Below are 115343 nucleotides of genomic sequence, written 5' to 3'. Positions count from 1 at the left end.
ACCATCGAACCACCCAACAGTTCGTTTTTTGCCTTCAAAAGTTCAATTTTCCCATTTCTCCTAATGACTGTAGCTCCATGTTCTCCACGTACATGAAAGACATATTGGTCTGGATTGGTTTGGTTGGGTGTATGACAGTTGACGCATTGGTTGGGGATGGCTGTGTTGACGATAAGAGGCGTCTCTTCAAAATTGGAAAGGTCGCGCTGGTAGATTCCCATCTTGCTGTACATGGCATAGCTAGGTGGGATGAGGCGGTAGGTTAGTCCCCATTCATCGAGCGGCTGGTTGCTGACGTGGATACGGAAATCACGATAACGGGTCCACCTACCGTCACGTTCGGCACATACTTCCACGTAGAGGTCTGCACCCTTATTCTGTGTGAGCAACTGATGCCATTCTTTGATGTTGAAGTCGGCATCCTTGCCATTGGCATGCAGTTTTCCACCATGGGCACCTCTTACCACTACGTCAACTGTGGTTACCTGCGGATCGGCTATGGCAAAGTTGAGGGGAGCGATACCGACAGGGATGGTGACGTCAATATAGTCGGGATAGATCTTAGGCAGACGATTGCTCTCCTGCACATCGTGAGGTGTGGAGGAGCACGCTAAGACGAGCAATAGGAAGGCTGATAGAAGATATTTGTTCATTTGCGGTATGCTTGGAAGTTAGAAAAATGCATCTGGAGTGGCATTATAGACCAGTTGCAGTTCATGATAGAACACATGATTCCGGATGCGTTGTGGATGTTCCACCAGACGGCGCATCTTATTTGCCCAGGAACGATACATGAGTGTATGTTCAAGTATAGTGATGTATTTTAGCGCCACTTCATATTGCCCAGTAATCAGGTTAGTCTCTACCAGTCGATACAGTGAACGGGCACTCTTGTTGCAGTTGGGAATGCCCTCCATGGCTTCAAAGGCATTGCGTTGTGACATGGTGATGAATCCCACACGAAGATATACCTCGCTAATCATTTGCATGGCCGGGATGGAGTTCTGGGATCGGAAAGAGGGAGCAAGGCCCTGAAGAAGTTCTTGCCGTTCTATCATCCCTTCATGATAAAGGGCATATTTCGCCACAGCCAGAATGGCAGGATTGTCGGATGGGTGGGTATTATAGCGGTTGGCTATCGTTGCCCAGCGGTGACGTCTGGACAGCATGTCGTAAATCATTTCCTCCTCGTCGCCCATCAACTCAGGAGCCCAATGGTAGTCGATGCCTTGGACGAGCATGCGGAGCGGATAAGCCACGACGCGACTGCTCGCCACTACGGAACCTGCCAACAACAGCAAAGTGCCAAGCACTACCGTAACGATGTGAAATCGCTGTGCTCTATGCAGGAAGCGTAGATGGTAGAGAGGTAATAGAACGATGGCTGGTCCTAACAGCCAGTAGCCCGCAGGGACGAGGACAATAGTCAGCCACATACTACTGCGAGGGTTGTCGGGTAGTATTGCCATTAGGGTTATGGTCAGCAACAATGCTACGGGAACTGTCATCGGTATGGTGGGCACCGTAGTAATATACCACAAGACAAGCGGAGGCAGGAGCGTAAGCCAAGACCAGCGTACTTTGTCGGTTATAACCGAACTCAGAAGACGGGCAGAAATGATCTTGGTCATGACAGCCATCAAGGCGTAGCAACCAGCGCCGATGGCAGGATTGAGAAACAACTGCACGATGCACTCACCAAGATACTGTGCAAATCCACCCGGCACGGCAAGGCGTTCGCTCAGATAGTCTTCTGTCCAAAGAAAAAGCTGCATGCTTTCGCGGAAAAATAAGAGATGAGGAGCTATCCACATCCAATAACAGAACACTGCCACTGCCAATAAAGCATTCTGCAGAGTTGGAAGAAGTTGCAAGTGCTTTTCTTTTATGTGCATCTTCGTTCTTTATTTAGCGTATAATCGATACGAGATGAAAATCTATAAAATGACCCGCCATCAATGAAAAACCGACCACAATGTCACATCATTATTGAGTGACGGAGTGGTCGGGATGGTTTCGGGATGCCTTCGGGTTATTTTACGTTGCCCACCTTGATAAGGTATTCGGCAATCTGTACTGCATTGAGGGCGGCACCTTTGCGAATCTGGTCGCCGGTGAGCCACAAGGTGTTACCATTATCGTCGGCAAGATCCTTGCGGATGCGTCCTACATAGATATCGTCTTTGCCTGCACTCTCCAAAGGCATGGGATATACGTAGTTTTGGGCATCGTCCTTAACGGTTACGCCGGGAGCTGCTTCAAGTGCTGTGCGAATCTGTTCGACGGTAAGCGGACTCTCGGTTTCAAACCATACGCTCTCAGAGTGAGAACGAAGAGATGATACACGTACACAGGTGGCACTTGTGCGTACATCCGAGTGCATGATTTTACGAGTTTCGTTGAACATCTTCATTTCCTCCTTGGTATAGTCGTTGGGTGTCATCTTGTCAATCTGTGGAATGACGTTGTATGCCAACTGGTGGGGGAACTTACTGATGTGATCGGTCTTTCCTGTCTCGATAAGGTCTTTGTACTGCTGTTGCAGTTCTGCCATAGCAGCAGCTCCAGCACCAGATGCACTCTGGTAGGAAGCGATGTGAATCTTCTTGATATGGCTCAGATCGTCGATGGGCTTGAGCACAACAACCATCATGATAGTGGTGCAGTTGGGGTTGGCAATAATGCCACGTGGACGGTTGAGGGCATCCTCGGCATTCACTTCGGGAACTACCAAGGGTACATCGTCGCACATACGGAATGCACTCGAGTTGTCGATCATCACGGCACCATACTTGGTGATGGTTTCGGCAAACTCCTCAGAGGTGCCGCCGCCTGCCGATGTAAAGGCGATGTCGATGTCTTTGAAATCGTCGTTATGCTGAAGCAATTTGACGGTCAGTTCTTTTCCACGAAATGTGTAAGTGGTACCTGCACTGCGCTTTGAGCCGAACAACACCAACTCGTCCATAGGGAAGTTGCGCTGGTCGAGTATTCGAAGAAATTCCTGTCCTACGGCGCCACTGGCGCCAACGATTGCTACTTTCATAATTTATCTTTTTCTTTGGTTATGTTGAATATCCGGGTGCAAAGGTACGATTATGTGAGCAGAATGCAAAGAAAAAGTGGTTTTTTCTTTAGTTTTTGTTGGTTAAAACCCTGTTGGTGGTTACATTCTTGTACTTTTTGTCATGTAAAAGCTTGAATCTATTTGAATTGGAAACGGTTTTTCGCTCGCTTATTCGTACCTTTAATCCTATGGATTTTAGGTACTCCCGCTCGGAAAAGCTCAAATATATTTGGTTTTTCGCTCGCTTATTCGTACCTTTAATCCTATGGATTTTAGGTACTCTCGCTCGGAAAAGCTCAAATATATTTGGTTTTTCGCTCGCTTATTCGTACCTTTAATCCTATGGATTTTAGGTACTCTCGCTCGGAAAAGCTCAAATATATTTGGTTTTTCGCTCGCTTATTCGTACCTTTGAACCCTTGTAAAGACAAATATGCAGATGCTGTTATCATATTTCCCCATTACTGATCCCACGCTGATATTCTGCGTGGTGCTGCTCATCATTCTGTTTGCCCCTATCATTATGAGCAAACTGCGCATTCCACACATCATCGGTATGGTGTTGGCGGGAATGATTGTGGGTAAATACGGATTCAATATCCTACAACGCGACGATTCGTTTGAACTGTTTGGCAAGGTCGGATTGCTCTATATTATGTTTCTCGCAGGCCTTGAGATGGACATGGAGAGTGTGAAACGCAATAGCAACCGATTCTTGATATTCGGACTGCTGACCTGTTTCGTCCCTCTATCACTTACGTGGATTATGGCAGAGCATATTTTAGGGTACTCCTCGCAAGCCTCTTTCCTGCTGGGATGTATCATGGCATCGAACACACTAATAGCCTATCCCATAATCGGACGCTACGGACTGCAACGTGAGTCGAGTGTCATGCTGTCTGTCGGTTCGTCGATGATCTCACTCTTTCTGGCACTCCTTATGTTGGCAGCCTTGGCAGCTTCCTATGGAGAAGATGTGGGGGTAGGGTTCTGGCTGTTGTTTCTTACTAAGTTTGTGTGCTATTGTGGTGTCAGCGTATGGCTTATTCCAAAACTGACCCGCTTCTTCCTGCGTCGCTATAGTGATGCCGTCATGCAGTTCATCTTTGTATTGGCTATATTGTTTCTAAGTGCTGCGGCTTCAGAAGCCGTAGGAGTGGAAGGTATTGTTGGCGCATTTTTCTCAGGACTGATACTTAACCGATATATTCCCCACGTATCGCCTCTGATGAACCGCATAGAGTTTATCGGTAATGCATTGTTTATTCCCTATTTCCTGATTGGAGTGGGTATGCTTATCGATGTGAGCAGTCTGTTTGAAGGACCACACATGCTGTTTATCGTGACGATGATAGCATTCTTCGGAACCTTCGGTAAGGCAGTGGCAGCCTATCTGTCGAGTCTGCTGTTCCGCTTGCCACAGGTTGCAGGCCGTATGATGTTTGGTCTGACCAGCGCCCATGCGGCTGGTGCCATCGCCATGGTATTGGTTGGCATGCGTTTGGAGATAAGTCCTGGTGTGTATTTGGTCAACAACGAGATACTCAACGGCGTAGTTATCATGATACTCGTCACTTGTCTGATCAGTACGATGACCACCGAACAGGCAGCCCGACAAATCGTGTTGTGCGATAAGTCACATCTGCCTGTGACCAATCAGCAGCGCGATGATGAGCGCATCTTCCTTTGTGTGAAGTATCCAGAGATTGCACCGCAACTTCTCGAACTTGCGGTGATGATGCGCAACCAGAAGTTGAATCGTGAATTGGTGGCGCTCAATGTAGTGTATGATGACCAAAAAGCAGCCATCAATAGGGAACACGGATTGCAATTGTTAGAGAAACTGGAACAACGTGCCAGCGGTTATGATGTGAAGATGCAGACCCAAGTGCGCCTTGCCACCAATATTGCCAATGGCATCAAGCATGCCTTCCGTGAGTTTGCAGCCTCGGAAATTATCATGGGTATGCACGTTCATACCGATAACAATCCCAAATTCTGGGGCGATTTCATACAGAGCTTGTATAATGGACTGAGCCGGCAGATTGTGCTCACACGATTCATAGAACCCCTCAATACGCTGCGTCGCATAGAAGTGGTCGTCCCGTCGCGAGCAGAATTTGAACCCGGATTCCATCGCTGGCTCGAACGCTTGTGCCGAATGGCAGGAAATCTTGATTGCCGTATAGAATTTCATGGACGTCAAGAGTCGTTGGCACTCATCAGAGAATACATCACCAACTGGCATCCCAGTGTGCGCAGCGAATATACCTACATGGCACATTGGAACGAACTGCCCCGATTGGCAGAGACCATACGCAACGACCACATGTTTGTAGTGGTTACTGCCCGTAAAGGAACCATCTCTTATAAATCTGCACTTGAACGCCTGCCCAATGAGCTTATGCAACATTTTTCGGGCAAGAATCTAATGATAATCTTCCCCGATCAGTATGGTGACATCAAGGAGGAGAATATGACCTTTACTGAGGCCCAGCACCATGAGGAAAGCAGTATCTATGACGCTATCCTGCGCTGGATCAACAAACAACGAACAAAGAAATTTCTGAAGAAATGATAGCTATCAACAACATCACCAAGAGTTTTGGCAAACTGCAAGTGCTCAAAGGCATAGACCTCACCATAGGAAAAGGTGAGGTGGTCAGTATTGTAGGACCAAGCGGAGCCGGCAAGACAACCTTGTTGCAGATTATAGGAACGCTCGACCGGCCCAATACTGGTTCGGTACATATAGACGGAATCGACGTGACGAGTTTGTCTAACAAAAAACTGGCAGACTTCCGCAACCGTCATATCGGTTTCGTGTTTCAGTTTCATCAACTGCTGCCCGAATTTACAGCGCTGGAAAATATTATGATACCAGCCTATATCGCAGGCACATCAAGTAGCGAAGCCAAACAGCGAGCTTCTGAACTTCTACAGTTTATGGGACTGGCAGACAGAGCCAACCACAAGCCTAACGAACTTAGTGGCGGTGAGAAACAACGTGTGGCGGTGGCACGTGCATTGATCAACAATCCTACGGTCATACTGGCAGATGAACCCAGTGGATCGCTTGATTCGAAAAACAAGGCAGAACTGCATCAGCTGTTTTTCGATTTGCGCGACAAGTACGGACAGACCTTTGTCATTGTTACCCACGACGAACAACTTGCCACGCTTACCGACCGTACCATACATCTGCGTGACGGAGAGTTGGAACAGCCCGAAACTGTTGAACCGTCGGAGCAACCAGTGGAAGGTGAAGACGCTGTAGCAGATCAACACAGCGCAGCAGAACAAACAATAGAACAACCACAAAACGAAGAAATAAATGAAGATAAAACTCGGTGACTATAATACGCTGACGATTGTCAAGGCCGTTGATTTCGGCCTGTATCTTGATGGAGGTGATGAAGGTGAGATACTTCTCCCTGCACGCTATGTGCCTAAAGATGCCAAGATAGGAGACCAACTCGAAGTGTTTATCTATCTCGATCAGGACGAACGCCCAGTAGCTACAACCCAAAAACCGATAGCCAAGGTAGGCGATTTCGCATGGCTTGAAGTGGCATGGGTCAACGAATATGGTGCTTTCCTCAACTGGGGATTGATGAAAGATTTGTTTTGCCCATTCCGCGAGCAGAAGATGCGCATGCAGAAAGGACAATATTATCTGGTCTATATCACCATCGATGAAGAGAGCTACCGACTGATGGCTACAGCCAAGGTTGACAAGTATCTTTTCCCGACCAATGATGAAATCAAACAGACTCCCTATCATGTCTATAAACATGGTGACGAGGTGGAAGTGCTGGTGTGGCAAAAGACAGATCTCGGTTTCAAGGTCATTGTAGATAACAAGTATCAGGGTCTTATCTACGAGGGACAGATTTTCCAATCCCTTCATTCGGGCGATCGCCTCAAAGCGTATATCGACCATGTGCGCCAAGACAACAAGATTGATCTGACGTTGCAACCTACTGGACGACGCCAGACCGAAGAGTTCTCCGACGTGCTTCTCCATTATCTACAGGAGAATGGCGGACATTGTGATTTGGGCGATAAGAGTCCTTCGGAACTCATCCAAGATCGATTCAAAGTGAGCAAGAAGGTGTATAAGAAAGCCATCGGCGACTTGTATCGCCGCCGGCTGATTACTATTGCCGATGATGGTATCACGCTGGTTTGACGTCATCACACATATCCAACGGCAATCACGCAACATCATCAATAGAAACAAAGGTAGGCAGCACCCATGTGCTGCCTACACCTTATTAATAGATATGCCTCATTAGAGAATGCGACCTACGAAGCGGATGTTGAGCGAAGGATAAACAGAAATCTTACTGATAACCTTCAATACCTCGCCAGCATCGCTATTGGTTGTGGTCTTCTCCAGTTTGTTGTCGCGCAGATAAACTTCAGGTGTGCCCCAAAACTGTACACCAAGGTCGAAATTGCAAGTGAAGCGATGCTTCATCGGTACGGGACGTCCAAAGCCTAAACCCACATAGGGGCGAAACTTGCTCACCTTCAGCGTGGCATCTACATTACCATTCTGATCGGGAGTCAGAAAGAAATCGCCCAAATCCAAACCAATCATGTTTTCGTGGGTATTGGGGTTTGCTATTCCCTCGTTGATCAATATCTGGTTGGCCTGATTGATGACTTTCAGCGCACCATCTTCTTTGTTGTAGAGGCTGACCACCTTGTCTTTACCGAAATAAGCACCGGCAGTCAAGTGGAAACTGCTCTGTTTGAAGGGGAAGAAATCAAACAGGACGTGGGCATTGCCACCTATCATGTCGGTCTTGCCCTCTACCTTCACCTCTTTAGGGATAGTAAAGCCGCTGATATAATGTTCGTACTGCTGATCTACATTTACATCAATATCCAAATCGGTCTTCACCTTAATGTTAGGGAAGATATCAACACCAGCGCGTACGGCTACATAGGGGGTGACGGGCGCAGCAAGGTCGATAGTGATACCGGTGGTACCCACTCCCGCACCAATGCTAAGGTGGTTGAAAATTCCAAGATCATCGACATCCTGTGCCGAAACATGGGTAAGGCCCAACAGAGCCATGGCAACTAATAGAAGAGTCTTTTTCATTTTTTGTAGGTTAATAATGTCTTTACTTTGCAAAAATAGTAAAAAAGTTTGTGATATACAACATATCTTCGGAAAATATGTGTAACTTTATCGACACAAATACATCAAACATTATGGAACTGAAAGAAATCTATACGGCAGACAATAGCCGTTACGCCGATGCAGAGGCACTCTATCAGCGCTGTGGACGCAGTGGAGTGATGCTTCCAAAAGTCAGTTTAGGATTCTGGCATAATTTCGGAGGCAACGACTCTTATGAGCGCAGTCGTGCCATCACTCACTACGCTTTCGACCATGGTATCACCCATTTCGATCTTGCCAACAACTATGGACCGCCATACGGTTCGGCAGAAGAAACTATGGGCAGACTCATGGACGATGACTTCAAGCGCTACCGCGATGAACTGTTCATATCGACCAAAGCTGGTTACGATATGTGGCCTGGACCTTATGGAGAGTGGGGCTCGCGTAAGTATCTTATGGCGAGTATCGACCAGAGCCTCAAGCGCATGCATATAGACTATGTCGATTTGTTTTATAGCCATCGCTTTGATCCCAACACCCCGATAGAGGAAACACTACAAGCCATGGTGGATATTGTGCGCCAAGGCAAAGCACTCTATTTGGGTATCAGCCGTTGGCCACTGGATGCATTGAAGAAAGCAGTGGACTATCTGAAAGCACACGACACACCATTGTTGATATTCCAAGACAAACTCAACATGTTGGACCGCACACCGCAGGAGAATGGCACGCTCGACTATTGTGCAGCAGAGGGTATCGGTTTCATATCGTTCTCACCGTTGGCGCAAGGATTGCTTACCGACCGTTATCTCAACGGAGTGCCTGCCGATAGTCGCATGGCTCAAGAGCGTTTCTTGAAACATTCGGTATTAACGCCAGAACTCCTGGCACAGTTGCAACAACTCAATCAAGAGGCTGCTGATCGTGGAGAAACATTGGCAGAAATGGCATTGGCATGGATTCTCCAACAGCATGGCGTGACAAGTGTATTGGTTGGTGCAAGTAGTGTTAAGCAGTTGGCTACCAATATGAAATGTGTGCATGCAGCAGGTTGATCCTCCTATTACAGGTTACCTGCAAACTGTGACAATATTGCACAGCATGACTGTGCACACCTAAATTTTAGTTTTTAGAAAATTTCGACCACTCGACCACCACTATAGTGTAAGGTGTTATTACACAATACTTTAAGTGGTGGTCGATTGCTTTCGTTTCGACCACCGCTCGACCACCCACCAACGTTTTTACTATCGACAACCCAAACTACCAAGTGTGAGTCGGTGAATACATTAGGAAACGTTGTATAGCGATGTTGTGTAATATTGTATAAGAGTGCATAATGGATCAAAGTATTATCCAACGTTTGATAAAGGTATTATCCAACGTTTGATAAAGGTATTATCCAACGTTTGATAAAAGTATTATCCAACGTTTGATAAAAGTGTTATCCAACGTTTGATAAAAGTGTTTTCAACGTTTGATAAAGGTGTTTTCAACGTTTGATAAAGGTGTTGCCACTGTTTGAAAACTATCCTGTCATCATCGAACACCCACGTAAGTCGATGTCCTATAGGATATTATGCAAGTTGGGTGTTTGATGTTAATAAAATCATAACGTCGCGTGTGCGTGCGCGTACGTACATTATATATATGGTGCATTCGATAGCATCGAAACATTCTTCTTTTGTCTATCAACGAAAAAGACGGCAACCCGTGAAGGATGCCGTCTTTCCAGTATGCTATGTGTGATTTAGAAATCAGCTGTCTTTGGAGTACGTGGGAAAGGAATCACGTCGCGGATATTCTGCATGCCGGTGACAAACAGGATGAGGCGCTCGAAACCGAGACCGAAACCGCCGTGAGGACAACTTCCATAGCGACGGGTGTCGAGATACCACCACATATCCTTCATAGGAATCTGGCGACGCTCGATTTCAGCCATCAGTTTGTCGTAACTCTCCTCACGAACAGAACCACCGATGATTTCGCCAATCTGTGGGAACAGTACATCGGTGCCCTGAACGGTACGGCGTTCTTCGCTGTCGTTGTTCTGCTTCATATAGAAAGCCTTGATGTCGCGTGGGTAGTCGGTCATGATGACTGGCTTCTTGAAGTGTTCCTCCACAAGGAAACGCTCATGCTCGGAAGCGAGGTCCATACCCCATGATACGGGGAATTCAAACTTCTTACCGTTCTTCACAGCCTCTTCCAGAATCTCAATACCCTTGGTGTAGGGCAGACGCACGAAGCTATCTTTCAATATGCCCTCCAAGCGCTCAATCAGCGTCTTGTCGATCATCTTGTTGAGGAAAGCAAGGTCATCCTTACAGTTTTCCAATGCCCAACGCACGCAATACTTGATGAAGTCTTCCTCAAGGTCCATCAGATCGTTGAGGTCGATGAAGGCGACTTCTGGCTCAATCATCCAAAACTCAGCCAAGTGGCGTGGAGTATTGGAATTCTCAGCACGGAAGGTCGGGCCGAAAGTATAGATGGCACCCAGTGCGGTGGCACCGAGCTCACCCTCCAACTGTCCGCTGACGGTCAGTGAAGTCTGCTTGCCAAAGAAGTCATCGTCATAGATGATGCTACCGTTCTCGTCCTTTTTCAGGTCGTAGAGATTCTTGGTGGTCACCTGGAACATCTGTCCGGCACCTTCGCAGTCGCTGGCAGTAATCAGTGGTGTGTGGAAATAGAAGAAACCATGCTCATGGAAGTATTGGTGGATGGCAATAGCCATGTTGTGGCGTATGCGCATCACAGCACCGAAAGTATTGGTACGCAGACGGAGGTGTGCATTCTTGCGCATCACCTCAAACGACTGGCCTTTCTTCTGCATGGGATAAGTGTTATCGCAGAGACCATAGATTTCCAAGGTCTTGGCCTGAATTTCACTGCTCTGACCAGCACCCTGACTCTCTACCAAAATACCAGTGGCACAGATACATGCACCAGTGGTAATCTGCTTGAGCATTTCTTCATCAAACTGTGAAGGGTTAACAACGATTTGTACGTTGTTGATGGTGCTTCCGTCGTTGAGGGCAATGAATTCAACGGCCTTCGAACTACGGTGGGTACGCACCCATCCCTTTACACAAACATCTTTTCCAAAGTCTGTACTCTTCAGTACATCTACTATCTTAGTTCTTTTCATCACTTGTTATATTTTCAGTGAGTCGTTGTTGGTTTATTCGTAAGCACCCATGCGCAGACGATCTACCTCTTCCTCTGTCAGGTAGCGCCAGTCGCCACGACGCAGGTTCTTCTTGGTAAGTCCGGCAAACTGTACACGGTCGAGCTTGGTTACTTTATAGCCGAGGCTCTCGAAGATACGGCGTACAATGCGGTTTTTACCAGAGTGGATCTCGATGCCCACCTGCTTCTTGTCAACAGGGTCTGCATACTGGATGTCGTCGGCTTTGATGTCACCGTCGTCGAGGGTGATACCTTCGGCAATCTGCTGCATATCATGGGCAGTCACGTTCTTATCGAGATAAACGTGATAAATCTTTTTCTTGAGGAACTTAGGATGGGTCAGTTTCGATGCCAAGTCACCATCGTTGGTGAGCAGAAGCACACCGGTGGTGTTGCGGTCGAGACGACCTACAGGATAGATGCGCTCAGGACAAGCATCCTTGACGAGATCCATCACAATCTTACGCTGTTGAGGATCGTCGCTGGTGGTCACGTAGTCTTTGGGCTTGTTGAGCAGCACATAGACTTTCTTCTCTGGAGTGACAGGAGTGTCGTGGAACTTCACTTCGTCGGTGCGCAATACCTTGGTGCCCAATTCGGTTACCACTTCTCCGTTGACGGTCACTACACCTGCCTGGATGAAATCATCAGCTTCACGACGGCTGCAAACACCGGCGTTGGCAAGGAATTTGTTCAAACGGATGGGCTCGTTGGGATCGTAGTTCTCCTCTTTATATTCTATACGCTTCTTGAAGCTGTACTTTGCATTGGGATCATAGTCTGCAGTGCGCTGACGATTATATCCGCGGTTGTTGTTATATCCGCCACGCTGCTGGTAACCACCCTGCTGCTGGTATCCGCCGCGGTTGTTGTAACCGCCACGCTGCTGATATCCACCCTGCTGCTGGTATCCACCGCGGTTGTTGTAACCGCCGCGCTGTTGGTAACCGCCGCGCTGCTGGTATCCGCCTTGCTGCTGATAACCTCCCTGCTGGAAGTCGCCTTGCTGGCGTGATTGGTAGCCGCCCTGTTCACCGTCCTGCTGATTGTTGTTGTATCCGCGATTATATCCACGGTTGTTGTTGTAACCGCCGCGCTGCTGATATCCGCCACGCTGTTGGTAACCACCGCGGTTGTTGTTATATCCTCCACGCTGCTGGTATCCACCTTGCTGACGTGGCTGGTATCCGCCCTGTTCACCATCCTGCTGATTGTTGTAGCGGGGACGATAGGAACGCTGGGCGTTATTGTTCTGAAGTCCGGCACCGAATCCTTCTGGACGGAAACCGCCTTCATCATCGTTCTGACTGCGGTTGTAGCCGCCCTGGTTATAGGTGCGTGTCTGTTGATGAATACGGGGACGTGGTGAACGCCCCTGTCGATAAGTGTTCTGTTGGTTGGAGTAACCCTCTCGGTTGCTGGCGCCCTGCTGGTTTGCAGATTGTTCTTCTGTCTTCTTCTCGTTTTCGAAATCCATAATTGTTGTTTCCTTTCTTTTTCGGGAACCTCACGGTTCCTCTTTGGGGGTTAATACTTTAAATGCCTGTATAATTCATTGGCGTAATAGCCATAAGTTCCTCTTTTACCTCATCGCTGACATCCAGACCTGCAATGAATTCGTGAATCAGTTCTGGGGTCATCTTCTGGTTAGTACGAGTCAATGCCTTCAGAGCCTCGTAGGGGTGGGGGTATGCTTCGCGGCGCAGGATAGTTTGGATGGCTTCTGCTACCACAGCCCATGTGTTGTCGAGGTCTGCCTCTATCTTCTCTTCGTTGAGAATGAGTTTACGCAAGCCTTTCAGTGTGCTCTGTATGGCAATGACAGCATGTCCCATAGGCACGCCGACGTTGCGCAATACAGTAGAGTCGGTCAGGTCGCGCTGCAGGCGGCTGACGGGCAACTTCTGGGCTAAGAATTGCAGAATGGCATTGGCAATGCCGAGGTTTCCTTCTGAATTTTCATAGTCGATGGGGTTCACTTTATGAGGCATAGCGCTCGAACCAACCTCTCCAGCCTTAATCTTCTGCTTGAAGTATTCCATAGAGATATACATCCAGAAGTCGCGATCGAGATCGATGATGATGGTGTTGATGCGGCGCATGGCATCAAAGATAGCGCCCATCCAGTCGTAGTTAGAAATCTGAGTGGTCCACTGTTCACGCTCTAATCCGAGTTTCTCAGCCACAAACTTGTTACCGAATTCGCGCCAGTCGTATTGTGGGTAAGCCACATGGTGGGCGTTGTAATTACCGGTTGCACCACCGAATTTGGCGGTAATGGGAGTGTCTTTCAATCCACGCAACTGCTCTTCAAGGCGATAGACATATACCATAACCTCTTTACCCAAACGTGTGGGAGAAGCGGGCTGTCCGTGTGTCTTGGCGAGCATAGGAACGTTTTTCCATTGTTCGGCATAGTCGTTGAGCTGTTCGATGAGCTCTTCTACCATAGGATAATACACCTGTTCGAGTGCTTCCTTGATAGAGAGGGGAACGCTGGTGTTGTTGATGTCCTGTGAAGTCAGTCCGAAATGAATAAACTCCTTATACTTGTCGAAATTGCCAATCTTGTCGAGCTCTTCCTTGATGAAATACTCCACAGCTTTCACGTCGTGGTTGGTTGTCTTCTCGATTTCCTTTACGCGTCCGGCATTCTCTTCTGAGAAATTGCGGTAGATGTTGCGGAGTGTTTCGAATAGGTTATGGTCAAAATCCTCCAATTGTGGCAAGGGTAGCTCGCAGAGTGTGATGAAATATTCAATCTCTACACGCACTCTGTATTTGATGAGTGCATACTCTGAGAAAAATCCTGCCAACTGTTCTGTTTTGTTTCTGTAACGTCCGTCAATAGGCGAGATGGCGGTCAATGTGTCTAATTTCATTAGTGTGTTACGCTTAGTTGTTTATATAGCTATATTACAATTACAATAACAATATATTGTCTCTATTAGGCTGCAAAGTTACGAAAAAATGTGCTAACTGATGCATGGCTTCGTGTGATATTTGCGGTCTGTGGCTGGTTTTTGTGATATTTTAGCAATTTTGAATGAAATAATAATGGGCAGAACTGAATTTCTGCCCATTAACCTTTGGTTTTGTATGATAATTGATAGGCTTTTTATCTACTATCAATCATTGGAGTTTTATGCCATGTTATTGTTTCTTATCGCTAAGCAGACGCACATTGGTCAGTTTTACGGATGCACTGGCTGTATCAATGTCTTCTCCCTTTTTGCTATAGACGAAGGTGGAGTTGCTGATATTGATATCGCGTACGCATTGCATGCCTTCTATACCATGCGCTTTGATGGCTGTCTCTGCACCACGGCAGATGATATTGTCAATATGGATATCTTGGAAATGGGGCACAAATTGTGCTTCATCACCCTTTGGAGCCAATGCTTTGGCATCGGATGCTCCTGCTGGCCGATTGACATAGTCGCACTGGAAAACAACGGCTTCGTCTTTGATGTCTGTCATGACGATATTGCTGATGTAGAGTTGGCTGGTCTCACCGCCACGGCCTACACCGCTCTTGAAGCGCAAACCGGTATCTGTTCCGGCAAAACGGCAGTTGCGTGCCACTACACGACGCACACCGGCTGCTGTCTCACTACCCAGTACAAAGGCTCCATGTGCGTGATATACTGTGTTGTTCTCTACCAGAATGTCTTCACATCCTGATACAGCAGAAGCTTTGGGACGTCCGCTCTTCAGGCAGATACCGTCGTCACCCACATTGACTGTGGAATTGACAACCAACACACGTTGACAGTCAGAGAGGTCGATGCCGTCGCCATTCTGTGCATTCCAAGGGCAACGCACGGTGATGCCGTCGATGATGATGTCTGAAGAATAGCATGGATGTACGTGGAATCGGGGCGAGTTTTGGAAGGTAACGCCTTGGAACAAAACTCTTTTGCATTTTTCAAATCTCACAAGGTCGTTGCGCATCTGCTCCTGTGCTACGGGCGATTTGGCAATGTCAGGATAGCTGTTGCGCATCTGCCAAGGATACCAGAGTGTGCCATCTTTCATCTCCTGTCCGCCCATACTCTTAAACTGGCTCCATTCAGTATCGCTTACTTTTGATCGCTTTACGGGACGCCATTGGGCACCGTTGCCGTCAATGATACCTTCTCCGGTAATGGCAATGTCAGTACGTTTCTCGGCACGGATGCATGGATATACTCTCCGGGCTTTGGTATCTGCATCGCGATAGATGCTTTTGTCAGGTGAGAAATAGATGATGGCATTCTTTTCCAAATGCAGATCGATGTGGTCTTTCAGTTCAATAGGACCAGTCAGCCAAACGCCTGTTGGTACTATGAGGTGTCCACCGCCTTGTTGTGCCAACTTGTCGATGGCATCCTGGATGGCTTTGGTGCAGAGGGTAACACCGTCGCCTATTCCGCCTGCCTCTGTCAGCGTGATGCTTCGGCTGGGGATGTTGACCTGTTGTGGTTGGGTTAACATGACTGGAGTCTGGTTGTAATACTTCTGATAGTCTTGCGCTGACGATAGTGCTGGCATGCAGAGTGCCAACAAAGTCAGCATAGATGTGATAGTTTTTTTCATACTTTTTTTATTTGTTTATAGTAGTGCTTATTTTCTTATTGTTGTTCTTCTAACGTTGTAGCTGTTTGTGATTGATCCGCCCAGTTTGGTAGCAATGGTACGGCAGATGTAGAGTCCCAATCCGGCACCTTGTTTGTTGGAATCGAGTTTGACGAATCTTTCAAACAACTTCTTATGATGTTTAGGTGCAATACCACATCCTGTATCGGTGACGCAGAAAGCGATACTGTCTGTTCCTTGGTCATTTTTTATCTTGCGACATTCCAAAAGGATACTTCCCTTCGTGGTATTCTTAATAGCGTTGGCAAGCATTTCATTGATGGCCTGTAAAGTGCGGTGACGGTCAGTCTCTATAGTGTCGGTGTCCTGCTATTGCCTTTTCGCATAGTTCGTTTACGTTGGTCTCTTCTATCTTCAAATACAGAATAGGTGTGTGGTATGTCGGCTCCTAATTGGTGAATGGCAGATCACCGCATAGTAAAAAATATTATTTCCCCGCTTTAGCACATTCGGCACAGATGCCTTTTACGATATATTCCGCCTCTTCCATTACAAAGCCATCGGGTAGTGGGACATGGGGTATGCGTATGCTTGTCAGACAATAGGTGCGGTTGCATTTGCGACAGGTCAGATGAACATGGCCGTCACACTGTCGGGTATCGTCAAAATGGCAGACGCAATATTTCTGCATGCCCGTTCCATCGTCAATATCATGGAGCAGATGCACATTGGCAAAGAGGGTGAGTGTGCGAAACAGGGTGGAGCGATCAACTGTAGGCAGGGCCTTTTCAACATCTGCCAGACTAAAAGCATCACTGAAACCATGGCGTATGGTGCGCCATACCATCAAGCGTACGGCTGTGACACGGATGCCGGCATTGTCGAGTGACTGTTCGTCGGAGATTTCAAGGTGGTGCATACAGTTGTGATGAATAAAGAATAACGGAAGCCTAAGCTGTCAGCTGTTATGAAAATAGCTGTGACTCAGGCTTCCGTTTATAGAGTTATACTAAATGTTCGATAAGGTCTGCGCGTTCACCGGGCAGCATGTCAATGACCGGCAGTTCAACCATGGTGTAGCAACCGGGTTGCTGACGCATGGAGGCACGAGCCACATTGACCAATACCTGAGCAGTGAGCGCAGGGTTGTTGATGCTCATATCGAATTCAAAACGCTGGTTCTGAGTCTTTCCACTTACACCTTTGCGCACAAGATGTACGCCATGACCCATATCGCGAACAGCATCCACTGATTCAACGGCAAAGACGTGTGTCTCATCGTTGGCAAAGTATGGATCGGCTTTGATGGCAGCTGTCACCTCATCAAGCTTGGCACCGTCTTCCAATTCTACATATACCATGCGGCGATGTATGCCCTCGCCCAAAGGAATAGTCATAGAGAGTGCATTCTTTACACCCGCTTTCGAACGAACGCATACAGAGTGTCCCATAGACATTCCTGGTCCGAAATTGGTATAGGTCAGACCTTTTGGTGCGAGGCTCTGCATGAGCGTACGTACGATAGAGTCTGATCCTGGATCCCATCCCGCAGCAATCACACTGACGGTACCGGTTTTCTTGTTAACCTCCATCAGTCTTTCGCGATAACCACGGATATTGGTATGTATATCAAACGAATCGACGGTGTTGATGCCCAGAGGCAGAATCTGCATGGCATGTTCTTCACATGATCGAGTAGGAGTGGCAAGAATGGCTACATCTACATCTTTCAGTTCCTTGATATCCTTGACCACAGGGTATGCAGCCAGTTCTGCGGGTTTGTTGTCTGCTCCGTTTCTGCGGACGATTCCTGCAATCTCGAAGTCTTCAGCGGCTTCAAGAGCTTCTACGGCGTATTTGCCGATGTTGCCGTAACCAACTACGGCAGCGCGAATTTTCTTCATGTTTGTATCTTGTTTTGAGTTGTCTTATTGTCTGTCTGTGTGCAAAATTACACTTTTTGCATGAGAATCGTTACAGTTTGGCGGAATATTTTCTTCTCTGACCTTCAATTCTGACAATTTGAAGATTTATGGGCGTCTCACACAATAAATCGTCACCAACAAGCGTTATAACTATTGTATTAATACAAAATTATAAGTTATGATAGATTATATTAAAGGCGAACTGGCAGAGCTCAGTCCTGCCTCAGCCACTGTTGAGGCTGCCGGTGTGGGCTATGCCATGAGCATATCGCTCACCACTTATAGTGCGATACAGGGAAAGAACACCGTGAAACTCTATGTCTATGAGGCTATCCGCGAAGATGCTTATGTGCTCTATGGATTTTCAGGTAAGAAGGAGCGCGAGATGTTTCAACTGCTTATTACTGTTAGCGGTGTGGGGGCAAATACAGCCCGAATGGTGCTGTCATCGATGAGTGTGGCAGAATTGTGTGCAGCGATCTCCACCGGTGATGAGCGACTTATCAAGAGCATCAAGGGTATCGGACTGAAAACTGCCCAACGTATCATTGTTGATCTGAAAGATAAGATAGTAGCCTTGGGCATTGCCGACGAACTGCCTGCTGGCGGATCGGTAGCTGTCGCTGTTGATACAGCTGTCAGAGACGAAGCAGTGGCAGCCCTTACTATGTTGGGATTCTCGCCTGCTCCTACGCAGAAAGTCGTGGTGCAGATATTGAAGGATCAGCCCGATGCGCCAGTGGAGCAGGTTGTGAAACTGGCATTAAAACAAATCAAATAAACAAAACAAGAAGCGATTGGCGTTTAGGGTAGGTCATATCGCCATGGTGATGCTGAGCATTGGTGCTTTTGCCATGGCTCAACAGCACAAGCAGGCACCGTTGGAAGTACCGACGGTGCCGTTGCCCGTTGTTGCCGACAGCGTGGTCGATAGTGTGGTAAAGCCCCGATGGACTCCGCAGCGCACCGCCCCCAGGTTTGTTGCCGACCTCGACACCATCCCCCTTGACCTTCGCATGCCGCGTAATATTGCGCTCCAGGTGGACTATGACGACACCGCCAACACTTATGTTGTAGGTCAGAAGATGGGAGGGCGCTATCTGACTACTCCCCTGCTGATGTCCCCCGATGAGTATGGACAGTGGTCGCTCAAACGAAGGATGGGCACCTTCTTTCGCCAGAAGAATGCCGAAAATGTGGCAACCAAGGGAAAGAACAAGTTTGATTTTGCCGACATGCATTTTGATCTCGGTCCAGCCGACAAGATATTTGGTCCCGGTGGTGTGCGCATCAAGATGATGGGAACGGCAGAACTGAAACTGGGTGGCAATATCAAGAATATCGACAATCCGTCGTTGCCAGTACGCAATCGCCGAACAAAATCTATTGACTTTGACGAGAAGATCAACCTTAATGTGACGGGAAAGGTAGGCGATAAGTTGAATATGAACCTCAACTACAACACCGATGCCACTTTCGACTTCGATACCAAGAATATCAAGTTGCGTTATGAGGGAAAGGAAGATGAGATCATCAAACTCATTGAGGCAGGCAATATCACCTTCCCTTCGCAAAACTCACTGATCAAGGGTGCATCGAGCCTCTTCGGCGTACGTACCGATATGCAGTTTGGACGGTTGAAACTGCAGACCGTCTTTTCGCAGAAGAAATCATCAACCACCAGTGTCTCATCAAAGGGAGGCGTACAGCTGACACCTTTTGAAATCAATGTGGCAGATTATGAAGAGAATCGTCACTTCTTCCTTGCCCAGTATTTTCGTGAACGCTATGATGCCGCCATGCAACAGTTGCCCAATCTCACTACAGGCATCCAGATTACAAGAGTGGAGGTGTGGGTGACCAACAAGACGGGTACTACCGCCAATACTCGCAATATCATAGCCCTTGCCGATCTTGGTGAGAGTCGTTCGACGCGCTGGGGTAGTGGCGGAACCGTTTCTTCTGTTCCTGCCAATACCGCCAATGGCGAATATCAAGCCATGACCACTGACTATGTCGCAGCACGTCAGTCGGAACAAACGACGACGGTGCTTGATGGAGTGCCTCAGTTTACGGGCGGTAGCGATTACGAGAAACTCTCTTCCGCCCGTCTGCTCAATAGTTCGGAATATACAGTCAACAGTGCCCTTGGCTATATATCGCTCCATACTACCTTACAACCCGATCAGGTGCTTGCCGTAGCTTTCGAATATACCTCAGGCGGTCGGGTTTACCAAGTAGGTGAATTCGCATCCGACCACACCAATACTTCAGAAGCGATATTCGTTAAATCGCTGAAGAATACCAGCAACCATCCGATGCAGCCCAACTGGCGGTTGATGATGAAGAATGTGTATTATCTGGCATCTCAGGTGGAGCGTACTAAGTTTCGTCTCGATATCAAGTATCAAAGCGATACTACTGGTGTATGGCTCAACTACATCCCCGTGCAGCAGGTTAAAGATACTCCCCTGTTGCGGGTATTGGGATGCGACCGTCTTGACAACAACAATCGCCCCAATAGTAATGGTTATTTCGATTATGTTGAGGACTACACCGTCGGCGACGGCCGTGTATTCCTGCCAGCAGTCGAACCCTTCGGCCAAACCTTGCGTCGCTATCTCGCCTCTCATGGTGTCAGTGCCGATGAGGCTGAACGCTATGTGTTTGCCGAACTCTATGATACCACCCGAACGGCAGCACGGCAGATGGCAGAGAAGAATAAGTATATGCTTGTCGGTCAGTATCGGGGAACGTCAGCCAATGTCATCTCGCTCGGTGCTTATAATGTGCCGCAAGGGTCGGTGGTGGTGACTGCCGGCGGTGTGGTACTGACTGAAGGATCAGACTATAGTGTTGACTATGCTGTGGGTGAGGTGACCATTCTCAACCAGAGCATTATCGATGCCGGCACCAATGTCAATGTATCACTGGAGAGCGATACCGACTATGGCATGCAGCGCAAAACCATGTTAGGACTCAACTGGCAGTATGACGTCAGTAAGGCATTGCAGTTGGGCGGCACATTACAGTATCTGACCGAGCAACCGCTGACCTCGAAGGTGACTATGGGTAGCGAACCGCTGCGCAACATGTTGTGGGGACTCAACATCAACTGGCGACAGGAGAGTCAATGGCTCACCAATATGCTCAACCGTCTGCCCTTCCTCCATTGCACAAAACCCTCGCAACTCTCTTTTACTGGCGAGTTCGCCCAACTCTTGGCAGGTCAGGCAGGCGGCACGCAGAGCCATGCCTCGTATATTGATGATTTCGAGAATGCCAAAAACGGCATTGACGTCAGCGACCCCAAGGCATGGGTGATGTCGAGCGTGCCGAGCATGTTTCCCGAACATGCCGACCGCGACTCAGTGACAAGTGGTTTCAACCGTGCCTTGCTGGCATGGTATAATATCGATCCTATCTTCACCTATCGCTCGTCGTCGCTCACCCCCAGCCATATCAAGAGCGACCTCCAGCAGTTGTCTAACCACTATGTGAGATCAGTCTATGTTAGCGAACTCTATCCCAACCGTCAGCAGAGCACTTACAGTGGTGTGACAGCCACGCTGCCCATCCTCGATTTGGCTTATTATCCCGAAGAGCGCGGAGCCTACAACCTCACTACCGACCTCACCGCCGATGGACACTTGCGCAATCCGCAACAGCGATGGGGAGGCATGATGCGCCGCCTGGATACCAATGATTTCGAAACCGCCAATATTGAATATGTGGAATTTTGGTTGCTCGACCCCTTTATCTATGCCGACCGCGATGGCGGTGCTGCTGATTACGGTGGCGACCTCTACATCAATCTTGGTGAGGTGAGTGAGGACGTCTTGCGCGACGGCAAGAAATTCTCGGAGAGCAATATGCCTGTTGACGGACAGAGATCGTTCATCCGCACAGCATGGGGTAAGGTGCCCCAGCAGCCGACAGAGACCTACGCCTTTGCTACAACAGCCGGAGCACGCCTCAAACAAGATGTGGGACTCAACGGACTGACTGATGAAGAGGAACGCTCCCAACCAGCGTATGCCCGCTTCTTAGAAGGTGTGCAGGTCAATGACAGTGTGCGTGCCGCCATCCATGCCGATCCCGCAAACGACAACTACCACTATTACCGTGGTCGCGATTACGATGAGCGCAAGACCTCCATCCTTGAACGCTATAAGCGAATCAACATGCCGCAAGGCAATTCGCCCGATTCCGACAGTCAGACCGAAGGCTATGATACCAGCTATAAGACCACGCCCGATGTGGAGGATATCAATCAGGACTATACGCTCAACGAATACGAACGCTATTACCAGTATCGTGTCAGCATACGCCCAGAGGATATGCGCCTGGGATATAACCATATCACCGACATTCGCGAGGCAACGGTGCCGCTGCGCAACGGAACGAGTGAAACCGTCCGGTGGTATCAGTTTCGCATTCCCCTCAGTCAGTATGACCAGCGGGTGGGCAATATCAACGACTTCACCAGCATCCGCTTCATGCGCATGTTTCTCACCCAGTTTCGCCGCCCGGTGGTGTTGCGCTTCGGTTCTCTCGATTTGGTGCGTGGCGAATGGCGCATCTATCAGCAGCCCCTGACCAATGGCGCGACTACAGGAACCATCGAGGTCAGTGCGGTGAATATTGAGGAAAACAACGACAAGCGTCCCGTCAACTATGTCTTGCCGCCAGGCATCAGTCGTGTTACCGACCCCTCCCAACCGCAACTCGTGGAAGACAACGAGCAGGCGATGAACCTCGTGGTGCGTAATCTCGCACCCGCCGAGTCGAAGGCGGTCTATAAGAACACCATGTTCGACCTGCGCCGGTACAGGCATCTGCAGATGTTTGTCCATGCCAACCACCTCATCGATGATGCCACAGACTTGCAACATGGCGATTTGGCAGTATTCGTGCGGTTGGGTAGCGATTATAAAAACAACTATTATGAGTACGAGATACCGCTGACGCTGACCCCCGATCGCAACGACTACAACAAATACAGCATCGACGATCGCAGGGCTGTGTGGCCAGAGGCTAATATGCTTGATGTCAACCTCTCCGCCTTTACCCGTCTCAAGCGACAGCGCAACAAGTCAAGGGCACAGGGTGGGGCTGTGTTCACGCAAATCTACTCAGAGCCCGATGCCAGCCATACCGGTTGCACGGTAAGCATCCTCGGCAATCCGTCGCTCGGTGAGGTCAGAACGCTGATGATCGGTGTGCGCAACAAGTCGGGCACGCAAAAGTCGGGAGAGGTGTGGGTCAATGAGCTCCGTCTGCGCGACTTCAACGACAATGGAGGCTGGGCTGTGAGTGGCGCCATGAATATGCAACTCTCCGATGTGGGGACGGTCAATGTCAGTGGAAGGATGATGACCAGCGGATTTGGCGGACTCGAAGAGAGCGTGTTACAGCGCTCCACTGACGATTACAAGACCTATTCAGTCACCGCCAGTATCGAACTGGGACGCTTCTTCCCCGACAAAGCCAAGGTGTCGGCACCGCTATACTATTCGGTGACGAAAGAGGAAACCCGTCCGAAATACAATCCGCTCGATACTGACCTGACCCTCGACGAGGCACTCGATGCCGCAGCCAACAAGCAGGAGCGCGATTCCATCGAGCGTATCGCCGTCACCCGCACCACCAATACCAATCTGTCGCTGTCCAATGTGCGTGTCGGCATCCGTTCAAGAAAAGCCCCCATGCCCTACGACCCTGCCAATTTCTCGTTCTCCTACAGCCACTCCCACCGCCAGACCAGTGGCGAGACCACGGTCTATGAGAAGGAAGATCAGTGGCGTGGTGCTTTCAACTATGTCTATGAACCCGTGGTGAAGCCCTGGGTACCGTTCCGTAAGATCAAGGGCCGCTCCCAATGGGCGCAATATCCCAGACAGTTAGGAGTGAACTGGCTACCGCAGAGCATCTCGTTCAATACCGAGATGCTGCGCAACTACTACGAACTGCAAGAGCGCGACATGGAGAGCATAGGCGGCCAACAGCTACCCCTAACCTTCAGTCAGCAGTTTCTGTGGAATCGCGAGTTTGCCGTACGCTGGGATCTCACCCAGCGCCTCCACCTCGATTTCCAGTCTGCCACCCACGCACAGATAGAAGAACCCTACACCCCCGTCAACAAAGACCTCTATCCCGAACAGTATCAGGCATGGAAAGACTCGGTATGGCAGAGCATCCGCCGCTTTGGCGAACCGCTCGACTATCAGCAGCGCTTCTCAGCTACCCTGCAGTGGCCACTCAGCCTGTTGCCCGTCTTCGACTGGGTGACCGGCACTGCCAAGTACGACGCCCACTATAGTTGGCTGCGCGGCACAGAACTCGACGACGGTACCAGTCTGGGACATACCATCACCACCAACCGGCAGGTCAGCCTCTCTGCCACATTCAATATGGAGACCCTCTATAACCACGTGCCCTTTCTGCGCCGCCTCAATCAGCAGCGTGCCAAATGGCAGACTGTCGGCAGACAGCCGACAGTGCGTGGCAGAACTGCGGCAAAGAGGCCGCAGCCGAAGAGCAGAGAAGAGCGCATCCTGCCCAAAAACCAAGGTACGTGGCAACGCGAAGTCAGACTGTCGGCAGACACCGTTACCATAGTGACCCACGACAAGGCCACGCGTCGCCTCACCGTCACCGCACGCACTCGCGACGGGCGCACCTACCCCCTGCGCTATAAGCTGCTTGACCGCCGCCAGTTGCGCATCGACTCTCGCGACACCGCCACTATCCTGCTGTCGGTAGCCGAGCGCCCACCCTTAGACCGCCAGTGGTGGTATCGCTCCCTGCAGTCAGCCACCCAGGTACTCATGATGGTGCGCTCCGCCAGTCTCACTTATCGAGACGACTACTCGCTGTCGGTGCCCGGCTTCCTTCCCACCATAGGTGATGTTTTCGGACAGCGAGGCGGTCACCTGATGGCACCTGGTCTCGCCTTCGCCTTCGGCACGGTAGATGATGCCTATGTCAGTCGAGCCCTCGACCGCGGATGGCTGCTCACAGCAGACAGCATCGCATCGCCAGCCACTGCCAACCACACCACCGACTTGCAGTTGCGCGCCGTGCTGGAACCCCTGCGCGGGTTGCGCATCGACCTCCATGCCAGTCGCACGCACACACGTGCGCGTACCATACAATATATGTATTCCGGCATGCCCACCACGCTGAGCGGATCATTCTCTATGACCACCCTGTCGCTCAAGTCGGCACTGGAATCCACGGGCAGTGCCACAGGCGGATACCGCTCCGCTTCGTTCAGCCGCTTCTGTCGGTCGCTCGAAGGCTATCGGCAGCGAGCCGCCGCGGCCTACGGTAGTGTGCCCGATGCCTATCATGCCACCGTCATGATACCCGCCTTCCTCTCCGCCTATACCAGCAGTGGAGGTAGTGGCAGCTTCTTCCCCTCGCTGGCATCGATGCTGCCCAATTGGACCGTACGCTATACGGGGCTCTCTGCGCTGTCATGGGTGGCAGACCATTTCAAGAGCATCACGCTGTCACACGCCTATCGGAGCATCTATGCCGTAGGCAGCTACTCCGCCACCAATGCTGCCACTCTTGCCGACTATAGTGTGCCGACTGTCAGTCTGAACGAAGCTTTCTCGCCATTGCTCGGCATCGACGTGTCGCTGCACAACGACCTCAGTGTGAAACTCGAATACCGCACCACGCGCATTGTCAGCCTATCCACTACGAGTGTGCAGATCAACGAGAGCCGTTCCAACGACTGGGTGCTGGGCATGGCATATACCATCAGCGACTTCAACCTCTTCGGCACCGCCGGCAATCGTAGGGTGAGCCGCGCCCAGCGCAGCCAGCGCCAACAGCCCGACAGTCAGAAGAGTGTCAAGACAGGTGTCAACCACGACCTCTCGTTGCGTCTCGACCTCTCGTTGCGTCGTCAGGCATCCCTCTCTCGCGATATTGCTACCGCTACGAGTGCCGCCAACAGCGGCAATACCGCCCTCCGCCTGTCTTTTGTGGCAGACTATACTTTGTCGCGCCTGCTCACCCTCAGCGCCTACTACGATCGGCAGACCAACACCCCCTTGCTGTCATCAGCAAGCTATCCAACCACTACCCACGATTTCGGACTGTCGCTTAAAGTCAGTCTGTCGAGGTGAGGGCGAATGGCAACTCCGCTTTCGCGTACAGTTATTTTAGTTTTCAAGAAATTTCGACCACACGACCACGGATATTTGCAATGTTCTATCTGTTAGTGTCTTATGGTGTGGTCGAAAACCTAAATCATGGGATTACGACCACACTTCGACCACAGAATGGCGTAAGCATATCTGCGATGCTCATATCTATCCATAAAAATAACAATTGTCATTCAGAAATAAAACTGATCGGTATTTGGAAATAACGTTTAATAGAGGTCCTGTCCAATGTTTGATAAAGGTATTTTCAACGTTTGATAAAAGTGTTTTCAATGTTCGAAAAAGGTGTTATCCAACGTTTGACAATGGTGTTATCCAACGGTTGACAATGGTGTTATCTAACGTTTGACAATGGTGTTATCTAACGTTTGACAATGGTATTGTCTAACGTTTGACAAAAATATTATCAAGGTTTGAAAAAACGCTGACAAACTCAAATACCCCACTTTGACATAGATATATATGCTTGTTCAGAGATTTATGATGCTGATAGATGGCAATCCGCGTGGTTGAAGAGCTGTTGAAGTGTGGTCGAAGCGGTGGTCGAAGTGTGGTCGAAATTTAAGGATTCGACCACCACTTAAAGTTCTAAACCACTGCGTGTTAGGTTGACGTGGTGGTCGAGTGGTCGAAATTTTTTGAAAACTAAAATAACTGTATCTGAAAGCGGTGCTGTTGATTCACCGCTCTCTTTCATCAACTAACCGAGGAACAACAGCGTGAATAGTCGTTTACCGACGACAGTCTTTCGTGTACGCGTATGTATCGCGCTGTGTATCATCAAGGTGCACAAAGTGCATTGCAGACTCGGTCTTGGAATCGTCGTGCGTTGCTGGTGTGCATGACACCTTGGTTGATGATGGAGAAACACAGGCGATGGTCGTTGGCAGCGGTGCAATAGCCAGCCAGTGCCGAAACGCCTTCGAGTGTTCCGGTCTTTGCCTTGACATTGTCGGCGGCAAACGAGCCGCGCATGCGGTTGCGCAAGGTGCCATCGCTGCCCGCCACAGGGAGCGAGGGCAGAAGATGGAGATAGACCGTGCTGTTGCGGTAGGCATAGCGCAGGAGGCGCACCTCAAGGTCTGCAGAGAGATAGTTGTAGAGCGATAGTCCACTGCCGTCGGCTATGCGGTAGGGACGATGGCCCAGTCCTACCTTGGAAATCAACCGCTTGACAATGGCGGCGGCATCCTTGGCGCGCGCAGGGCGGTGGTCCTGATGGGCTGCCAACTGGTAGAACATGGCTTCGGCATAGAAATTGTCGCTCTGCTTCATCATGCGTAACAGTATTTGGTCGATGCTGTGGAAACGCGAACAGAGATGGAAGGCGCTGTCGGGCAGTGTGCCGTCGGATACGCGCACATCGAGCACCACTCCGTCGTCAACGAGCTGGCGGATGAAGCGATCGACAAACTGCGTGTTGCGACCGATGGTCAGTGGCGACAGCGGCGGATTGTCGTCGTCCCAACACCATCCCTCGCCCAAGAGGTCGGCATCCTTCATGCTGCGGTCTGCCACGATGCTGCCGCGGATCGTGTCTACGCCCATGTGGCGGATACTCTCCACGAAGGCATTCATGTCGTCAATGTTGAAACGGGGATCGAAACCGCCCACGCAGTAGAGATCGCCCGTCAGGGTGTGGTTTTCTACCTTTCCAGTATAATAGAGTTGGGTGCGAAATTGGTAGGAGCCGCCCAACTTGTCGATGGCGGTGATGGCGGTGAGAAGCTTCATGGTCGATGCCGGACGCAACATCTGGTGCTCGTTCACCTTATATAATATAGAGTCGGCTGTCAGGTCATAGACCTCCAGACCCACAGTGCTGGTTTCAAACATAGGGTGGCGGAGCAGCGAGTCGAGGCGATACTGGATGTTCTGCGGCCATGGCAGTGCCACATCGATGGTATCGACCTGAAAGGTATCGGGCTCCTCTGTTTCCTGGGCAGAAGCAGCCACTGCTGCCCACAATAATAACAGTATAATCTTAATCTTACTCATAATATGGGTGCAAAATTACAAAATAATATGGTTTGATGGTCGATTTTCCATAAGAAATTAGTATTTTTGCACCAATATTATAACGAAACGTTATGGTTTATAAGTACGATTATCTCATAATAGGTGCAGGTGTGGCCGGTATGAGCTACGCCCTGAAGATAGCACGTGCCAATAAGGGACGCGTATGTATGATTTGCAAAAGTTCGCTCGACGAGGCCAATACCTCGTTTGCGCAAGGTGGTGTTGCCTCTGTCACTAATCTGAAAGTGGATAACTTTGAAAAGCACATTGAAGATACAATGATAGCCGGCGACTACATCTCCGACCCTAAGGCCGTGGAACAAGTGGTGCGTAATGCACCGTCACAGATTGAAGAACTTGTCAACTGGGGAGTCAATTTCGACAAGAAAGACGGGCACTTTGACCTGCACCGCGAGGGAGGCCACTCTGAATTCCGTATTCTCCACCATGCCGACGATACCGGTGCGGAGATACAGCGAGGACTGATGGAAGCGGTGCGCAACAATCCTAACATAGATATCAAAGAGCACCATTTTGCCGTGGAGATCATCACCCAGCATCATCTTGGTGTGCGCATCACCCGACGGTCACCACACATCCAGTGTTACGGAGCATACGTGCTCAATCCCGACACAGAGAAGGTAGATACCTATTTGGCGAAAATCACCGTGATGTGTACCGGTGGATGCGGAGCGGTATATCTCACCACGTCGAACCCCGTGATAGCCACTGGCGATGGTATCGCCATGGTCTATCGCGCCAAAGGTACGGTGGCAGATATGGAGTTCGTGCAGTTTCACCCCACCGTACTGCATAATCCGAAAGAGACACACCCTGCCTACCTCATCACCGAGGCGATGCGAGGCTATGGCGGCATACTGAAACTGCCCAACGGCGAGACCTTCATGGAGAAATACGACGAAAGGCTGTCGCTCGCACCACGTGACATCGTGGCACGCGCCATAGACAAGGAGATGAAGATACACGGACTGGACCACGTCTGTCTTGACGTGACCCATAAGCCCGCAGAAGAGACGCGCCACCATTTCCCCAATATCTATCAGAAGTGCCTGTCGATAGGTATCGACATCACCACCGACTACATCCCCGTGCGCCCTGCAGCACACTATATGTGTGGAGGCATCAAAGTAGATCTCAACGGACAGTCGAGCATTGAACGGCTCTATGCCCTTGGTGAGTGTTCATGCACCGGACTGCACGGCGGCAACCGACTGGCAAGCAACTCGCTCATCGAGGCGGTGGTCTATGCCGATGCCGCTGCCAGACACTCGCTGCAGCATATCGACGAATACGACTATAATACCAATGTGCCGGAGTGGAACGACGAGGGCACTATGACCAACGAAGAGAAAGTGCTCATCACGCAATCGGTCAAGGAAGTGACGCAGATCATGTCCAACTATGTGGGCATCGTGCGCTCTGACCTGCGCCTGCACCGGGCATGGGACCGACTCGACATGCTCTATGAGGAAACCGAACGGCTCTTCAAGCGCGTCAAGGCAAGTAGGGACATCTGCGAACTGCGCAACATGATCAATGTGGGATATCTCATCACACGATGGGCGTTGGAACGCAAGGAGTGCAGAGGTCTCCACTATACCACCGACTATCCGTTGCATGCCTACGACAAGAAATAATATGCAAATAATTTGCAGTATTCAAAATTTCTTGCTACATTTGCCTCTGATTACTAACTAAGAATGCTAAGACATGCTGCACATCGCACTGCCCGACAATAAGACAAGGAGACTGACCTTCTATCTGGCTATGGAAGAATACGTGGCCAGACACCTGAAGGCTGCCGACTGCTTCTTTATCTGGCAGGTGGAGCCCACCGTGATATTCGGCAGAAACCAGTTGATCGACAACGAGGTGAACCTTGATTTCTGTCGCCGCCATAACATACAGACCTACCGCCGTAAGAGCGGTGGGGGCTGTGTGTATGCCGATATGAACAACCTGATGCTGTCGTATATCACCGACGACGAAGGGGTGGGATTCACCTTCAACAAGTATATGGGCATGCTGGTCACGATGCTCCATCGGTTGGGCGTCGATGCCAAAGCCAATGGGCGCAACGATGTGATGCTGGGCAACAGAAAACTGTCGGGCAGCGCATTCTATCGCATACCGGGCCGGAGCATCCTGCATAGCACCCTGCTCTACGATACAGATCTCGTCAACATGGTGGGGGCTATCACACCGGGAGAATTGAAACTGCTCTCAAAGGGGGTGGAGAGCGTACGCCAGCGCATTGACTTGCTCAAAAACCATATCACTCTCAATGTTGACGAACTCAGAGAGTTTGCCATCAAGCACTTCTGCGACGAGACCTATTGCCTCGGAGAGAAAGAGATTGAAGAGATAGAACATATCGAAGAGGAATATCTCACCGACGATTTCATCTACGGCAACAACCCACGCTACACCGTGGTGAAGCACAAGAGGATAGAGGGCGTAGGAGAATTTGAGGTGAGAATCGATATGCGACATAATGTCATACACGATGTCAACCTGATGGGGGACTACTTCCTCATCGGCGATCTCGACAACGGACTGCTCAAAAAACTGCGGGGTGTTCCGCTTACCAGAGAGTCTATCAGATGTATTCTCCCTGACCGGATAGACGACATCATCTACAACCTTGAGAAAGAGGACTTCGTCAACCTACTGGCAGGTTGAGCAAAATACTAAAAACCCAATAACAACAATATATAAATATTCAAACAGCCTATGAACAACAAACGCACCTGTCTTTACGACAAACACGTGGCACTGGGCGCTCTCATTTCGCCCTTTGGTGGGTTCGACATGCCCATACAGTATTCCAACATCACTGACGAACACCAAGCTGTGCGTCAACATTGTGGTGTGTTCGATGTGAGCCACATGGGCGAAGTGCTCGTCAGCGGTACAGACGCTGAGCGCTACGTTAACCATATCTTCACCAATAATGTGGAAGGTCTTGCTGTCGACAAAATTCTCTATGGCATGATGTGCTATGAGAATGGCGGAGTGGTCGATGACCTGTTGGTATATAAGATGGCGGACGACCGCTTTTTCCTGGTCATCAATGCTGCCAATATCGACAAAGACTGGGCTTGGATCCAGTTGCAAGCCGAGGGGTTCAACGTGACACTCGAAAATCAGAGCGACTACTACGGACAGTTGGCAGTGCAGGGGCCGGAAGCGGAGCGCATCATGGAAGAGATACTCAATCTGCCATGCAGCGAACTGACTTTCTACACCTTTAAGACCATGGGCGACGTCATCGTGTCGCGCACCGGATATACCGGTGAGGATGGCTTTGAGATATATGCCACTCCCGATTATATCAACCAGTGTTGGGATAAACTGATGGCTGCCGGCGTGACACCTTGCGGACTGGGATGCCGCGACACCCTGCGCTTCGAAGTGGGACTGCCGCTCTACGGTGATGAACTGTCTGCCGAAATCACTCCTATCATGGCTGGACTGGGCATGTTTGTCAAACTCGATAAAGAGGAGTTTGTGGGACGTGACGCCCTTGCCAAACAGAAAGCTGAAGGTGTAGCCCAGAAACTCGTGGGTATAGAACTCCAAGACAAAGCGATTCCCCGTCATGGCTATACCGTGATGAAAGACGGACAGCCCATCGGTACTGTGACGACAGGATACCATACCATCTCTACCGACAAGAGCGTATGTATGGCACTTATCGACAGCCAGTATGCGCCACTCGGCACAGAACTGGAAGTGCAGATTCGCAAAAAGGTGTTCCCTGGAACTGTGGTCAAGAAGCGCTTCTACGACAAGCATTACAAGAAATGAGAAAATATATACAATAACTAAAAAGAACTATACGATTATGGCAAAAGTAATTGAAGGACTCTATTATAGCGAGTCACACGAGTATGTACGTGTTGAAGGTAACACCGGTTTTATCGGTATCACAGACTATGCACAGAACGCACTGGGCAATGTGGTCTATGTGGATATGCCCGATGTTGACGATGAGATAACAGCAGGTGAAGACTTCGGTGCGGTAGAGAGCGTGAAGGCTGCCAGCGATTTGCTGTCGCCCGTAAGCGGTACTGTACTGGAAGTGAACGAAGCACTCGAAGACCAGCCCGAACTCATCAATCAGGATGCTTTCGAAAACTGGATTATCAAAGTGGAACTCAGCGATACCGGAGAACTGGATCAGCTGATGGATGCCAAGGCTTACGAGGCTTTCTGCAATCAGTGATTCACGCAAAAAGCCTATATGCCTATGTCCTATAAGTATTTTCCACATACCGACGACGACCTGCAACAGATGATGCAGCGCGTCGGTATCAGCAGTCTCGATGACCTCTATGCAGAAGTGCCGGAGGCTATCCGTTTCCGTGGCGACTATGATCTGCCTGACGAAATGAGCGAGACCGAGGTGCGCCAGGTGTTTGAACAACTGGCCGCCATGAACCGTCCTATGATGTGTTTCGGCGGCGCAGGGGTCTATGACCATTATACACCGGCGGTGATTCCCAATCTGTTGAGCCGTTCTGAACTGCTGACCAGTTATACGCCGTATCAGGCGGAGATATCGCAGGGAACGCTCCACTACATCTTCGAATATCAGTCGATGATGGCTGAACTGACGGGCATGGATATCTCCAATGCTTCCATGTATGACGGCACGACTGCCTGCGCTGAAGCCATGATGATGGCGGCGGCATCGGGAAAGAAGCAAAACCGATTCTTGGTGAGCGATACAGTCAATCCCAAGACGCTGCAGGTGATGCAGACCTATGCACACTATCATGGCATCCAGCTCGGAACTGTTGCCTCACGAGACGGTGTTACCGACCGTGAAGATCTGGAACGACAGTTGGCGGAAGGTGGTGTGGCTGGTGTTCTCGTGCAACAGCCCAACTATTTCGGCATTGTGGAGGACTATAGCGGTTTTGCCGATCTCATCCATACCAATAAGGGTCTGTTTGTCATCGATAGCATTATTGCCGACCTCGCCCTACTGAAAACACCAGGCGAATGGGGGGCTGACATCGCAGTAGGCGATTCACAGTCGCTGGGCATCCCAATGCAGTTTGGTGGTCCATACGTGGGATATCTGTGTTGCACGGAGAAACTGTTGCGCAAGATGCCGGGACGCATCGTCGGACTGACACAGGACAACAGAGGACAACGTGCTTTTGTGCTCACGCTGCAGGCACGCGAACAGCATATCCGCCGACAGAAAGCTACATCAAACATTTGTTCTAACCAGAGCTTGATGGCGCTCTTCGTCACCATATATCTATCGCTCATGGGCAAGGAGGGACTGCGCGAAGCTGCACAGCTGTCGTATGCCGGCGCCCATTATCTGTGTGACCAACTGATAGCAACAGGTCGTTTCCAACTTGTCTATCAACAGCCTTTCTTCAACGAATTTGTGGTACGCTACGACGGTGACCTCGACGGACTGCTCCAATGCCTTTCCGACGAAGGTATCTTCGGTGGTGTGAAAGTGGCAGACGACCAACTGATGATTGCCGTCACTGAGCAACGCACCAAGTCTGACATTGACCGTCTGGTCAGCCTTATCAACCTCTAATCCACAGCAAAGCCTTATGAACAACAAGTTATACGGAAATCTCATCTTCGAATTGTCGAAGCCTGGCAGAAAGGGCTATTCGCTGCCCAGAAACGAGTATGGCAACTATAACATGCCGGAAAGTATGCAACGACAACATCCTGCCGAACTGCCGGAATGTGACGAGCTGACCGTGGTACGTCACTATACCAATCTCTCGGCCAACAATTTCGGAGTGGATAACGGATTCTATCCTCTGGGGTCATGCACCATGAAGTATAACCCTAAAATCAATGAGGAAGTGTCTGCTATGCCACAGTTCACACGCTTGCATCCGCTACAACCCGCTGAAACGACACGGGGCGCAAAGGAAGTATGCCAACGGCTGAAGAAAGCGCTCTGTGTACTGACCGGACTGGCTGACTTTACACTCAAGCCTTTTGCTGGAGCGCACGGTGAACTGACAGGACTGATGGTAATCAGAGGGTATCATGAAAGTCGTGGTGATATGGCGCGTACCAAAGTCATCGTACCTGACTCGGCACATGGCACTAACCCAGCTTCGGCTGCTGTATGCGGACTGGAGATTGTGGAAGTGAAATCAACTGCCGACGGTCGTGTGTCACTCGATGATCTGAAAGCTATTGTAGAAGCGGAAGGCAACAATATTGCTGCCATGATGATGACCAATCCCAATACATTGGGACTTTTTGAAACTGATATCCCTGCTATTGCTAAACTCATCCACGACTGTGGCGGACTGATGTATTATGATGGCGCTAACCTCAACCCTATGCTCGGTGCATGTCGGCCGGGCGATATGGGCTTTGATGTGATGCATATCAATCTGCACAAGACATTCTCTACCCCTCACGGTGGTGGCGGTCCTGGCAGCGGTCCTGTCGGAGTGAGAAGCGGATTAGAACCTTTCCTTCCTTTTGTCAGTCCCTATGAAGCTGGCAATTTCGGAGTGGTTATGAAGGCTTATGCCTATATCCTCTCACTGGGTCGCCAACAGATCAAGATGGTTGGACCGTTGGCTACACTCAATGCCAACTATATCAAGGAATGTCTGAAGGATGTCTATCTGTTGCCTATCGACGGACTCTGCAAACATGAGTTTGTGTTCGACGGATTGAAAGACAAATCTACAGGGGTGACAACAATGGATGTGGCAAAGCGGTTGCTTGACTATGGGTATCACGCTCCGACCATCTATTTCCCATTGCTCTTCCATGAATCACTGATGATTGAGCCTACGGAGAGTGAGTCGAAAGACACGATCGACGGATTCATCAGTGTGATGCGACAGATTGCAGAAGAAGCCAAGACTCAACCCGATACGGTCAAGTCGGCACCGCTCAAGACGCCTATCGGAAGAGTTGATGACGTATTGGCAGCCAAGCATCCTATTGTCAACTACAAACAGATGATTCATGACAACAACTGATCTTATCATCGTCGGTGCGGGACCTGGTGGTTACCGCGCCGCACATCTTGCCGCGCAACGAGGATTGCAGGTGGTTGTCATCGAAGCCGATCAGGTGGGTGGCACTTGCCTTAACCGTGGTTGCATACCTACCAAAACGTATGTCCACGCTCGTTCCTTCGACGAGGCTGTGGGCAGACAGCCGGAGGTGGTCACTGTATTGCGTAGCGGTGTGGAACAACTCATGGCTTCGCCAGGCATCACTCTCGTACGCGGTCGTGGTGAGTTCACCGGACCTCATACGGTTAAGGTTGGCGATGCGGAATATACCGCTCCACACATCATCATCGCTACGGGAAGTAGTAGCAAGATGATTCCTGTAGAAGGTATCGACCTTCCACAGGTGATGGACTCTACCAAACTCTTGCAGTGTCAGGAACAGCCTCGTCGCTTGTGTATCATCGGAGCTGGTGTAGTGGGCATGGAGTTTGCCAGTGTGTTCAACCGCTTCGGCACAGAGGTGACAGTCATCGAATACCTCAAGGAGTGTCTGCCTATGCTCGACAGCGATATTGCCAAACGACTCCGCAAATACCTGGAGCGCCAAGGCATCACCTTCCGCATGAAGACTGCTGTCACCTCGCTCGCAGATATTGATGCTGATGCCATTCTCATTGCCGCAGGTCGCAAACCCAATGTGTCGGCTGACCTTGCCGTTGCCGGCATCACCTACGACGAGCGTAAAGGCATCAGCGTAGATGAGCACTTCGAGACTAATGTCAGCGGTGTTTATGCTATTGGTGATGTCAATGGCAAACAGATGTTGGCTCATGCAGCAGAGATGCAAGGCATTCATGTGGTCAACCGACTGACGGGACATCAGGACAATATTCGTTTCGATATCATGCCTTCTGCCATCTTCACAAGTCCTGAAGCTGCGTGTGTGGGCTTGTCGGAAGATCAGTGTAAAGCCACATTGCCTGGCTACCGTTGTCGCAAAGCATTCTGGCGTGCCAACGGCAAGGCTCTGACGATGGATGCTGCCGAAGGCCTGTTGAAACTGTTGTCGGATGTTGACGACCGCATAGTGGGGTGTCATGCTTATGGTGCTCACGCTGCCGACCTGATACAGGAGGTAAGTAGTCTGATGTGTCTCAATGCTACTGTTGCTCAGTTGCGCGACATGGTACACATCCATCCAACGCTCTCTGAGGTGTTGCATGCCGCATCAGAACAGGAATAACATCATTTTACCCCAAATCAAAAGCCCCGTCAGCATGGACGGGGCTTTTGATTTGGGGTATGCTCGGCATGAGCATACAAAAAAGCTCTTATCCGGAGACAAGAGCTTTTATATGTGAATCTTATTTCAATTCTGTGATCTTCACCACCTGCATGTCGTTGTAGATGAGGTTCTCGCCAGCCATACCCCAGATGAAAGTATAGTTGGAAGTTCCTGCAGCGCAGTGCACACTCCACTCTGGATTGATAACAGCCTGTTCGTTGCCTGTCCAAATCAGACGAGTCTCCTGTGGTTCACCCATGATATGGCAAACGCTCTGTCCTTCTGGAACCTTGAAGTAGAAATACACCTCCATGCGCTTGAGGTGGGTATGAGCAGGCATTGTGTTCCATACCGATCCTGATTTGAGTTCGGTAATACCCATCTGCAACTGGCAGGTGCGCACACCAGCCACACCGTTGAGAATCATCTGATGGATAACGCGGTCGTTGCTCTCGGCAGCACTTCCTGCTATAATATTCTTCGCGTCTTTCAGACTCACCTTTTTGGTGGGATAGCTCTGATGGGCACATGCACTGTTCATATAGAACTTAGCAGGATTCTGTGCGTTCTTACTTGCCACAATGATTTCCTTTACACCCTTACCTACATAGATAGCCTCCTGGAAAGCGAGGTCATAGCGCTTGCCGTCAACCGTCACGCTACCGTCACCACCTACGTTGATGATACCAATTTCGCGATTGTCGAGCAGATTGCGACCATTGTCACTCTTGCTGAGATCCACATAGAGTGGTTCGATTGATGTGAGTTTCAGTGGAGTATCGGTTGGCATAGCACCTCCCACAAGGAAACGGTCGATGGTGGTGTAGGTCCAGTTTACTTCACCTGGTGCCATGATTTTCTCAATGAGATACTCGCTACGCAAACGCTGTGTGTCGTAGCTCTTGGCATCTCTGGGGTTTGAAGCCTGTCGCACACAATAGTTTGTGTAGCTGTTTTCTGCTTTTACTTCATAGCCTTTATACTTGCACTGTGCATTCACCGAAATGGCTGCCAGGCAAATGGCTGTAGTCATTAAAATCTTTTTCATTACTTTCTATAATTATTTAGTTAGTTGTTTACTTTCTTTTTCTCGTCAGCGATAATGCGCTTGCGGTTGATCAGCATCATGGCGAGGGTGATGACTACCAATACGGCAGCACCTATATATTTGAAATACTTCACCAGAGCATAGATGACATAACTAAACAGGGCGGACACGAAATCCATACTACCTGCAAGGAATCCTTCTGGAACATGAGCGGCATTATCTTGGGTCTGCGCATATACCGAAGCGGCGGCCTTGGTAAAATCGGGAGCCATATCGGTGATAAACCAAAGTCCTATGAGTAATGCTATAAGTCCTATGATGAAACTCTTCACCACATTACCCTTGGTATAGGGAAGCATCATGGGGAAAATATAAAACAGGCCTGCCAACGATGCAAGGGGCAGAAACTGGTTGCCTGGCAGAATTACTGCTATAACGATATAGGTAGGAATCAGAAACAAAGTACCTACCAACGCGGTGGGGTGACCGATAACGAGTGCAGGACTCATACCGATGTGGATGGTCTTGCCCTTCATCTTTTTGTTGACCACCTCTTTGGTCTTCTCTGAGATAGGCATCAGTCCGTCGATAAACAGTTTGGTGATACGGGGTATCAGTTCCATCACGGCTCCCATCGTTACGCCAAGGAAGAGAATATGCTTCACAATGCGCATCACACCATCGGTAGCGGTAGAACCTGCGGGCATGGTTGCCATAAACTGATCGAACTGGGTGATGTCGCCCCAATGGGCTACAGTGGCTATCAATGCGCCTACTACCACACCGAGTACAAGGGGTTCGCCAATAACGCCGAACTTTGACTTTAAGCCCTCGGCATCGATATTGAGTTTTGAGAATCCCGGTATTTTGTCGAGCAGCCATCCAATAGCAATGGCAAACGGTGTGAAACTCTGACAGAAAGGCTGTGGCACGGAGATGCCTGGAAGGTTGTAGTATTCCTGAAAGCGCTCTGCCGTAAGGTCTGCCATCACGAGTGTGATGATGTAGCACACGATAGCTGCAAAATACCCCCATACAAGACTCTCGCCGCACACAAAATATACCACAGCACCTATGAAAGCGAAGTGCCAGTAGTTCCATAGGTCGATATTGACAGTACGTGTGGTTTTGGTGATTACCATGAGGAAGTTAACACCGAGGCACACAGGGATGATGAGTGCACCGACAGCTGTATTGTATGCTACAGCAGCGGCAGCAGGCCATCCCATATCAAATACACTCAGGTTGAGGTTGAAAATATCCTCAACAGCCTGCAGCGGATCCTTGAAATTATTGGTAAGCAAAGCTGTAACAATACCGAGGCCCACAAATCCTACGCCCACATACAGACCAGATTTGAGTGCCTTGCCAAATTTCATGCCGATACACAGACCGATAATCGTGAAAAGAATGGGCATCATCACCGATGCACCCATTTGAATGATGTAGTTGAAAATATTCATTACTTTACTTTTTTGTTTGTTTCTAATTATAATGTACCGTGACTGGCTCATGCCACGATATTTGATTTGTGATAGTAGTATGACTGCGTGACCGATATCGTGTGCCATCTTTCATCAGCGAAGAAGCATGCCACGGGATATTATCGTATCACGAATTTTATATGCACCTGCAAAATTACTTAATCTTTTTGTAAAACTCACCTTTTATCGTTTTTAAATGCGTTTTTTCGCTTACCATACCTCTTTTTCATACGAAATCATGCTTGCCAAAGACAAATGTCATGCCAAAAGTGTTGTGTTACACAACGTGACTTTTTCGTTCTTGTGCGCAAGTGTCTTAAATTCCGATTGGCTCTTTGCGTTAACGCGAGGTTAAATTCCAAAAGTTTATATGATGTTAAAATAGTGTTAAATCGCGTTGCCTGTCATTGAGTCTGCTGTTTTTTCTCGTTATTTGTATAAAAGACGCAGGGAAAAGCCCCAAATCGTTATCAGCAAAAACAGAATAAAGACAATGACTATGAACAAAAGATGTATCACAACAACACTGGTACTACTGCTGACAGTATTGACTGTCGCAGCAGGAACGAAGATAGTGGAAACCAAACCGCTCAAACCTTTTACTGTTCTGAATATCCTTGGTAGTGCCAAAGTGGTTTATATCCAAGGTAGCGGACATAGTGTGCGTCTGGAGGGTGACAAAGAAGAAATCGATCGCCTCGAAATCAAACAAACAGATAAGCACCTCAATATCGGTTACAAGACCACCAAGATTGGCGGCATTTATTATATGGGCAATGGATCAAACAACGGTTCGGTTACCATCTATGTCACTTCGCCTGCAATCAATGTGATCAATGTGACAGGCAGCGCAGAGGTTGAAGTCGATAAGTATAAAGTTCAAACATCCATGCTGACTATGAATGTGACAGGGTCTGGATCCATACATGTGAAAAATGCCAGCGTAGGAACTGCCACATGCAATGTAGCAGGGTCAGGTTGCATAAGTGTTGATGAGCTGCAAGCTGTCAATGCTTCTCTCGTTGTGAGTGGAAGTGGTATGGTCAAGGCACAAGTGGATTGCAGTGATAAACTGAATTGCGTAGTGGCAGGATCAGGAGACGTTAGTGTATCGGGAAGAACTGCTAACTATAGTAAATCGGTCATGGGATCAGGAAGTGTTAGTGACAAGAAACTGAAATATACCAATCTCAGCAATGCCACAAGATATGACGGAAAGCGGTCGTATGTGATTGACAGAACAGGAAGAAACCAAGGCAATGATACGGTGAACGGCATCGTGGCAAATCCTTAAAACTATACGGCATAAGACAAGGAAGGATACTGAAGGTGAACCAACAGCAGTTTGAACATACGGCAAAACAATTGCGCATGAAGGCCTGGCAAACGGCATCGCGCATGCTGAACGATAGCGATGATGCCGACGATGTGGCGAGCGAAACAATGCTTAGGCTATGGGCTGTGCATGATACGCTACACGACGAAACACATGCCGTCAGACTGGCTGTTGTCGTGGCTCGACATACTGCCATTGACCACCAACGACGACGGCGACCATCGGTCAGTATAGATAGTGGGACAAGAGTCATTCCTCTCGATATTCCCACCACCAATACACCTGACCGGAAGATGGAATGGGAGGAAAGCGAACAATGGCTGCGACAACGCATCGAACAACTGCCACCCAGAGAAATGCAGGTGTTGAGACTCAGACAGACTGAACGACGCACCAACGCTGAGATTGCAGCACTACTGGGAATAGGCGAAGCATCTGTGGCAACCATGCTATCGGCAGCACGCCGAAAACTGTTTAATGATATCAAAGAAAGGAACCGACAATGACAAACCAACAACTCATCAATCTGCTCGAAAGCTTCATGGATGGACAAACGACAGTTGAACAGGAAACACAACTGGCTGACTTCTTCCGTCAAGCAACAGATGCCGACCGTCCCGAAGGAATCTCGAACGACGATTGGCAGGCCTATTGCGAGATGTTCCGCATGTTTGAAAACGGAATGGAAGATCATACGGCAACCATTCGTCCTGTAGAAACAGACGCTCCTGAGAAGAAACATCGCATCTTGCCACTGCGCTGGATGGCGGCGGCTGCCTCAGTGGCTGTGTTGCTGGTTGGCGCACTGACACTCTGGAATCATACTACTGACCAACCGCAGCCGATAGCACAAAGTCAACCGGCCATCACTCCCGTTGAAACCGATACCGTGGCAGTGGATCGACGTCAGATACCATTAGACAGTATCACACCGCCCGCCAAAACCACTAAGCGGAAGATACGTCGACTACACAGCGTTCCACCGCCTCCTAAAGAATATCTGGCTGAGACTGGAACTACCAAGACGGTGGACAAGGCCATCAGTCAGGCTGACCTCGATGAAGCCGTGGCACAGGCAGAACTCTTGCTCCAAGCCATGCAACTGCAACAGATGGTTGAACTCAACGATAGTAAGATGCAATACCTCCAGGCTATGGATGCCCTTGATGCCGAAGAGGAAGAATATGTAGAACAATAAGCAAATAACTATACAACAATGAAACAAATAATACTTACCATGGTTGCCATGTGGGCAACTGTAAGTGCCTCGGCACAGGAAATAATCCAGAATGCCTATCAAAAGGTTATTGGAAACTCTACGGTTGAACTGTTGTCGCGTTCCGATTATCAGGATCGAACCGACTCGCCAACCACTTACTGTAAGTTTACGGAGTTTAAAATACCGGAGAGCAATAAAAACCTCATTAAACAAATGGAACAAGCCATGTTAAAGGATCAGGACCGTGCTTATTCCTTTTTTATAAGAAAACCTGAAGCAAAGATGAACACACTCAACACCAAGAAAGTGGTGTATGGGCCAAACAATGAGTATGGGGTGACATTGGGAAGCAATAAGTCACACTATTACTATTCTACCTTTTTCAAGGAACCGTCTGACTCTACTCGCCGCCATGCCTATGCCTTTGTGTGGTTTAAGGAAGGAATGGATTTCCACTGCTACTACTATCATATCTATGGTATGACTCCAGAAGCTGCTAAAAGCGTAACGATGAACAGCCTGTCGAGTCTCGCCAAGGGAAATCGCATACGTAGCACTCTTTCTGGCAATACGCTCATCATCGAGCGCTATGACGAACAGGGCAATAAAACCCTGCAACAGGTTAGTGTGTCAGACGACGGCAAAACAGCTGACGATCTGTCGGTAGATGATGTGACTGCTAAACCGTCGAAGGTCACCAATGATGTGGAGTTTATGACTCAGTTCGGACTACTCAGAGTGGCTTTCCTCGATGCCATCAAAGACCCTAGCCAGAAAATGCTGCAGGTGGGGCTCGCTACTAAGATAGTGGCACTGTGTAAAGATCACAGCAGTCTCTTGACCTATGGCGAACGGACAACATGTAAGAATACTATTTTGGATATGACTAATATCATGAACAAAACCGTTCGCGGAGATATCTATCTTGAGGGAATGCTCAAACAAGCCATAGATTATCTCGGAAAGAAATAAACATACACAACATAAACACAAAACAATGATGAAAAGATATGTATGGGCAGCCATACTGCTACTCCTATGCCCTGTAGCGAAGGCGCAGAGCGACTCTGCTGCAGTAGCCACCGACACTACTGATGTCTATAAAAATGTGGGTTTGGGCGAACTGACCGTTAAGGCACAGCGACAAATGGTGAAGACTAAAGACGACCGCGTCAGCTATGATGTGGCTTCCGACCCTGAGGCAAAGACCAATCCGCTGATAGAGATGCTTAAGAAAGTGCCGTTTGTTACCGTCGATGCTGATGGTACGATCAAGGTCAAGGGTTCGAGTGATTTCAAAATATTCAAGAATGGCAGACCTGACCAGTCTTTTACCAACAATGCCAAGGAACTTTTCAAAGGACTGCCGGCAAGTATGGTGAAACGCATCGAGGTCATCACCGAGCCTGGAGCTAAATATGATGCGGAAGGACTGGTGGGCATCCTCAATATCGTGATGGACCGACAGAGCCAGATGACAGGACTGACGGGTACTGTCAGTTCGCACGGGACATTTGGAGATAGTGGCAATCCATACAATGGCGACCTCTTTCTTACAGCACAGACAGGCAAACTCACCATCGCGCCGTATTTCGGTATGGCATTTCAGAAATGGCATCAGACAGAAACAACTGACTATGTCTATACCGACACCAACAACCGGTACCACGATGAACGGAGAACATACAATCCGGGAAGAAACATGTGGTATGGCATGGATGCCAGTCTGGAACTCGACTCCTGCAATCTCTTGACCCTGGCGGCAAGTGGATTTGCCTATCGGGTGAAAGATGATGCAATAAAAAATACCCGACTGACCGATGCTGCTGGAAATCCAATCTATAGCATGCAGATGGACAGTAGAGATGTGCTGGCGCGCTATTTCGATATCGACTTGCAATTGTCCTATCAGCATAATTTCAGCAGAAAGGGCGAACTCCTTGCCATTGACTATCTGTTTTCTACCACCCGTTCTCATAGTGACGGAAGCTTAGACCTGTCACAGTGTTTGAACTATGGGGAATATGACAGCCAGTCTTTTGACAATCATACTACCTTCAGCGAACATACCCTGCAGATTGACTATGAACGTCCGTTTGGCAAGCATCATTCATTAGATGTGGGTGGTAAGTATGTGATGCGATTCAATAATAGTGATAACCTCAGGAGGGAATACCTCAACAGCGAACTCCTACGCTCGCCAGCTACTAAGTTTGACCATAAGACCGATGTGGGGGCTGCCTATGCTGAATATAAATATCGTCTCGGTGGATTTACCCTTGCTACCGGACTGCGCTACGAGACGTCACGCATGAAGGGATCATGGCCAGACGGTTCACAAGATGATTTCAGCAAACGTTTCAACGATATCGTTCCGTCTATTCGCACGACATGGCGCATCAATGATCAAAACTCGCTGAAACTCGCTTACACCATGCGATTGTCAAGACCGGGCATCAGTTATCTGAACCCGTATCATAACGAAACACCAATTTCCGTCAGCTACGGAAATCCGCATTTGGGCACGTCGAAAGCTAATAATTTCACACTCGGATATAACCTCATGACCACTAAACTGACCATCGGTCTCAATGCCTCACTCAGTCTCTGCGATGATGCTATTGCCGGAGTGAAATGGGTGGAAGACAATCGCTTCATGTCGAGTTACGACAATAGTGGTAAGGTTAACTACTTCCAGGTCGTGCCTTATATCCAGTGGCAGATTACTCCAACCACTAAACTCGTGAGCAATAGCACCGTCACTTGGGTGGACAAAGCCAATACTTCACTTGGACTTGCCATGCATAGATGGAACTTCGATTCCTATAATCAACTGACACAGGAACTGCCTGCCAAACTGGCTTTGACCCTGTCTGCATATTTCGATTATGGCACTCCGACAACGCTTTACAGTTATGACTGTGCATGGCAGAACTTCTCCGTGTCGCTCCGTCGCTCCTTCCTTAAAGAAGATCGACTTACCACCTTTGTGCGTTGCAGTTATCGCAATGATATCAAAACCCATTACGTGAAAGGTGACTACATCGGCAGTCAGCGTGTTGATGGTCCTAACTGGAATCTGCAGTTTGGAGTGTCTTATCGCTTCGGAAGTCTGAAAGCATCGGTCAAGAAGACTGCCAAACAAGTGAGCAACGACGATTTGATGGGGCGCAAATAATAGCATAAACACGCTCAATTACCCTGATGACTGATTATGAATAAACACTCTCAAACAATAGATGCTTCCATGCTATGTCTGTGAAGATTTGCGGAATGCATCCTTTTTCTACTCCCATGTCGGATGACATGGGAGCTTTTTTATCTGAAAAACGATAGGAAAACCAACGAAATGTTGTATCTTTGTAGATTGAATGATGATGATTAAGTATGGACAAGGTACTGTCGCCAGGCGATGCAACCATTGTCCGCCAACGTATGAATACTAATAGACAAGATATGGAAAAAACTTTTGAACAGCGGTTGCACGATGACCTGCACCGTTATCTGCTGGGAATGAAAGTGGTGGATGAGCGTCTGCCTGAATGTCCTGATGTAGAAGGACGATGGAAACAACTGATAGAGGCTTATCTCCCTGATGGCATCAGGGAGTTTGCTGCCTATCCTACCGTTTCGCTGGGATGGATGATGTTTATCGGCATGGCTATCGCATACATGTGGGACAAAGACTGGATGCGCTATAATGCTGATCCACAGCTTTACGAACTGTTGCGCGATGCGCGTGGCTACGATGCGATGGATGATCATATCATGGAGGATGTGCTCAGACTCGATGAGAATGGACGCAGAAAAACACAGGACATCGTGGCGGAGTGTGCCTCGCGCACCGATAATATGTTGCGTCACGAACATATACAGCCTGGCACCAAAGAGGCTTTTCAGGCCTATACACAATGTCTCCACCAACTCTATCTCATGGGAATGGCCATGCAACTCTCTGCCATGGGCTACCACATGACACCGCTGAATCCTGCAAACTGATGCGGAGATTTTTAGTATAAGAATCTTGCAAAGCACAATAACCCTTGAAAACAATAATGACCGACATCGTACCATGTCGGTCATTATTGTTACAAGTGATGGCTCATCCCCAACTCGGACAGGAGGGTTAATAGCGAAGGATGGAAACGCCTGCTGAACGCAGATTGGGCATGGTCATACCGATGGAAGCTCCAATATAGGTGGGGTCGCATACGGTGTAACGCTTGCCATCGACGGTCAGAAAATCGCCTTTCACATCGCCTTTAAACTGTACGGCGGTGGCGATATGGTTGGGATAGTCGAGGTAAACGACATCAAGGCCAAGCAGTTCGCGAACCAGCCAACCGAAGAGTACTGAACGGTCTTCGCAGTCGCAGGCAGGATAATAGAACAGTTCTTCAACGAAAAAGGGCTTCTCAAAACCAAACTGTTCTTCATCCGTAGCATATTTGAAACCGGTCTGCACAAAGTTCAATAGCAGATTGGCAGCATCAACTTCACTCTTTCCCTGTACAAGGGGACGTAATGTGCCGAGCACCTCTTGGGCTAAACTGCCTGCTACGGGTGCCTTGGCATAGACGCCATAGTCGCATTGGGGCATGGAGGCATAGAAGTCCATCAACGATTTGGAAACATTAACGCTGACACTGACATTGCCGGCTTTGTTGGTGCGCTGCCTACTGACTACGCCGCTGTTGAGGGCTGGAACATTGTTGAGGCGCATGGCAACGGGAGTCTTGGCTTTCTTCGAATCCTGATTACACATATAGAATGTGCAGGCCTCCGTGCCGTTGATGTTATAATAGTTCAATCCCTCTTTGGTGAAATAGGGGTGACCATAGACCATGCAGTCGGTGGCAACAAACAATAACAACTGGTTGCGATCGCCACGACGTGCCATCTTCGCACGGTAACCCAGTTCGTTGAGCAAGAACTGTTGCATGACAATACAGCTGTTTTCATCGTTGCATAAGGCTTCGGCTGCGGTTTTCACAAAGAGGAATACTCCCCAGTCGTTGAGGCGGAAGTCTTTCTGTGCCTGCTGGCAGTTGGCAATAAGGGGCTTGTAGTTGGAACGGCATAATGCTTCGTAACCATCGGCAACGGCACATTCCTGACTGCTGGTGATATTGATAACGCCTTTCATTGATGCGTCAATATAGAGTTTGGTGTTGCAATAGTTGATGGCTACACTGGGGTAGAATTCCTTTTGCAACGAACTCTGCATAGCGGGTTTGGCTTTTGGCTTGGGTTGTGGCTTAACCGGTGTCGCCTGTGGTTTCGCCGGTGTTGTCGGTTCTGCTTTAGGTGCTACGGGTTGCGGCTTAACCGGTGTCGTCTGTGGTTTCGCAGGTGTTGTCGGTTCTGCTTTAGGTGCTACGGGTTGCGGCTTAACTGGTGTAGCCTGTGGCTTCGCAGGTTCTACTTTTGGTGTATTACCTCCAATGATGGTGGGTGTATTTTGCTTAGCCACGATCACAGTAGGTTTTGGAGTTGGCTTGGGTTGTGGTTGTGGTTTGGGTGTTGGTTTGTCGAAGGTCAACTGATCCACATTCTTCACCTCTACCGTAGGACGTTGCTGTCCTTCGATAGTGGTCTGATTGAGAATATCCTTGATGGTCAGTTCCACTGGTGGAGTATCTTCAGGATGTTTTTGCTCGTCGTAGATGACAGGTTTCGGAGGTTCGGGTTTGGTATGTCGCTCCACGGGTTTCTTGGCTTCTGCCTTTTTCCATGGGTGGCGCAGAAACTCGATAAACTCCTTGTTGGCATCGTCGATGAATTTGTCGAACGAGGCATTCTCTTCTTGGATGAATTTGTCAAAATCGTCAGTAACGACTTGAGCAGACAAAGGAATACTTGCCAACGCTGTTACGGCGAGAAAAACGAGTCTTTTCATTGTTGAAGGTGTTAATGGTGAACAGTCTGTGAATAATGAAAAAATCGACAATCCGAAGCATACGACTGCCTTGCGGTCGGCTTTCGGATTGTCGATATGTGGTCGGTTAATCCTGAGCTACAGGTTCACCGATGAAGTCTTCTACTTCCTTGCTCAGATCCTTGAGAGCGGCTTTCTGCTTGGCTTCGCGTGCTGCGGCCTCGCGGGCTTTCTTGGCCTGTGTCTCGTCGATAGAAAGGAATACCTGGAATTCTTTCTTACCATCCACGTTGCGAACCATGGCGAAGTGTTCTTTTACCAAACCGGCAATCTTGGTGTTGACAGCCATTTCGTAAGCCTGACCGAATTTATCAATTTCCTCGGTGGTCATGCTGCTATTGTCTGAAGAGGCAATGCTCTTGGCTTTACCTACTACCTGAGCTTTCGCACGCATAGCATAGTTGGAAACGGCACTCATTGTAGCATTGTCGCGACCAATCTTGGGATTAGAACCTATTGCAATGCCGATGAGGCTGATACGGTTTTCCTCGTCTCCTTCAATATAGGTACGATACTTGGTCAGAGCATAATCCATGGTTGAGGCTGATGCAAGCATGGTCCATCCAGCCTTCTTCCATTCCTTGGTGGTTTTCTTGATGTCCTTTGCCAGGGCTTTCGACTGTGCCGAAACCATGGTTGAACCACACAGAATCATGGCTGCAAGGAGCAGCAGGTTGAAAATACGCTGTTTCATAATCTTCTTGTTTTTTGAGTTATTATTTAATAGTTTATAAACGGTTGCGGGTTATTCTTCCCAGTTGGTGGTGTAGGGGAGTGACACCTTGATGCGCTCCACGCCATTGGTGGTGGGGTTCACCACGGTGATGGTGCCTTTGACGAAAGCGAAGCGCGACTTCTTGGTGGTGCGGGCTTTCATCGTGCCTTCTGCCAGTGCTTTGACCTGGATAATGCCTTTAGAACCGAAGATGGCGTCGATGTCGTCGAATACCAACGGGGCGGTCAGTTCGGGCACTTCAAGTTCGATGCTCTTCAGACCGAAGGTAATGCCTTGACGGTTGTTGAGAGTCATGCGGATATTGATGTCGGTCAGGGTGCGGTCTTGCTTGTTGACAGCATTGGCGGTGAGGATGATCTTGCCTTCGGGCACTACGGCTTGCGCAATATTAATGGTGGCATCGGCATCCACACCGATGATGGCACGCTGTTGCAGCTTCTTGTTTTCTATGCGCAACTGTATGTCGAGGAAGTTTTCTTCTTCGGGCAAACAGTCGGTGGCGTCAAAACTGATGAGGAAGGCACCGTCCTGTGGCTCTACGCTGATTTGTCCGGCGCAGTTCGACTTAACGGTGGGCACCTTGGCAACGCGCACGGGTTTGCCTTTCAGCAATACTTGTACCAGGTAGGTATTGTCGTCGGTGAAGCGTCCGGTGATGGCGAGAGCGTCATAGAGTTGGCGGTAGCGCAACATGAGCCCTTCCGTTTGTTTCACGCGGACATCATCAAAGAAGTACTCCTTCAATGCTGCCAACTGGGTGATAGCGGCTTTGATGTCTGCCACATCGGCAATATCGTCAATACCGTCTTCCAGGGCTTGGTATTGTGCCACTTTCTCAGCATCAATCTTCTCAAACTGACTTTGTAGTGTGCGCTGTTCGGCACGAGAGTAGGGGTAGAGCACCGAATACTCGTAAAACTCCTTCTTAGTTTGCTTGTCGCGCATGCGACGCCAATAGACCTCTTCCACCTTGGCTTGCGAGATACCTTTGAGGAACGGCAGGTTGGCAGACTTCATCTTAGCGATGCGGTTGTATTCGTCGCGCGATTCCACACCGTCGTTGGTCACGGTTTCGCTGGCCACGTTGCGTTGTGTCACGCTGACATTGCTGGCCACCGAGAGGATGATGCGCTCAGTCACTTCGTTCATCGCCTTGACCTGTGCCTGGGCTAAGGTGGGGGCTGTCACGCTGACCACGAGTTTGCCTTCTACGGCTGTGCCGAGCCATGCGGGCACTTTCTTGGCACTACTCTCCACCACCTTGTTTTGTGCATAGATCGTCACGATGGCGAACATCATGCATGCGAGGGTTATCAGTCGTTTCATAATGGTCTGTATTTATAAGTAGGTGTTATGCTACCATTCTACTGGCAGATTGCGAATCTCAATGATGGCATCGCGCACTTTCAGTTTGATGTATGAAATCTTGGGGATGAAATGGTCTGCCTTGATGAGGTAGAAGTCTTGCTTCATAGCCAGTTTCGGAGGCATATTGCGCCAGTCGTAACTGCTGTCGTTTTCGTTGACGGAGAAGTTGTAGCGCTCCAACTCCTTGGCATTCTCGTCGAAGGCTGATTTGATTTCAATATCACCTTTTTCCGTGTTCATGCGGCGGTTGCAGAATTCTGTTTCGATGGTGATGCGGTTCTGTTCTTTATTGCCGTAGCAACGCAATATGCGGAAATCGAGGTCGTTCACCGAGATCGTCAGTTCGTAAGGAGGCATCTGGGGTGCCTTCTGGTCGATGACGGGAGTGGCGGGCTGTGGCTTTTCCACTTCCACGATGACGGGTTTCTCCACTTCCACGATGACGGGTTTCTCCACTTCCTTCTCTACGATGACGGTATCTGGACCGGCAGGGATATTGGCGGCAATCTCTTGCTGAAGGGCATAAGCCTGATCGTAGCAGGGAATGTTGCCTGTCACAGCCGACAGATAAATGACAGCCTCTTGATAGCGGCGTTGGTTATACAGCGCTTGTGCCTTCTGCAAGATGATGGCGCAGTTGGCGGCATAGTAGTCGGCTATCTTCTGACGGGTGGTACGTATGAATCGGGTGAAGGCGGGGTTGGTCACCTTGATATTCTGCACCAGCTTCATCAGCGCCTTGTCTTTATCGCCTACGGCATCAGCCTCCACGGGGATGGTCAGACTGTAGTACTCCGTGCCGTCGATGATATTCTTGGCGATGAGCACCAGTTCGCCTTTGGCAACTGATACGTTGCGCACCATTCCCTCGGTAGAGAGCACATCGCCCAGCGAGAGGGCTGGTTCAATGGCAAACACATTATACCCGTCGGCTGCTGCTGCGCTGTTGCGGTTGAGCACCTGGTGCATCTTGAGGTCGAGTGCATCAATGACTTCTGCAGGCAAATTCTTATCCGTGGCTTTCACGGTTGAGAAATGGATGTCGCTCTGCGCATATCCTACGATGGCAAGCGTCATCATTGCTATTTGTGTGAACAGTCTTTTCATACTCTTGGTAATTATTGTTGATACTCAGTCCCTGGAATTTATTCAATGACAATCTCCAGTTTCTGTCCCTGTGCGGTAATGGTGGCTTTGTAGTTGTCACCAAACTGTGTGCGGAAGAATTTGCGGAGGTCGCTGCTGAAATTAGAGATGGTGTATGAACGTCCGCGCTCTGCATTCCACAAGGGGATGTTGAGGGCGATGTGTACAAACTTATCGGTACTGTTGCTCATGTCATAGACACTCTGCTGGGCATGTTCGCGCAACCAGTCGTCGAGGGCGTCTTTGAAGTTGTTACCCGATTCAGGACTGTCTTGGTCGAAGTCCCAGTCGCTGATGCTCTGTGAGAGGGTCAGGTCAATATAGATTTCACGTCCGTCGGCTACCATCTTCTCAAATGAGCTCTTGATCTGCTCGAAGAAGTCGGCAGTAATCTTTTTCATAGAATACTCCACGAGTTCGGTATTGCCTGTACTTCCCTTGTAGTATTTGCCACTGGGGAAGGTGGCTGCAGCGAGGTTGCCGTTGGTCTGATTCTCCACAGCACTCAGGTTGAGGTTACACTCGATGTGGTTCTGGTTGTCTGCCAGTACTTTGGCATCAACCTTGACAACGATGTCGCCTGGCAACTGTTGCACAATCTTGGTCTTCAAGTCCGACTTGCTGCCCATGCGCATCATCTCATCTCTCTTGGAGTTCTGCAGCTGAATGATAAAATTGCGGGTCTTGTAACCGTGCTTGGCAAATTCAGCAGTGACACGGGTGAGGGCATATTTCAACGCCTCATTATTCTCTGCTGCTTTGCGCATCGCCTCAAAGTCGGTACCATTGCTGCTGTTCACTTCTGGCACAATGACGATGGTGGGATTGAGGGCGGCGGTAGCTTTCACCTGCTTCTTACCATCCACCCATGTGGGCGAAACAGCAATGCTGTTGTGCTGTAGGTCAGCAATCAGCGACTTCGTATTGATGGTCACCGTCACAACCACTTTCTTTTTCTTCGTCACCTTCATATCATCAACCTCCTTGGGTTCGTCGGTGAGGTAGTTGATGTATCGTGACTCAGAGAAGAAACGGTAGTCGTAGTCCTTGCGGGGTACGGCTATCATGGGAGTACCACCTTTCAGTCCTGCCACACCAGAGTGAAACAGCGTGTTGAATGCAGACTTGATGGCGAGGGCGGTAGCTTCCTTTTTCTTGTCGGCAGTGCCCGATGATCGTAATGTTACATTACCGTTTTCCTCCGACACCAGTTCGGCATCGTTGGAATATACTTGTGCGAAAAGGTTGGGGCAGAGCATCAGTCCCAACAGGAAACAGATAATCTTTTTCATATCTATACTTCGTGGTTTATTGGCTTAAAACCCTCATCGGTCAGCAGGCCGACGAGGGGTGATGGCTGCATAAATCAATTTTCCTCGTTGGTCTTAGATACGGATACCGAAGAGGGTGCTGACGTATTTTGACTGAAGGGTGATGGTGACCCCCTGATCCATAGCCGCTTTGAGCTCTTTACCACCCTTCTTTACCTTGCAGAGCGAGATGTCTTCACCCTCTACCGTGCTGACTTTCAAAAGACCGATTTCCTTGTTGGCTGTACGTCCGGCAATCTGGCGACTTACCTTGATGCTAAACCAAGTTTCGGTGTCGATACCGTGTAATGTGCCCAAATCGATATAAACCTCTTTGGCTTCATCCTTCTTCAATTTGCTGATTTCGAGGATGTGACCGTATAGGGGAGCTATGTTTTCGAGCAATCTGTCGATAGCATTCGAGGTACCAACGCTTGTCACTGCACTCTGAATGGCTTTTTCCTCCGATGCATCGTGGCCGGAATTTTCGTTGGTCTCACTGGCAACGATGGTACCGTTTTGTGGATTCACAAATTTAAGGGTGTAGCTACAGGTGGCAGTATAAGTGCGCTTACCTTCTTTATCAGTTTCAGATTTAGTGGCAATCGAGTTGATTCTACCTTGAAGAATGAGGTTGGCACCAATGGTCACCATGGTCTTCATACGATCCATATCGCCTTCTGCAGAGGCTTCAGGACTCTCGCGTCGTGATTGCTCCAGTTTGAGCGATTTGTCAGAATCCACGTCAATCAGAATAATGCGCTTGCGATACTGAATGTGTTCAATCACTTTGTTGCGCAAAGCTTCAGCTTGTGAAAAACTGAGGTTCTGTGGACGGTTGAAATACTCGATGTAAACAGTCTTCTTTGCTTCCGACTGTTCGTTCTGTGCGCATACGTTGGCGCAGAATCCTAAGAGAAGAATTACTGTGAAAACGAAAGAGTTGTGCAAGGTGTACTTTTCCATATTTATAAATCCTTTAAAATTATTAAAATTGTTATTGATTCTTAGAAAATCGTTATTGGTGGTGCAAATATACGTTTTTTTTATTGATTAATAAAATTTAAGTCTTTATAAATTACTCCTCAACATGATTTTTATACGCAATGAATATGTTTTTTACCGTATGATAATTGTTTTGTGGCGTTTCTCATGCGGTTGCAATCCTGTCTGAAACGGTCTCATTTTCCATCGCATGACGATGACCCCTATATAAAAAGATGTAGTGTGGAAATTCTGTGGATAAGTGTTATATCTGATGTAAACTACTGATTGTTCATCTGTTATCATACTCATGTAACATAGATTAAGGTATCCATTCTTTTTTTTAGTAACATGCAATCCCATTTTTTTTTTTCGCCCACTTTGATATTTTTCCCTTTCTTCTTTTTCCTGATGTGATGATGCGAGCCTACGAGATCATGAAGGCCCCTGTGCCTGCAGAACTGCTTGGCAAGTGGGAAACCATCCACTATACGCACATGATCAATGGCGAGAATGTTACCGATATTGATATTCTCAATGGCGATGAATGGAACAAGCAGTTTTACCATACATTAGCTTTTTCAGAAAATCACAAAATAAACAAATGGGATAGATTTGGAAGCCAACTCTACGACCAATGCTTCATGTTGAAGGGTGACAATATCACTATTGCAGGAAACTTGACCGATCTCCTTTTCCCACAATACAATTATACAGAAACATGGACTATAAGCGACAAGACTGAAAACAGTATGAAGCTTACGCGCGAGCAAGGTAATACAACAGAATGTTATACTTATAAACGAAAATAATTGCAATGAAACATATCATAGCAGTCGCTATCATGATGTTGTTGCCTATGTGGGCAACAGCTCAAAACGAAAGTCGTCACGTGTCTGTCATTCCACATGCAGGCGTAACAATAGCCAAGATGAATGGTACTGCACTAACGGCAGCAGAGAAATGGAAAGCAGGATATACTGTTGGAGCAAGCGTAGAGTTTCCTTTGTCGCAGAAATTTTCTCTGCTTACGGGAGCCGACTTCAGTCTGATAGGCACTGGATTTGAGAAACAGAAAGAGAAATATGCGTCTGCCGACGAAAAACTTGACGTGACGTATCTCTCCGTGCCGCTGCAAATCAAAACATATTTCTCTGGTGTGAAAGGTTTGGCTGCACATATTGGTGTGCAGGCTGGCATACTCCTCTCGGCAAAGGATAAGATGACTATACACAGCATACGCACGATGAACCTCGGCAACGACGTATCATCAATGTACCTATGGGAATCGTACAAAGAGAAGAAATCGGAGAATGTGAGCAGCAAATTCCGCAATGTCGTTATTGGCATTCCCCTTGGAGTGAGCTACGAATGGCGACACATCACCCTCGATGCCTCCTATTGTTTCGAACTGCGACAAGCTATCAATCTGGAGACAGACAACCCCGGTGGCTGGGACTTCAACAACTCTCGCACCGCCCGCAACCATGCCATCTATATTACAGCAGGATATAAGTTCACGCTATAAGCAGAACTACAATATCTAATGTCCCACACGGATTTTTAATGCCGCACACGGACGACACGGATTATAGTTAAAGATTATTTTTAAGATTCTATTTAAGATTTACCATAGGTTATTTTTCTCGCGACTCGGCAAAGAATAAATTCTTGGATTTATTCTCTGCTCTCACTGCTCCAAAAATTCGAGCCTGTAAGGCGATCCCCATAAAAACCCTTCCAAGAAGCGAGGAACTCGAGCGCATTTTGGTCAAGGATTTTTATTTAAAGATTATTATTTCTGGCCAAAGGCCATATTTCATTAAAGATTTCCTCCAAAGATTTCTTGCGCTCGCGCAACCCCCCAAAAACATTCGTATAAATTCCGTCTAAGATCCGATGATTTCCTTCAAAGATTTACCTATGGTTTGTTTTGTCGTGACTCAGCATAGTGAAAGCGAACGTTTTCGTTAAGCCAGATGAGCAGAATAAAGCTCGCTTTAATTCTGCCATGGCGAGAAAAGGTGCCATGAAATGGAACTCTCACTCTGGCTTCGCTACTCCAAAACATCTTGCCGTAGGCAACTAAAAAACATCCGTGTACTCCGTGGATCAAAAAAATATCCCCCGATATTTTGTTTTTCGCAACCGATTCAGTAACTTTGTCACCACTATGAGTTTCACAACCACCATACTGCAATGGTACCAGAAAAATGGACGGATGTTGCCTTGGCGACAGACACGAGACCCGTATGCCATCTGGCTCTCGGAAATCATACTGCAACAGACACGCATTGAACAAGGACAACCCTACTGGCAACGCTTCATCGAACGCTGGCCTACCGTTGATCACCTCGCACAAGCCTCTGAAGACGAAGTACTGCGCTTATGGCAGGGACTGGGCTATTACAGTCGTGCCCGACATCTGCTGCAGGCAGCCCGTCAGGTGGTGGCAATGGGAGGATTCCCCAAAGACATGAAAGCGCTGCGCAGCCTGAAAGGAGTAGGCGACTATACTGCAGCAGCAATAGGAAGTATAGCCTTCGACCTCCCCGTTGCCGTGGTCGATGGCAATGTCTATCGCGTCCTTTCAAGATACTACGGCATCACCACCCCCATCAATTCCACAGCAGGCAAACACGAGTTTGCTGCCTTGGCACAACAGCTGCTGCCCGAACATCAAGCTGCGGATTATAATCAGGCGATGATGGATTTCGGCGCATTACAATGCACCCCCAAAGGACAACAGTGTCAGCGGTGTCCGCTCCAGGAAACGTGTGTGGCATGTCGTGAAGGACGTGTCGATACCTTACCCGTAAAACTCAAAACCGTCAAGGTGAGTGAACGCCTCATCACCTATATCTATATAAGGTGTAACGGACAGACCGCCATTCGCCGACGTCCCGAAGGCGACATCTGGCAAGGACTCTGGGAACCGCCAATGATCTCCCCCGATGCGTTACCCGCCAAAGGCGGCCACCTGACCCTCGTGTGCAGTAAACTGCGCCACGTACTGACCCATCGCGTCATCCTGGCAGACTGTTGGCTGTGGGAAACAGCCACCCGACCACCTCTGTCCGACGACTACATCTGGATAGACGAGTCAGCCATCGACCACTATGCCGTTTCACGATTGGTAGAGATGATGCTACAAAAGATACATACCAACAACGATTGATCATATATAAGTCTATGGCAGAACATAACGAACTCGGAACATGGGGAGAAACCCTTGCTGCAGAATATCTGGAAAAGAAAGGATATCAGATTCTCGAACGCGATTGGAAGAGTGGCCATCGCGACCTCGACATCATCGCCATGGATGGCGACACCATGGTGATAGTAGAAGTCAAGACCCGTCGCAACCGGCTGTTCACCGACCCCGAAATGGCAGTAGATTATCAGAAGATCACCAACCTCCAGCAGGCAGCCAACCATTACGTCAAGATGAAATATTACGATGGCGACCTACGTTTCGACATCATCTCCATCGTAGGCACCCCCGATACCACCCATACCATCGACCACATCATCGATGCCTTCTGATCCTCCCCATCATTCAACACCGCACACGGATTGCACAGATTTTCACGGATTTTATTTCCGTCTAATTTCCGTCTAAATTCCGATGATTATTTCTTGCGAAGCTACTAAAATATCCACGGAACACACGGACGACACGGATTATTGTTAAAGATTATATTTTCGTATAAATTCCGTATAAATTCCGATGATCCGATGATTGATTTCTGGCCAAAGGCCATATTTCATCAAAGATTTCCTCCAAAGATTTCTTGCGCTTGCGCAACCCCAAAAAACATCCGTTTTCAGAAACAGTAAACTATAACGCCTAGTGTGAATTGGCGTTGTCCAAGAAACAGGAACAGTCCTCGCGAAACCTATTTTCCCTATCCAAAATCAGTAATTCTATAAGCTGTAAGAATTGAAAGTCATGATGTCAATGACCTGCCCCATGGCATCTATTTTTAAGCACCCGATGGATTGCCGCAAAAACATATGATAGAATGCCTCAAAAATTACAAATGGATTACATTAAAAATTTAAAACAAAACACATCAAAAAATTAAGATTTGTTTGGTAATCAAAGTAATATGAGTACCTTTGCACAGAACAATTTTAACTATAAATATTCTTAAAATGATAAAAAAGACACTTTTTTCCAGTTTTGTCTTGATGGCAATGACGGCTGCTGCTCAAAAAACAACGATAACAATCGATGTAAACAAGCCGTTACATGCAGTTTCTCCTACACTTTTTGGTATTTTCTTAGAGGATATCAATCTTTCTGTGGATGGAGGTCTCTACCCTGAGTTGGTGCGCAATCGCTCTTTTGAGGATGCGGATTCGTTATGTTTTTGGCAATTCCGCTCTTTGCAAGGCGAAGCCAAAGTGAGGAAGGCAGACCTTTCTAATGCGAAAAATCCAGCAGTTCCTCTCAACGCCAGAAACCGACAGTTTTTGAATGTTGATGTGCAAGGTGATTTTACGCTTTCTAATGATGGCTACTGGGGCATGAATGTGGAGAAAGGAGAGAAATATGACTTCTCTATTGCTTTGCGCACTCCTAACTCTTATCAAGGAAATATGAAAGCCAAGATAGTTGTTGGTGACAACGTGTTGGCAGAAACTGACATCTCTGATGTAACAGGTCATTGGAAATATACGAAAGCCACATTGATTCCTACGGAAGCAAGTACCAATGCACAACTTGTCATTGAAGGCAACGGAAAAGGCGAGGTGTGTATGGATATGATTAGCCTTACTCCTCAGAAACGATGGGGAAAGAGCGGTGTGAGGAAAGACCTGGGTGAAGCCTTGGACAATCTTCATCCTACCTTCTTGCGTTTTCCTGGTGGTTGCTGGGTAGAAGGAGAGGAAATTTCTCAGCGTTATCAATGGAAGAATACCATCGGCAATATCGACAGTCGCATACCTTTATGGAATTTATGGGGATATACAGCAACTCATGGCATAGGATATCATGAATACTTGCAGTTGGCTGAAGACCTTGGTGCAGAACCGTTGTTCTGTATTAATGCTGGAGTCTCACACAAAGAGACAATACCGTCCGATGAGATAGACCAGTGGATTCAAGATGCGCTTGATGCCATTGAGTATGCCAACGGTCCAGTAACGAGCGTATGGGGAGCAGCCAGAGCTCGCAATGGTCATCCTGCATCTTTCAAACTAAAATATATAGAAGTGGGGAATGAGAACTTTGGTAGTGTCTATTTCAAGAATTTCGAGTTGATAGCCAATGCCATCAAGACTCGTTTTCCAGAAATGCAAATCATCTCTAACGACTGGAGTGGCTCACATCCTTCAACTCCTTCTCATGCGATGATTGACGAGCATTATTATAATACGCCAGATTGGTTCATACTCAATGCCAATAAATATGACAATCGCAAGCGTGGAGGAGAAAAAGTGTTTATTGGTGAGTATGCCGTAACTAGTCAATGTGGAAAGGGTAACCTCAGAGGAGCCATTGGTGAAGCTGCATTTATGACGGGATTGGAGCGCAATTCCGATTTGGTGGCTATGGCTGCATACGCTCCTTTGTTCTGCAATGTGGAGCATCAGCGTTGGCCAATCAACTTGATTAATTATGATAACCATCGTTGGTATGGTCTGCCTAGCTATTATGTACAGCAGATGTTTGCTGAGAATCAGGGCACAGTTACGCTGCCTGTTTCTGTGACGGGAAGTCCACTTGTGGATATTCCATCTAGTTCAGGTGGCATTGGTCTGGGTACTTGGAAGAATACTGCGGAGTTTAAGGACTTGAAGGTTACTACGCCAAAGGGCAAAGTGCTGTATCAAAATAATTTCTCATCTAGTATTGATGATTGGGAGATGCTGGGTGATGGAGAATGGAACGTTAGCAATGGTGTACTTAGTCAAAACTCTTTGGCAACAGATGTTACTGCTTTTGTTGGCAATGACAATTGGCGAGAGTATGTTGTTACTTTGAAAGCTCGTAAGTTGTCGGGTGAAAATGGTTTCCAGATATACTTCCATCATCAGAAGGGAGTAAACAATCGTACTCGTTGGGACATTGGTGGTTATAGCAATTCCATCAATCAGATGCAGACGATCATGGATTCTCATAGCATCAACTATTCAATCGAGCCAGGACGTTGGTATGACATTCGTCTGGAAGTATCCCCTCTCACGGTTAAGGGATATATTGATGGAAAATTGGTGCAGCAGGCTTCGCTTACTGATATAAACAGAAAGACAGTTTGTGCCAGTGCACAAAAAGACGAAAAGTCGGGTGACATTATTGTCAAGGTTGTGAATACCGGCAATAAAGATCTTACCACAAAGGTTCTGCTCAATGGAATCGGAAAGGTGGCTGATCTGGCAGAGGCAACAGTCCTTTCTTCTGGAAGTAGTCTTGATGAAAACTGCCTGGATGCTCCAACTAAAGTTGTTCCACACAAGGAGCAGGTACGTATCAATGGCAATCATTTAGTACATAAGTTCCCTGCAAACTCTGTTACGGTATTCCGTATTAGTAAGAAGTAATTCATAAAATATGTATTCTAAAAACTGAACTTTCGTAAAGGTGAAAGTTCAGTTTTTTATTATATAGGTTGTTTCGGAATAAAAATAAAAGCTTGTTGTTACAAATCTAGAAATGTTTCGACCTGTATGGTTGAAAAATTTTGTTTGAAGAGTATATTTAAGATTTTGTTTTAGATTTACACCATAGGTTATTTTTGTCGTGACTCAGCATAGTGAAAGCGCGCTCTCACTCTGTCTTCGCTACTCCAAAAATTCGAGCATCTCCGATGCGATCCATAACAAATTCCTCCCGTAAAGCAACGTACTGTTGCGCATTTTTGTCAAAGATTTTAGTTAAAGATTATTTTTGTGTAGCCTATTAATCATCGGATCTTAAACGGAACTTAAACAGATTTCTTGCGAAGCAAAATCTTAAAAAAGATTTCCCCCAAAGATTTCTTGCCGTAGGCAACACAATAAACATCCGTCTAATTTCCGTCTAAATTCCGATGATCTGTGTGCCTTTCTAAAAACTGTAATACTGTAAGCTGTAAGAACCACCAATGATTATGATGTCAATGACCCGTCCCTGTGACATCAAAACCGATGCAATGACATCAGCTTTCGCCCACTATCATCAAGAGATTATCCATTTTAAAAGACTGCAAAATTTTAGAAAATGCATATTTTTTGTTCAAAGCATTATATTTATTCAAGATTCGTGAACAAACACCATTTTTTGAACAAAAAGTTTGGTTGTTTGGAAAATGTTCATTAAATTTGTAGTGTTCAAAATGCATGAACAAAAACAAAACAGTGAACAAGTATGGTCAGAGAAGAAGAAATCATCAATGATGTCGTCTATAATCTGAGACGATTAACGAACTTGGAAGATATTGTATTCAAGGCAGCTGAACAAAGCAAAAGTTATGGCTATAACCTCACTATCAACGGGGTTACATTTGCTTGTGATGTGAGGCCACAAGTGAACAAGGCAAATTACAACCTTATTGTGCAGCACATGAGAAGTCTTAAGGAGCAGACAGACAAGCCGCTGATGCTGGCAGCAAACCATTTTTCACCAGAATCTTTTGACGGTCTGCCTGAAGAAGGAGTTAGTGTGGTGGAGAGCAGCGGAAACTGCAACATTGTTGCCGCTCCGATGTTTATACGTATAAGCGGACAAAAGGCAATGCTGCCAAAAGAGGCAAAAGGAAAAGCGTTCAATGAAGCAGGTCTGAAGGTTATTTTTTATTTGTTGCTTGACGAAATAAATATCAATAAGCCTTATCGGACTATTCATGAAGAAACCGGTGTGTCACTTGGCACAATCAAGAACGTAATAGAGGAACTTGGCAGGGGGAAGTTTGTGCTTACCACAGAAAATGGACGCTTTTTGAAAAACAGGAAAGAGTTGCTAGATGTTTGGCAGACTCACTACAATCAGAGTCTGAAGCCGAAGTTACTGCTAAAGGAAATGGAGTTTGTGGATGCCGACTGCCGACGAGATTGGAACAAAATAATACTACCAGATGGAATGTGCTGGGGAGGTGAAGGTGGAGCCTTTTTGATTGACCGCTACCTGATGCCAGAACTATTTGATATTTACACGGAAACGCCGAGTGTCAAGCTGATGATGACCAAGAAGGTGAAATTCCAGGAGAAAGGCAGGATAAAACTCTATCAGAAGTTCTGGAAAGACAATACTTACGAGAAAACGGCTCCCAAAATTCTAATATACGCTGACTTGATGGGAAGTGGCAATAGCCGTTGCATTGAGGCGGCTCAAAGACTGATTGAGAATGGAATATAAAATCACGAAAGAGGAACTTGGCAATGACTGGCTATATAGTACACTCGTTGCCTTGAATAAATGTATGGCAGAGCATGGGTTGCCACTGTATGTGGTAGGTGCCAGGGCAAGAGATGTAGCCATGAAGCTAATGAAAGGCGATGAACCAAAGCGCCGCACGGAAGATTTGGATGTAGCCATTGCCATAGAAGACTGGCAAACCTTTGATGACATCTGCAAAACGCTGGAGAATAACCATTTCAAGCGTCATGGAGAAACGCAGAAGTTCTTCTACAAAGGCGTGAACGGGGATTTAGATTTTGAGGTGGACATTGTTCCATTTGGCGGAGTCGCTGTGGACGAAAAGATTGGTTGGCCACCAGAAGGGAATCCTGTCATGTCGGTAAAGTGCTTTCAAGACGTGATGAACGAAGCGGTCACCGTGATTGTGAATGGCGAAGTAGAAGTAAAGATGGCTCCGCTATGCGGTCAGTTCCTGATTAAGTTGGACACATGGAACGACAGAAACGCATCGACCGACAAGGATGCATCTTCCTCTAACTCACCTTCTTCGTAAATGTGTTTGATATGTTCAACAACGTTGGTGCGGGAAGACCTGTAGAGATCTGCCATCTGCTGTTGAGTCAACCAAACAGTATTGTCCGCCAATCTAACATCAAGTCTAACCATGCCGTCTTTCGACTGGTAAATGATTATGTTTCCTTGTTCGTCCATACCTTATATAAATACATTAACTTAACTTTTCTCTGATTATCTTTTTCCATCGATTCAATTGCCTTCTATAGACACCGACAAGGAACCAGTTCGGAACAATTATTGATGACAAACTTGTACATCCGTTAAATGCACAGAAACTAATATTAGGAAAAATTGTATCAAAATGAATCGTATTGAGTGAAGTGCAATTTCTGAAAGCAACATCATCTATTTTTATCTTTCTTGATGAAATCGAAATTGAAGTGATTTTTTCACATTCACTAAAAGCATAACTACCAATTTTTATTAAACTAGATGGAAATTGTAATCTACGAAGATTTGTACAATATCTAAAAGCGTCTATTTCTATCGTTTTCACCCCTTGTGGAATTACAATCTCAATAAGATTTGTACAATTTTTAAATGCACTGTGCCCTATCACTTCAATGGAAGATGGTATTTTTGTCTTGTTGCAACCTGCAATTACTACATTACCCTTCCTTTCAATGACACAATTACTATCTTCGCTTTTATATATTTCATTGTTGGGATCAACTATTATCGATTCCAAACTAGTGCATCCTTCTATAATTCCGTTCCCTATTGTATTTACGCAAGAAGGTAATTCTAACGACAATAAACTTTTACAAAAACTAAAAGCGCCCTCTTCAATACAATCAATACTCTGAGGGATGTTAACCGAGTTGAGGCTCCAACAACTTTTAAATGCATCTTTCCCTATTTTATGCAAATTATTGGGCAAATTAATACTTTTTAAGGAGGTACATCCATAAAAGGTGTCTTGCCTTATTATTGTTATATCATTTGGAATTGATATATATTCAAAAGGACATCCACAAAAAGCGCCTTCTCCTATTTCAGTAAGGGTATCAGGTAATTTTATTTCTTTCAAATTAGCACAACCACAAAATGCAGCATTTCCTATACAAGTAAGTCCGTTTGGCAATATTATAGATTCTATTTTTGAAATATAGAACGCATTGTCACCTATTATTTTTGTTCCGTGATAAACCGTGTAACACTTTAATCCCATTGGCGCTTGAAGTAAACATGTTTTATCTTTCGTATATTTTACTCCTAATTCATCTACCCAGTAAGCTTCCTGTTTGTTATTCGTACCCATATACGCGTAATATTAAAAATTCCATCAATTGTTAAATTCCCCTCTCTGACCAGTCGCTTCTGTCAAGATTGCGGTAGCCCACGGCTTCTGCAATATGGGGAAGTTGCACCTGCTCACTGCCATCAAGGTCGGCAATGGTGCGTGCCACCTTGAGAATCCTGCTATAGGCACGGGCAGAGAGTTTCAATCGCTCCATGGCCATGCGTAACATGTCCATGGATGAGGCATCAGGTTCGGCAAACTGATGCAGCATGCGCTCCGTCATTTGGGCATTGCAGTGGATGCCCTTGTAATCCATAAACCGTTCCTCCTGCATTTTGCGAGCGGCAATGACTCTGGCGCGAATCGTTTCGCTCGATTCACCGGGAGCCATCTGCGAGAGTTGTGCGAAAGGCACGGCTTGTATCTCGCAATGGATGTCGATACACTCAGAGATTTTAGGGGGCTGTGATTTATGAGGTTTATTATAGAAGTTTTCCATGTTTTGAGAGAAACCTCCATTATATATATGACTGCATCATTCCCATATCAGAACAGATTAAAGAAGTAAAACACTGCCGCATAGGTTTGGTTTACACCATCAGCACTACCTATCTTCATATTTGACCCATCCCTAACAGTGCCGTTCCTCTCCACAGAGCCTATTTTCATATTGCTAGCGTCTCTGACAGTTCCATCACTTTCAATTGAGCCAATCTTCATGTTTGACTTGTCTCTGATTGTACTTCCATCAATGCTACCAATTTTCATATTGCTAGCATCCCTAATAACATTATTACGGTCAAAACAACCAATCTTCATGTTTGAGGCATTACGTACAATTCCATCGGATTCTATCTTTACAATGGTCATATTATTCTTGTCTCTGCATGTCTGAGCAAGGCTAACGGTAGCCATACACAGAGCCATGAGGAAAAACAATATTAACCGCTTCATCATTTCATTTCACGATTTTAACGTTATCAATGACAGTGACCCCTAGCATATCACTGTAATACTTGTTATGCTCTGACAATGTGCCACCAAGTACCAATATGCTTGAATTAGATGCCTCAGAACGATGAACCTTGTCCTCTGCATCCATGATAGCCTTGTATTTCACACATTGAAATATTCCACGTAAAATGTCTGCCTCTGTTGATTTGTGAGACTTCACTTCAACAGCGACACATGAACCATCAGCCAACTTAAACCATACATCAATGCGGTCTGCCGACAATAGGATATGCTCTGTTTCTTTCTCTGTGTAATCCTCGATTCCTACGACATTGGGGTTGTTAAAGATGTACTCTTTAAGTTCTTTGTGAGAATCACCTTCACCACCATATCCAAAGGATTGACCAGAACGTATCTGTTCTTCAACCTTATCACCGCAAACCTTAATATGGGTGGAATCATTGAAGATGGTTTCTATATAGGCAAACATTTCTGGCTTGTTGTATAGAGGATGCCTTTTGCTTTGCCCTCCTTTAAAACCGTACCGTCTTAAATCTTCTTCGGACAACTTATCACCAAAGTATTCTTTCCTTAATTCAAGTCTGTAGGTAGGAAATGAATCTATTTTATTCTTATCAACCCAATAATCACCATCTTTACGCTCACAGTTTTTGGTAACAACCTCAGTCTTAAACTTTATACCATCTTCATTTGTGGGATAGATATAAACAATGTCACCGATTGAAAAGTTGTTATGCTCCATAGTCCAATCTATGAAGTGTAGGTTTTCTAGTGCTTCTCTGTGATGGCACTTTTCCCTTCTAGCAAAAACCAACCAATTCTTTTTCATCAAGTCACATCTTTATTTGGGTACAAAATTACTCATTTCCACTCATATTCATTTCAAGTGGTGGCTTTTTTTATGCTTATTTGTGAATCCAGTTGCAGGATTCAGTCTTTTCTAGTAACTTTGCACCAACAATATTAAAATAATGTACGTGCGCAATGAATGTGATTCTATCCATCCGACCCAACTTCTGCAAGATGATATTCAGTGGCCAGAAGAAATATGAGTACCGTAAAAGGGTATTCACTCGCTCGGACGTGGATAAGGTTTACATCTATGCCACCAAGCCAATCTGTAGGATTGTCGGTTATTTCACCATTGATGAAGTGATTGAAGATAAGAAATCCTATATGTGGGAAAAAACACATAAGGATGGTGGAATTAACAAAGAGTATTTCGATGCCTACTTCAAGAACTGTGACATGGCTCATGCAATAAAGATTGGTGAAGTGGTTAAGCTAGACAACTCCATTGACCCCAAGGAAGTGATTAAGGACTTCCACGCTCCACAGAATTTTATGTATGCGGATTTCGACCTATAAACTTTCACTTTGCTATTCCCATAGAGCATAGTGATATTTGCAATTATTCTCAGAACAACGAAAATCGTCTGAAACCCCTTTAAACACAGAGGTTCCAGACGATTTTGTGACTTTCACTTCCTACAATAGTGAACTTAATCTTCATCAAAGTCCAGCTGAACAGTTCCATTCAATACATAAGAGTCTCCTTCTTTGTTGCTAACCATGAATGAATCAAACTTGATAGTTATGTATTCATCACTTCTAATTTCAGCAACAGTGGCAGACCCACTTGTATAATTATACTTATGATAGTAATCTTCGGAACTGTCAAACTGAAGGGAGTATTCCTCTAGTTTACTTCCTTGCTTCAAGTCCTTGCTGCCCTCTAGCTTGATGCCGTACATATAATCATAGTCGTACTCGCCTTTCTTAGCATCAGATAGTTTTCCGCATGGCAACAAAATTTCACCGCTGTTTTTTGTTTTATTCCATGTAGAGGAATATGTGATTATGCAGCGATAGCCGTAACAAGCGTAATCAACACCGTTAACTTGAAGAATGTCATAATCTTGTTTGAGATTAATATCATTATTATCATCATCACCACCGCAAGCGGTTAAACTCAATGCTGCAACCATCATTGCAAGCAACAAAATTGTTGAATAGATTTTCTTCATAATATAATCTATTACTTTTTTGAATAATATGCAAAATTACAAAAACTTTATCACATCACCAAACTTTTGAATTTGAATGGTGCAAATCTGTTAGAGCTAGCACCATCTACATGAGTAGGAAACGTTTTACACGTTCTTCAAATCTGGCAAATTTCAACAACTCTACTTCTTTTCTTAAATTATACAATTTATCTTATACCCCACTTCGATTTCATTCTTGCAAGTGCTTTAGCTGCGTATGGGTGTCCGCATTTTATGGCTCGTTCGTATGCTTCTTTTGCTTGCATGAAACCATTAGGAAGTCCATACTGATTGCCTCGCAGCTTAGAATCATAATAAGCTCCCTCAATGTAATATATATCAGCATCATCACCAACATGGGTGGTATTTCTTATCTTCATTGCTAAATCATAAGCAGTGTTGATGTTTGAATCTACACCACTTCCAGAAAGATAGCATAATGCTAACTTTTTTGTTGCTATAATATCGCCTTTATCAGACATTGATTGATACATTAGAGCTGCTAATTCTTCATTTTCCTTAACCCCAACACCATTGAAAAAATTATCTGCAACTTTCATTTGCATCTCGGAATCATCTATTTTTTCAAACCATGTCAGAGCCGAATACTTATCTTTTTTGGTTCCATCGCCTTGTGCATGGTTAAAAACCATTTCACGGATTGCGTCTTGATTGCCTTTAATTGCAGCCCTCTCACAATATTGAAAAGACAGTTTCTTGTTCTTTTTTACTTCATCACTATATTTGTAATAATAAGCTAGCGCAACCATAGCAGTCTCATCGTCATTTTCAGCTGCCTTAGTAGTCCAATAAATGACCTTTTTTATGTCATGGGGAATCCCTTTGTTTTCTTTATACATTTGAGCAAGGCACAATTGTGCCCCTACATGATTATATTCTTCTCCAATTTTACTAAGAAGTTCTACGGCTTTAGAATAGTTTCTCTCAATTCCCTCTCCTACATAAAGAATTTTTCCGAAATCAAACATCGCATCCTTGCTTCCCAAGCTGATAGCCCTTTCAAAACAAAATTTTGCCCACTCATAGGATTTCTCCATATAACTGTCACGTCCTTTTTTGTAAGCTTCATCTGCTGTTATGTCTGCCTTTTCATACTCTACAGACTGATTGGCTAGGATAAACTTTTGAGCATTTATATTTCCTTTAAAGGCAAGTTTTTCTTTCCAAAATAGTGCTTTACTCATGTTCTTTTCAATACCATCACCTCCAGCGTACATGTCGGAAAGAGCAATCATAGCATCGGTATTGCCCATATTGGCAGATTTCTCATAGAGCGAGAAAGCCTTGGCATTGTCTTGTGAAACACCAACACCGTTCTTATAACAATCAGCCAACTTCAATAATCCCATGTCGCTGTTCTGATTGGCTGCTTTCTCGAACAGTTCAACAGCTTTCTTCTCGTCCTTGTCAACTACATTTCCGCTAAGGTAACGTTCACCAAGGGCAATTTGGTCAGAGGCTCTTGTCAAGTCATAGCTCTTTAGGACTTGCTCGATTTGAAACTGTCTATCACTTGCTGCATAAGGGAAAACAAAATCAGAAGATTGTCCGTTACTTGCATATTGGGTGATTGTCAATCCCTTCTCTCCGAAAGCAATATCAGAAGGGATAACGCCACTATTCCCCACCTTGTCGTTAGCTTCTTGTGTCTTAATGTCAATACTTCTTACGATTGAACGTCCGTTATCCCACAAAGTGCCAACAAGATATAGAGTGTTTCCACTAAATGCCCAACCATATATCTTCATATCTCTTCCGCTCCACATCGTTTCACCTTTATTGCTGAAACATGCAGCATTACTAAAGTAGCTAAGTTCTTTATTTCCGACCCTTTCTTTATGCGTGTTCATTAAGAGCCAAGCATTGCCACCCCATGTATGAATTTCGTGGTTTGTAGATGCTTCCATGTATTTGCTAGGCTCTCCATACCTATCAACAAACACGAAATAGCTCTTTGTGTCCTCGTAATTAATGTTGACTGTTGCATTTCTTACACCAACATTAAAGGTTGCGCCATAGGCTTGGACTTGATTGTTCACTAATCTATCCTCTTGCCGTGTTAAAGTCCTTGCAATTGTCAATTTAACGAGATAACCACCATTTGACAATTTATCGTAATGGTCAGCCTTTACGTTCCAAGGTCTAGCTTCAATGGAACTAATATTCTGTAACAAATAGTCAAACGCAATATCCCTATAGTTACGTTTCTCTTGTGCTACAGTCGTATGAGCAATGAGCATAGCCATTGCCACAAATAATAATCTCATAAACTTTTTCATAATTCAACCTTATTAGTTATTCTACTTTGTGCATCCAATTACCATCACCGTAATCAATTCTTTGATTTGCAAAGTCAATCTTAACAACTATATCATCATTGGCACTAAACCTTGCTCTTAGAACATCACCATCAATTGTGAACGTGGCTTCATCACGTCCAGAGTTCATGTTACTATACTGTATTAACTTGTCACCTTGAATAATGAAATGCCCATTATAACTGCCTTGTTCATATACCCAATGACCTTGGAGCCAGCTTAAATCTTTTGTATTAGTTGTCCCATTGTTTTCATCTATCTGTTTACGGATGGGAATACGATACTCTCCAGAACCAATACAATCAATATAATAACAATACTTGCCATCACTATAATAATGCACATCCTCTCCATCACCTTCGGCTTCTGAATACAGTTTATTCCCACATCTTTCTTTAATCCACCTAACTAACTCATCGTATGAGTCTTTATCATATACGGTTATTTCACCGTCAGAAAGAACACAGCCATGACCTTTGTAAGTTGGTGTGAAAGTTGGATAGCCATCCTCACCTTTACTTATTGTGCAGTTTTTGTACAAATAACAACAATAAGAAGACATTTCTCCTTGTCCCAAATCCCCATTGACATAATGATATTCATATATTGTAAAATCATTTCTTTTTGCAATTGCCTCAATGGAGTGTTTAGCTTTTTGATAATTGCTTTTAGCTTGACTTGTTAAGCCAGAGCATCCTTGCATCAAATTTTGAAATTCAACTATATCTTTTAAATCACAAATGATTTCTTGCTTTGAAACAACTTGGCCAATAGTTGTACTATCGATAGTTGTAAGATTTGCTTCAGCAGAATCATCACTGCCCTTGGAATCTTTAGAACCGAAATAACCAATTATTGCTAACAGCACGAAAGCCCCAACGATATATGGCAGATATTTCTTAAATCCGCTCTTCTTCTCCCCTTCATAGACAACTTCATTGGCTTCAATGTGGGTGTCAGTTGGTTTCTTTCCACAGTTCTGACAGTAAACATCACCATCATTCATTGATGCTCCACAATGGGGGCAAACAGTTCCTTGCGGTATTTCTTTTCCACACTCAGTACAGAAACGGCTATCGTCCGCTATCTGTGCGCCACAATTAGGACATTGTTTCATAAGCTATTAAATTAATACGTTCTACCAGTTACTCTTTCATATATTTTTTTATTCTCATACTTTTCAAAACAACTTGAGCAAGTACCCTTACATGACCCATAATCCCCTTCTTTGTCTGTTCTGATTGTATAAGTCTTGCCGCATGTACCACATGTTTGAGGATAATCTTCGTAACAATACTCTTCATTTACAATGGCTTGCTTCTCAGGTTTAAATTCTTTTCCGCAAGTTTTACAGATATACTTTTTTGAGGTGTCTAGCTTTTTCTTACTGAATTTCCCAAATCTGCAATCACCACTAGTAACTGCTTCTTGTATGGTCTTGTCATTGCCATTCACACGAAGTATAATAATATTGCCATCATTATCAACATACAACTCTTGATTACTATTAAACTTTACTTCATACCAAGAAGCTGCTACGTCTCTATACGATTCACTTTTCTTGTCGATTTTGCAAGTATATAGTTCAGCAGGATGCCCAGGAAATTCATCGCCTATTATTTCTTCTACAATTTCAGTTGTGCCATCGTTATACATTTTTAGATTATACTTGTAATTGGCAGACAATCCATAGCCTTGCTTGCGGTTTACTCTGAAAGATGCTGAATATTCGTGCCCTTTTTCAAAGAAATCGTGATGGACTTCCTCTTGCTTTTTTTGTTCTGATTCTTCCTTTGCAACATCATTTGTTGTTTGTGAGGCAGTTACTTCCTCTGTTTCTTTTGTATCGCTGCCATTACATTTTTCACTGAGGAAGCCTATAAATCCCAAAATAAGAATAGCTATTAACCCTTTCTGCAAGCAACCCATTTTCTTTGGTTGTTCTTGCCCAGAAGAGTTATCTCCAGACTGTTGCTCTTGGGCATCTCCCTCTATAGGATTGCCACACTTAGGACAGAACTTAGCCCCATCTTCCAATTTGCTTCCGCAATGCTTGCAGTATGCCATAATACTATTTGTTTAGTTTGTTCACTTATTTGCAGTGATAATCTCACATCATTTCATCTGATTAATCATGTCAAGCATTTGTTTTAGTTTCTCTCTATATCCATTAACATATTCAGCAGGAATAACTGATTCAAAGTTTGGAATATTTAGTATCTTCACATAATATTCATCCGCTTGTTTCACATATTTTATGATTTCATCTTTTGACTTAGAATTATTCGCTTTATCAATACAATTTGATGCTTTCTCATACAAGATTCTTATTTCCGTTTCTAATTGACTAGGAACTTCAAACTTGATACGATTTGAGGAATTTAATGCCTCCCTAATTTGGCTTCGATAGAATTTAATAGCTTCAGGATTATACATTTGCTCGCTATTTCTCTTCGACTGTATAATCTTAAAACAATCATCTGCCTTTTTTATATAATCCTTATAAGCTGCCTCATTATCAGTGTTGTTATTTGCGGCATCAAGATATTTGTAGGCTTGTGCCAACGCCTCACTATACATTTTTGATTGCTCTTCTGTAATGGGGTCATCTACATTCCCCCTTGCTGCATCATTTATATCTGCTTCTACTGATTCTACATTATCAGGTCGATATAAGGTGATATAGAGCAAGGTCTCATCCTCGAATGAGTGACTGTATTTGTCTTTTGATATGCTCTCTGGCATTTTAACATTTCTCAAGTCATAACACTCCTTAAAAGCACCTAAGCCTATAGAAGAAACACTTGGTGGAATTGTGACACTCCTTAACTTTCTGCAACCAAAGAAAGCGTAATTGGCTATAGTTCTAACACCATTAGATATTTCCACTTTTTTTAAGCTATTACAGCCTGCAAATGCATATACGCCAATTGTTTTTACACCACTAGGAATAACCAGAGCGGACATACTGCATTGAGAAAAAGCATATTTTCCAATGGAGTTGACAGTGTTTGCTATGCTTAAAGATGTTATGCCACATCTTAGGAAAGCATTTTCCTCAATCGACTCAACCCCATTTCCTAAAACAACATTTTTAATTGAACTTATTTCACTGAACCATCTACCAACCGTTTTACAGTAAAGGGTTACAGAGGCAATCCTTATACAGTCCACAAACGCATATTTTCCAACAGAAACTATAGTCTTTGGTATTGTGATAGATGTCATATAATAACAATTATAGAAAGCATTATCACCTATAGCGGTAACAGTATAAGTTTTTCCGTTATATCTTATACTTTCAGGTATAATAATTTCACCTTGATAATTGCCATTAAAATCTTTGTGTGTAACTTCTACCGTCTGATTTGTTTCTGAGGTAATATTATATAAAATACCATCGACCTCAAACCCATACATGCTAGATGCACCTAACACCATCGCCAATAATACCAATACTTTTTTCATAATTCAATTTGTTTTAATAAGTTTGACTTCTTACCGATTGCTCTTCCTTTGATGATAGACAGAAAAAGAAAACGTGGACTAATATCTTCATCTACGCTTTCGGAGGTATTGGGATAACCTTAGTCACTTCAATGAGTAAAAGCCCACGCCTAAACGTGAGCATCAACTTTTACCCTTGTGACTTTCCTCTAATTCCCCAATTATCCGAAAAGCAAGAATAGAAAGCTAACGCTTCTTATCTATATGTCCTCACTTCTTTGTCTTTATTCCATTGGCATAATACGTTTTAAGTTAATAACTTACTGCAAAGATACAAAAATCTTCCAACACCACCTTGTTAAATGCAATTTTTCTGCTGTTCATTCCTTCCATTTTGCACAATACCATATAAATTGTGCAATAAAACCACTTAATTTGATTAAAAACTATTTGGGTCTAATTGAAATTGTTTATCTTTGTACTCAAATAGTATTTTCAATGAAAGATTCAGAACGGTTTAATTGGGGTTGTTTGTGCTTCTTTGCGATAATGCTTGTCGTGTTCTTAATTGGCAAGTCTCTTGACAATAGTGGCAACTCAAAGGAATCTGAGAGTGCTACCCAAGGAAACGATTATCAAAGACAATACCAACAGAAACAGCAAGAACAACAAAGGCAGAATTATTTGCTTAATCAACAGCGGATGATTGATATGCCACAGGGACTGGTCAATGACACCAAGGCTTTTGTTTTCCGAAAACTGTAATACTGTAAGCTGTAACACTTGTGATTGATTTCATTGCCCGTCCCGTATCTTTAAGAATTCTTCTCAATAAACAATTCTCTTGATATAGGGAATAGTTCTTCTTCAAAGAAATCAGATGATCCTTGTGGGATAACTATCTCTTTCAATGCAGTACAACCATTAAAGACTACATCCCCTATGCACATTGGCAAGCCATTGAATTCTATACGCTCTAATTCTTTACATTCACCAAATGCAGAGTCTCCAATACTTAGAATATTTTTAGGGAAAGATATACTTTTAATCTTGTTCCAATAAAAAGCCAGGGTACCAATATGTTTTAAAGAATCAGGAAGCTTTAATTGTCCTATATTGCAATTGAAAAAAGCATAATCACCAATAGCAATTACTGAATCAGGAATTAGTACGTTCTTTAACGGAACTTCCTTGTCGCTACAGCGAAATAATTTAGTTGCAAGATCCACTGTTCTTTCTTTGATTTTATAATTTTCTATTTCAAGCCCATAAGTTTTAGAGAAAAGAACTAACGGATCATTCTTGGAGGTTATGTCGCAATCATCTGTAATACGGTTTTTTGCGTCATGATCTCTGTTGGTCAATTCTTTTAACTCTAAATCGGAAATCTCGTTTACCGTCTTTCCGTATTTAGTAATAAAGTTCTTAATGTCTTCTAATGATGATATACGTACTATAGAACCATCACACTCCAAATACCCTTGGATTTTTCTTTCGTCATCTTCCATATAGTTCTTGTTTTCGCTAATAGTATTTGCTTTTTATTTCTTTGCGGCAAAGATGTGATTGTCTCTGCATCATTTGCCAATATTTTGACAGCAAAGGTATAAAATATTATGGAATATAAAGAATAAAAAACGCTAATATTTTTCTGCAAGCCTTGTGGATATGTTTCTTTGTATTATCTGCGGGTTGAAATATGGACTCTGCTCTTTGGTTTTGCTTTTCAAAACTGTAATACTGTAAGCTGTAAGAACCCAATGATCATGATGTCAATGACATGTCCCTGTGGCATTCTCTATATAGCATTTTTGTGTAGTTTACGAAGCTACGTTTTGCTGTTTTTTACTTAGTAGACGCAGTTTTTCCATTGTTTATGCCGTATTTCGAGATAAAAACGTTATCTTTGTGGTGTAAAATATGATACCAGTATCAAAAATAGTACTCTAATATGATATTTGAACGTAAGAAATATTTGGATGAACTTATCGCAGGACGTGGGAATGGACTTGTGAAGATTATAACAGGTGTCAGACGATGTGGAAAGTCTTTCCTGCTGTTTGACATCTGGCATAACTGGCTGTTGGAACATGGTGTGACTGATAATCACATCATTGAAATACAACTTGATGATTTCCGAAACAGGCGGTTGAGAAAGCCTGATGCCTTGCTCGACTATATAGATTCAAAGGTTGTGGATGATGGCAAACCTTATTATATAGTCTTGGACGAGGTGCAACTTGTAGAAGAATTTGTGGAGGTTATTCTTAGTTTGACACACATGAGGAATGTAGATGTGTATGTGTCAGGGTCAAACTCTCGTTTCCTGTCAAGTGATGTTGTGACTGAGTTCCGAGGCAGAGGTGACGAGATACGCATCTGGCCTCTCACCTTTGACGAATACTTTAGTGGTATTGGTGGAGATATACGCAAAGCTTGGTTGGATTACTATACTTTTGGAGGGCTGCCACAGGTGGCTTTGCTTGAAACGGAAGAAAAGAAAACAGACTATTTGCGTGGTCTGTATGAAACGACCTATCTGCGTGACGTAATTGAGCGCAACCATCTACGCAATCCAGAAGGATTGAAGGAATTGGTGCGTGTGCTTGCCTCGGGCATTGGTTCGTCAACCAATCCAACGAGAATAGCCAATACCTTTCAATCTGCACAAGGGGTAACCATAAAAAGAGACACTATAAAACAATACATAGACTATCTGAAAGACTCTTTCTTGATAGAAGAAGCCTTGCGCTATGATGTGAAAGGCAGAAAATATATTGGTACCGAGACGAAATACTACTTCGCAGACATCGGCATTCGTGCAGCCATTCTAAACTACCGCCAACAAGAGGAAACGCACATTATGGAAAACATTATCTATAATGAGCTTCGCAGTCGTGGATATAATGTGGACGTAGGATTGGTTGAACTTGGTGGTAAGGATGAGAACGGTAAGTTTGTCAGAAAACAGTTGGAGGTAGACTTTGTGGTGAACCGCCCTCCATACAGAGTGTATATCCAGTCAGCCTTTCACATGCCTACGCCAGAAAAGGAACAGCAAGAGCGACGTCCTTTATTGTCAATCAATGACCACTTCCGTAAGATTGTCATTGTAGGTGATGATATCCACCGCAAGGAAGACGAACTCGGAGTATTGACTGTCGGACTCCTGGATTTCTTGACAGACAAGAAAATACTTGAACAGGGTTAAACGCAATCGGATAAAAACAGCTTCTTTTAAGGGGTCACTTGCAAAAGCGTGTGGATAGCATAGCACAATAAAAGCAAGCAGGTGTATGTTTATAGAGTAAACGTTAGAACAAAATGGAACAGTATAGACTCTTAGCGGAATGCCTGTTGCCAGTCCGCATGCTTGACTGGTTTGACTTGAAGACTGTACGTGTCGAGAAGAAAGGTGACACACAGGTGATTCACCTTTATCTCGATGAGAACGAGCAGAAAGCTGACGACGGAGAAGACCTGCGCCCCAATGGATTTACACGCGAAAGTGTGTTTCACGACTTTCCGATTAGAGGTCAGGAAGTACTGCTTCACGTGCGCCGTCTTATGCCACAGGGACTGGTCAATGACACCAAGGCTTTTGTTTTCCGAAAACTGTAATACTGTAAGCTGTAAGAACTGTAAGTGAGTATCGTCACGGATCATCGGATCATCGGAATTTAAACGGAATTTATACGGATGTTTTTCTTAGTTGCCTACGGCAAGAAATCTTTGGAGGAAATCTTGTTTAAGATGTTGCTTCGCAAGAAATATTGTGTGTTAAAAGATTATCTCCCTAACAAAACCTTTAAACAAAATCTCAACTAGAATCTCTGACCTCTATAACCTATAACCTATAACCTAAAAACTCCGGGTTGTCTGTGTGTTCCGTGGATGAAAAAAATCTGTGCCATCCGTGTGCGCTTTTTCCTAACTGTCAACTGTAATGCTTGGGTGTTTATCTCTTGTCAAAAGGCTCTGTATAGTTATAAAATTAGGCTTTTTGTGTTAAAAAAGATTATATTATAGTTAAATAAAATTAAATTTTGAGTCAAAGACTTGACAATGGGGGGTGTGATTTTGTATATTTGCACGCGCTTTTGAGGCTGATTTTCATAACCAGAAAGAAGCCTTTGCAATAAACCACAAGTCTTACAAATTAAAAATTCTCATTTATGTTTACAAATCTCACATCAAACATCTCGAGCTGGTTCCAACAGAAGGATCATGGTTTTTCGATTGACACCCGACCAGGGCTTGATTTCTTCCCGTTAGCTTATCGTTCGGTTCTCGTTAACTTCTCGTTAGGTCCTCGTTCGTCTCTCGTTCGTCTCTCGTTGCTTATTCGTTAGTCTATCGAAGACCGAACGAGGACCGAACGAGGATCAAGCAAAAAACGAACGAGAGACGAACGAAAGAAGAACGACTCTCGGACGAGAAACTATCGAAAACTCGACGAGAAACTCCCCAACCTGTGGGGGATGGTAGCCCTTTCTTCCCGAACTCGTTGAGTTATGCCATGGCGAGAAAATGTGCCACGAAGTGGATCGTTTTTGTTAAGCCAGATGAGTAGAACCGAGCTGGTTCGAGTTATACCATGGCGAGAAAATGTGCCACGAAGTGGATCGTTTTCGTTAAGCCAGATGAGCAGAATAAAGCTCGCTTTAATTATGCCATGGCCAGAAAACAATGGATGCAATCCAACTGACGAGTGAAGTAATAGCAATCTGGGGATATTCGAACTTGCAAAGTTGTGTGTGATGGTATTATGCCTTTTGGAAGAGTAAGTAAAGCCAATGACTGGTATGCGCTAATTCCATAACCTGTTGTAAATCAACGAGGGAGATATTTGATGAGATTTCGTTTTTCTTTTTGGCGTAGATTACATCAAAATGCTTAACATTCCAGTGAAATCATTGATGGGAATCTGAGATGTCTTGTTATGGTAGAGGTGAAAAAATCACCGCCACAGTGGTTGACTGCGGCGGTGATTGGTATAGTGGGGGAGTAGATTACTCGGCGGCAGATTCTTCGGCAGCACGGAAGCTGGCGAGATCCTCTACCTGGAAATTCTGAATGTAGGCTGCCTTACCAAGAACATCTTCCTCGGTCATGCGAACATATACGTTGGCTGACTTGGTGAAGAGTTCTGGAGCACGGGTGGCATCGTCGAGGATGAGGAGCGACATCACAATCTCACAGGTCATGTCGTAAAGACGACGGGCAAGGAAATCGTGGGCGTCCTGATTGTTGAGGTCCTTGACGCGGTTGAGGGCTGCCTCGTAAACGGGGATGAGCTTCTCAACACGTGCCTTCAGGGGCTGGAGTGCCTCAGAAACTTCTGCGGCTGCCATGTCCTTGATGTTGTTGAGCATGGTGCCGTTGGTGATGTAACGGATGGCGGCTACTACCTGAAGCTGGGTGGTTCCCTCGTAGATAGAGAAGATGCGGGCGTCGCGGAACAAACGCTGGCTCTTGTACTCCATGATGAAGCCTGAACCTCCGTGGATGCTGATGGCATCGTAGGCGTTCTGGTTGGCGTATTCTGAGTTCATACCCTTTGCCATTGGAGTGAAGGCGTCTGCCAGACGCTGGTATTTCTTGAGTTCCTGCTTCTCTTCGGGGGTGAGCTTGCGGTCGCGCTCAATATCCTCAAGGGCTTTGTAGATATCTACGTAGCGGGCGGTTTGATAGAGCAGTGAACGACCTGCGTCGAGCTTGGCCTTCATGCGTGAGAGCATGTCATAGACTGCAGGGAAGTTGATGATCTTCTCACCAAACTGTGCACGCTCCTTGGCGTAGGCGAGTCCTTCGTTGTAGGCTTCCTGTTCTACACCTACTGACTGGGCTGCGATGCCGAGGCGGGCGCCGTTCATCAGTGCCATGACGTACTTGATCAGACCGAGACGGGTGCTTCCGCAGAGTTCTGCCTTAGCGTTCTTATAGGTCAGCTCACAGGTGGGTGATCCGTGGATACCGAGCTTGTGCTCGATGTGGCGCACATCAACACCGCCTTGGTTCTTGTCGTAGATGAACATAGAGAGTCCACGACCGTCTTTGGTGCCTTCTTCTGAACGGGCGAGTACGAGGTGGATGTCTGAGTCACCATTGGTGATGAAGCGCTTCACACCATTCAGGCGCCAGCAACCTTCTTTCTCGTCGTAGGTGGCTTTGAGCATGACGCGCTGCAGGTCGGAACCGGCATCGGGCTCGGTGAGGTCCATTGACATGGTTTCGCCGGCACATACGCGCGGGATGTACTTCTGACGCTGTTCCTCTGAACCAAACTCATAGAGGGTGTCGATACAGCTCTGGAGGCTCCAGATGTTCTGGAAACCTGCATCGGCTGCTGAGATGACCTCGCTGAGCATAGAGAATACGGTGTTGGGGAGGTTGAGACCGCCGTAGCGACGGGGCATTGAGACACCGTGGAGTCCAGCCTTACGGGTGGCGTCAAGGTTCTCGAATGTCTTTGAGGCATAGATCATACGACCGTTCTCAAGGTGTGGACCTTCGAGGTCAACGCTCTCTGAGTTGGGTTCAATGATATTGGCTGCCACATCGCCGGTGATGTCGAGAATCTGTTTGTAGTTCTCGATGGCATCGTTGTAATCGACGGGTGCGTCCTCGAACTTGGCTTTGTCTTCGTAGTTTTTCTCCTTGAGTTCTACGATGCGCTCCATCAACGGGTGGTTGAGGTGGAACGCGATTTCGGGGTGATCACTATAATAGTTTGCCATATTTTTTTGTTTTGTGGGAATTAAGGGGAAGTTAAGGGGAAGTTATCACTCCCTACGGTCGTTCGGGAAGTTATCACTCCCTACGGTCGTTCGGGAAGTTAAGGGACAACACCTTTCTTCCTTGATCTACTATTTATAACTACATTCCTTCTTCCTTAAGAGCATTATTGTTAACGAAAGCTTCGCAATATGAATTGAGAAATTTACTTGTCGTTACAAGGCCAGTATGGAGTTCTTCAAATTCAATTTGCGAGATGTAATCTAAATCTCTAGATAAGATAATGTAATCTCTACATTCCTCAAGACTTCCTTGCGAAATGTTGAAGAAACGGAGTTTGTCAGCTTTGCTAAGTTTCTTATAGCCTTCTGCAATGTTTGCTTCGATAGACACAGCTGCTCTTCTGAACTGAGATGTCAGTCCAAAAATCTCATCTTTTGGAAAATGTCTCGTTACTCGATAAACGAACAAAACAAAAGCATGAGCCTTCTGCCAAGCTATGATATTTTCAAAACTATACGCCATAAAAGCTATTGTCTCTTAACTTCTCTAACTTCCCTTAACTTCTTTAAATTCCCAAATTATTTATTTCGAATTTTGCTTGTAATACTTAATGAGCTTCGGCACTACCTCCTCGACATTGCCCACGATGACGTAGTCGGCAATCTTGTTGATGGGTGCGTCGGGGTCGTTGTTGACGCTGATGATGATGCCTGAATCCTGCATACCAGCGATGTGCTGGATCTGACCAGAGATACCACAGGCAATATATACCTTGGGGTGTACGGTGACACCGGTCTGACCGATCTGACGGTCGTGGTCTATCCATCCGGCATCGACAGCGGCACGTGATCCTCCTACTTCGCCATGGAGTACTTTTGCCAACTGGAAGAGTTGGTCGAAGCCTTCCTTAGATCCTACGCCATATCCTCCGGCTACTACGATAGGTGCGCCTTTGAGGTTGTGCTTGGCTGCCTCTACGTGGTGGTCGAGCACCTTTACAACGAAGGCTTCTGGAGCTACGTATTTTGATACTTCAGGATATACGACCTCGTTCTTGGCCTGTCCGTCGTAGAGGGCTTTCTGCATCACACCGCTACGAACGGTTGCCATCTGTGGACGGTGTTCGGGGTTGACGATAGTGGCTACGATGTTACCACCGAAAGCGGGACGAATCTGATAGAGCAGGTTGTCGAAGGTCTTGCCAGACTTTTTGTCTTCAAACGAACCGATTTCCAGTTCGGTGCAGTCGGCAGTCAGTCCGCTGGTGAGTGATGATGACACGCGGGGACCGAGGTCGCGACCGATGACTGTTGCACCCATGAGGCAAATCTGCGGCTGTTCCTCTTTGAAGAGGTTGACCATGATATCGGTGTGGGGAGCTGAGGTGTAGGGGAAGAGTCCTTCGCCATCGAACACGAACAGCTTGTCAACACCATATGGGAGGATCTGGTCCTCTACCTTACCCTTGATACCGGTGCCGGCAACCACAGCGTGGAGCTCTACACCGAGTTCATTGGCGAGCTTGCGACCTTTGGTCAGCAGTTCCTGAGATACTTCCTGTACCTGCGTACCTTCTATCTCAACATATACAAATACATTATTCATATCTCTTATCCAATAATCTTTTCGTCCAACAATTCCTTGATCATTCCTTCAATGTCGGCATCTGAAGCGGTCAGGGTCTTTGACTCTTTGGCTTGGAACACGATGTTCTTCACTGCCTTCACCTTGGTGGGTGATCCCGAAAGACCACACTGCTCTACGTCGCCGTCAACATCTGCCACACCCCACTGGTTGAGGTTGAGGTAGGGGCGCTCTTCATAGAGGAAGTCGTAGGGAGTGCCTTCCTTGGGGCGCTCCATAGGACAGGTGGCGCGTTTGTACTTCATCACCAGTTTGGCATTCTGCGGACGGCAGGGTGCTGCACTTCCGTTGACGGTGATGACAACAGGCAGGGGAGCTTCTACGGTCTCCACACCTCCGTCGATGATGCGGCGGATGGTGGCCTTTCCATTTTCTACTTTCAGAATCTCTTCAGCGTAGGTGACTTGGTTGAGTCCCAGTTTCTGAGCAACCTGCGGGCCTACCTGTGCGGTGTCGCCATCGATAGCCTGACGACCACCGAGTACGATATCCACATCGCCAATCTTCTTGATGGCGGTGGCCAAAGCGTAAGAAGTAGCAAGGGTATCGGCACCAGCGAAGAGGCGGTCGGTGAGAACCCAACCGGTATCGGCGCCACGGTAAAGTCCCTGACGGACAATTTCTCCTGCACGTGGAGGACCCATGGTGAGGATTCCAACTGTTGAGCCTGGGTTTTGTTCCTTCAGACGAAGGGCTTGTTCCAGGGCGTTCAAATCTTCGGGATTGAAGATAGCAGGCAAGGCGGCGCGGTTTACGGTACCTTCAGCGGTCATTGCGTCCTTACCCACATTTCGGGTGTCTGGCACTTGTTTTGCCAGAACGACAATCTTTAAAGCCATATAAATTTTGAGTTATTGAAATTTCGAAATCGGGTGCAAAGGTAATCTTTTTTTGGTATGTAGCCAAATAAAATGCACAAAAACCGACGTTTTGTGCACAAATGGCGATTTTTGTGCAATGTCTGTGATTTTTCGAGTTGGTATATATAAATAGGTGTGGGATATTAAAAAAGGTAGGTTCTGGGAGAACCTACCTTGTGGATATAATGATTGACTATCATGTTGCTCTTACAAAGAGAACTTGTAGCCAACGGTAATCTGGAATACGCTATGCTTTGAATCGCTATCTTCAATAATCTTTGTAACACCCCAGTTGTAGCGAGCGTCAAACACGATATTCTGATACTGATAAGAGAGGCCTACAGGAATAGAAAGGTCAACGCTTTTGACACCATCAACATCTACCTCTTTTGATGCTCCAGGTTCTTTAAATTCCGCCTTTGAAGAGAGCTTGAAACCAGGCTGTACACCGAGTTTTAGAGCCAATCCTTTAGCTACATAGAAATTGGCAAGGATAGGAACGTTCAAATAATCGAGTTTCCAAGTGCAATCAGCATCAACAATGGTAGTTTTAAGACCCTGCATGGAATAAAGGACACCAGCGCTCAAGCCGATATTGTCTGTTAGTCCATACTCAAATTCTGCACCGGCAGCCAAACCAATACGGGGGTCGGCATCGTCGGCATCTGTGATGTTGGCGATGTTGACACCAACCTTAGGCTGGATAGTGAGCTGACCTACTTCATTTTGTGCAAAGGTAGCTGCTGATATCATCATTGCTACTACGGCTAAAAATAACTTCTTCATAATTGTACTGAAATTAAATTAATAATAGGGTTTATTATTTGGCTTGTTACACTGTTTCATGTCTTATCACGGAACAAAAGTATGAAAAAATGTCAATATATCCAAGGAAAAAAATATGAAAAACAAAGAAATAGCGAAAAAATGTGGTGATTCGACGATTTTGTCGGGACATCGGAACATCGGATCATCGGAATTTAAACGGAAATACATGAGTACATGGATTGTCTTCTTTTATATTCATATTTTTCTGTAGTTTAAGTGTTTTATTAGGTCGTTGAGTATTGACAACTTGCTTATCAGTTCCTCAAAAGAAGGCACCTGCCCGAAAATCATGTGCTCACACATGAACTTGTAGTCATCTTGCCATAGTCTTGCAATTTCCTCGTTGGGCACGATACATAATGTGGCAGGATAAAGCTCATCATAGTTGAATCCTTTAAGTCCGATGAACTTTCTGCGATGTTCAAGTACCGCCTTATACAGGGCTTCGTTGTGGATTGCACGGTCAGCAATTTTGTTTTCAGAATCCATCATCATTGCCAAATCATATATATGGCGAGACATACGCTCCACTCTGACCTCGTTCTTCCTGAACTCTTCGTGCAATAAGAACACCTTTTCAAGGAAGGTACGCTCAGGGATGACAGCGTTCACCTCAAATGGCTTTTCTGCAAATGGAGCTTTGCTGAAATGGACATCAATAGCAGCGTTGATTGCTTTTTTCTCAATAGGCTCTATCATCGATCTGCCGCTGATTTCTATCTTTACCGTATTCTTGATATATGGTGATGCTTCATACAAACTATGATAGGTTATAGTTATCATCTCTGGGTCAGTTGTCGTAACTGGTGTGATTATAACATCCACAGAAAAAGCATCTGTTCGTATGCCCAAATCCACTAAAGCCTTCCTTACATCATGCTGCATCTTCTCTCTTACGAAAGAACAGGCAGCGCGACGCAGTCTGTCACTGATTTGAGTCTTCGACAATTCACCGCTAAAGCCAAGGAATTCTCTGCTGAGTGCAATATCTACGTCTTCGGAGAATCTGGCTATCAAGTTCCAGCATTTGCTAAGACTTGTACCTCCTTTGAAAGCAATATGTTCTGCATATGGCAAAGTATGAAGGGCTTTCAACACCTGCGTTACCCACCAGTCCTTTTCGATACTTGACGGCGGCAATCCGGTCTGCAATGCCACGGTATTGATAGCTTCACGTTGTCTATCTTCTGGTATGTCTATGAATTTCATCGTGCAATTAGTATTTTGCGCACCCATGCAGGGGCAAGTTTTATATCATGGTTGAAATCGTTGTCGTTTACATTCTTTGCGTGCTCGACAAGCACGTTGCGTTCCTCGTCGGTTATTTTTTCTTCGCCTATGGTGCGCATGGCTGTTACAACAAGCATCATCAGCTCTGATTTATAGGCAAAGTTCTTGCCCGAAGAAGAATGTTTGAACAGGATGCCACGCCCGTCCCCGATCTTTATCCTACGTGGTGCACCGTTGGTCAGGAACACGACATTCATGGGCATCTGCGTGGACAATCCGAGACGATTCAAGGCATATGCTCCCATCGGTACAATCTTCGCCTTGTCTCGTTTGGCTATAGCCTGGGCAATGTCTTCAACAGATGGATAGATAATGCCAAGTCCATATTCCTTGTCCTCTTTGGGGTAATAATAAATGCCATGAGCCAACCGCACCAACAGTCCGTCGGTGTACATTCGATGGAATGTTGACTTCACGGCTGATGGTGTTCCGCAGTCTGCATAGTCTTGTTGGAAGACTATCGAACCACGTCCCTTTCCTCTAAGTCTCATTTCTATCTTATTTACAGTACTTTGGTTTGATGCCTGTGCCATGTTTTTGAAACCTTTTTGTTATATTTTTGGTTCTTATTTGCTTGCAAAGATATAGTATTTTCTTCTAACCGCCAATGTTTTATTGATTTTTTTTTGCTTATTATAAAGATAAAATTAACCTACGGTAAATCTTTGAAGGAAATCTTTAAACAATCATCGGAATTTAAACGGAATTTATACGGATGTTTTTTGGGGGTTGCGCGAGCGCAAGAAATCTTTGGAGGAAATCTTTAATGAAATATGGCCTTTGGCCAGAAATAATAATCTTTAAATAAAAATCCTTGACCAAAATGCGCTCGAGTACCTCGCAATCCGTGTGCGGCATTAAAAAATGTGGGGTTTTGTTTTGTACTTCGCTGTTTTATTCGTAATTTCGCATTTTGAAGGTTATGATAGACAGAGCGACGATAGACAAAATCATGGACGCCACCAATATTGTGGATGTGGTGAGCGAGTTTGTTAGCTTGCGCAAAGCGGGAGTTAACTATAAGGGATTGTGTCCCTTCCACGACGATAAGACACCGTCGTTTATGGTGTCGCCATCGAAACAGATTTGCCATTGCTTTGCCTGCGGAGAGGGCGGTAACGCGATCAACTTCCTGATGAAGCATGAGCAGATCACCTATCCTGAAGCGTTGCGGTGGCTTGCCAAGAAATATAATATCGAGGTGGAGGAGCGCGAACTGACTGCCGAGGAACAGAAAGAGCAGGGTGACCGCGAGTCGATGTTCATCGTCAACGAATGGGCATGTCAGTATTTCCATACCATTCTGCAACAGGATGTGGATGGCATGGCTATCGGTAAACAGTATTTCCGCAGCCGTGGCATCCGCGACGATATCATCAGTAAGTTTAAGTTGGGCTTTGCTCTCACCAAGCGTGATGCGCTGTTGGAGGAGGCACGCCGCAAAGGTTATAAGGATGAGTATCTGGTGAAGACCGGCCTGTGCTACACTGGTGAACATGGCACCTACGACCGCTTTGCGGGTCGCGCCATCTTCCCTTGGTTTAATGTGAGTGGTAAGGTGGTGGCTTTTGGCGGTCGCAAGCTCGATGCAGCCACCAAGGGTGTGCAACAGAAATATGTGAACTCACCCGATTCGGAAATCTACCATAAAGACCACGAGCTCTATGGCATCTATCAAGCCAAGAAAGCCATTGTCAAGTGTGACTGCGTCTATATGGTGGAAGGCTATACCGACGTGATTGCCATGCACCAATGTGGATTGGAGAATGTGGTGGCCAACTCCGGTACGGCACTCTCCATCTATCAGATTCGTATGTTGCACCGCTTCACGCAGAATATCGTACTGCTCTACGACGGTGATGCTGCCGGAATCCATGCAGCCATGCGCGGTACGGATATGTTGTTGCAGGAAGGCATGAATGTGAAGGTGTTGCTGTTGCCCGATGGCGACGACCCCGATTCGTTCTCGCGCAAACATACTGCCGAGGAGTTTCGCAAGTATATTGACGACCACCAGACCGACTTCATACAGTTTAAGACCGACCTGCTGCTGAAAGGAGTGAACGACCCCTTGCGCCGTGCAGAAGCCATCAACTCCATCGTGCGTTCGGTGAGTGTGATACCCGATTCCATTGTGCGTTCCACGTATCTGACCGATTGTTCGCGCCGCTTGGGTGTGGATGAGCGCACGCTGATCACGCAAACCAATAAGTTTATAGCGCAAGAGCGCGAGAAACCCACGACGGAACGCCCGCAGGATGTGCAGGCGCCTGATGCGCAGACCACCTCAGCCAATGATGTAGCCTTTGCCGTTCAGGTGAACGCCACAGCCGAGGTGGAGCGTCTGTTGATACAACAGGTGGTGCGCCACGGTGAAGAGATTATCTTCGATGATCTGGAGACAGAAGACGGTCAGACGGTCAGCATGAATGTGGCGCAATATGTGGATTATGAGTTTGGCTGCGACGAACTCTCGTTTGCCGAACCCCTCTATAATACGATACTGCACGAAGCCGTAGAGCACTCAGCCAATGCCGGTTTTCGTGCCGAAGCCTATTTCACCCAGCATCCCGATGTGAACATCAGCCAGTTGGCAACGCGTCTTGCCATCGACAACTATCAGTTGGGTCGGGGTTTTGAGATGAAACACAGCGGACATACCTTGCGCCAACGGGTGCAGCATCTGATGCTCGACTACCGTTATATCATCGTGGGTGAGCGGTTGAAAACCATCAACCAGCAACTCAAAACCTCGGCAGGCGATATGGAGAAGATGCGCGAACTGATGAAGGCGTATATGGACACCAGCAAGATCTACCAGGAACTGGGGCGGCAGTTGGGACGCAACTAAAAGAGACACGGGCATGATGACATTCTCCATCTTCTATCTGACATTGATGCTGCTGCTGACGATAGCCGTTATCGCAGCAGGCTTTATCGCTATCTTCCATGTATTGCTCGACAACCGTCAGCCGGTGAAGACCATGGCATGGATTATGGTAATCATCTTCTTGCCAGTAGTGGGATTGCTGTTTTATGTATTCTTCGGTGTGAACCATCGGCGTGCAAGGGTCATCAGTCAACGGTCAATGAATCAGTTGACGAAACGTTCGATGCTGGAGTTTGTAGGTCAGCAGAATCTGCGTGTTGCCGACCGCCATAAACAGTTGGTCGATCTGTTTGTCAACCAGTCGTTCTCATTGCCCTTCAAAGACAACCGCATCGACATCATCACCGAGGGCGAAGCCTTCTTCCGCCAGTTGATTGACGATATCAAACGTGCCACCCATCATATTCATATCTGCATGTATATCTTCGAAGACGACAGTCTCGGCAGACAGATCCTCGACGCCCTGCGAGCAAGAGCCAAGGCAGGTGTGAAGGTGCGTGTCATCTATGATGATGTAGGGTGTTGGCGCGTGAAGAATCGGTTCTATGAGGAGATGCGCGAGTCGGGCATAGAAGTCGTTTCGTTCCTTCCCGTTCGCTTCCCGTTGTTCACCAGTAAGGTCAACTACCGCAACCACCGTAAGATAGTGGTGATAGACGGACGGGTGGGGTATATCGGCGGCATGAATATTGCTGAACGCTATGTGAAAGGCATCCACGGTATGGCTTGGCGCGACACGATGTTGCGCATTGTGGGAAGTGGCGTCTATGCCTTGCAACGAGCATTTCTGGTGGATTGGTATTTCGTAGATCGTACCCTTATCAGCGACCGCAGCTATTATCCCTCGCCGGACGATGCCAGTCTGTCCAACAACTGTTTGATGCAGGTGGTGACGAGTGCACCCACCTCACTCTATCCAGAGATTATGCAGGGTTATGTGCGTATCATTCTGGCAGCCCGTCGCTATGTTTATATCGAGACTCCTTATTTCATGCCCAACGAACCCGTGCTCTTTGCGCTCAAGACCGCAGCCACGGCAGGTGTCGATGTGCGTTTGCTGTGTCCGTATAAAGCCGATGCGAGGTTGGTGGAGTGGGCATCACGATCCTATCTGCGTGAAGTGGAAGAAGCCGGTGTGAAGGTCAGTCTCTATCAAGGCGGTTTCCTGCACGCCAAGATGTTGGTGTGTGATGATGCGTTGACATCGTGCGGTTCCACCAATGTTGACTTCCGGTCTTTTGAAAATAATTTCGAAGCCAATGCCTTCATCTATGACGAAGGCACCGCCTTGCGCATGAAGCGTATCTTCCTGCGTGATGAAGAGCAGTCGGTGGCATGGGCAGACCTCCCCAGGCGCGTACATCCAAAGTTTGGTGTGCGTTTGTGGGAGAGTATCACTCGGTTGTTTTCGCCGTTGCTCTGAACAGTGTGAAATTGACGCTGCCGTACTGTCGGTGTTCAATGAAGTTGGGGTGTTCGGAAAAGTCATGGTCTTTGCCATGTTCAAAGACGAAGATGCCATCCTCTTTCAGTATGCCTTTCTGCAAGACGAGGTCAGGAATCTGTGGCAGTTCCTTGAGTGCATAAGGAGGATCGGCAAAGATGAAATCAAACTGTTGGCGGCATGATTTCACGAAGCGGAACACATCGCCACGGACGGGAATACACGCCTTGGCATTGAGTTTCTTCAGGCACTCCTGTATGAAACGATGGTGGTCACGATCCATTTCCACGCTGACCACCGTCTGGCAGCCACGCGACACGAGTTCGAGGGAAATGCTTCCTGTGCCCGAAAAGAGGTCGAGTGCCTCCGCTCCATCGAAATCAACATACTGCGTGAGTACGTTGAAGATATTCTCTTTGGCAAAATCGGTAGTGGGGCGCGCTTTAAACGAGCGCGGAATGTCGAAGTGACGTCCCTTGTATATTCCTGTAATAATTCTCATCTTCCTTTTACGAATAATGTCATGAGGTCATAAGGCATTCCTTCTATCTGCGTCACGGCAGAACGGTTGAAATCGCCAGTGGGTAGGATGACATAGGCGCGCTGCACATATTTCTTCAGTTCCTCGATCAGCCATTGTTGTTCGGGAATATCGCCTACGAGAAATATTTCGTCGTGCCCCACCTTCATGCCCAGTTGTTTCCAAACGGAGAGCAGGTAGTAAAGGGCATCGTGCGCATCGCGTCCGTCGAAGGCATTGCAGAACTTAAAGCGGTTTTGTCCATAGCAGAACACATCCATGCGCTGGTCGTGGAAGTAGCAGTAGAGTTTAGCTTTCGTGCCCATGTAACTCCTTTGGTGCAGGTGTCTCCATACGGGAGCCACCGCCGCCATGTATCTTGCTTCGGGGTAGTGGTCGGCGATGACGCTCTTCAGATTTCTGTTGATGGCAAAGAGCACCACGCAGTTGAGGTCGTCCATCACCGTATATCCCACACAATCCTGTTCGTGATTGGTGAAGGCGTGTCGGAACAATATTTCCTTTTCCTGTTCTTTAAACTGTTCGGTAGGAACGGTGAGTGTCGGTGCCACCACCGATACCAGTACGTGTTGGTATTTATCGTTTAGAATTTCTTCATCGCGGAACGCCTCACGAAGGTTTGCCGATAGTGAGATGCCGCTTTTCAGTGGGTAGGGGCTGAAAGAAATCTGTCCGTTGCCGCTGTCTAAAACAGAGAACGACAATGACTTACGGCTCACTCTGATGATGAGTCGTTTACGTGAAACGGGTTGGCTATAGTCGTGCATCCTGCCAGTGGTTTTAGTTGCTGACGATGCTTAGCAGGCATAGTATTGCCAGTATCAGGGCTGCCAAGCCCAGTATTGCATTCGTCGTTCTATTAGACATATTCATTGCAAAGGTAGTGCAAACCGAGCGAAATGCAAAAGAAAAACCCGTTTTTCTTTTCATTTCCGAGGTGCCGCCTACCTACGGGCTTTAGTCCAAAGGTACGATTAAGTGAGAGAAAAACCAAATAAATTTTGGTTTTTCCGAGCGTGAGTACCTAAGACGCACAGCGTCAAAGGTAGTGCAAACCGAGCGAAATACAAAGAAAATCAAAAATTTTCTTTGTATTTCCGAGGTGCATCGAATTATCTCAAACTCCAATCCGTAGTAAAAATCACAGTCATCAACGTTAATCATCCCAAAATGCTTTTCTATTTCTGCAATATTTCGTAACTTTGACCACCGTATGATAATCGACGAACTGATTTACCGCATCAGACATAACTTCTGTCATGTGCCAACCGCCGAACAAGAGCAAGCCATAGGGCAGTTTGCTTCCTTCATGACCAACCGTCGTGAAGAGGCTGTCATGGTGTTGCGCGGTTCGGCAGGAACAGGTAAGACCACTCTTGCCGCAGCCATTGTGAAGACCATGGCAGAACTGCAACAGCGGATGGTGTTGCTTGCTCCAACAGGACGTGCCGCCAAGGTCTTCTCGCTCTATTCGGGCCATCCAGCCTATACCATCCATCGTCGCATCTATCGGCAACAGTCGTTGGAAGGGGCATTCTGCCTCAATTACAATAACACACAAGATACGCTGTTCATCGTGGATGAGGCTTCGATGATAGCCAACGCATCGACCTATGGCGATACACCCTTTGCACAAGGTCAACTGTTGGACGACTTGATTCGCTTCGTCTATAACGGGCGCAACTGTCGGTTGATGCTCATCGGCGACCGCGCCCAGTTGCCACCAGTGGGCGAAGACGAGAGTCCTGCACTGGTGGGCGATATCCTGCGAGGCTACGGACTGCATGTCAGCGAGTGTGATCTCAACGAAGTGTTGCGACAGAGTCAGGATTCAGGCATCCTCTACAATGCCACTACCATCCGTCGGATGTTTGATGCCATGGAGGAATATGGCGACGTATCGTTGCCGAAGGTACGCTTCGAAGGCTTTGACGATATCCGCTTGGTGATGGGCGACGAACTCATAGAAACATTGGCAGGAAGCTATTCGGAGGTAGGACTCGACGAGACCATGGTCATCACCCGATCCAACAAGCGTGCCAATATCTACAACCAAGGCATTCGCAATATGGTGCTCGGACGGGAGGATGAACTGACCACTGGCGACCAGTTGATGATCGTAAAAAACAATTATTACTGGAAACTGCCCACCACCGGACAGACTACCGATGCCAGCGAAACCTTTATTGCCAATGGCGACAGGGCAGAGGTGCGTCGTGTGCGCAACATCCGAAAGCTCTATGGCTTTCGCTTTGCTGATGTGACGTTGGCATTTCCCGATTATGACGATGCCGAAGTGACAGCCACCATACTGCTCGACACGCTGACATCAGAAGCTCCCGCACTGACCCGCGACCAACAGGAACAACTCTTCCAACAGGTGATGGCAGACTATGCCGACATTCCCACCAAGCAGGAACGCTTCAAGCAGCTCAAGCAAGACCCTTATTATAATGCGCTACAGGTGAAGTTTGCCTATGCCGCCACCTGCCATAAGGCACAGGGAGGACAGTGGGCACACATCTATGTGGATCAGGGATATATGACCGATGAGATGCTCACTCCCGATTATATCCACTGGCTCTATACCGCCTTTACCCGTGCGTCGGAGCGCCTCTATTTAGTCAACTGGCCCAAGACGCAGACCGACAATACGCATCAAAACCCTCAAGAAACAGCCCCATGATATATCTCAACGACCATTTAGACCAACTCGATGTGGAGCACGCCCTGTCACTCCTGTCGGAACAGCGCCGCCAACAGGCTTTAGCTTTCAAGCACGACCTTGGACGTCGCACTTGTGTGGCAGCCTATCTGCTGTTGTGCGAGGGACTGCAACGGGAGTTTGGCATCATGGAGCCGCCCGTGTTCTCTTATGGCGAACACGGCAAACCGTTTATCGTGAGTCATCCAGACATCTGTTTCAATATGAGTCATTGTCGCGAGGCAGCCATCTGTGTGATCGATTCCTATCCTGTGGGCGTCGATATCGAGTCGATGCGCGGCTATCGTGAGGCATTGGTGCGCCACACCATGAGTGATGACGAGCTGCTGCAGATCGGACAATCAGCCAATCCGGAACTGGAGTTTGTGCGCCTGTGGACGATGAAAGAGGCGGTGCAGAAGCGTTCGGGCGAAGGCATCCGCAGCGATATGAAATCTGTGCTCGATGGTGCGGGCAGGGTAGATACCGTGGTTAGCGCCGACCTGCGCTATGTGTATTCGGTGGCGTATAGTGATCAGTGAAAACAATATTATAGATAAAGATATGAAGACAATGAAACAATTATTATTGGCGGTGATGGTGATGATGACCGCTTCGGTACAAGCACAACAGGCAGAAGAGGGAGACCTCGATGCCAAGTATGCCACAGAATTGGTGAAGGTGGGTAGTGTGGCACCCGATTTCACGATGCAGACCATCGATGGAAAACCGTTCTCCCTGTCGGAACTGAAGGGTCGTGTGGTAGTGCTCGACTTCTGGGCATCATGGTGTCCCGACTGTAGAAAGGAAGCTCCTGCCGTTGTAGAACTCTATAAGAAATATAGCGACAAGGGTGTTGCTTTTGTCGGTGTGTCGATGGATACCAATGTTGAGGCGTGGCGTGCAGCGTGCGAGAAATACGGCATTACGTATCCTCAGGTGTCGGAGTTGAAGAAGTTTCATGATACCGAAATCTCTAAGGCTTATGGTGTGAAGTGGATTCCTTCTATTGTCGTGATTGATCAAGATGGTAAAGTGGCTCTTGCTACTGTTGTGACGGAACGACTCGCCAGTTATCTGGAGGCGCTCCGGTAACTTTTTATCACACGGAAATCACGGAAAGATTTTATCCACGGAAGACACGGAGAACACGGAAATCACAGAAAAAAGGATTTTGGTTAAAGATTATTTTTAAGATTTTCGTTAAGATTTACACCATAGGTTATTTTTGTCGTGACTCAGCATAGTGAAAGCGCGCTCTCACTCTGTCTTCGCTACTCCAAAAATTCGAGCATCTCCGATGCGATCCCTATAAAAATTCTTCCCAAAAGCGAGGTATTCGAGCGCATTTTGTTTAAGATTTTCGTTAAAGATTTTATTTGGCGCCAACAAGGTTTCTACTTTTGTCCTTACAGGACGTAGGTTAGGAATGTGCATTGTGTCCGCAGGGCGTTGCCCTGGGCTAAGGAAACCATTGGGCTTTCAGCCCGTTGTCCTTTGCCTTCGATGCTTCAGAATTGCTGTGTGAATTTCATTCGTGCAATACATGGGATATAACAACGAGCGACGCGCCGTGAGTCAACTACTCGCGGCGCGTCGCTTTATGATGTGGCTGGAAACAGGCAGTTAGAGTTTTGCCAATTCCACAACCTTGTCGATAGCAGCATTCAGACCGTCGGTATTCTTACCACCGGCAGAAGCGAAGTGAGGCTGGCCGCCACCGCCACCCTGTATGAGTTTGGCAGCTTCGCGAATCATCTGTCCAGCGTGGAGACCCTGCTCCTTCACCATATCGTCGCTCATCATGATGCTCAGCATGGGTTTGTCGGCACTGATGGTACCAATGACACAAAGCAGATGTGAGGGAACGGCTTCACGAATCTTGAATACCAAGTCTTTGGCAGACTGAGCGTCGAGAGGCAATACAGCCTTGATGAGCGTCACTCCGTTGAGCACCTGAGCCTTCTCCACGAGTTTGTCTTTGGTGCGCTCTACGGCTTGTGCCTTAAACTGCTCGATATCCTTCTTCATGGTGTCGTGCTCATCAATATACTTCTTGATGACACCCTGCAGATCCTTTGCATTGTTGAAGAATGCACGTACAGCCTTCAGTGTGTCTTCCAACTGATAGAGCATTTCCTCGCAGTCCTTACCAGTCTTAGCCTCGATACGACGGATGCCGGCAGCCACGCTGCTCTCGGTCAGTATCTTGAAGAAGCCGATGCGACCTGTTGAAGTGGCGTGGATACCACCGCAGAACTCGCATGAAGGACCGAAGCGCACTACGCGAACCTTGTCGCCATACTTCTCGCCGAAGAGGGCGATGGCACCCAGTTGCTTGGCTTCCTCGAACGGAACGTCGCGATGCTCATCGATATGGATGTCCTGACGAATCATGTCGTTGACGATACGCTCCACCTGACGCAGTTCTTCATCGGTCACTTTCTGGAAGTGAGAGAAGTCGAAGCGCAGGGTATCGGCGCTGACATACGATCCCTTCTGCTCTACATGGTCGCCCAATACCTGGCGGAGGGCATAGTCGAGCAAGTGGGTTGCCGTATGGTTGGCAGCAGAAGCGTCGCGCTTGTCGGTATCTACACAAGCCATAAATTCGGCAGTGGGATCCTTAGGCAACTGCTTCACGATATGGATGCTCTGGTTGTTTTCGCGCTTGGTATCGATGATTTCGATGGTTTCAGCCTCGTTGACGAGTACACCGCAGTCACCTACCTGTCCACCCATCTCTCCGTAGAAAGGAGTGTAGTCGAGCACGAGTTCATAGAATTCGTTCTTCTTCTGTGTCACCTTGCGGTAGCGCAGGATATGACAGTTGTATTCGGTATAGTCGTAGCCCACAAACTGCTGTTCGCCAGCCATGAGTTCGGTCCAGTCGGAGTTTTCCACAGCGGCAGCGTTGCGTGCACGATCTTTCTGTTTCTGCATTTCAGCGTTAAACTGTTCCTCATCCACCGAGAATCCGTGTTCGCGGCAAATCAGTTCGGTGAGGTCGAGTGGGAATCCGTAGGTGTCGAACAGTCGGAATGCCTGAACGCCATCCAATTGGTTTTTACCCTCAGCCTTGAGTTTCTCCATAGCATCGCCAATCATCGAGATGCCCTTTTCCAGTGTGCGCAGGAAAGAGTCTTCCTCCTCCTTGATCACCTTGGTGATGAGTTGTTGCTGGGCTTTCAGTTCGGGGAAAGCGTCACCCATTTCGTGCACCAGTGTAGGCACGAGCTTGTAGATGAATCCCTCTTTCTGTCCCAGGAAGGTGTATGCATAGCGCACGGCACGGCGCAGGATGCGGCGGATGACATATCCTGCCTTTGCATTGGAGGGCAGTTGACCGTCGGCTATAGAGAATGCCACGGCGCGCAGATGGTCTGCACAGACGCGCATGGCGATGTTGATTTCGTTCTGCTCCTTGCTGATGGGGTTGGCAGTCTCTTCCTCAAAGGTGAAATATTTCAGTCCTGTCAGGTCTTGCTCTGCCTTGATGATGGGCTGGAACACGTCGGTATCGTAGTTAGAGTGCTTGCCCTGCATCATGCGCACCAGTCGCTCAAAGCCCATACCCGTATCGATCACGTTCATGGAGAGCTTTTCGAGTGAGCCGTCAGCCTTGCGGTTGAACTGCATGAACACGAGGTTCCATATTTCAATCACCTGTGGATCATCCTGATTGACCAGTTCGCGACCAGTTTTTCCACTGGCAGCTTTCTGTTCTGGAGTTCGCGAGTCAACGTGGATTTCCGAGCATGGACCACATGGTCCCGTATCGCCCATCTCCCAGAAGTTGTCGTGCTTATTACCATTGATGATATGGTCTTCTGGCACATGCTTCGCCCAGTATTTTGCTGCTTCTTCGTCGCGTGGGATATTCTCCTCAGGTGAACCTTCAAACACGGTCACGTAGAGGTCTTCTGGATTCAGTTTGAGCACACTGACAAGGTATTCCCATGCCATATCGATAGCGCCTTCTTTGAAATAGTCGCCAAACGACCAGTTGCCAAGCATTTCAAACATGGTGTGGTGGTAGGTGTCGTGACCCACTTCCTCAAGGTCGTTATGCTTTCCGCTGACGCGCAGACACTTCTGAGTATCGGCACGGCGGCGTGGTTCGGGCTCTCTTGTGCCCAGGATAATGTCTTTCCACTGGTTCATTCCAGCATTGGTGAACATCAGTGTGGGGTCATCCTTGATGACCATCGGAGCCGATGGCACGATGGTATGTCCGTGTTGTTCGAAGAATTTCTTGTACGACTCTCTGATTTCGTTCGCTGTCATCATTGTCTTTTCTACAAAGTTTATCCCCCATCTGCCACATAGTGGCGGATGGAGGCATTGGTTATGTTTTGTTATTATATATTCTTCATCGTTGTCTTATAACTTGCCATCGGTTCAATGGGCAAATTCCCCGTTGTATGGCCTTGCACAGGTTGAAGCCTTTGCCTACCGATGCCACATGGCTATGAGCCACATGGTTATATATTATGCAAAATTACGGAATTTTTCTCCAACTGAAAGTTGGTGCAATACAAAATTATATATAATTAACAGTTACGCACGTTCATTTTTTCGTGTTAATTAAGGTTACTGGTGTGGAAATTTTCAACAATGGCAGATATCCCCCTCGTTTGTCCGCGGAAAAGCCATGATTGTCTTCTTGTTTGCGGACTATTGTTGACGGTGTTGCGGTCGTCGGTATAATATGTTGAGAAACAGATGTTTCATATAAACATGCAGCAGATGCGAATGCAAAGTAAATTGATTTGCTCAGGAAAACAAATTGATTTCCTTTGCAAAGTAAATTGATTTGCTCGGCAAAACAAATTGATTTGCTGAGAAGAGCAACTTTCGTTTGAGACGTGAAGCAGTTCTTTAGTGCACGAAAATCATCGTGACAGTAGGGCAAAATCATTGAAATTGCCGAGTAAATTCATTGAATTTGCTGACCAAATTCAATGAGATTGCTGACCAAATTCAATGAATTTGCAAAACAGCGCACTATCCTTTTGACTGTCATGCACTTGCAACGGCCTTGTTTTGCTGGTCACGAAACAGCGATGGCGATACGCCATATTTGCGCTTGAAGGCAGTGCAGAAGTGGCTTTGGTGCTCGTAACCCAGATGATAGCCGATGGTGGAAACGGGTTCGTCGGTATTGCACAGCAGTTGCACAGCCATTTCCATGCGCAGATTAAACAGGTAGCCGAACACGGTAGTGCCAAACGACTGCTTGAAACATTTCTTCAGCGTACATTCGTTGGTGCCTACGAGAAGAGCCAAGCGGTGGAGACTGGGCATGCGCTGATAGTTGTGATGGATGAAAGTGCGGGCGTTGTCCATTTGGATTTGAAGTGTTGAGGTCATCATTGTTGCTTTTGGAATTAATGGTTTGTTGTTTTCTTAGACGTTGTCCCTCCATCGGTTGGAAGAACACGCTGCAAAGTTATGTCAACTCCGAAAACCAAGCAACAATGCGGCGCGACGGGTCTGTGACCTGCCTTGCAGTCACGCAATAGTCACGTTGTTTGCCATGAAAATCCTCTATGTCACAGCATTTGTCTCTTGTTGCAAAAGCATTATGATGGTCGGTTGTTGGTCAGTTGGTGGTCGAATGGTGGTCGAAACGCGTCAGGATAAAGTCATCGAACACCCATTAAGTCACTGTTTCTCTGTCGGTTAAGCGGTATTGGTGGTCGAGTGGTCGATTTTTTCGACATCGCGTGTGCCTGTATGCGCACGTGTGCGCGTATGTGTGCGAGAAATAATAAGGTCTTTATCTCTCTCCGCTCCTATAGATTTCCGCCAACTGCCACAACGAAAATGCGCCAACTGCCACAATGAAAATGCGCCAACTGCCACAACGAAAATGCGCCAACTGCCACAACGAAAATGCGCCAACTGCCACAATATGGAGGTAAAATAACAAGATTTAACGATTATATGGTGCTGATATACAATTAAATATCGTATATTTGCATCAGAATATATAAAAGCTATAAAAATGAAAGAATATAAGGCGAGAATTGCAGACAAAATATTAGCAGAAAAGTTGGAAGCGATGGGTGCAGTGCTTATCGAAGGACCCAAGTATTGCGGTAAGACGACATTAGCATCTCAGCAAGCTAACAGTATATTGTCTATGTCTGATCCCGACACCCTACAACAGAATATGGCCATGGCAGAAACCAATATCAAACTGTTGCTCCGTGGCGACACTCCACGACTTATTGACGAATGGCAGATAGCACCAAGGTTTTGGGATGCGGTGAGAAATGAAGTGGATCAGCGTGATGAAGATGGGCAGTTTATACTGACAGGGTCTGCTGTGCCTCCAAACTTCGATGAGATATTTCATACTGGTACAGGACGTTTTGCTTGGCTCAAACTTCGTACCATGAGTCTTTGGGAGTCTGGTGACTCTACTGGTGAGGTAAGTCTTGCAAGACTGTTTGCCAACGATGCGGAAGATTATTTTGTGGAAGGCATCAATCAGATAGATTTAGAGCGTTTGGCTTATCTTACATGTCGTGGCGGTTGGCCAAAGGCACTGAATAAGAAGACAGAAAAGGCAGCACTCCAGCAGGCAATCGAATATTTTGAGGCTGTTACAAGCTTTGATATTTCTCGTGTCGATGATGCCAATCGCGACAGTGAATTGGCACGACGGATTATGCGATCGTATGCACGGAACCAAGGCAGTCAGGCTACTGCAGGAACTATATTGGCTGATATTATAAGTAATGAAAGTTCTGAGATCAGTGAGAATACCATCTATTCATATCTGAAGGCCTTGAAGAAAATTTTTGTGATAGAAGATTCTGTTGCGTGGAATCCTAATCTGCGAAGTAAGGCTGCTATTCGTACATCCGATACCAAGTATTTCACAGACCCTTCGATAGCTACTGCTGCATTAGGTCTTGGCCCCAACGATTTGGTGAATGACTTGAATACATTTGGTTTGATCTTTGAGACATTGTGTGTCAGAGATCTGCGTGTCTATGCCGATGCCATTGGCGGCACAGTATTTCATTATAGAGATAAAAATGGTTTGGAGTGTGATGCTGTCATCCATTTGCGTAATGGAAAGTATGGATTGGTAGAGATAAAGCTTGGTGGCGACAAGTTGATAGAAGAGGGTGCGAAGACCCTTACTGCTCTTGCAGACAAGATTGATACGACAAAGATGAAAATACCTTCGTTTAAGATGGTGCTGACAGGAGTGGGGCAATATGCCTTTCAGCGTCCGCAAGACGGGGTGTATGTAGTGCCAATAGGCTGTTTGAAGGATTGACAAAACCTGATCGGTCTTTGGAGTAAATTCAAAGCGGGACATTCCTAAAGGTAGTAGGAGTGTCCCGCTTTGTATGATATGGGTTCAAAACAGCCATTTGATAGACAAGGAAACAAAGTTGTTTCCTTCAAATGCAAAGGATGAATAAAAACAAAAAAAGTGGACGGGCACATGCCTCGTCGGCATCTCCCGTCCACCAATCATAGTGAGAGTGTGTTTTGTTAGGTGTTTATATTCTATCCATTTATTTCAGTGGTCTTAGAATATTCTTCAATACTGCAGGACGTGCATACTCGCCGTTAGGCAGCTGAATGGCACAACCATTCTTATTCGCATACTTGGCAGTGGCGCCCTCAGGATTACTTATCAAGTAAGGCTTGGAGAATGAAAGCAGAGAACCACGATTGTTGGCAGTGGTAAATGCTTTAGCACTCATGGTCTGGAACAACCAAGTGTCGATCTCGTAAGTGACGTTATTGTAGGTCCAGTTACCAGCCCAGTTGATGATGGTTACTACATCACCTGAATTCAGCTTTTCTGCATAAACAGTACCCGTCGATGCTACGTTGGTAACTGTAGCAGTTGACCATTTCTTAACGTCTCCTCCGAAGAAGTTACCCCATGCCAGATACAGGTAGAGAGTTGTTCCTTCGGCACTCCATTCTCCCAGATAGGTACCGCAGTTGGCTGTTTGCACAGTCCTGGCAGTCTTGTTGACGGTCAGAGGAATAGTATAGGCACCGAAGTTTTTGAATGGTTTGATGCTGATACCCTTATCGGTGACATCGGCAGGAAGATAGTACCATCCTTTCTGATTTACGTCGTAGAACAGGAAATTGTATGTTCCTGAGAACTGATCGGCAAAGTCGAGCTGGCTCACATAGAGTGTCTTCTCTGATTTACCTGACTTCACGGCAACCTCACCTACACGGCGCTTAGTAGCGTTGGCAGCAACCGAAACCTTGATCACATTGCCGGTGATGCTGGCGGTAATCCAGTCAGCCTTGCTCTCCACGGTGACAGGTTTGCTGTGGGAAACGGTAACAGTCTTGCTGCCGGCAGCGTTGCTCAGTATGCTGGCAACATTGGTGGAGAGGCTGAACTTCATGGCAGCCTGGTTTACGAAGAGGGTATCTTCCAGTACACCGCTGGTCACCAAGATCTTACCCTGACGGGCAACGTCATAGTCGTTTGATGCAACTTCAACCTTGATAGAATCGCTCTTTGCGTTAACCGAAGCCTTAACCCAGTCGGACAGGCTCTTTACCGTAACTGAACCGACAGACTTTTCGATAGCTACGTTGTAAGAAGCGTCGAGGTCGGTGGCTGCGAGTTCATTGCTTTCCAGTGCGAGCATACCGCCAGTCTGTACGATACTTACCAGATAGGTGTCACCGTTGGCAGCCTTTACATCAATGTGTGAGGCACGTGACTCGCGGGTAGGGTTGGCTGTTGCACTTGCAGTCAGCACGTTGCCGTTGATAGTGGCGGTGAGCCAGTCAGCAGCCGAAACAACTGTCAGTCCTTCGCCAGTGAGGGTAATATCTACCGAACCGCCAGCGGCAGGAATAGTCGTTTCCGATTTTTCCACCTGAATGGTGTTGACTTTCTCTGTGAAGTCGTCGTCGCCGCAGGAAGCCAGCGTGAGGCTTCCTATGGCAAAGACGATCAGACTATATATCTTTTTCATACGCTTATAAGTCTATATTATGTGATTTAATATTAATGCTTTCCCGGATAGAGCACAGGGTCCTTCACCAGTTTGATGACATTCTTCGCATTGTTCTGGTCAGTCAATGTCATTACGGTAGGATTGTTAACATCGTCAGTACTCAGCTTGAAAGTAGAGAGGAATGGTGTGTAAGCATCTTCGAAGTTACAGTGGAGCGCATAGTATATACTGTAACCTACGTAACCGTTGAGATCGAAGGTGATGACATCTGGTTCGTTTATTGGAGCATCAACAGCGAATGCTGCAACACCGTAGTATGTACCTCCGCTGAGGAAATAGAAACCATAGTTTCCTTTATAGGTTCCGATGTAGCAGTAGTTCACGTCTTCACCTTCGCTCTCCATACAACCATCAATGAATGACTGCAAACCAGGACCAGCTACTTCACCTATATTGCTCAGAGCAAGATACCAGTTGCCTCTCTGGAAGATATCGCTCAGATCATTTGATAAGCTAAAGGTCTTCGACTCGTCGTTGGAGACTACGATGGTGTTGGCTGTCAGTACATCGTTGACGGTAGCAGTATCTTTTGCGTTGATGCCTTTGAGTGTATCGCCAAAGAGTTCGATAGGTTCGCTGAAGAGAACACCCTTGTCGGTAGATGTGAAGGGGACAGTCAGTGAGGCTACTTCGCCCTTATCATCTACATATTTCACTGAGTATTCGCTTGAACCAGGATAGAACTTAGCCCTTTTGTCGCCAACAGTATAGGCAAGAATACCTGTGTTGGTCAGACTCTCAGCCATCTTAGATGCAGCATCGAAGTATTCAGCTACGGGACGGGTCAGACGCTCAAGAACGATGGTGTTGTTGAACTTCTTACCTTTGAGGGTAATGGTGTTCTGATCCTCGCTGATGTTCATGATGACAAACTCATAGTCGGCTTCCCATCCGTCAACATCTGTTGGAGCGCCGCTTCCAGCGGGGTCACCATAGATATGGAGCAGATCATTGTAGGTATCGAAAGCGAGTACAGGACCCTGGTCGCGCGTAATCTTATAAGTAGAAACTACTGACTTGTAGGAACCGTCAGAGTTTTGTGCAGTTTCGTTGTACATCTGTACCTTACCGTCGGTAAACTTCATGGCAAGGTTCAAACCGCCATAAGCATATTCCCGACCAGCATAGTAGTGCATGACCCAACCTTCCTGTGAGCTGGTCAACACTTCCTTGGCATTGGCAACTGCTTCGTTGATACGCTCTGCAGCCGACTTGTCGAAAATCTCGTCGTCATCGTGCAGACAAGACTGAAGTGACAGTCCTGCTACGGCAAACATGATATAGAAAAATATTTTCTTCATAGCGTTGTCTTTACTTTAAGTGTTCGAAATCAAGTTTCTTGTATTCCACAGCACGACGCTGAACTACGGCACGCAACTCTTCAAGGTCGATGTTCCAGTTCTGGCGCATATAGGTGCGGATGTGAGCCAGTTTCTGTTCGATGATGGCCTCTCCGTTTTCGCCGGCTTTCTCCATCTTGGAATTCCATAGCGCATCATTGTTGGTCAGATACTGTGAGTAGAGCTCTGCATAGTCTTCAGCAGGTTCACTCATCGCATAGTTGCGGATGAAACCGAGTGGCAGTGCCTGTATGTCGGTGTTGTACTGATACCAGTCACCGCTGACATAGTTACCTTCTGAGATGAGGTCAAACGAAGTATCGTATGGCTTCTTCTGGTTCAGAATGTGCTGGAACTCATGGTGCAGGGTGGTGAAGTACCACTGGTTCAGTGCATCATAGTCGTCAAGCTTGATTGCAGAACCCAGGTTGTTCACATTGTAGAGGGTAATTTTGTAACCGCCCTCGGCAGTACCCATCACAACGGTTCCGTTGTTTTCAATGGCAAGTGAACCGATGAACTGCAGTACACGTGGGGTGTTGGCCTTCACGAAGTCAGGACCTGCTACCTCAGCGTATGCGTCATACCAAAGGTATTTCACAATCATTGCCAGCTTAGCACACTTGGCAGAGTCTGCTGGGGTCAGTGTGTATTTGTGGTCAATCTCGGTATCCTTCATGCGGTAGAGCACCTCTACGTTGTAAGGATAGGTGAAGTTTTCCAGCAACCACTGCTCAAAGGCATCGGGCTTGGCTTCGTCGTTCACAAAGATGCTGTTGCCGGAAGGCTGGTCACCGTCTGAACATGCCGTGAAGCTGAGTGCTGCAACAACGGCAAACAGGATGAAATATATCTTTTTCATTGTGTTCTTGATTTAGTGTGTCGTTACTTTTTAATCTCGTAGATAAAACCAGAGTCCTGCATAATGTTACCGCCCTGGTCTTTCACAGTAATACGGTCGTTAGGCTCCAAACCAGAGGTGATTACATCCTGAGGCAGCTGGATGGCACGACGTGGATCGTCAACAGTGAGTGAGTCGGTTACAGCAGAGATAGTGTAACTTGTGTTGGTCTGGCGACGGTAAATCACAATACCATAACGTTTCACGTCCTGCATACGGTATCCTTCGCCGACTTCCATGATACGACGCAAGTGAAGAATGGCCTGAAGCAGTGCTTCCTGGTCTGAACCCTCGGCATCGATGGTATAGACGGGTTTTACGAAGTGCTTCTTAACGGTGGCTTTCTTTGGAGTGTAATAGTTAACACCATTGTAGAAGTCAACGATTTGCTTCAAGGTGAAGGTCTTCGGATATTTCTGATAAATCTTCATGATGGTGTTGTAGTCATCAACGGCTTTCTGCAGTTCGCCACTCAGCGCATAAGCCTCGGCGCGCTCTAACAGAAGTTGCTCAGTGGTGAATACGGCATACTCAGCATGGGCAAATCCGATACCAGCCTGAAGGTCGGTGTATTCAAACTCATAGGGCACCTTGCGATGGAACAGTTTTGCCAATGCTGTGTTACTCCATACACGCTGTTTGAAAGTAGAGTTGGCTGCGCCGAACGGACCCTTAGAGGCGATATCCTCATCGTAGGTGATGCGGTAGCTGTGTGCGTATTTGTCACCGAATCTGTAAGGACCAGAGATGGCTCCCCATTCTGAATATACGGTCTGGAGCAGGAAGTTACACTTCTCGTCGGCAGATACCCAAGCCTCAGGACGAATCTGTTGGTTCATGTTAAGAGCTGCGTAGGCATCCCAATCGCGAGCTTTGGCAGTAGGATCGGCGCCCAATACTTCTGTTGCATAGGTGATGGCCTTGGCGAAGTCGCCCTTGTAAAGGTAGAAACGAGCGGCAAATGCTTTGGCGGCTTCGGTATTGAAGTGGAACTTAGGTTTGCTGTAGTTGCTGCTAACCAAAGGAAGACCACGCTGCAAATCCTTATCAATCTGACCATAGAGATCCTCCATAGTGCCACGAGTATATACTGTTCCTACTACCTTTTCTGGATGTGTAGGATAAGGCAGACCCAAATCTGTTGAAGCAGTGGCTGGGTTGTAAGCCTTACAGAATACGGTAGAGAGCTGGAACATGGCATAAGCACGGCAGAGCAGGGCTTCACCCAACTGTTCGTTATATTCTGCTGGGCTGCCCTTTCCCTCAATCAGGTCAATGGCAGCATTGGCAGAAGCAATGGCGAGGTAATGACGGTTCCAAAGTTCCTGAGGTGATTCATCTTCACCTGTTTCAGTGATGTCTTCCCAGTTGTAAGCCTGAGCCTGAAAACGTGATGCTTCTGACCATGAAGGGTTGACACATTCATCGGTATTGTCTGAATACATCTCCAGCAGATAGGCAGGGTGTGAGCTGGGGTAAGCACTTACCAATAGATTGCTGACATCGCTTGGAGTCTGAAGCTCCATACGGTTGTCGGGTAACTTGTCGAGCCAATCGTCACACGATGTCAAGGTAAGGCCCAGTGCAATGATTGAAAATCCTATGTATTTTTTCATATTGTTGTTCTTTTGTTTGTTTCGTTATTCCATTACCTTGATTAGAAGCCAACTTTAAGAGTTGCAGTGAACTGCTTGGGCACAGGAGCTGATACACCACCAGAGCGGAAGAACTCAGGATCCTGACCGTTCAACTTCTTGTCGGCATAGATGAGGAAGAGGTTGGTGGCCTGCAACTTCAGAGAGAGGTTGGTCAGAGGCTTAATCCAATTCTTGGGGAAATCATACTGCAGAGAGATTTCCTTCATGCGGATGAAGTCACCCTTGGCGATGCGTACATCTGAGTAGTTGTAGGCATTGTAACCATAACGCAACTGTTTGTTGTTGGTGTACTGTGCATAACTCAAGATGACAGGTACGTTGGTCTTCTTCTCGTCGCCAGGAACCATCCAGCGGTTTTTGAACTCCTTGGTCATAGAACTCAGGTCGTTATAAGTGGCTGAGAATACAGGATCGAGGCGAACTACATTACCAAATGAGTAGGTGATGAAGAGGTTCAGGGTGAAACCTTTATATTTGAAGAGGTTGCCCAAAGAACCCTGTACGGTAGGATCGGTAGGACCTTCATACTTCAGGTAATCAACCTTGTCGCGCTCCTGGAAGTTGATGTTGTCGGTGGTGATTTCTCCTGCTTCGTTGTAGAAAGTAGGAAGACCGTTTTCATCAAGTCCTGCGAAGGGGATAGAGAACAGTGAACGTACGGGATAACCTACGCGGCGTCCACCGAAGTTGGTGATCATATCAATCACACGGTCCTGGCTTGCCAAATTGGTAATTTTGGTCTTGGTGTGTGAATAAACCAAAGAGGTGATCCAGCTGAAGTCCTTCAACTTGATGTTGGTAGAAGAAATAGAGAGTTCCTCACCATGTGATTTCATGTCGGCTGCGTTGGCCCAGCGGATAATCTGACCACCGATACCCTGTGTGGCAACAGGACCGATTTCATCATAGTTCTTACGAGTATAGATATCAAACGATACGTTGATGCGGTCGTTTAAGAAACCTGCTTCAACACCGAAGTTGAACTCGTTCTTCTTCTCATAAGTCAATTCGCTGTTCTCAAGGTCTGAAAGCTGGATACCAGTTTCCTTATCGCTGGTGAAGATGCGGTAGGGGTTGAAAGCCTTGAATACGTTGGTTGAACTTGTATAAGATGTGGGAGGAGGTGTGGCGGTCAGAGAGTAGCTGGCCTTCAGTTTCAAGTGGGAAATGGTTGGCTCCCATGCTTTGAAGAATTTCTCCTGGTCAACATTCCATGAACCTGCAATGTTCCAAGTCGGTGTCCAACGAGCAGAACGGCTCTTACCCATGGCATTTGAACCTTCATAACGAACGGTTCCGTTCAACACATAACGGTTGTCGTAACCATAGGTGGCGTTGGCGAAGAAGGCTGCCGAACGTGAGTTGGTGTTTGAAAGTGAATAGTAGTCGGTGTTCTCTTCCAAACTCTTCTTGAAGAACTGATAGGTGTAGTAAGGAATTTCACCCTTAGCATACTGCATACCCCAACCGTTGAACCATGATCTTGAACGCTGGATTTCGGTTGTCTCCATACCACCGAACAGGTTTACGTAGTGGATGTCGGCAAAGGTATGTACGTAGTTGGCTGTTGCACGGAAGTTGTAGTCGCGCATGCGGTTGTCGGTGCGCTTGTACATACCACCTTCGGGCAGTACAGAAATAGGGAGAGAGTATAGTACGTCTTTATCAGTATAGAGGTACTTGTTGGCATCGCGGATGATGGTGTTGTCCATAGCGCGATAAGCCTCTGCCTGGTTTGAGTTGTCGAGAATCTTATATTCCTGTGAAGTGGTGGTGTATTTCAAAGCACCAAGTACAGCAATCTCCAAATCCTTGATGGGCTTGTATTTCAACTCTGCCTGGAACTTAGCATCGAGGAAGTTGACATCGATGAAGTTGGTTTCCAATTCGTGCAGAATGTTGAAAGCTGCATAGTTACTATGATAATAGGTGTCGGGATCGAGTGCACGTGAAGTGTTCAACGCATAAGAGTATGGGTTGATATCGAAGTCACGCTTTACATTACCTGATACAACATCGACGTCCTGACTCAGAGTACCAGGAGCGCGCTGACTACGGTAACTACCGCTACCGATGATGTTCAGTGACAGGTTGTCGAGAATCTTGTGGTTCACGTTCATGTTCAAGGTGTAGCGGTCAACCTTTGACTGCTTGTACCATCCTGGGTCGGTCATGGCACTGACTGAAGCATAGTAGTTTGACTTGGCTGTACCACCGCTCATGCTGACAGAGTGGTTCTGCTGGATGCTGGTAGAGAAAAGCTCGTCAAACCAGTCGGTGTTGCGGAACTCTGCATTTGCCAAATAGGCATTCTTGGCCTCTGTAGTATTAGCCAAAGCGAAAGCGCCGGTTGATGGATTGTAGGTGTTGATCAACTCATACATCTTACCATATACACCATAGTCGCTACCATTCAGTGTGTTGCTGAGGTTCAACCATCCTTTATCGTACAACTCACGATAGATACCCATCTGATCCTGAGAGTTCAGAATGTTGAAGTTACCATAGGTAGGTTTCAAACGCATGGTGAATTCACCAGTATAGTTGATGTGTGCTGTACCTGCCTTACCTTTCTTGGTGGTTACTACAATCACACCGGCCATGGCACGTGCACCATAAATAGAGGTGGCAGAACCGTCTTTCAGAATCTGGAACGACTCGATATCATCTGAGTTCAAACCAGCAATGGCTGAAGAAATAAGGGTTTCTGGGTCACCTGATGACAATGCATCAGAGTCAATGTCGGTTACGTCTTCCATGATAACACCGTCAACTACCCACAGTGGCTTTGAGGAACCGTAGATAGAGGTGGCACCACGTACACGAATCTTTGGTGCTGTACCGAAGGTACCACTGACGTTCTGTACAGATACACCAGCAGAACGACCTTCCAGTGAACGCGAGATATCGGCGATACCATTAAGAATGGCATCCTCGGCATTCACACGGTCGGTAGCACCAGTAAACAGACGACGGTCGGTCTTCTGCATACCAGTTACAACCACTTCTTCCAGCTCTGCACTGGGGCGAAGGCTGATAGACATCTTGGCTTTAGGAGCCAGTGTCTGTGTTTCCATACCAATGTAACTGACACTAATCTTTTTACCTGCAGGTACTGAAAGACTGAACTTACCATCAGCATCGGTCACTGTTCCTGAGCGCTGGCCCTGAATAATGATCGAAGCACCGATGATTGGTTCACCGTCTTCCTGAGATACTACGGTACCTGTTACTTTTGTCTGTGCCAACACTCCTCCACATAGAAGGAAGATATTGACCAACAAGATAAGCAGTTTCTTTTCCATAAAAACTCTCATTTTGATTAAAAATTAAACATATCACTAAATTATACTCTGAATAACTATTTTGTGTTGTCTCGAATGACAAGCGTTGTGTGATCGTGAATAACTATTTTTGTTCCTATTTAAGTTCTTTTCACAAATTAACATGGTGCAAAAGTACAGTAAATTGTTCTAATTGCCAAATATTATATGATGTTTTTCATATAAAGCATGAAAAATTCCACGAATAAGGTAGAAAATCAACGGTAAAAGCATGAAATCGTAAGATAAAACATGGAATTAACAAAAAAGTGTTAGTTTGCAAAGATTGGTTAAAACCGTGTGCCGCTTTTTTACATATTTTAGGAGCATATCATAATATTAGAATGGCATGGAAATTTGATTTTTTGTTCACTTAATCGTATCTCTGCAACATAGTTGCGAAGATACTCACGTTCGGAAAACCTCAAATAAATTTGGTTTTTCGCTCACTTAATCGTATCTTTGAGGCGTTGCCTCTTAGATACTCACGTTCGATAATCTAAAAGAAAAACGTGTTTTTCTTTTGGATTTTGCTCACTTAATCGTATCTCTGCAACATAGTTGCGAAGATACTCACGTTCGGAAAACCTCAAATAAATTTGGTTTTTCGCTCACTTAATCGTATCTTTGCAAAGAAATAAACCGATACGATTATGGCACTCAACTTGAACAAGAATCTGAAGATGTATTATTCTATCCGCGAAGTGGCGGCTATGTTTGACGTTAACGAAAGCACATTGCGCTACTGGGAAACTGAATTTCCTACGCTCAAACCAAAAACTTCGGGACCGGCAAAGATACGACAGTATCAGCAAAGTGACATCGATCTGTTGCGCACAATACATAATCTGGTGAAGGTGCGCGGTTTTAAGATTGCTGCAGCCAAGAAAATTCTCAATTCCAACAAACGAGGTACTGCCAACAAAACTGATGTATTAAGCAGGTTGATTGATATCCGAACGGAATTGCAAGCACTGAAAAAACAAATGGACTATCTTGTTTGAGATGGTCCTTTTGTTTGAATATAAATCCTCATGAACAATTCTTTTTGTTTGAATACAAATCTATTCAAGTTTCGCAACTGAGGGAATTGATTGAAGTTAAAGAAGTTATCACTCCCTACGGTCGTTCGGGAAGTTAAGAGACAATAGCCTTTTGCCGTAAGACGTAGGACATTTGTCCCTTAACTTCTCTCTAACTTCCCTAACTTCCCTTAACTTCCCCACATGCGAAAGTTCAGTAAATCTATAGATTGAGCCCTAATGGTCGAATGGGGTGAACTCAATATGATTATGACCGGTTGAAATTGAAAAACGCCCCAATCCATAGAGGAGTAGGGGCGTAATATATTTATAGGTATTTGTGGATGGAATCCTACAATCCTGCTTGACGCATCATCTCACGAACAGCAGTTTCCAACTGTGGGTCGCGACCGTTGATGAAATCTTCGGGGGTGTTGTAAACCTCGATGTCGGGCAAGAGTTCTTGGTTTTCCATATAGTTGCCACGCATATCCTTCTTGCCAATCTGCGGAATACCGAAAACGAGGGTGGGGTCCATCTGGGTTTCCCACCATACACTGGTAGCTGTACCTGCCACAGGTGTACCGATGAGTTTGCCAATGCCCAGTTCGCGATATACCCAAGGGAATCCCGAACCGTTACTATAGCAGTCTTCATCCATCAAGATGCAAGAGGGAGCTACCCATTTGTTGAGTGGGTCACGTCCCACATATTTGCCACGTGGTACGAAGTTGTGATAGAGTTTTCCGCTGAGCAAGGTGCAGAGGTCGTCGTGAAGCCAACCTCCACCATTGTGGCGCTCGTCAACAACTACAGCCTTGCGGTTGCGGTTCTTGTCGTTGAGCAATTTGCTATATACCTTACGGAAGTTTTCGCTGTCCATAGATTCTACATGCACGTAAGCAACCTGTCCACCGGAAATGCTATCTACCAAGTGTTCGTTGTGTTCTACCCAACGTTTGTAGAGTAGAGTCTGGAGTTGGCCTTGGCTAATCGCTTTCACATTGATGGTCTTACGCTGTCCGTTACGGGGATTGTAGATGCTGAGGCGGACAGACTTTCCTGCTTTGCCATCGAGCATCCAGAAGTAGTCGGCACCTGCTTTGATTTCATGACCATCGATGCTCTCGATGATGCATCCTGCCTTTACTTCAGAACCATGAAGTGCTAATGGGCTGCGTTTGATGACTTCTTCGATGCGCAGTCCGTCGCCGTCATATTGCTGGTCGATGAACACTCCGAGACTTGCAGTCTTCAATGTGGCACCAGCAGTGCGGTAACGTGCACCAGTATGTGAACCATTGAGTTCACCGAGCATCTCGCTCAACATATCACGGAAGTCGTAGTTGTTGTTGATATGTGGGAGAAAACGTGCATAGATGTCACGATAGCCTTCCCAGTCAACACCATGCAGTTCGGGATCGTAGAATTTCTCTTTGACTTGTCTCCAAGTGTGGTCGAACAGATATTGGCGTTCTTCATAGCCACGATAGTTGGATGCTGCATCAAACTCGACAGTCTCTTTCTTGTTTTTCGCAAGGTCGAGTTTCTTGATGCCTCTTGACAACAGATAGATGTGCTTGAATGAAGCGTCAGCCTGCATATTGCCATAGCCCACATTCTTCATCACCAGTTCGGTCTTTTCTTCAAGGAGGTTATGACACCAGAGGTCGTAACCGTCTTCGAAGCGTGACTGATAATAGAGCGTGTCACCCTTAGGACTGAGTATGGCGTCGCCCAGATGACTTGAGTTGACGGTGAGACGGATGATACGGTCCTGACAGTTGTCAAGGTCGAATACCAATGGTTTGACGGCAGGCTTTTGAGTGCCCTTGTCGGTTTTGCTATTCTTGTTGTTTTTGCTGTTTGCTTTTGCAGATTTGCTCTGGCTGTTGTTTGCCTTGCGAGCTTCTGCCTGCTTCTTATCGTAGATTTCCTTCTCCTCTTTGCTCATTAGGAAGCGCTCGTAGGCTTCTTGGTCGAGGAACATGATGTATTCATCGCTTTCAGCTCCCCAACTGCCATGACTTCTATAACCGGCACGGTCGCTCTGGTAGATGATAGCTTTACCACCCAATGCCCACCGAGCATTGTCGTCGCTATAACCGCTGTTGGTCAGGTTGAATACGGGTTTCTGACCTGAAGCATCAACCAGTGCTACATCGGGACTATGCCATCCACCGTTGCCAATATAGCTTGCCAACAACCAACGGCTATCGGGACTCCATTCAAACCATAGGTCGCCATCGGTATAGCTGCACTGATATTTTCCATCGAGCACGGTGCGTACCGAACGACTGGCGATGTCGAGTACACGCAGGTCGCCACGGTCTTCGAAGAATGCCAGTTGTTTACCATCGGGACTGTACTTTGGCTGTTGTGAAATATGTTGTCCGTCGGTGAGACGTTCTTCTGTCAGATTGCTGCTATAGGCAAACTGTGACTCTGATTTCTCTGTCAGTGTAGTGCGGTAGATCTGCCATACTCCATTGCGCTCAGAAGAATAAGCAATGCTGCGTCCATCAGGTGAGAACGAGAGGTCGCGCTCCTGTTCTGGAGTATCTGTAATCTGACGAGTAGTGCTGTAGTCGATGGCTGTTACATAGACATCGCCATGGAGAATGAAGGCAATCTCCTTGTTGTTGGGAGAAAGACAAATCTCTGTTGCACCAGAATGTAGTATTCTGCGCACTACGCTACGGTCGTTGTTGTCGGTTGTGATATTGATATTGACCTTACGTTCCTGTCCGTTCTGCATGACATAGATTTCGCCGTCATAAGCATAGCACAAAGTGCCCTTCTTGTCAGCAGTAAGGAATCGTACGGGGTTCTTGGTATGATGGGTCAGTTGCTGTTCGCCACTGCCATCGGTATTGCGCTTCCATACGTTGAAAGTGCCGTCTTTCTCACTCAGATAATAGAATGAACGACCATCGGGAGCCCATACCGGATTGCGGTCTTCGCCACGGAAGGAAGTCAGCTTGGTGTATTGTCCTTTGCTGAGCAACCAGATGTCGCGAGTAATAGCCGACACATGGTGTTTGCGGAATGGGTCTTCATATCCTTTCACGTCATGATAGAGCACATCGCCATTGGCATTGATGCTTGGCTGTTCCATGGTGATGGTGGAGTAGAGTCGTGGACGTCCGCCAGTAGTACTGACCTCATAAACCTGAGGGAAGATGCTGCTGGCGAGTTGGCTCGACAAAACGGCAGGCATCATATTGGCACTAAAGAGTACGTGTTGTGCATCGCTAAATACCAATGGAATCTCATTGCCACTATGTGTGGTGAGTCGGGTAGGCGTTCCGCCGGTAGCCGGCATGATATAGACATCGAGACTACCTTCGCGTGCAGAGGCAAAGGCAATGTTTGTTCCGTCAGGACTCCATACCGGATAAGCATCATAGGCACTGTTGGTCGTTAGCTGACGGGCATTGCCACCATTAATTCCCACTGTAAAAATGTCGCCTTTATAGGAAAAGGCGATGGTCTGTCCGTCTGGTGACAGGGCGCAGAAACGCAACCATAACGGTGTTTCAGCACGTGATGACAGAGGCATGGCCATTAAGAACAAGGCCATGAACAAGCGGCAAGCCGCTGAAAACACGTTGTGCATAGTCATAGTTTTTTTGATAAGTAATTGATATTGATAGTAATGATTATGACGGAAAAGCTCGGACTCTGTCACACTATCCCTCCGTTAGCTTTAGGGTAGGGGTGTCCAGTTGTCGTTGCGAGCAAAGACATTAGCCACTGTGATTTTCTGTGCTTCCTTCTTGGTGAGTTGTTTGCTCCATGTGGCACGCTTGCCGGTGGCAGCACCTTCACCTTGGTTGTTGTATTCCATGTAACGTGCGGTCTGTTTAGCCTCTTCGCGCCAATGATGCCAACCCTCTGGACGTATCTGTTGAGGTAACTGGCAGTTCATGAAGAGTGTATAGCCATAGTCTCTCCAAGGACGTCCGAGATATACTTTTGTTACATCGGGTGCTGTAGTGATGCGACAGTTGTTGAAGATGTAACCGTAGGTCACTTCTTTTGGCGTTGAAGCCGCTGTGATATATGAATTAGCTTTGCAGTAGATGTCGCAGTTTTCAAACCATGCTGTTGAAGGACCGAAGATAAAGTCGGTAGTACCTTCTATATAGCATCCGGAAAAATAGAGGCGTGTGCTGGCATTACCTGTATAGATGGTGTCTTGATGTCCCAAGAATCGGCAGTTGACAAAAAGCAGGCAGTCACCTTCTGTATGTAGGGCTACAGCCTGTCCGAGTCGTGCAGAATTGTTCTCGATGGTAATGTTCTTCAAAGTGATATGACTACCTCCTATGCGCAAGGTATAGGTACGGAAAGTTCCCATGCCTTTACCGATTTCTGGTAGATATATGTTGGCATGGTCATCCCATGTGATGATGGTATTGTCTCGGTCTTCTCCACATATTTCTATATTGGTGAGCCACTGTGGAACGGTGAGCTTCTCTTTATAGATGCCCTTTTTGACATAAATCACTTTGTGATAGTCCATAAAGGCGCGGCACACCTCGATAGCTTCTGCCACATTGCGGAAGCGTCCTGTACCATCACGTGCCACTACGATGGTGTCTGGGTTGTCAAAATTCTCTTTGGCCTCCATACCGACTACGGCACATAAGGCATAAATCATGCAGATTAGTTTTTTCATGTTGTATAGCAGTTTGATGTTCAGTTATAGTCCATACCGACGATCACATAATCTGTGACACGTCTTTGACGTCCTCAATCTTCTTGAGTTTATCCATGATAATCTTGGCATCTTCTCTGTCGTGGACGCGCAGTTCGATAGATCCGTCGAAGAGACCTTCCTCGCTGGTAATAGAGAATTTATGGATATTGACATTGAGTTGTGAGGATATGATGCTTGTGATATCCATAACGATACCGACACGGTCGATACCTTGTATGCGGATGCATGCGTCGAAGAACAGTTTCTTGTGCATATCCCATTTGGCATCGAGTATGCGGTTGCCATAGCTGGTCTTGAGCTTAGCAGCCACAGGACAGGCACGCTTATGTATTTCGATACGGTGCTTGTTGTCGATGAATCCCAGGATATCGTCACCAGGAATGGGGTGGCAGCAATGTCGGAACTTATATTGTCCGATATTGTCGTCGGTGATATAGATTGGTTTCTTGCGGTTGAAGTTTTCTGGAACCACAAAGAATTCCTGTTGTGTGGTATCCTCTTTCTTCTGTTGCTTGCTACGTCCGAGGAACGGTACGAGTCGTCGCCAACCTTTTATAGTGCTTGGATTGTTCTTGCCGTGCAGTTCGTCGAGGTCTTTTTCTCCCAGCAGAATAGTCTTCTCTCCCAGTGCTTGAAGCAGTTCCTCGCGGTTTTTCACTTCATGGAACGCAGCGAGTTTATCAATGGTAGCAGCGGTATTCTCTATCTCGTTCTTGGTCAGGAAGGCATTGAGTATTTCTTCGCCTTGTTTCTGCATCTCTCTGCCGTCACGTCTGAGTATGGCTTGTATCTTAGCTCTTGCCTTGGCGGTAGATACAAAGTTGATCCACGAAGGTTGTACGTGTTGTGATTTCGATGTCAGAATCTCCACTTGGTCACCACTGTTGAGTTTATGGCTCAGCGGTACCAGTTTATGATTTACCTTTGCGCCAATGCAGTGAGAGCCCAAGAAGGTGTGTATGCTGAATGCAAAGTCGAGTGCTGTACATCCTGCAGGCATCGTTTTGATTTCGCCTTTCGGTGTAAACACAAAGATTTCCGATGCGAAGAGATTGAGTTTGATAGCATCGAGGAAATCCATAGCATCGGGTTGCGGGTCGTCAAGAATTTCCTTGATGGTACGCAACCATTCATTGAGTTCGCTCTCATCTTCAGTGTATTCGTTCTCTTCGCCCTCTTTGTATTTCCAGTGTGCGGCAAATCCCTGTTCTGCAATTTCGTCCATACGGTCGGAGCGAATCTGCACCTCAATCCATCGTCCTTGTTTTGACATCAGGGTGACATGGAGTGCTTGGTATCCGTTGGCCTTTGGGTGGTTGAGCCAGTCGCGCAATCGGTCTGGGTGCGACTTGTATATCTTAGAGATAGCAACATAGATGTTGAAACATTCGTTGACCTCCTCCTCACGTTTCTCAGGTGTGAAGATGATGCGCACTGCCAGTATGTCGTAGATTTCGTCGAAGGTCACATGTTTATTCTGCATCTTATTCCAGATGGAATATGGTGTTTTGACGCGTTCTTTGATTTCATACTTGATACCCATCTTCTTGAGTGCCTCTTCGATAGGAGCTGTAAACTGGTCGAAGAGTTCTCGGCGTGATGCTTCTGTAGATGCGAGTTTAGCCTTGATGCTATTGTATTCGTCGGGATGTTCATACTGGAAACTCAGATTTTCCAGTTCCGATTTGATTTTGTTCAGTCCCAAACGGTTCGCCAATGGTGCGTAGATATACAGTGTTTCTCCTGCAATCTTGTATTGTTTGTTGGCAGGTTGCGACTGCAGTGTGCGCATATTGTGCAGTCGGTCGCATATTTTGATGAGTATGACCCGGATGTCATTGCTCATAGTGAGCAAGAGTTTCTTGAAGTTTTCAGCTTGTGCCGAAGCCTGTTCACCGAATATACCTCCACTGATTTTTGTCAGTCCATCAACAATTTGTGCAATCTTCGAGCCGAAGATGTTTTCTATATCTTCGGTGGTGTAGTCTGTATCTTCCACCACATCATGCAGCAATGCAGCACATATACTTGTAGAACCGAGTCCCACTTCTTCGCATGCGATTTGTGCTACGGCGATAGGGTGCATGATATAGGGTTCCCCCGACAGTCGGCGGACACCTTTATGTGCTTGTCTTGCAAAGTTGAAAGCCTTCGTGATGATGTCCACTTTCTTGCGGTGACGTGATGCCAAATACGTATTCAACAAGTGTTGGAAGGCTCCGTTAATCAATTCATTGTCGGCTGTTTCCTTGTTTTTGATGTCCTCGTCCATTGTCGTTTGCCAATTATAGGTGAATACTATACCTTATTTATATATATAGGGAAGAATCGTTATTGGTGCAGTGTCTTATCTGCGTCTTCTGCTGCGTGCCTTGCTGCGTTTCTTGCTGTGCCTTGCCTTGCCACGTCGTGCTTTTGATTTTGATCCGCGATGCATATGGGAGCGTCTTGTGACGCGCCAC

At 46.6% G+C, this 115343-nt stretch carries 87 protein-coding genes and 1 pseudogene (2 of these 88 cut by a window edge); 38 read left to right on the top strand and 50 right to left on the bottom strand.

Annotated elements, in window-relative coordinates; genetic code table 11:
- From CIK96_RS07875 to CIK96_RS07865, 3 genes are all read right to left on the bottom strand, one after another.
- Nucleotides 1-653, bottom strand: partial view of a PD40 domain-containing protein gene (locus tag CIK96_RS07875; protein ID WP_094440253.1) — the start only. It extends 814 nt beyond the left edge of the window; the window shows 653 of its 1467 coding nt (coding positions 1-653); it begins with the start codon at nucleotides 651-653; the stop codon falls past the left edge of the window.
- An 18-nt stretch (nucleotides 654-671) separates the two neighbouring features.
- Nucleotides 672-1895 (bottom strand): DUF6057 family protein, encoded by a 1224-nt coding sequence (locus tag CIK96_RS07870; protein WP_094440252.1) that lies wholly within the window; start codon nucleotides 1893-1895, stop codon nucleotides 672-674.
- A gap of 137 nt (nucleotides 1896-2032) precedes the next feature.
- Nucleotides 2033-3046 carry an aspartate-semialdehyde dehydrogenase gene (locus tag CIK96_RS07865; protein ID WP_094391397.1) on the bottom strand — a complete coding sequence of 338 codons (1014 nt, stop codon included), beginning with the start codon at nucleotides 3044-3046 and terminating at the stop codon, nucleotides 2033-2035.
- 454 nt (nucleotides 3047-3500) lie between these two features.
- On the opposite strand from CIK96_RS07865, the gene CIK96_RS07860 reads away from it, so the two are divergent.
- The 3 genes from CIK96_RS07860 to CIK96_RS07850 are packed head-to-tail and all read left to right on the top strand — an operon-like array spanning nucleotide 3501 to nucleotide 7259.
- A complete protein-coding gene (locus CIK96_RS07860; protein ID WP_094440251.1) occupies nucleotides 3501-5645 on the top strand; it encodes a cation:proton antiporter in 2145 nt (714 codons plus the stop codon).
- Nucleotides 5642-6421, top strand: a complete 780-nt coding sequence (locus tag CIK96_RS07855; protein ID WP_094440250.1) for an ABC transporter ATP-binding protein — start codon at nucleotides 5642-5644, stop codon at nucleotides 6419-6421. The genes CIK96_RS07860 and CIK96_RS07855 overlap by 4 nt, the downstream gene beginning before the upstream one ends.
- The gene (locus tag CIK96_RS07850; RefSeq protein ID WP_094440249.1) at nucleotides 6402-7259 is read left to right on the top strand and encodes a S1 RNA-binding domain-containing protein; all 858 of its coding nucleotides are present in this window, start codon (nucleotides 6402-6404) and stop codon (nucleotides 7257-7259) included. Before CIK96_RS07855 ends, CIK96_RS07850 begins: the two co-directional genes overlap by 20 nt.
- Before the next feature lie 102 nt (nucleotides 7260-7361).
- Here the strand turns inward: CIK96_RS07850 and CIK96_RS07845 are convergent, their stop codons facing one another.
- Complete coding sequence (locus CIK96_RS07845) at nucleotides 7362-8183, bottom strand: hypothetical protein (RefSeq protein WP_094440248.1); 822 nt, start codon at nucleotides 8181-8183, stop codon at nucleotides 7362-7364.
- A 113-nt stretch (nucleotides 8184-8296) separates the two neighbouring features.
- On the opposite strand from CIK96_RS07845, the gene CIK96_RS07840 reads away from it, so the two are divergent.
- Complete coding sequence (locus CIK96_RS07840) at nucleotides 8297-9262, top strand: aldo/keto reductase (RefSeq protein WP_094391415.1); 966 nt, start codon at nucleotides 8297-8299, stop codon at nucleotides 9260-9262.
- A gap of 695 nt (nucleotides 9263-9957) precedes the next feature.
- Here the strand turns inward: CIK96_RS07840 and asnS are convergent.
- From asnS to CIK96_RS07805, 7 genes are all read right to left on the bottom strand, one after another.
- Nucleotides 9958-11361 (bottom strand): asparagine--tRNA ligase, encoded by a 1404-nt coding sequence (gene asnS, locus CIK96_RS07835; protein ID WP_094440247.1) that lies wholly within the window; start codon nucleotides 11359-11361, stop codon nucleotides 9958-9960.
- Between the two features lie 33 nt (nucleotides 11362-11394).
- The gene (locus tag CIK96_RS07830; protein ID WP_094391391.1) at nucleotides 11395-12879 is read right to left on the bottom strand and encodes a pseudouridine synthase; all 1485 of its coding nucleotides are present in this window, start codon (nucleotides 12877-12879) and stop codon (nucleotides 11395-11397) included.
- Nucleotides 12880-12937: 58 nt separating this feature from the next.
- Nucleotides 12938-14284, bottom strand: coding sequence for an adenylosuccinate lyase (gene purB / locus CIK96_RS07825; RefSeq protein ID WP_094391390.1), 1347 nt, complete (start codon nucleotides 14282-14284; stop codon nucleotides 12938-12940).
- Nucleotides 14285-14555: 271 nt separating this feature from the next.
- Nucleotides 14556-15980 (bottom strand): glycoside hydrolase family 28 protein, encoded by a 1425-nt coding sequence (locus CIK96_RS07820; protein WP_094440246.1) that lies wholly within the window; start codon nucleotides 15978-15980, stop codon nucleotides 14556-14558.
- Between the two features lie 27 nt (nucleotides 15981-16007).
- Nucleotides 16008-16334 carry an ATP-binding protein gene (locus tag CIK96_RS07815; protein ID WP_256387597.1) on the bottom strand — a complete coding sequence of 109 codons (327 nt, stop codon included), beginning with the start codon at nucleotides 16332-16334 and terminating at the stop codon, nucleotides 16008-16010.
- A 133-nt stretch (nucleotides 16335-16467) separates the two neighbouring features.
- Nucleotides 16468-16899 carry a Fur family transcriptional regulator gene (locus CIK96_RS07810; RefSeq protein ID WP_094440244.1) on the bottom strand — a complete coding sequence of 144 codons (432 nt, stop codon included), beginning with the start codon at nucleotides 16897-16899 and terminating at the stop codon, nucleotides 16468-16470.
- An 85-nt stretch (nucleotides 16900-16984) separates the two neighbouring features.
- A complete protein-coding gene (locus CIK96_RS07805) occupies nucleotides 16985-17884 on the bottom strand; it encodes a diaminopimelate dehydrogenase (protein WP_094391386.1) in 900 nt (299 codons plus the stop codon).
- Between the two features lie 199 nt (nucleotides 17885-18083).
- Here CIK96_RS07805 and ruvA point away from each other — a divergent pair, with 199 nt between their 5' ends.
- Nucleotides 18084-18686 (top strand): Holliday junction branch migration protein RuvA, encoded by a 603-nt coding sequence (gene ruvA, locus CIK96_RS07800; RefSeq protein ID WP_094391385.1) that lies wholly within the window; start codon nucleotides 18084-18086, stop codon nucleotides 18684-18686.
- Between the two features lie 49 nt (nucleotides 18687-18735).
- The gene (gene sprA / locus CIK96_RS07795; protein ID WP_371592538.1) at nucleotides 18736-26049 is read left to right on the top strand and encodes a cell surface protein SprA; all 7314 of its coding nucleotides are present in this window, start codon (nucleotides 18736-18738) and stop codon (nucleotides 26047-26049) included.
- Between the two features lie 819 nt (nucleotides 26050-26868).
- Here sprA and dacB read toward each other — a convergent pair.
- Complete coding sequence (gene dacB, locus CIK96_RS07790) at nucleotides 26869-28086, bottom strand: D-alanyl-D-alanine carboxypeptidase/D-alanyl-D-alanine-endopeptidase (RefSeq protein WP_094434292.1); 1218 nt, start codon at nucleotides 28084-28086, stop codon at nucleotides 26869-26871.
- A 92-nt stretch (nucleotides 28087-28178) separates the two neighbouring features.
- Here dacB and nadB point away from each other — a divergent pair, with 92 nt between their 5' ends.
- The 7 genes from nadB to CIK96_RS07755 all read left to right on the top strand — a co-directional run bounded on the left by nadB (nucleotide 28179) and on the right by CIK96_RS07755 (nucleotide 36351).
- A complete protein-coding gene (gene nadB, locus CIK96_RS07785) occupies nucleotides 28179-29765 on the top strand; it encodes an L-aspartate oxidase (RefSeq protein ID WP_094440242.1) in 1587 nt (528 codons plus the stop codon).
- Between the two features lie 73 nt (nucleotides 29766-29838).
- Nucleotides 29839-30810: a lipoate protein ligase C-terminal domain-containing protein gene (locus CIK96_RS07780; protein ID WP_094440241.1), complete on the top strand. Its 972-nt coding sequence runs from the start codon at nucleotides 29839-29841 to the stop codon at nucleotides 30808-30810.
- Between the two features lie 51 nt (nucleotides 30811-30861).
- Nucleotides 30862-31938, top strand: coding sequence for a glycine cleavage system aminomethyltransferase GcvT (gene gcvT, locus CIK96_RS07775; RefSeq protein ID WP_094440240.1), 1077 nt, complete (start codon nucleotides 30862-30864; stop codon nucleotides 31936-31938).
- A 37-nt stretch (nucleotides 31939-31975) separates the two neighbouring features.
- Nucleotides 31976-32356, top strand: a complete 381-nt coding sequence (gene gcvH / locus CIK96_RS07770; protein WP_094391379.1) for a glycine cleavage system protein GcvH — start codon at nucleotides 31976-31978, stop codon at nucleotides 32354-32356.
- Nucleotides 32357-32380: 24 nt separating this feature from the next.
- Complete coding sequence (gcvPA, locus tag CIK96_RS07765; RefSeq protein ID WP_094440270.1) at nucleotides 32381-33700, top strand: aminomethyl-transferring glycine dehydrogenase subunit GcvPA; 1320 nt, start codon at nucleotides 32381-32383, stop codon at nucleotides 33698-33700.
- Between the two features lie 16 nt (nucleotides 33701-33716).
- Nucleotides 33717-35129, top strand: a complete 1413-nt coding sequence (gcvPB, locus tag CIK96_RS07760; protein ID WP_094440239.1) for an aminomethyl-transferring glycine dehydrogenase subunit GcvPB — start codon at nucleotides 33717-33719, stop codon at nucleotides 35127-35129.
- The gene (locus CIK96_RS07755; RefSeq protein ID WP_094440238.1) at nucleotides 35116-36351 is read left to right on the top strand and encodes an NAD(P)/FAD-dependent oxidoreductase; all 1236 of its coding nucleotides are present in this window, start codon (nucleotides 35116-35118) and stop codon (nucleotides 36349-36351) included. Before gcvPB ends, CIK96_RS07755 begins: the two co-directional genes overlap by 14 nt.
- A 121-nt stretch (nucleotides 36352-36472) precedes the next feature.
- Here CIK96_RS07755 and kduI read toward each other — a convergent pair whose 3' ends face one another.
- Both kduI and CIK96_RS07745 read right to left on the bottom strand, forming a co-directional pair.
- On the bottom strand, nucleotides 36473-37441 hold the full coding sequence (gene kduI, locus CIK96_RS07750; protein WP_094391376.1) for a 5-dehydro-4-deoxy-D-glucuronate isomerase: 969 nt from the start codon (nucleotides 37439-37441) through the stop codon (nucleotides 36473-36475).
- A gap of 20 nt (nucleotides 37442-37461) precedes the next feature.
- Nucleotides 37462-38904 (bottom strand): PTS galactitol transporter subunit IIC, encoded by a 1443-nt coding sequence (locus CIK96_RS07745; RefSeq protein WP_094391375.1) that lies wholly within the window; start codon nucleotides 38902-38904, stop codon nucleotides 37462-37464.
- A gap of 514 nt (nucleotides 38905-39418) precedes the next feature.
- Between CIK96_RS07745 and CIK96_RS07740 the strand changes: the two genes are divergently transcribed.
- The 6 genes from CIK96_RS07740 (at nucleotide 39419) to CIK96_RS07715 (ending at nucleotide 45479) form a co-directional block, all read left to right on the top strand.
- A complete protein-coding gene (locus CIK96_RS07740) occupies nucleotides 39419-40219 on the top strand; it encodes a GIN domain-containing protein (protein ID WP_094440237.1) in 801 nt (266 codons plus the stop codon).
- Between the two features lie 35 nt (nucleotides 40220-40254).
- The gene (locus CIK96_RS07735) at nucleotides 40255-40767 is read left to right on the top strand and encodes an RNA polymerase sigma factor (RefSeq protein WP_256387596.1); all 513 of its coding nucleotides are present in this window, start codon (nucleotides 40255-40257) and stop codon (nucleotides 40765-40767) included.
- Nucleotides 40764-41459 carry a hypothetical protein gene (locus CIK96_RS07730; RefSeq protein WP_094440235.1) on the top strand — a complete coding sequence of 232 codons (696 nt, stop codon included), beginning with the start codon at nucleotides 40764-40766 and terminating at the stop codon, nucleotides 41457-41459. Before CIK96_RS07735 ends, CIK96_RS07730 begins: the two co-directional genes overlap by 4 nt.
- Nucleotides 41460-41477: 18 nt before the next feature.
- A complete protein-coding gene (locus tag CIK96_RS07725; protein ID WP_094440234.1) occupies nucleotides 41478-42452 on the top strand; it encodes a hypothetical protein in 975 nt (324 codons plus the stop codon).
- A 25-nt stretch (nucleotides 42453-42477) separates the two neighbouring features.
- Nucleotides 42478-44658: a TonB-dependent receptor domain-containing protein gene (locus CIK96_RS07720; protein WP_094440233.1), complete on the top strand. Its 2181-nt coding sequence runs from the start codon at nucleotides 42478-42480 to the stop codon at nucleotides 44656-44658.
- 209 nt (nucleotides 44659-44867) lie between these two features.
- Nucleotides 44868-45479, top strand: coding sequence for a hypothetical protein (locus tag CIK96_RS07715; protein ID WP_336410088.1), 612 nt, complete (start codon nucleotides 44868-44870; stop codon nucleotides 45477-45479).
- 127 nt (nucleotides 45480-45606) lie between these two features.
- On the opposite strand, the gene CIK96_RS13630 is transcribed toward CIK96_RS07715, so the two are convergent.
- The 6 genes from CIK96_RS13630 to CIK96_RS07685 form a co-directional block, all read right to left on the bottom strand.
- Entirely contained in the window at nucleotides 45607-47379 is a 1773-nt protein-coding gene (locus CIK96_RS13630) for a hypothetical protein (protein ID WP_094440232.1), read from the bottom strand.
- A 106-nt stretch (nucleotides 47380-47485) separates the two neighbouring features.
- A complete protein-coding gene (locus CIK96_RS07705) occupies nucleotides 47486-48112 on the bottom strand; it encodes a hypothetical protein (RefSeq protein WP_094434271.1) in 627 nt (208 codons plus the stop codon).
- 51 nt (nucleotides 48113-48163) lie between these two features.
- Entirely contained in the window at nucleotides 48164-49480 is a 1317-nt protein-coding gene (locus tag CIK96_RS07700) for a plethodontid receptivity factor PRF (protein ID WP_094440231.1), read from the bottom strand.
- Between the two features lie 30 nt (nucleotides 49481-49510).
- A complete protein-coding gene (locus tag CIK96_RS07695) occupies nucleotides 49511-50629 on the bottom strand; it encodes a hypothetical protein (RefSeq protein ID WP_094440230.1) in 1119 nt (372 codons plus the stop codon).
- Between the two features lie 38 nt (nucleotides 50630-50667).
- Nucleotides 50668-51960 carry a DUF6175 family protein gene (locus tag CIK96_RS07690; RefSeq protein WP_094440229.1) on the bottom strand — a complete coding sequence of 431 codons (1293 nt, stop codon included), beginning with the start codon at nucleotides 51958-51960 and terminating at the stop codon, nucleotides 50668-50670.
- A gap of 93 nt (nucleotides 51961-52053) precedes the next feature.
- A complete protein-coding gene (locus tag CIK96_RS07685; protein ID WP_094440228.1) occupies nucleotides 52054-52944 on the bottom strand; it encodes a hypothetical protein in 891 nt (296 codons plus the stop codon).
- A gap of 434 nt (nucleotides 52945-53378) precedes the next feature.
- Here CIK96_RS07685 and CIK96_RS07680 point away from each other — a divergent pair, with 434 nt between their 5' ends.
- The 8 genes from CIK96_RS07680 to CIK96_RS07650 all read left to right on the top strand — a co-directional run bounded on the left by CIK96_RS07680 (nucleotide 53379) and on the right by CIK96_RS07650 (nucleotide 61862).
- The gene (locus tag CIK96_RS07680; protein ID WP_094440227.1) at nucleotides 53379-53774 is read left to right on the top strand and encodes a hypothetical protein; all 396 of its coding nucleotides are present in this window, start codon (nucleotides 53379-53381) and stop codon (nucleotides 53772-53774) included.
- Nucleotides 53775-53779: 5 nt separating this feature from the next.
- Nucleotides 53780-54490 carry a porin family protein gene (locus CIK96_RS07675; RefSeq protein ID WP_094440226.1) on the top strand — a complete coding sequence of 237 codons (711 nt, stop codon included), beginning with the start codon at nucleotides 53780-53782 and terminating at the stop codon, nucleotides 54488-54490.
- Nucleotides 54491-54913: 423 nt separating this feature from the next.
- Nucleotides 54914-55051, top strand: coding sequence for a hypothetical protein (locus tag CIK96_RS13245; protein ID WP_158214848.1), 138 nt, complete (start codon nucleotides 54914-54916; stop codon nucleotides 55049-55051).
- An 84-nt stretch (nucleotides 55052-55135) separates the two neighbouring features.
- Entirely contained in the window at nucleotides 55136-56140 is a 1005-nt protein-coding gene (gene mutY / locus CIK96_RS07670; RefSeq protein ID WP_094440225.1) for an A/G-specific adenine glycosylase, read from the top strand.
- A 14-nt stretch (nucleotides 56141-56154) separates the two neighbouring features.
- The gene (locus CIK96_RS07665) at nucleotides 56155-56508 is read left to right on the top strand and encodes a YraN family protein (protein ID WP_094440224.1); all 354 of its coding nucleotides are present in this window, start codon (nucleotides 56155-56157) and stop codon (nucleotides 56506-56508) included.
- 648 nt (nucleotides 56509-57156) lie between these two features.
- Entirely contained in the window at nucleotides 57157-59514 is a 2358-nt protein-coding gene (locus CIK96_RS07660; protein WP_158214847.1) for an alpha-L-arabinofuranosidase C-terminal domain-containing protein, read from the top strand.
- Between the two features lie 805 nt (nucleotides 59515-60319).
- Nucleotides 60320-61306, top strand: a complete 987-nt coding sequence (locus tag CIK96_RS07655) for a type IV toxin-antitoxin system AbiEi family antitoxin (RefSeq protein WP_094391336.1) — start codon at nucleotides 60320-60322, stop codon at nucleotides 61304-61306.
- Nucleotides 61296-61862: a hypothetical protein gene (locus tag CIK96_RS07650; protein WP_094440222.1), complete on the top strand. Its 567-nt coding sequence runs from the start codon at nucleotides 61296-61298 to the stop codon at nucleotides 61860-61862. The genes CIK96_RS07655 and CIK96_RS07650 overlap by 11 nt, the downstream gene beginning before the upstream one ends.
- 174 nt (nucleotides 61863-62036) lie before the next feature.
- Here CIK96_RS07650 and CIK96_RS07645 read toward each other — a convergent pair whose 3' ends face one another.
- The 4 genes and pseudogenes from CIK96_RS07645 to CIK96_RS07630 all read right to left on the bottom strand — a co-directional run bounded on the left by CIK96_RS07645 (nucleotide 62037) and on the right by CIK96_RS07630 (nucleotide 64932).
- Nucleotides 62037-63146 carry a leucine-rich repeat domain-containing protein gene (locus CIK96_RS07645; protein ID WP_094440221.1) on the bottom strand — a complete coding sequence of 370 codons (1110 nt, stop codon included), beginning with the start codon at nucleotides 63144-63146 and terminating at the stop codon, nucleotides 62037-62039.
- A 31-nt stretch (nucleotides 63147-63177) separates the two neighbouring features.
- Nucleotides 63178-63570 (bottom strand): annotated as a pseudogene (locus CIK96_RS07640) (magnesium chelatase); the annotation flags it as partial.
- A 104-nt stretch (nucleotides 63571-63674) separates the two neighbouring features.
- The gene (locus CIK96_RS07635; protein ID WP_094440219.1) at nucleotides 63675-64085 is read right to left on the bottom strand and encodes a 5-fold beta-flower protein; all 411 of its coding nucleotides are present in this window, start codon (nucleotides 64083-64085) and stop codon (nucleotides 63675-63677) included.
- Between the two features lies 1 nt (nucleotide 64086).
- Nucleotides 64087-64932: a hypothetical protein gene (locus CIK96_RS07630; RefSeq protein ID WP_094440218.1), complete on the bottom strand. Its 846-nt coding sequence runs from the start codon at nucleotides 64930-64932 to the stop codon at nucleotides 64087-64089.
- A 155-nt stretch (nucleotides 64933-65087) separates the two neighbouring features.
- Between CIK96_RS07630 and CIK96_RS07625 the strand changes: the two genes are divergently transcribed.
- Nucleotides 65088-65471: a hypothetical protein gene (locus tag CIK96_RS07625; RefSeq protein WP_094440217.1), complete on the top strand. Its 384-nt coding sequence runs from the start codon at nucleotides 65088-65090 to the stop codon at nucleotides 65469-65471.
- Between the two features lie 134 nt (nucleotides 65472-65605).
- Here the strand turns inward: CIK96_RS07625 and CIK96_RS07620 are convergent, their stop codons facing one another.
- The 5 genes from CIK96_RS07620 to CIK96_RS07600 form a co-directional block, all read right to left on the bottom strand.
- Nucleotides 65606-66130, bottom strand: a complete 525-nt coding sequence (locus tag CIK96_RS07620) for a hypothetical protein (protein ID WP_094440216.1) — start codon at nucleotides 66128-66130, stop codon at nucleotides 65606-65608.
- A gap of 188 nt (nucleotides 66131-66318) precedes the next feature.
- Complete coding sequence (locus tag CIK96_RS07615) at nucleotides 66319-68451, bottom strand: tetratricopeptide repeat protein (RefSeq protein WP_094440215.1); 2133 nt, start codon at nucleotides 68449-68451, stop codon at nucleotides 66319-66321.
- 16 nt (nucleotides 68452-68467) lie between these two features.
- Nucleotides 68468-69607, bottom strand: a complete 1140-nt coding sequence (locus CIK96_RS07610) for a zinc ribbon domain-containing protein (protein ID WP_094440214.1) — start codon at nucleotides 69605-69607, stop codon at nucleotides 68468-68470.
- A gap of 11 nt (nucleotides 69608-69618) precedes the next feature.
- Nucleotides 69619-70557: a zinc-ribbon domain-containing protein gene (locus tag CIK96_RS07605; protein WP_094440213.1), complete on the bottom strand. Its 939-nt coding sequence runs from the start codon at nucleotides 70555-70557 to the stop codon at nucleotides 69619-69621.
- Between the two features lie 48 nt (nucleotides 70558-70605).
- Nucleotides 70606-71958, bottom strand: coding sequence for a leucine-rich repeat domain-containing protein (locus tag CIK96_RS07600; RefSeq protein ID WP_094440212.1), 1353 nt, complete (start codon nucleotides 71956-71958; stop codon nucleotides 70606-70608).
- 477 nt (nucleotides 71959-72435) lie between these two features.
- Here CIK96_RS07600 and CIK96_RS07595 point away from each other — a divergent pair, with 477 nt between their 5' ends.
- Nucleotides 72436-72702, top strand: a complete 267-nt coding sequence (locus CIK96_RS07595) for a hypothetical protein (protein ID WP_094440211.1) — start codon at nucleotides 72436-72438, stop codon at nucleotides 72700-72702.
- A 50-nt stretch (nucleotides 72703-72752) separates the two neighbouring features.
- On the opposite strand, the gene CIK96_RS07590 is transcribed toward CIK96_RS07595, so the two are convergent.
- Nucleotides 72753-73445: a leucine-rich repeat domain-containing protein gene (locus CIK96_RS07590; RefSeq protein ID WP_094440210.1), complete on the bottom strand. Its 693-nt coding sequence runs from the start codon at nucleotides 73443-73445 to the stop codon at nucleotides 72753-72755.
- Between the two features lie 443 nt (nucleotides 73446-73888).
- Between CIK96_RS07590 and CIK96_RS07585 the strand changes: the two genes are divergently transcribed.
- Together CIK96_RS07585 and CIK96_RS07580 are read left to right on the top strand one after the other, a co-directional pair.
- Complete coding sequence (locus tag CIK96_RS07585; RefSeq protein ID WP_094440209.1) at nucleotides 73889-75148, top strand: ATP-binding protein; 1260 nt, start codon at nucleotides 73889-73891, stop codon at nucleotides 75146-75148.
- Nucleotides 75149-75261: 113 nt separating this feature from the next.
- On the top strand, nucleotides 75262-75558 hold the full coding sequence (locus tag CIK96_RS07580; RefSeq protein WP_254047096.1) for a hypothetical protein: 297 nt from the start codon (nucleotides 75262-75264) through the stop codon (nucleotides 75556-75558).
- A gap of 1391 nt (nucleotides 75559-76949) precedes the next feature.
- Here CIK96_RS07580 and CIK96_RS07575 read toward each other — a convergent pair.
- The 7 genes from CIK96_RS07575 to CIK96_RS07545 form a co-directional block, all read right to left on the bottom strand.
- A complete protein-coding gene (locus tag CIK96_RS07575; RefSeq protein ID WP_094440208.1) occupies nucleotides 76950-78677 on the bottom strand; it encodes an acyl-CoA dehydrogenase family protein in 1728 nt (575 codons plus the stop codon).
- Between the two features lie 139 nt (nucleotides 78678-78816).
- Nucleotides 78817-79200, bottom strand: coding sequence for a four helix bundle protein (locus tag CIK96_RS07570; protein WP_094440207.1), 384 nt, complete (start codon nucleotides 79198-79200; stop codon nucleotides 78817-78819).
- Nucleotides 79201-79260: 60 nt separating this feature from the next.
- Nucleotides 79261-80283: an electron transfer flavoprotein subunit alpha/FixB family protein gene (locus CIK96_RS07565; protein WP_094391320.1), complete on the bottom strand. Its 1023-nt coding sequence runs from the start codon at nucleotides 80281-80283 to the stop codon at nucleotides 79261-79263.
- Nucleotides 80284-80288: 5 nt separating this feature from the next.
- On the bottom strand, nucleotides 80289-81161 hold the full coding sequence (locus CIK96_RS07560; protein ID WP_094440206.1) for an electron transfer flavoprotein subunit beta/FixA family protein: 873 nt from the start codon (nucleotides 81159-81161) through the stop codon (nucleotides 80289-80291).
- 228 nt (nucleotides 81162-81389) lie between these two features.
- A complete protein-coding gene (locus tag CIK96_RS07555) occupies nucleotides 81390-81968 on the bottom strand; it encodes a porin family protein (RefSeq protein ID WP_094440205.1) in 579 nt (192 codons plus the stop codon).
- Nucleotides 81969-82205: 237 nt separating this feature from the next.
- Nucleotides 82206-83219 (bottom strand): nucleotidyl transferase AbiEii/AbiGii toxin family protein, encoded by a 1014-nt coding sequence (locus CIK96_RS07550; protein ID WP_094440204.1) that lies wholly within the window; start codon nucleotides 83217-83219, stop codon nucleotides 82206-82208.
- A complete protein-coding gene (locus CIK96_RS07545; RefSeq protein WP_094440203.1) occupies nucleotides 83216-83833 on the bottom strand; it encodes a DUF6088 family protein in 618 nt (205 codons plus the stop codon). Before CIK96_RS07545 ends, CIK96_RS07550 begins: the two co-directional genes overlap by 4 nt.
- Nucleotides 83834-84222: 389 nt before the next feature.
- Between CIK96_RS07545 and dnaG the strand changes: the two genes are divergently transcribed.
- The gene (gene dnaG, locus CIK96_RS07540) at nucleotides 84223-86151 is read left to right on the top strand and encodes a DNA primase (protein WP_094440202.1); all 1929 of its coding nucleotides are present in this window, start codon (nucleotides 84223-84225) and stop codon (nucleotides 86149-86151) included.
- A gap of 13 nt (nucleotides 86152-86164) precedes the next feature.
- Nucleotides 86165-87613, top strand: coding sequence for a cardiolipin synthase (cls, locus tag CIK96_RS07535; RefSeq protein ID WP_094440201.1), 1449 nt, complete (start codon nucleotides 86165-86167; stop codon nucleotides 87611-87613).
- Here cls and rsmD read toward each other — a convergent pair.
- On the bottom strand, nucleotides 87585-88136 hold the full coding sequence (rsmD, locus tag CIK96_RS07530) for a 16S rRNA (guanine(966)-N(2))-methyltransferase RsmD (protein WP_094440200.1): 552 nt from the start codon (nucleotides 88134-88136) through the stop codon (nucleotides 87585-87587). The two genes, cls and rsmD, sit on opposite strands and share 29 nt — an antisense overlap.
- A complete protein-coding gene (locus CIK96_RS07525) occupies nucleotides 88133-88942 on the bottom strand; it encodes a DUF3822 family protein (protein ID WP_094434236.1) in 810 nt (269 codons plus the stop codon). The genes rsmD and CIK96_RS07525 overlap by 4 nt, the downstream gene beginning before the upstream one ends.
- A gap of 446 nt (nucleotides 88943-89388) precedes the next feature.
- On the opposite strand from CIK96_RS07525, the gene CIK96_RS07520 reads away from it, so the two are divergent.
- From CIK96_RS07520 to CIK96_RS07510, 3 genes are read left to right on the top strand one after another with little or no spacing between them, the layout of a single operon-like run.
- The gene (locus tag CIK96_RS07520; RefSeq protein WP_094440199.1) at nucleotides 89389-90861 is read left to right on the top strand and encodes an ATP-dependent RecD-like DNA helicase; all 1473 of its coding nucleotides are present in this window, start codon (nucleotides 89389-89391) and stop codon (nucleotides 90859-90861) included.
- Entirely contained in the window at nucleotides 90858-91421 is a 564-nt protein-coding gene (locus tag CIK96_RS07515; RefSeq protein ID WP_094440198.1) for a 4'-phosphopantetheinyl transferase superfamily protein, read from the top strand. Before CIK96_RS07520 ends, CIK96_RS07515 begins: the two co-directional genes overlap by 4 nt.
- Nucleotides 91422-91452: 31 nt before the next feature.
- The gene (locus CIK96_RS07510; protein WP_371592517.1) at nucleotides 91453-91974 is read left to right on the top strand and encodes a peroxiredoxin family protein; all 522 of its coding nucleotides are present in this window, start codon (nucleotides 91453-91455) and stop codon (nucleotides 91972-91974) included.
- Nucleotides 91975-92505: 531 nt separating this feature from the next.
- Here CIK96_RS07510 and alaS read toward each other — a convergent pair.
- Both alaS and CIK96_RS07500 read right to left on the bottom strand, forming a co-directional pair.
- Nucleotides 92506-95169, bottom strand: a complete 2664-nt coding sequence (gene alaS / locus CIK96_RS07505) for an alanine--tRNA ligase (RefSeq protein ID WP_094440197.1) — start codon at nucleotides 95167-95169, stop codon at nucleotides 92506-92508.
- Between the two features lie 732 nt (nucleotides 95170-95901).
- The gene (locus CIK96_RS07500) at nucleotides 95902-96255 is read right to left on the bottom strand and encodes a helix-turn-helix transcriptional regulator (protein WP_094434224.1); all 354 of its coding nucleotides are present in this window, start codon (nucleotides 96253-96255) and stop codon (nucleotides 95902-95904) included.
- 634 nt (nucleotides 96256-96889) lie between these two features.
- Between CIK96_RS07500 and CIK96_RS07495 the strand changes: the two genes are divergently transcribed.
- The gene (locus CIK96_RS07495; protein WP_094390544.1) at nucleotides 96890-98179 is read left to right on the top strand and encodes an ATP-binding protein; all 1290 of its coding nucleotides are present in this window, start codon (nucleotides 96890-96892) and stop codon (nucleotides 98177-98179) included.
- Nucleotides 98180-98423: 244 nt separating this feature from the next.
- Here the strand turns inward: CIK96_RS07495 and CIK96_RS07490 are convergent, their stop codons facing one another.
- Genes CIK96_RS07490 through CIK96_RS07470 form a run of 5 tightly spaced genes read right to left on the bottom strand, consistent with a single transcriptional unit; the run spans nucleotide 98424 to nucleotide 107115 of the window.
- Nucleotides 98424-99869, bottom strand: coding sequence for a BACON domain-containing protein (locus CIK96_RS07490; protein ID WP_094440196.1), 1446 nt, complete (start codon nucleotides 99867-99869; stop codon nucleotides 98424-98426).
- Between the two features lie 32 nt (nucleotides 99870-99901).
- A complete protein-coding gene (locus CIK96_RS07485; RefSeq protein WP_094440195.1) occupies nucleotides 99902-101212 on the bottom strand; it encodes a DUF4302 domain-containing protein in 1311 nt (436 codons plus the stop codon).
- Nucleotides 101213-101222: 10 nt separating this feature from the next.
- Nucleotides 101223-102113 (bottom strand): putative zinc-binding metallopeptidase, encoded by an 891-nt coding sequence (locus CIK96_RS07480; protein ID WP_094390541.1) that lies wholly within the window; start codon nucleotides 102111-102113, stop codon nucleotides 101223-101225.
- 23 nt (nucleotides 102114-102136) lie between these two features.
- Entirely contained in the window at nucleotides 102137-103768 is a 1632-nt protein-coding gene (locus tag CIK96_RS07475) for a RagB/SusD family nutrient uptake outer membrane protein (protein ID WP_094440194.1), read from the bottom strand.
- Nucleotides 103769-103809: 41 nt separating this feature from the next.
- Entirely contained in the window at nucleotides 103810-107115 is a 3306-nt protein-coding gene (locus tag CIK96_RS07470) for a SusC/RagA family TonB-linked outer membrane protein (protein WP_094440193.1), read from the bottom strand.
- A gap of 671 nt (nucleotides 107116-107786) precedes the next feature.
- Here CIK96_RS07470 and CIK96_RS07465 point away from each other — a divergent pair.
- A complete protein-coding gene (locus CIK96_RS07465; protein ID WP_094434214.1) occupies nucleotides 107787-108137 on the top strand; it encodes a MerR family transcriptional regulator in 351 nt (116 codons plus the stop codon).
- Nucleotides 108138-108507: 370 nt separating this feature from the next.
- Here the strand turns inward: CIK96_RS07465 and CIK96_RS07460 are convergent, their stop codons facing one another.
- From CIK96_RS07460 to CIK96_RS07445, 4 genes are all read right to left on the bottom strand, one after another.
- A complete protein-coding gene (locus tag CIK96_RS07460) occupies nucleotides 108508-111780 on the bottom strand; it encodes a S41 family peptidase (protein WP_254047095.1) in 3273 nt (1090 codons plus the stop codon).
- An 84-nt stretch (nucleotides 111781-111864) separates the two neighbouring features.
- A complete protein-coding gene (locus CIK96_RS07455; protein ID WP_094440191.1) occupies nucleotides 111865-112839 on the bottom strand; it encodes a pectinesterase family protein in 975 nt (324 codons plus the stop codon).
- A gap of 43 nt (nucleotides 112840-112882) precedes the next feature.
- A complete protein-coding gene (locus tag CIK96_RS07450) occupies nucleotides 112883-115153 on the bottom strand; it encodes a bifunctional (p)ppGpp synthetase/guanosine-3',5'-bis(diphosphate) 3'-pyrophosphohydrolase (protein ID WP_094440190.1) in 2271 nt (756 codons plus the stop codon).
- A gap of 75 nt (nucleotides 115154-115228) precedes the next feature.
- On the bottom strand, nucleotides 115229-115343 hold the 3' end of the coding sequence (locus CIK96_RS07445; RefSeq protein ID WP_094440189.1) for a lytic transglycosylase domain-containing protein. It continues 1172 nt past the right edge of the window; only the last 115 of its 1287 coding nucleotides appear in the window; its start codon lies beyond the right edge, outside the window; the stop codon is at nucleotides 115229-115231.

The sequence above is a fragment of the Prevotella sp. P4-98 genome, assembly GCF_002251405.1.
In the GTDB taxonomy this organism is placed as follows: domain Bacteria; phylum Bacteroidota; class Bacteroidia; order Bacteroidales; family Bacteroidaceae; genus Prevotella.
This window is presented reverse-complemented; position numbering and strand designations above follow the sequence as displayed.

Bases quoted from the DNA above. Each gene is read 5' to 3' on its own strand.
- CIK96_RS07870 (WP_094440252.1), bottom strand. From the start codon at position 1,895: ATGCACATAAAAGAAAAGCACTTGCAACTTCTTCCAACTCTGCAGAAT.
- CIK96_RS07865 (WP_094391397.1), bottom strand. From the start codon at position 3,046: ATGAAAGTAGCAATCGTTGGCGCCAGTGGCGCCGTAGGACAGGAATTT.
- CIK96_RS07860 (WP_094440251.1), top strand. From the start codon at position 3,501: ATGCAGATGCTGTTATCATATTTCCCCATTACTGATCCCACGCTGATA.
- CIK96_RS07855 (WP_094440250.1), top strand. From the start codon at position 5,642: ATGATAGCTATCAACAACATCACCAAGAGTTTTGGCAAACTGCAAGTG.
- CIK96_RS07850 (WP_094440249.1), top strand. From the start codon at position 6,402: ATGAAGATAAAACTCGGTGACTATAATACGCTGACGATTGTCAAGGCC.
- CIK96_RS07845 (WP_094440248.1), bottom strand. From the start codon at position 8,183: ATGAAAAAGACTCTTCTATTAGTTGCCATGGCTCTGTTGGGCCTTACC.
- CIK96_RS07840 (WP_094391415.1), top strand. From the start codon at position 8,297: ATGGAACTGAAAGAAATCTATACGGCAGACAATAGCCGTTACGCCGAT.
- asnS (WP_094440247.1), bottom strand. From the start codon at position 11,361: ATGAAAAGAACTAAGATAGTAGATGTACTGAAGAGTACAGACTTTGGA.
- CIK96_RS07830 (WP_094391391.1), bottom strand. From the start codon at position 12,879: ATGGATTTCGAAAACGAGAAGAAGACAGAAGAACAATCTGCAAACCAG.
- purB (WP_094391390.1), bottom strand. From the start codon at position 14,284: ATGAAATTAGACACATTGACCGCCATCTCGCCTATTGACGGACGTTAC.
- CIK96_RS07820 (WP_094440246.1), bottom strand. From the start codon at position 15,980: ATGAAAAAAACTATCACATCTATGCTGACTTTGTTGGCACTCTGCATG.
- CIK96_RS07810 (WP_094440244.1), bottom strand. From the start codon at position 16,899: ATGCACCACCTTGAAATCTCCGACGAACAGTCACTCGACAATGCCGGC.
- CIK96_RS07805 (WP_094391386.1), bottom strand. From the start codon at position 17,884: ATGAAGAAAATTCGCGCTGCCGTAGTTGGTTACGGCAACATCGGCAAA.
- ruvA (WP_094391385.1), top strand. From the start codon at position 18,084: ATGATAGATTATATTAAAGGCGAACTGGCAGAGCTCAGTCCTGCCTCA.
- sprA (WP_371592538.1), top strand. From the start codon at position 18,736: ATGCTGAGCATTGGTGCTTTTGCCATGGCTCAACAGCACAAGCAGGCA.
- dacB (WP_094434292.1), bottom strand. From the start codon at position 28,086: ATGAGTAAGATTAAGATTATACTGTTATTATTGTGGGCAGCAGTGGCT.
- nadB (WP_094440242.1), top strand. From the start codon at position 28,179: ATGGTTTATAAGTACGATTATCTCATAATAGGTGCAGGTGTGGCCGGT.
- CIK96_RS07780 (WP_094440241.1), top strand. From the start codon at position 29,839: ATGCTGCACATCGCACTGCCCGACAATAAGACAAGGAGACTGACCTTC.
- gcvT (WP_094440240.1), top strand. From the start codon at position 30,862: ATGAACAACAAACGCACCTGTCTTTACGACAAACACGTGGCACTGGGC.
- gcvH (WP_094391379.1), top strand. From the start codon at position 31,976: ATGGCAAAAGTAATTGAAGGACTCTATTATAGCGAGTCACACGAGTAT.
- gcvPA (WP_094440270.1), top strand. From the start codon at position 32,381: ATGTCCTATAAGTATTTTCCACATACCGACGACGACCTGCAACAGATG.
- gcvPB (WP_094440239.1), top strand. From the start codon at position 33,717: ATGAACAACAAGTTATACGGAAATCTCATCTTCGAATTGTCGAAGCCT.
- CIK96_RS07755 (WP_094440238.1), top strand. From the start codon at position 35,116: ATGACAACAACTGATCTTATCATCGTCGGTGCGGGACCTGGTGGTTAC.
- kduI (WP_094391376.1), bottom strand. From the start codon at position 37,441: ATGAAAAAGATTTTAATGACTACAGCCATTTGCCTGGCAGCCATTTCG.
- CIK96_RS07745 (WP_094391375.1), bottom strand. From the start codon at position 38,904: ATGAATATTTTCAACTACATCATTCAAATGGGTGCATCGGTGATGATG.
- CIK96_RS07740 (WP_094440237.1), top strand. From the start codon at position 39,419: ATGACTATGAACAAAAGATGTATCACAACAACACTGGTACTACTGCTG.
- CIK96_RS07730 (WP_094440235.1), top strand. From the start codon at position 40,764: ATGACAAACCAACAACTCATCAATCTGCTCGAAAGCTTCATGGATGGA.
- CIK96_RS07725 (WP_094440234.1), top strand. From the start codon at position 41,478: ATGAAACAAATAATACTTACCATGGTTGCCATGTGGGCAACTGTAAGT.
- CIK96_RS07720 (WP_094440233.1), top strand. From the start codon at position 42,478: ATGATGAAAAGATATGTATGGGCAGCCATACTGCTACTCCTATGCCCT.
- CIK96_RS07715 (WP_336410088.1), top strand. From the start codon at position 44,868: ATGGACAAGGTACTGTCGCCAGGCGATGCAACCATTGTCCGCCAACGT.
- CIK96_RS13630 (WP_094440232.1), bottom strand. From the start codon at position 47,379: ATGAAAAGACTCGTTTTTCTCGCCGTAACAGCGTTGGCAAGTATTCCT.
- CIK96_RS07705 (WP_094434271.1), bottom strand. From the start codon at position 48,112: ATGAAACAGCGTATTTTCAACCTGCTGCTCCTTGCAGCCATGATTCTG.
- CIK96_RS07700 (WP_094440231.1), bottom strand. From the start codon at position 49,480: ATGAAACGACTGATAACCCTCGCATGCATGATGTTCGCCATCGTGACG.
- CIK96_RS07695 (WP_094440230.1), bottom strand. From the start codon at position 50,629: ATGAAAAGACTGTTCACACAAATAGCAATGATGACGCTTGCCATCGTA.
- CIK96_RS07690 (WP_094440229.1), bottom strand. From the start codon at position 51,960: ATGAAAAAGATTATCTGTTTCCTGTTGGGACTGATGCTCTGCCCCAAC.
- CIK96_RS07685 (WP_094440228.1), bottom strand. From the start codon at position 52,944: ATGGAAAAGTACACCTTGCACAACTCTTTCGTTTTCACAGTAATTCTT.
- CIK96_RS07680 (WP_094440227.1), top strand. From the start codon at position 53,379: ATGATGCGAGCCTACGAGATCATGAAGGCCCCTGTGCCTGCAGAACTG.
- CIK96_RS07675 (WP_094440226.1), top strand. From the start codon at position 53,780: ATGAAACATATCATAGCAGTCGCTATCATGATGTTGTTGCCTATGTGG.
- mutY (WP_094440225.1), top strand. From the start codon at position 55,136: ATGAGTTTCACAACCACCATACTGCAATGGTACCAGAAAAATGGACGG.
- CIK96_RS07665 (WP_094440224.1), top strand. From the start codon at position 56,155: ATGGCAGAACATAACGAACTCGGAACATGGGGAGAAACCCTTGCTGCA.
- CIK96_RS07660 (WP_158214847.1), top strand. From the start codon at position 57,157: ATGGCAATGACGGCTGCTGCTCAAAAAACAACGATAACAATCGATGTA.
- CIK96_RS07655 (WP_094391336.1), top strand. From the start codon at position 60,320: ATGGTCAGAGAAGAAGAAATCATCAATGATGTCGTCTATAATCTGAGA.
- CIK96_RS07650 (WP_094440222.1), top strand. From the start codon at position 61,296: ATGGAATATAAAATCACGAAAGAGGAACTTGGCAATGACTGGCTATAT.
- CIK96_RS07645 (WP_094440221.1), bottom strand. From the start codon at position 63,146: ATGGGTACGAATAACAAACAGGAAGCTTACTGGGTAGATGAATTAGGA.
- CIK96_RS07635 (WP_094440219.1), bottom strand. From the start codon at position 64,085: ATGATGAAGCGGTTAATATTGTTTTTCCTCATGGCTCTGTGTATGGCT.
- CIK96_RS07630 (WP_094440218.1), bottom strand. From the start codon at position 64,932: ATGAAAAAGAATTGGTTGGTTTTTGCTAGAAGGGAAAAGTGCCATCAC.
- CIK96_RS07625 (WP_094440217.1), top strand. From the start codon at position 65,088: ATGAATGTGATTCTATCCATCCGACCCAACTTCTGCAAGATGATATTC.
- CIK96_RS07620 (WP_094440216.1), bottom strand. From the start codon at position 66,130: ATGAAGAAAATCTATTCAACAATTTTGTTGCTTGCAATGATGGTTGCA.
- CIK96_RS07615 (WP_094440215.1), bottom strand. From the start codon at position 68,451: ATGAAAAAGTTTATGAGATTATTATTTGTGGCAATGGCTATGCTCATT.
- CIK96_RS07610 (WP_094440214.1), bottom strand. From the start codon at position 69,607: ATGAAACAATGTCCTAATTGTGGCGCACAGATAGCGGACGATAGCCGT.
- CIK96_RS07605 (WP_094440213.1), bottom strand. From the start codon at position 70,557: ATGGCATACTGCAAGCATTGCGGAAGCAAATTGGAAGATGGGGCTAAG.
- CIK96_RS07600 (WP_094440212.1), bottom strand. From the start codon at position 71,958: ATGAAAAAAGTATTGGTATTATTGGCGATGGTGTTAGGTGCATCTAGC.
- CIK96_RS07595 (WP_094440211.1), top strand. From the start codon at position 72,436: ATGAAAGATTCAGAACGGTTTAATTGGGGTTGTTTGTGCTTCTTTGCG.
- CIK96_RS07590 (WP_094440210.1), bottom strand. From the start codon at position 73,445: ATGGAAGATGACGAAAGAAAAATCCAAGGGTATTTGGAGTGTGATGGT.
- CIK96_RS07585 (WP_094440209.1), top strand. From the start codon at position 73,889: ATGATATTTGAACGTAAGAAATATTTGGATGAACTTATCGCAGGACGT.
- CIK96_RS07580 (WP_254047096.1), top strand. From the start codon at position 75,262: ATGGAACAGTATAGACTCTTAGCGGAATGCCTGTTGCCAGTCCGCATG.
- CIK96_RS07575 (WP_094440208.1), bottom strand. From the start codon at position 78,677: ATGGCAAACTATTATAGTGATCACCCCGAAATCGCGTTCCACCTCAAC.
- CIK96_RS07570 (WP_094440207.1), bottom strand. From the start codon at position 79,200: ATGGCGTATAGTTTTGAAAATATCATAGCTTGGCAGAAGGCTCATGCT.
- CIK96_RS07565 (WP_094391320.1), bottom strand. From the start codon at position 80,283: ATGAATAATGTATTTGTATATGTTGAGATAGAAGGTACGCAGGTACAG.
- CIK96_RS07560 (WP_094440206.1), bottom strand. From the start codon at position 81,161: ATGGCTTTAAAGATTGTCGTTCTGGCAAAACAAGTGCCAGACACCCGA.
- CIK96_RS07555 (WP_094440205.1), bottom strand. From the start codon at position 81,968: ATGAAGAAGTTATTTTTAGCCGTAGTAGCAATGATGATATCAGCAGCT.
- CIK96_RS07550 (WP_094440204.1), bottom strand. From the start codon at position 83,219: ATGAAATTCATAGACATACCAGAAGATAGACAACGTGAAGCTATCAAT.
- CIK96_RS07545 (WP_094440203.1), bottom strand. From the start codon at position 83,833: ATGGCACAGGCATCAAACCAAAGTACTGTAAATAAGATAGAAATGAGA.
- dnaG (WP_094440202.1), top strand. From the start codon at position 84,223: ATGATAGACAGAGCGACGATAGACAAAATCATGGACGCCACCAATATT.
- cls (WP_094440201.1), top strand. From the start codon at position 86,165: ATGATGACATTCTCCATCTTCTATCTGACATTGATGCTGCTGCTGACG.
- rsmD (WP_094440200.1), bottom strand. From the start codon at position 88,136: ATGAGAATTATTACAGGAATATACAAGGGACGTCACTTCGACATTCCG.
- CIK96_RS07525 (WP_094434236.1), bottom strand. From the start codon at position 88,942: ATGCACGACTATAGCCAACCCGTTTCACGTAAACGACTCATCATCAGA.
- CIK96_RS07520 (WP_094440199.1), top strand. From the start codon at position 89,389: ATGATAATCGACGAACTGATTTACCGCATCAGACATAACTTCTGTCAT.
- CIK96_RS07515 (WP_094440198.1), top strand. From the start codon at position 90,858: ATGATATATCTCAACGACCATTTAGACCAACTCGATGTGGAGCACGCC.
- CIK96_RS07510 (WP_371592517.1), top strand. From the start codon at position 91,453: ATGAAACAATTATTATTGGCGGTGATGGTGATGATGACCGCTTCGGTA.
- alaS (WP_094440197.1), bottom strand. From the start codon at position 95,169: ATGATGACAGCGAACGAAATCAGAGAGTCGTACAAGAAATTCTTCGAA.
- CIK96_RS07500 (WP_094434224.1), bottom strand. From the start codon at position 96,255: ATGATGACCTCAACACTTCAAATCCAAATGGACAACGCCCGCACTTTC.
- CIK96_RS07495 (WP_094390544.1), top strand. From the start codon at position 96,890: ATGAAAGAATATAAGGCGAGAATTGCAGACAAAATATTAGCAGAAAAG.
- CIK96_RS07490 (WP_094440196.1), bottom strand. From the start codon at position 99,869: ATGAAAAAGATATATAGTCTGATCGTCTTTGCCATAGGAAGCCTCACG.
- CIK96_RS07485 (WP_094440195.1), bottom strand. From the start codon at position 101,212: ATGAAGAAAATATTTTTCTATATCATGTTTGCCGTAGCAGGACTGTCA.
- CIK96_RS07480 (WP_094390541.1), bottom strand. From the start codon at position 102,113: ATGAAAAAGATATATTTCATCCTGTTTGCCGTTGTTGCAGCACTCAGC.
- CIK96_RS07475 (WP_094440194.1), bottom strand. From the start codon at position 103,768: ATGAAAAAATACATAGGATTTTCAATCATTGCACTGGGCCTTACCTTG.
- CIK96_RS07470 (WP_094440193.1), bottom strand. From the start codon at position 107,115: ATGGAAAAGAAACTGCTTATCTTGTTGGTCAATATCTTCCTTCTATGT.
- CIK96_RS07465 (WP_094434214.1), top strand. From the start codon at position 107,787: ATGGCACTCAACTTGAACAAGAATCTGAAGATGTATTATTCTATCCGC.
- CIK96_RS07460 (WP_254047095.1), bottom strand. From the start codon at position 111,780: ATGACTATGCACAACGTGTTTTCAGCGGCTTGCCGCTTGTTCATGGCC.
- CIK96_RS07455 (WP_094440191.1), bottom strand. From the start codon at position 112,839: ATGAAAAAACTAATCTGCATGATTTATGCCTTATGTGCCGTAGTCGGT.
- CIK96_RS07450 (WP_094440190.1), bottom strand. From the start codon at position 115,153: ATGGACGAGGACATCAAAAACAAGGAAACAGCCGACAATGAATTGATT.